This window comes from Anaerobacillus arseniciselenatis (assembly GCF_001865995.1).
Classification (GTDB): domain Bacteria; phylum Bacillota; class Bacilli; order Bacillales; family Anaerobacillaceae; genus Anaerobacillus; species Anaerobacillus arseniciselenatis.
In genome coordinates this window covers 57,672-173,014 of the sequence record NZ_MLQQ01000042.1, presented here as the reverse complement: position 1 = coordinate 173,014, position 115,343 = coordinate 57,672, and the positions used below count along the sequence as shown (strand labels likewise).

At 36.7% G+C, this 115,343-nt stretch carries 109 protein-coding genes and 1 other annotated feature (2 of these 110 cut by a window edge); of the genes, 6 read left to right on the top strand and 103 right to left on the bottom strand.

Features of this window, described 5'->3' with window-relative positions; genetic code table 11:
- The 11 genes from topA to lepB form a co-directional block, all read right to left on the bottom strand.
- On the bottom strand, positions 1–755 hold the 5' end (the start) of the coding sequence (gene topA, locus BKP35_RS15515; protein ID WP_071314280.1) for a type I DNA topoisomerase. It extends 1,318 nt beyond the left edge of the window; 755 of the gene's 2,073 nt are visible here — the first part of the coding sequence; the start codon lies at positions 753–755; its stop codon lies off the left edge, out of view.
- 207 nt (positions 756–962) lie between these two features.
- On the bottom strand, positions 963–1,835 hold the full coding sequence (gene dprA, locus BKP35_RS15510; protein ID WP_071314405.1) for a DNA-processing protein DprA: 873 nt from the start codon (positions 1,833–1,835) through the stop codon (positions 963–965).
- Between the two features lie 152 nt (positions 1,836–1,987).
- Positions 1,988–2,896, bottom strand: coding sequence for a succinate--CoA ligase subunit alpha (gene sucD, locus BKP35_RS15505; protein WP_071314279.1), 909 nt, complete (start codon positions 2,894–2,896; stop codon positions 1,988–1,990).
- Between the two features lie 17 nt (positions 2,897–2,913).
- Entirely contained in the window at positions 2,914–4,074 is a 1,161-nt protein-coding gene (gene sucC, locus BKP35_RS15500; protein ID WP_071314278.1) for an ADP-forming succinate--CoA ligase subunit beta, read from the bottom strand.
- 805 nt (positions 4,075–4,879) lie between these two features.
- A complete protein-coding gene (locus tag BKP35_RS15495; protein WP_071314277.1) occupies positions 4,880–5,137 on the bottom strand; it encodes a DUF3905 domain-containing protein in 258 nt (85 codons plus the stop codon).
- Complete coding sequence (locus BKP35_RS15490) at positions 5,088–5,288, bottom strand: helix-turn-helix domain-containing protein (protein WP_071314276.1); 201 nt, start codon at positions 5,286–5,288, stop codon at positions 5,088–5,090. Before BKP35_RS15490 ends, BKP35_RS15495 begins: the two co-directional genes overlap by 50 nt.
- Before the next feature lie 237 nt (positions 5,289–5,525).
- Positions 5,526–5,837 (bottom strand): EscU/YscU/HrcU family type III secretion system export apparatus switch protein, encoded by a 312-nt coding sequence (locus BKP35_RS15485; protein ID WP_071314275.1) that lies wholly within the window; start codon positions 5,835–5,837, stop codon positions 5,526–5,528.
- Positions 5,834–7,480, bottom strand: a complete 1,647-nt coding sequence (locus BKP35_RS15480; protein WP_071314274.1) for a hypothetical protein — start codon at positions 7,478–7,480, stop codon at positions 5,834–5,836. The genes BKP35_RS15485 and BKP35_RS15480 overlap by 4 nt, the downstream gene beginning before the upstream one ends.
- 97 nt (positions 7,481–7,577) lie before the next feature.
- On the bottom strand, positions 7,578–8,360 hold the full coding sequence (locus BKP35_RS15475) for a ribonuclease HII (protein ID WP_420534840.1): 783 nt from the start codon (positions 8,358–8,360) through the stop codon (positions 7,578–7,580).
- Between the two features lie 216 nt (positions 8,361–8,576).
- Positions 8,577–9,422 (bottom strand): ribosome biogenesis GTPase YlqF, encoded by an 846-nt coding sequence (gene ylqF, locus BKP35_RS15470; RefSeq protein ID WP_071314272.1) that lies wholly within the window; start codon positions 9,420–9,422, stop codon positions 8,577–8,579.
- 8 nt (positions 9,423–9,430) lie between these two features.
- Positions 9,431–9,982, bottom strand: coding sequence for a signal peptidase I (lepB, locus tag BKP35_RS15465; RefSeq protein ID WP_071314271.1), 552 nt, complete (start codon positions 9,980–9,982; stop codon positions 9,431–9,433).
- A gap of 118 nt (positions 9,983–10,100) precedes the next feature.
- Here lepB and BKP35_RS15460 point away from each other — a divergent pair, with 118 nt between their 5' ends.
- Entirely contained in the window at positions 10,101–10,280 is a 180-nt protein-coding gene (locus tag BKP35_RS15460) for a hypothetical protein (protein WP_139192897.1), read from the top strand.
- Here BKP35_RS15460 and rplS read toward each other — a convergent pair whose 3' ends face one another.
- The 10 genes from rplS to smc form a co-directional block, all read right to left on the bottom strand.
- On the bottom strand, positions 10,281–10,625 hold the full coding sequence (gene rplS / locus BKP35_RS15455; RefSeq protein ID WP_071314269.1) for a 50S ribosomal protein L19: 345 nt from the start codon (positions 10,623–10,625) through the stop codon (positions 10,281–10,283). It lies immediately after the preceding gene.
- Positions 10,626–10,828: 203 nt separating this feature from the next.
- Entirely contained in the window at positions 10,829–11,566 is a 738-nt protein-coding gene (gene trmD / locus BKP35_RS15450; protein ID WP_071314268.1) for a tRNA (guanosine(37)-N1)-methyltransferase TrmD, read from the bottom strand.
- Complete coding sequence (gene rimM / locus BKP35_RS15445; RefSeq protein WP_071314267.1) at positions 11,567–12,085, bottom strand: ribosome maturation factor RimM; 519 nt, start codon at positions 12,083–12,085, stop codon at positions 11,567–11,569. It lies immediately after the preceding gene.
- A gap of 6 nt (positions 12,086–12,091) precedes the next feature.
- Positions 12,092–12,499: a YlqD family protein gene (locus BKP35_RS15440; RefSeq protein ID WP_071314266.1), complete on the bottom strand. Its 408-nt coding sequence runs from the start codon at positions 12,497–12,499 to the stop codon at positions 12,092–12,094.
- 185 nt (positions 12,500–12,684) lie between these two features.
- A complete protein-coding gene (locus tag BKP35_RS15435; RefSeq protein ID WP_071314265.1) occupies positions 12,685–12,912 on the bottom strand; it encodes a KH domain-containing protein in 228 nt (75 codons plus the stop codon).
- A gap of 63 nt (positions 12,913–12,975) precedes the next feature.
- Positions 12,976–13,248 carry a 30S ribosomal protein S16 gene (gene rpsP / locus BKP35_RS15430; protein WP_071314264.1) on the bottom strand — a complete coding sequence of 91 codons (273 nt, stop codon included), beginning with the start codon at positions 13,246–13,248 and terminating at the stop codon, positions 12,976–12,978.
- 86 nt (positions 13,249–13,334) lie between these two features.
- Entirely contained in the window at positions 13,335–14,681 is a 1,347-nt protein-coding gene (gene ffh / locus BKP35_RS15425; RefSeq protein ID WP_071314263.1) for a signal recognition particle protein, read from the bottom strand.
- Between the two features lie 12 nt (positions 14,682–14,693).
- Positions 14,694–15,023 (bottom strand): putative DNA-binding protein, encoded by a 330-nt coding sequence (locus BKP35_RS15420; protein ID WP_071314262.1) that lies wholly within the window; start codon positions 15,021–15,023, stop codon positions 14,694–14,696.
- 321 nt (positions 15,024–15,344) lie between these two features.
- A complete protein-coding gene (gene ftsY, locus BKP35_RS15415) occupies positions 15,345–16,334 on the bottom strand; it encodes a signal recognition particle-docking protein FtsY (RefSeq protein WP_071314261.1) in 990 nt (329 codons plus the stop codon).
- Between the two features lie 112 nt (positions 16,335–16,446).
- Complete coding sequence (smc, locus tag BKP35_RS15410) at positions 16,447–20,013, bottom strand: chromosome segregation protein SMC (RefSeq protein WP_071314260.1); 3,567 nt, start codon at positions 20,011–20,013, stop codon at positions 16,447–16,449.
- 435 nt (positions 20,014–20,448) lie between these two features.
- On the opposite strand from smc, the gene BKP35_RS15405 reads away from it, so the two are divergent.
- Positions 20,449–20,673, top strand: coding sequence for a DUF1128 domain-containing protein (locus BKP35_RS15405; protein WP_071314259.1), 225 nt, complete (start codon positions 20,449–20,451; stop codon positions 20,671–20,673).
- Between the two features lie 135 nt (positions 20,674–20,808).
- On the opposite strand, the gene rnc is transcribed toward BKP35_RS15405, so the two are convergent.
- From rnc to BKP35_RS15345, 12 genes are all read right to left on the bottom strand, one after another.
- Entirely contained in the window at positions 20,809–21,576 is a 768-nt protein-coding gene (gene rnc, locus BKP35_RS15400) for a ribonuclease III (protein WP_071314258.1), read from the bottom strand.
- Between the two features lie 158 nt (positions 21,577–21,734).
- Complete coding sequence (gene acpP, locus BKP35_RS15395) at positions 21,735–21,968, bottom strand: acyl carrier protein (protein ID WP_071314257.1); 234 nt, start codon at positions 21,966–21,968, stop codon at positions 21,735–21,737.
- Between the two features lie 220 nt (positions 21,969–22,188).
- Positions 22,189–22,932, bottom strand: coding sequence for a 3-oxoacyl-[acyl-carrier-protein] reductase (gene fabG / locus BKP35_RS15390; protein ID WP_071314256.1), 744 nt, complete (start codon positions 22,930–22,932; stop codon positions 22,189–22,191).
- Positions 22,932–23,879: an ACP S-malonyltransferase gene (gene fabD, locus BKP35_RS15385; protein WP_071314255.1), complete on the bottom strand. Its 948-nt coding sequence runs from the start codon at positions 23,877–23,879 to the stop codon at positions 22,932–22,934. The genes fabG and fabD overlap by 1 nt, the downstream gene beginning before the upstream one ends.
- A 17-nt stretch (positions 23,880–23,896) precedes the next feature.
- Positions 23,897–24,886: a phosphate acyltransferase PlsX gene (plsX, locus tag BKP35_RS15380; protein ID WP_071314254.1), complete on the bottom strand. Its 990-nt coding sequence runs from the start codon at positions 24,884–24,886 to the stop codon at positions 23,897–23,899.
- Complete coding sequence (gene fapR / locus BKP35_RS15375; protein WP_071314253.1) at positions 24,870–25,463, bottom strand: transcription factor FapR; 594 nt, start codon at positions 25,461–25,463, stop codon at positions 24,870–24,872. Before fapR ends, plsX begins: the two co-directional genes overlap by 17 nt.
- Before the next feature lie 83 nt (positions 25,464–25,546).
- Entirely contained in the window at positions 25,547–27,583 is a 2,037-nt protein-coding gene (gene recG, locus BKP35_RS15370) for an ATP-dependent DNA helicase RecG (RefSeq protein ID WP_071314252.1), read from the bottom strand.
- Between the two features lie 2 nt (positions 27,584–27,585).
- Positions 27,586–28,470 carry an L-serine ammonia-lyase, iron-sulfur-dependent, subunit alpha gene (sdaAA, locus tag BKP35_RS15365; RefSeq protein ID WP_071314251.1) on the bottom strand — a complete coding sequence of 295 codons (885 nt, stop codon included), beginning with the start codon at positions 28,468–28,470 and terminating at the stop codon, positions 27,586–27,588.
- A gap of 59 nt (positions 28,471–28,529) precedes the next feature.
- On the bottom strand, positions 28,530–29,195 hold the full coding sequence (sdaAB, locus tag BKP35_RS15360) for an L-serine ammonia-lyase, iron-sulfur-dependent subunit beta (protein WP_071314250.1): 666 nt from the start codon (positions 29,193–29,195) through the stop codon (positions 28,530–28,532).
- A 371-nt stretch (positions 29,196–29,566) separates the two neighbouring features.
- On the bottom strand, positions 29,567–30,427 hold the full coding sequence (locus BKP35_RS15355; RefSeq protein WP_071314249.1) for a DegV family protein: 861 nt from the start codon (positions 30,425–30,427) through the stop codon (positions 29,567–29,569).
- 25 nt (positions 30,428–30,452) lie between these two features.
- Positions 30,453–32,132 carry a DAK2 domain-containing protein gene (locus tag BKP35_RS15350; protein ID WP_071314248.1) on the bottom strand — a complete coding sequence of 560 codons (1,680 nt, stop codon included), beginning with the start codon at positions 32,130–32,132 and terminating at the stop codon, positions 30,453–30,455.
- 24 nt (positions 32,133–32,156) lie between these two features.
- Positions 32,157–32,519 carry an Asp23/Gls24 family envelope stress response protein gene (locus BKP35_RS15345; RefSeq protein ID WP_071314247.1) on the bottom strand — a complete coding sequence of 121 codons (363 nt, stop codon included), beginning with the start codon at positions 32,517–32,519 and terminating at the stop codon, positions 32,157–32,159.
- 563 nt (positions 32,520–33,082) lie between these two features.
- Here BKP35_RS15345 and rpmB point away from each other — a divergent pair.
- Positions 33,083–33,271 carry a 50S ribosomal protein L28 gene (gene rpmB, locus BKP35_RS15340; protein WP_071314246.1) on the top strand — a complete coding sequence of 63 codons (189 nt, stop codon included), beginning with the start codon at positions 33,083–33,085 and terminating at the stop codon, positions 33,269–33,271.
- 74 nt (positions 33,272–33,345) lie between these two features.
- On the opposite strand, the gene spoVM is transcribed toward rpmB, so the two are convergent.
- The 15 genes from spoVM to BKP35_RS15265 all read right to left on the bottom strand — a co-directional run bounded on the left by spoVM (position 33,346) and on the right by BKP35_RS15265 (position 51,130).
- On the bottom strand, positions 33,346–33,426 hold the full coding sequence (gene spoVM / locus BKP35_RS15335; RefSeq protein ID WP_071309810.1) for a stage V sporulation protein SpoVM: 81 nt from the start codon (positions 33,424–33,426) through the stop codon (positions 33,346–33,348).
- Positions 33,427–33,673: 247 nt separating this feature from the next.
- The gene (rpe, locus tag BKP35_RS15330; RefSeq protein ID WP_071314245.1) at positions 33,674–34,318 is read right to left on the bottom strand and encodes a ribulose-phosphate 3-epimerase; all 645 of its coding nucleotides are present in this window, start codon (positions 34,316–34,318) and stop codon (positions 33,674–33,676) included.
- Between the two features lies 1 nt (position 34,319).
- Positions 34,320–35,201: a ribosome small subunit-dependent GTPase A gene (gene rsgA, locus BKP35_RS15325; RefSeq protein WP_071314244.1), complete on the bottom strand. Its 882-nt coding sequence runs from the start codon at positions 35,199–35,201 to the stop codon at positions 34,320–34,322.
- Complete coding sequence (gene pknB, locus BKP35_RS15320) at positions 35,202–37,193, bottom strand: Stk1 family PASTA domain-containing Ser/Thr kinase (RefSeq protein WP_071314243.1); 1,992 nt, start codon at positions 37,191–37,193, stop codon at positions 35,202–35,204. It lies immediately after the preceding gene.
- Positions 37,183–37,953: a Stp1/IreP family PP2C-type Ser/Thr phosphatase gene (locus BKP35_RS15315; protein WP_071314242.1), complete on the bottom strand. Its 771-nt coding sequence runs from the start codon at positions 37,951–37,953 to the stop codon at positions 37,183–37,185. Before BKP35_RS15315 ends, pknB begins: the two co-directional genes overlap by 11 nt.
- 3 nt (positions 37,954–37,956) lie before the next feature.
- Entirely contained in the window at positions 37,957–39,030 is a 1,074-nt protein-coding gene (gene rlmN / locus BKP35_RS15310; RefSeq protein ID WP_071314241.1) for a dual-specificity RNA methyltransferase RlmN, read from the bottom strand.
- A gap of 16 nt (positions 39,031–39,046) precedes the next feature.
- On the bottom strand, positions 39,047–40,393 hold the full coding sequence (gene rsmB, locus BKP35_RS15305) for a 16S rRNA (cytosine(967)-C(5))-methyltransferase RsmB (protein ID WP_071314240.1): 1,347 nt from the start codon (positions 40,391–40,393) through the stop codon (positions 39,047–39,049).
- A gap of 2 nt (positions 40,394–40,395) precedes the next feature.
- Complete coding sequence (fmt, locus tag BKP35_RS15300; RefSeq protein WP_071314239.1) at positions 40,396–41,337, bottom strand: methionyl-tRNA formyltransferase; 942 nt, start codon at positions 41,335–41,337, stop codon at positions 40,396–40,398.
- Between the two features lie 163 nt (positions 41,338–41,500).
- The gene (gene priA / locus BKP35_RS15295; protein WP_071314238.1) at positions 41,501–43,915 is read right to left on the bottom strand and encodes a primosomal protein N'; all 2,415 of its coding nucleotides are present in this window, start codon (positions 43,913–43,915) and stop codon (positions 41,501–41,503) included.
- Positions 43,916–43,919: 4 nt separating this feature from the next.
- A complete protein-coding gene (gene coaBC, locus BKP35_RS15290) occupies positions 43,920–45,119 on the bottom strand; it encodes a bifunctional phosphopantothenoylcysteine decarboxylase/phosphopantothenate--cysteine ligase CoaBC (protein WP_071314237.1) in 1,200 nt (399 codons plus the stop codon).
- A gap of 689 nt (positions 45,120–45,808) precedes the next feature.
- On the bottom strand, positions 45,809–46,024 hold the full coding sequence (gene rpoZ / locus BKP35_RS15285; protein WP_071314236.1) for a DNA-directed RNA polymerase subunit omega: 216 nt from the start codon (positions 46,022–46,024) through the stop codon (positions 45,809–45,811).
- Positions 46,025–46,639, bottom strand: coding sequence for a guanylate kinase (gene gmk, locus BKP35_RS15280; RefSeq protein WP_071314235.1), 615 nt, complete (start codon positions 46,637–46,639; stop codon positions 46,025–46,027).
- Positions 46,640–46,719: 80 nt separating this feature from the next.
- Entirely contained in the window at positions 46,720–46,980 is a 261-nt protein-coding gene (remA, locus tag BKP35_RS15275) for an extracellular matrix/biofilm regulator RemA (protein ID WP_071314234.1), read from the bottom strand.
- 77 nt (positions 46,981–47,057) lie between these two features.
- Positions 47,058–47,945 (bottom strand): YicC/YloC family endoribonuclease, encoded by an 888-nt coding sequence (locus tag BKP35_RS15270; protein ID WP_071314233.1) that lies wholly within the window; start codon positions 47,943–47,945, stop codon positions 47,058–47,060.
- A gap of 446 nt (positions 47,946–48,391) precedes the next feature.
- Positions 48,392–51,130 carry a calcium-translocating P-type ATPase, SERCA-type gene (locus tag BKP35_RS15265; RefSeq protein ID WP_071314232.1) on the bottom strand — a complete coding sequence of 913 codons (2,739 nt, stop codon included), beginning with the start codon at positions 51,128–51,130 and terminating at the stop codon, positions 48,392–48,394.
- A 534-nt stretch (positions 51,131–51,664) separates the two neighbouring features.
- Between BKP35_RS15265 and BKP35_RS15260 the strand changes: the two genes are divergently transcribed.
- On the top strand, positions 51,665–53,377 hold the full coding sequence (locus tag BKP35_RS15260; protein ID WP_071314231.1) for an Rqc2 family fibronectin-binding protein: 1,713 nt from the start codon (positions 51,665–51,667) through the stop codon (positions 53,375–53,377).
- 301 nt (positions 53,378–53,678) lie between these two features.
- On the opposite strand, the gene BKP35_RS15255 is transcribed toward BKP35_RS15260, so the two are convergent.
- From BKP35_RS15255 to BKP35_RS15020, 49 genes are all read right to left on the bottom strand, one after another.
- Complete coding sequence (locus BKP35_RS15255) at positions 53,679–55,493, bottom strand: ABC transporter ATP-binding protein (protein ID WP_071314230.1); 1,815 nt, start codon at positions 55,491–55,493, stop codon at positions 53,679–53,681.
- Complete coding sequence (locus tag BKP35_RS15250; protein WP_071314229.1) at positions 55,490–57,262, bottom strand: ABC transporter ATP-binding protein; 1,773 nt, start codon at positions 57,260–57,262, stop codon at positions 55,490–55,492. The genes BKP35_RS15255 and BKP35_RS15250 overlap by 4 nt, the downstream gene beginning before the upstream one ends.
- Before the next feature lie 677 nt (positions 57,263–57,939).
- Complete coding sequence (locus tag BKP35_RS15245; RefSeq protein ID WP_071314228.1) at positions 57,940–58,596, bottom strand: class I SAM-dependent methyltransferase; 657 nt, start codon at positions 58,594–58,596, stop codon at positions 57,940–57,942.
- Between the two features lie 33 nt (positions 58,597–58,629).
- On the bottom strand, positions 58,630–59,259 hold the full coding sequence (pyrE, locus tag BKP35_RS15240) for an orotate phosphoribosyltransferase (RefSeq protein ID WP_071314227.1): 630 nt from the start codon (positions 59,257–59,259) through the stop codon (positions 58,630–58,632).
- Positions 59,256–59,972 (bottom strand): orotidine-5'-phosphate decarboxylase, encoded by a 717-nt coding sequence (gene pyrF / locus BKP35_RS15235; protein WP_071314226.1) that lies wholly within the window; start codon positions 59,970–59,972, stop codon positions 59,256–59,258. Before pyrF ends, pyrE begins: the two co-directional genes overlap by 4 nt.
- Complete coding sequence (locus BKP35_RS15230; RefSeq protein ID WP_071314225.1) at positions 59,969–60,880, bottom strand: dihydroorotate dehydrogenase; 912 nt, start codon at positions 60,878–60,880, stop codon at positions 59,969–59,971. The genes pyrF and BKP35_RS15230 overlap by 4 nt, the downstream gene beginning before the upstream one ends.
- Positions 60,877–61,653 (bottom strand): dihydroorotate dehydrogenase electron transfer subunit, encoded by a 777-nt coding sequence (locus BKP35_RS15225; protein ID WP_071314224.1) that lies wholly within the window; start codon positions 61,651–61,653, stop codon positions 60,877–60,879. Before BKP35_RS15225 ends, BKP35_RS15230 begins: the two co-directional genes overlap by 4 nt.
- Complete coding sequence (gene carB, locus BKP35_RS15220; RefSeq protein WP_071314223.1) at positions 61,650–64,865, bottom strand: carbamoyl-phosphate synthase large subunit; 3,216 nt, start codon at positions 64,863–64,865, stop codon at positions 61,650–61,652. Before carB ends, BKP35_RS15225 begins: the two co-directional genes overlap by 4 nt.
- Before the next feature lie 4 nt (positions 64,866–64,869).
- Positions 64,870–65,964, bottom strand: a complete 1,095-nt coding sequence (locus tag BKP35_RS15215; RefSeq protein WP_071314222.1) for a carbamoyl phosphate synthase small subunit — start codon at positions 65,962–65,964, stop codon at positions 64,870–64,872.
- Complete coding sequence (locus tag BKP35_RS15210; RefSeq protein WP_071314221.1) at positions 65,961–67,247, bottom strand: dihydroorotase; 1,287 nt, start codon at positions 67,245–67,247, stop codon at positions 65,961–65,963. The genes BKP35_RS15215 and BKP35_RS15210 overlap by 4 nt, the downstream gene beginning before the upstream one ends.
- The gene (locus tag BKP35_RS15205; RefSeq protein WP_071314220.1) at positions 67,240–68,145 is read right to left on the bottom strand and encodes an aspartate carbamoyltransferase catalytic subunit; all 906 of its coding nucleotides are present in this window, start codon (positions 68,143–68,145) and stop codon (positions 67,240–67,242) included. Before BKP35_RS15205 ends, BKP35_RS15210 begins: the two co-directional genes overlap by 8 nt.
- A gap of 289 nt (positions 68,146–68,434) precedes the next feature.
- A complete protein-coding gene (uraA, locus tag BKP35_RS15200) occupies positions 68,435–69,757 on the bottom strand; it encodes a uracil permease (RefSeq protein WP_071314219.1) in 1,323 nt (440 codons plus the stop codon).
- A gap of 139 nt (positions 69,758–69,896) precedes the next feature.
- Positions 69,897–70,448 (bottom strand): bifunctional pyr operon transcriptional regulator/uracil phosphoribosyltransferase PyrR, encoded by a 552-nt coding sequence (gene pyrR, locus BKP35_RS15195; protein ID WP_071314218.1) that lies wholly within the window; start codon positions 70,446–70,448, stop codon positions 69,897–69,899.
- Between the two features lie 279 nt (positions 70,449–70,727).
- On the bottom strand, positions 70,728–71,651 hold the full coding sequence (locus BKP35_RS15190) for an RluA family pseudouridine synthase (protein ID WP_071314217.1): 924 nt from the start codon (positions 71,649–71,651) through the stop codon (positions 70,728–70,730).
- A complete protein-coding gene (gene lspA, locus BKP35_RS15185; protein ID WP_071314216.1) occupies positions 71,651–72,115 on the bottom strand; it encodes a signal peptidase II in 465 nt (154 codons plus the stop codon). Before lspA ends, BKP35_RS15190 begins: the two co-directional genes overlap by 1 nt.
- A gap of 256 nt (positions 72,116–72,371) precedes the next feature.
- Positions 72,372–73,064 carry a TraR/DksA C4-type zinc finger protein gene (locus BKP35_RS15180; protein ID WP_071314215.1) on the bottom strand — a complete coding sequence of 231 codons (693 nt, stop codon included), beginning with the start codon at positions 73,062–73,064 and terminating at the stop codon, positions 72,372–72,374.
- 58 nt (positions 73,065–73,122) lie between these two features.
- On the bottom strand, positions 73,123–73,308 hold the full coding sequence (locus BKP35_RS19675) for a hypothetical protein (protein WP_169819241.1): 186 nt from the start codon (positions 73,306–73,308) through the stop codon (positions 73,123–73,125).
- A gap of 73 nt (positions 73,309–73,381) precedes the next feature.
- Positions 73,382–76,141, bottom strand: coding sequence for an isoleucine--tRNA ligase (gene ileS / locus BKP35_RS15175; protein ID WP_071314214.1), 2,760 nt, complete (start codon positions 76,139–76,141; stop codon positions 73,382–73,384).
- A gap of 54 nt (positions 76,142–76,195) precedes the next feature.
- Positions 76,196–76,444, bottom strand: a binding site (T-box leader).
- Between the two features lie 49 nt (positions 76,445–76,493).
- Complete coding sequence (locus tag BKP35_RS15170; protein WP_071314213.1) at positions 76,494–76,988, bottom strand: DivIVA domain-containing protein; 495 nt, start codon at positions 76,986–76,988, stop codon at positions 76,494–76,496.
- Between the two features lie 96 nt (positions 76,989–77,084).
- Positions 77,085–77,858: a YlmH family RNA-binding protein gene (locus BKP35_RS15165; RefSeq protein WP_071314212.1), complete on the bottom strand. Its 774-nt coding sequence runs from the start codon at positions 77,856–77,858 to the stop codon at positions 77,085–77,087.
- 15 nt (positions 77,859–77,873) lie between these two features.
- On the bottom strand, positions 77,874–78,134 hold the full coding sequence (locus BKP35_RS15160; protein ID WP_071314211.1) for a YggT family protein: 261 nt from the start codon (positions 78,132–78,134) through the stop codon (positions 77,874–77,876).
- 25 nt (positions 78,135–78,159) lie between these two features.
- Positions 78,160–78,576: a cell division protein SepF gene (locus tag BKP35_RS15155; RefSeq protein ID WP_071314210.1), complete on the bottom strand. Its 417-nt coding sequence runs from the start codon at positions 78,574–78,576 to the stop codon at positions 78,160–78,162.
- Between the two features lie 142 nt (positions 78,577–78,718).
- On the bottom strand, positions 78,719–79,396 hold the full coding sequence (locus BKP35_RS15150) for a YggS family pyridoxal phosphate-dependent enzyme (RefSeq protein WP_071314209.1): 678 nt from the start codon (positions 79,394–79,396) through the stop codon (positions 78,719–78,721).
- Positions 79,397–79,410: 14 nt separating this feature from the next.
- Positions 79,411–80,229, bottom strand: coding sequence for a peptidoglycan editing factor PgeF (gene pgeF, locus BKP35_RS15145; protein WP_071314208.1), 819 nt, complete (start codon positions 80,227–80,229; stop codon positions 79,411–79,413).
- 131 nt (positions 80,230–80,360) lie between these two features.
- Entirely contained in the window at positions 80,361–80,600 is a 240-nt protein-coding gene (locus BKP35_RS15140; RefSeq protein WP_071314207.1) for a YlmC/YmxH family sporulation protein, read from the bottom strand.
- Positions 80,601–80,715: 115 nt separating this feature from the next.
- The gene (gene sigG / locus BKP35_RS15135) at positions 80,716–81,501 is read right to left on the bottom strand and encodes an RNA polymerase sporulation sigma factor SigG (protein ID WP_071314206.1); all 786 of its coding nucleotides are present in this window, start codon (positions 81,499–81,501) and stop codon (positions 80,716–80,718) included.
- 243 nt (positions 81,502–81,744) lie between these two features.
- Complete coding sequence (gene sigE, locus BKP35_RS15130) at positions 81,745–82,464, bottom strand: RNA polymerase sporulation sigma factor SigE (protein WP_071314205.1); 720 nt, start codon at positions 82,462–82,464, stop codon at positions 81,745–81,747.
- A gap of 48 nt (positions 82,465–82,512) precedes the next feature.
- A complete protein-coding gene (gene spoIIGA / locus BKP35_RS15125; RefSeq protein WP_071314204.1) occupies positions 82,513–83,433 on the bottom strand; it encodes a sigma-E processing peptidase SpoIIGA in 921 nt (306 codons plus the stop codon).
- Between the two features lie 387 nt (positions 83,434–83,820).
- A complete protein-coding gene (gene ftsZ, locus BKP35_RS15120; RefSeq protein ID WP_071314203.1) occupies positions 83,821–84,951 on the bottom strand; it encodes a cell division protein FtsZ in 1,131 nt (376 codons plus the stop codon).
- Positions 84,952–85,002: 51 nt separating this feature from the next.
- Positions 85,003–86,283, bottom strand: coding sequence for a cell division protein FtsA (ftsA, locus tag BKP35_RS15115; protein WP_071314202.1), 1,281 nt, complete (start codon positions 86,281–86,283; stop codon positions 85,003–85,005).
- A gap of 428 nt (positions 86,284–86,711) precedes the next feature.
- On the bottom strand, positions 86,712–87,074 hold the full coding sequence (locus BKP35_RS15110; protein ID WP_071314201.1) for a small basic family protein: 363 nt from the start codon (positions 87,072–87,074) through the stop codon (positions 86,712–86,714).
- 1 nt (position 87,075) lies between these two features.
- Positions 87,076–87,768 (bottom strand): DUF881 domain-containing protein, encoded by a 693-nt coding sequence (locus BKP35_RS15105; RefSeq protein WP_245741980.1) that lies wholly within the window; start codon positions 87,766–87,768, stop codon positions 87,076–87,078.
- 5 nt (positions 87,769–87,773) lie between these two features.
- Positions 87,774–88,469, bottom strand: a complete 696-nt coding sequence (locus tag BKP35_RS15100; RefSeq protein WP_337959652.1) for a DUF881 domain-containing protein — start codon at positions 88,467–88,469, stop codon at positions 87,774–87,776.
- Positions 88,459–89,238 (bottom strand): cell division protein FtsQ/DivIB, encoded by a 780-nt coding sequence (locus tag BKP35_RS15095; protein ID WP_071314198.1) that lies wholly within the window; start codon positions 89,236–89,238, stop codon positions 88,459–88,461. The genes BKP35_RS15100 and BKP35_RS15095 overlap by 11 nt, the downstream gene beginning before the upstream one ends.
- 221 nt (positions 89,239–89,459) lie before the next feature.
- Complete coding sequence (murB, locus tag BKP35_RS15090; RefSeq protein ID WP_071314197.1) at positions 89,460–90,368, bottom strand: UDP-N-acetylmuramate dehydrogenase; 909 nt, start codon at positions 90,366–90,368, stop codon at positions 89,460–89,462.
- A gap of 39 nt (positions 90,369–90,407) precedes the next feature.
- Positions 90,408–91,511: an undecaprenyldiphospho-muramoylpentapeptide beta-N-acetylglucosaminyltransferase gene (gene murG / locus BKP35_RS15085; protein WP_071314196.1), complete on the bottom strand. Its 1,104-nt coding sequence runs from the start codon at positions 91,509–91,511 to the stop codon at positions 90,408–90,410.
- A 226-nt stretch (positions 91,512–91,737) separates the two neighbouring features.
- On the bottom strand, positions 91,738–92,853 hold the full coding sequence (gene spoVE / locus BKP35_RS15080) for a stage V sporulation protein E (RefSeq protein WP_071314195.1): 1,116 nt from the start codon (positions 92,851–92,853) through the stop codon (positions 91,738–91,740).
- A 66-nt stretch (positions 92,854–92,919) separates the two neighbouring features.
- Positions 92,920–94,275, bottom strand: a complete 1,356-nt coding sequence (gene murD / locus BKP35_RS15075) for a UDP-N-acetylmuramoyl-L-alanine--D-glutamate ligase (protein ID WP_071314194.1) — start codon at positions 94,273–94,275, stop codon at positions 92,920–92,922.
- On the bottom strand, positions 94,276–95,250 hold the full coding sequence (mraY, locus tag BKP35_RS15070; RefSeq protein ID WP_071314193.1) for a phospho-N-acetylmuramoyl-pentapeptide-transferase: 975 nt from the start codon (positions 95,248–95,250) through the stop codon (positions 94,276–94,278).
- Between the two features lie 16 nt (positions 95,251–95,266).
- Entirely contained in the window at positions 95,267–96,628 is a 1,362-nt protein-coding gene (locus tag BKP35_RS15065) for a UDP-N-acetylmuramoyl-tripeptide--D-alanyl-D-alanine ligase (protein WP_071314192.1), read from the bottom strand.
- A complete protein-coding gene (locus tag BKP35_RS15060) occupies positions 96,618–98,096 on the bottom strand; it encodes a UDP-N-acetylmuramoyl-L-alanyl-D-glutamate--2,6-diaminopimelate ligase (protein ID WP_071314404.1) in 1,479 nt (492 codons plus the stop codon). The genes BKP35_RS15065 and BKP35_RS15060 overlap by 11 nt, the downstream gene beginning before the upstream one ends.
- A gap of 511 nt (positions 98,097–98,607) precedes the next feature.
- Positions 98,608–100,542, bottom strand: coding sequence for a stage V sporulation protein D (locus BKP35_RS15055; RefSeq protein ID WP_071314191.1), 1,935 nt, complete (start codon positions 100,540–100,542; stop codon positions 98,608–98,610).
- Positions 100,543–100,622: 80 nt separating this feature from the next.
- Entirely contained in the window at positions 100,623–102,815 is a 2,193-nt protein-coding gene (locus tag BKP35_RS15050; RefSeq protein WP_084031694.1) for a penicillin-binding protein, read from the bottom strand.
- 42 nt (positions 102,816–102,857) lie between these two features.
- A complete protein-coding gene (gene ftsL / locus BKP35_RS15045; protein ID WP_071314190.1) occupies positions 102,858–103,226 on the bottom strand; it encodes a cell division protein FtsL in 369 nt (122 codons plus the stop codon).
- Positions 103,227–103,229: 3 nt separating this feature from the next.
- Complete coding sequence (gene rsmH, locus BKP35_RS15040) at positions 103,230–104,171, bottom strand: 16S rRNA (cytosine(1402)-N(4))-methyltransferase RsmH (protein WP_071314189.1); 942 nt, start codon at positions 104,169–104,171, stop codon at positions 103,230–103,232.
- 100 nt (positions 104,172–104,271) lie between these two features.
- The gene (mraZ, locus tag BKP35_RS15035; protein WP_071314188.1) at positions 104,272–104,703 is read right to left on the bottom strand and encodes a division/cell wall cluster transcriptional repressor MraZ; all 432 of its coding nucleotides are present in this window, start codon (positions 104,701–104,703) and stop codon (positions 104,272–104,274) included.
- A 165-nt stretch (positions 104,704–104,868) separates the two neighbouring features.
- Complete coding sequence (bshC, locus tag BKP35_RS15030) at positions 104,869–106,497, bottom strand: bacillithiol biosynthesis cysteine-adding enzyme BshC (RefSeq protein ID WP_071314187.1); 1,629 nt, start codon at positions 106,495–106,497, stop codon at positions 104,869–104,871.
- Positions 106,498–106,614: 117 nt separating this feature from the next.
- Positions 106,615–107,001 (bottom strand): DUF3397 domain-containing protein, encoded by a 387-nt coding sequence (locus BKP35_RS15025; protein WP_071314186.1) that lies wholly within the window; start codon positions 106,999–107,001, stop codon positions 106,615–106,617.
- Positions 106,994–107,914 (bottom strand): 2-dehydropantoate 2-reductase, encoded by a 921-nt coding sequence (locus tag BKP35_RS15020; protein WP_071314185.1) that lies wholly within the window; start codon positions 107,912–107,914, stop codon positions 106,994–106,996. Before BKP35_RS15020 ends, BKP35_RS15025 begins: the two co-directional genes overlap by 8 nt.
- Positions 107,915–108,403: 489 nt before the next feature.
- Here BKP35_RS15020 and BKP35_RS15015 point away from each other — a divergent pair, with 489 nt between their 5' ends.
- The gene (locus BKP35_RS15015) at positions 108,404–108,877 is read left to right on the top strand and encodes an N-acetyltransferase (protein WP_071314184.1); all 474 of its coding nucleotides are present in this window, start codon (positions 108,404–108,406) and stop codon (positions 108,875–108,877) included.
- Positions 108,878–108,980: 103 nt separating this feature from the next.
- On the opposite strand, the gene BKP35_RS15010 is transcribed toward BKP35_RS15015, so the two are convergent.
- The 4 genes from BKP35_RS15010 to BKP35_RS14995 form a co-directional block, all read right to left on the bottom strand.
- The gene (locus BKP35_RS15010) at positions 108,981–109,565 is read right to left on the bottom strand and encodes an RsfA family transcriptional regulator (RefSeq protein ID WP_071314183.1); all 585 of its coding nucleotides are present in this window, start codon (positions 109,563–109,565) and stop codon (positions 108,981–108,983) included.
- A 626-nt stretch (positions 109,566–110,191) separates the two neighbouring features.
- Entirely contained in the window at positions 110,192–110,938 is a 747-nt protein-coding gene (locus BKP35_RS15005) for an enoyl-CoA hydratase/isomerase family protein (protein ID WP_071314182.1), read from the bottom strand.
- Positions 110,939–111,118: 180 nt separating this feature from the next.
- On the bottom strand, positions 111,119–111,292 hold the full coding sequence (rpmF, locus tag BKP35_RS15000) for a 50S ribosomal protein L32 (RefSeq protein ID WP_071309869.1): 174 nt from the start codon (positions 111,290–111,292) through the stop codon (positions 111,119–111,121).
- A 172-nt stretch (positions 111,293–111,464) separates the two neighbouring features.
- Positions 111,465–111,974, bottom strand: coding sequence for a YceD family protein (locus tag BKP35_RS14995; RefSeq protein ID WP_071314181.1), 510 nt, complete (start codon positions 111,972–111,974; stop codon positions 111,465–111,467).
- Positions 111,975–112,606: 632 nt separating this feature from the next.
- Here BKP35_RS14995 and BKP35_RS14990 point away from each other — a divergent pair.
- Positions 112,607–113,818, top strand: a complete 1,212-nt coding sequence (locus tag BKP35_RS14990) for a nucleotidyltransferase (protein WP_071314180.1) — start codon at positions 112,607–112,609, stop codon at positions 113,816–113,818.
- Positions 113,819–113,943: 125 nt separating this feature from the next.
- Here the strand turns inward: BKP35_RS14990 and BKP35_RS14985 are convergent, their stop codons facing one another.
- Positions 113,944–114,990: a SepM family pheromone-processing serine protease gene (locus BKP35_RS14985; RefSeq protein ID WP_071314179.1), complete on the bottom strand. Its 1,047-nt coding sequence runs from the start codon at positions 114,988–114,990 to the stop codon at positions 113,944–113,946.
- A 1-nt stretch (position 114,991) separates the two neighbouring features.
- On the bottom strand, positions 114,992–115,343 hold the final stretch of the coding sequence (locus BKP35_RS14980) for a patatin-like phospholipase family protein (protein WP_071314178.1). The gene runs 431 nt beyond the window's last position; the window shows 352 of its 783 coding nt (coding positions 432–783); the start codon falls outside the window, past its right edge; it ends in the stop codon at positions 114,992–114,994.

Sequence of the window (115,343 nt, the reverse complement as noted above, 5' to 3'; positions counted from 1 at the left end):
GGTAGGACTGGATTACGTTTGCGTTCTTTCTTTTTAACACTCTCGACAACAAAAGTATCGTTAAGCTTCTTTAAAACTTCATTAACTTCTGTTTCTGATTTCAATTCCGTTTTTTTGTTATTTAAACCATGAAATTTTGCTTCAAAGCTTTCAACACCAGTTTTAAATGTAGCTGAGATCGACCAATACTCTTCTGGAACAAACGATTGGACTTCTTTCTCACGGTCGATAATCATTTTTACTGCCACCGATTGAACTCTTCCAGCGCTTAGTCCTTTTTTTACTTTCTTCCATAATAGTGGACTTATATTATATCCAACTAAACGGTCTAAAACACGACGTGCTTGTTGGGCATCAACTAAATCCATATTGATCGGTCTAGGTGTTTTGAATGCATCTTTAATGGCTTGCTTTGTTATTTCGTTGAATACTACTCGACAGTTTGAATTTTCATCAATTTTTAAACTGTGCGCTAAGTGCCAAGCAATTGCTTCTCCTTCACGGTCGGGGTCAGCTGCTAAGTAAATTTTCTTTACTTTTTTTGCGGCTGCTTTTAATTCTTTCAGAATCGGCCCTTTCCCACGGATTGTAATATATTTAGGAACATAATTATTTTCAATATCAACACCCATTTGACTTTTCGGCAAATCAATGACGTGCCCCATCGACGCTTTAACTATATATTTCTTTCCTAAATACTTCCCAATTGTTTTTGCTTTAGCGGGAGATTCAACGATTACTAAGTAATCTGCCATATTTTGTTTCCTCCCCCTTTAGAGGTATATTAAATCTTCCCTATTATTAACCACTATTTTGCTATTTGTCAAACCAAATTATGAATACCTTTTCAATTTTCTTTTAAAAAACGAATAAAAAATCGCTTTAAACGGGACTTTTCGTTATTTACAAAAAAATTTTAATCATTTTAATTTTTTAACGCATTTAAAGTATATTATACTCGTTTATAGTTCATTTAAAACATCATTACTACATTTTGTCAACTTTGCCCCTTGTTGTATTAACCAATGATTTCCCTCGGTTCGTTCATCTAATATCGATCCTGGGACTGCAAAAACTTCTCTCCCTTGTTGAAGAGCTAAGTCAGCAGTAATTAAAGAACCACTTCTTTTTCTAGCTTCTATGACGATCGTTCCTTTTGACAACCCACTAATAATTCGGTTTCGCATTGGAAAGTTCCACTTTTGTGGTTTTTGATTTGGGGGATATTCTGAAATTAAGAGATGTTCCTTTGAAATAAAATGCGCTAATTTTTGGTGACAACGAGGATAAATATAATTAAACCCTGATGCTAGTACTGCAATTGTGTTTCGATGGTTGTTTAAGGCTACCATATGGGCCTGTGCATCAATGCCGACCGCCAAGCCACTGACAATCAACCACCCAGATTCGACTAATGGTGTGACAACTTTATTCAAACTTAATATTCCGTTACGTGATGGGCTTCTTGTGCCAACAACACTTATTTTATTTTCAAATGATAAATGCGATAAATTTCCTTTGCAGTATAGTACCCACGGCGGATCATAAATTTCTTTTAATAGGAGAGGATAGGTTTTATCAAAGATAGTAACTACATGAATGCCTAACTGAGGATATTTAGCGATATTTGCGGAAATAGATTTACAATGTAAGCCATGATAAATATTTACGATTTGATCATTTGATAAAGTGAACTTTTCCCTAAGCTCATCTTTTGAAAGTACAAAGACATTCTTTAATGTCGGATCAAATTCGAAAAATTTTTTTATCGTTAACCATGTAACGCCCCTACAAGCATGAATGCGAATCAACCTTTCTCTAACATTAATAACAATCACCCTCTATTTAATTTTTTAAAAAGAGGGTGACCCAAAAGTGTCTGACACAACAAGTAAACTACTTTATATAGACAAAAAGGCTTTGAAGTATGTCTATATGTAGGTGTGAAACGGTGTCTGACACTTGTTTTGGGTCACCCTATAATCGCTTAAACTTTATGAGTAATACATTTTTCTAATAAGTTGTTCTCTTTTAATGATGCTACTAATGTTTCACCCATAACCGCAGGAGTTTCAGCTACCTTTACGCCACAACTCTCTAAAGTTTTAATCTTTTCAGCAGCAGTTCCTTTACCACCAGAAATAATAGCTCCGGCATGCCCCATTCTTTTTCCTGGAGGTGCTGTTTGTCCACCGATAAAGCCTACTACCGGCTTCGTCATGTTCGCTTTAATCCATTCAGCCGCTTCTTCTTCTGCTGTACCGCCGATTTCTCCAATCATAATAACAGCATACGTATCTTCATCTTCATTAAATTCTTTTAAAACATCGATAAAGTTCGTACCGTTAACTGGATCACCACCAATACCTACAGCAGTTGATTGACCAATTCCACGTGTAGATAACTGATGTACTGCTTCATAAGTCAATGTCCCTGAACGTGACACAACTCCAACATGACCTTTCTTATGGATGTATCCAGGCATAATTCCAATTTTACATTCATCAGGAGTAATAACTCCTGGGCAGTTCGGTCCTACTAATCGAGTTTTCTTTCCTTCCATATAACGCTTAACTTTCACCATATCTAAAACTGGAATTCCTTCTGTTATACAAATCACTAAATCCAACTCAGAATCTACTGCCTCCATAATTGCATCGGCAGCAAACGGTGGTGGAACATAAACAACAGAAGCATTTGCCCCAGTCGCTTTTACTGCATCTTCAACCGTATTAAAAACCGGAATCCCTTCTATTTCAGTACCACCTTTACCAGGGGTAACACCACCTACAATGTTTGTTCCGTATTCAATTGCCTGTTGTGTATGGAACAGACCTGTCGCACCGGTAATTCCTTGCACAATTACTTTTGTATCTTTATTAATTAGGATACTCATGTTTCTCTCCCACCTTTCTATTTAACTAGAGATACGATCTTTTCTGCTCCATCAGCCATTGAATCAGCAGAAGTAATATTTAATCCAGATTCATCTAAAATTTTCTTTCCTAATTCTACGTTCGTTCCTTCTAAACGTACAACAAGTGGTAAGCTTAAACCTACTTGTTTCGTTGCTTCAACAACACCTTCAGCAATAATGTCACATTTCATAATTCCACCAAAAATATTAACGAAAATCCCTTTAACATTTTCGTCTGAAAGAATGATTTTAAAGGCTTCCGTTACTTTTTCAGCTGTAGCTCCGCCCCCTACATCTAAGAAGTTAGCAGGGTCACCGCTATAATGCTTAATGATATCCATCGTTGACATCGCAAGGCCGGCGCCATTAACCATACAACCAATATTACCATCTAAAGAAATATAGCTTAAGTCATATTTAGAAGCTTCAATTTCTTTTTGATCTTCTTCATCTAGATCTCGGAATTCAATAATATCTTTTTGGCGATAAAGAGCATTTGAATCAAAATTAAACTTTGCATCTAATGCCATAACACGCCCGTCACCAGTTGTAACAAGAGGGTTAATTTCAGCAATTGAGCAATCTTTGTCAACAAAAACAGTATAAAGTCCCATCATGAACTTCACAGCTTGTCCAACTAGTTCTTTAGGAATGTTTATATTAAATGCTAGTCTTCTCGCTTGGAAGCCTTGTAACCCTACTACCGGGTCAACAATTTCTTTAAAAATCTTTTCAGGAGTCTGTTCTGCTACTTCTTCAATTTCAGTACCGCCTTCTTCAGACGCCATCATTACTATTCTTGAAGTCGCTCGATCTAAAACTAGACCTATGTAATATTCCTTTTTAATATCACAACCTTCTTCAATAAGTAAGCGCTTAACTTCTTTACCTTCAGGGCCTGTTTGATGAGTAACTAACGTCTTTCCTAAGATTTCGCTAGCATATGTACGGACCTCTTCTAAGTTCTTTGCTACTTTAACTCCACCTGCTTTTCCTCGTCCACCTGCATGGATTTGGGCTTTTACTACATTTACACTAGAACCTAATTCTTTAGCTGCCTCAACGGCTTCGTCAACTGTAAATGCAACTTTCCCGTTCGGTACGCTCACACCGTACTTTCTCAGGATCTCTTTACCTTGATACTCGTGGATATTCATCGTCCATCCTCCTATCAATTGCAATTCAGAATAAAATACTATTACTCTATCGACCGAACGCTCATTTGGCAAGAATTCGGCAACAAAGCGATTGAATAATCTAAAAATTTATAACAATAAAGTTTTAAGACTACTCACAACTACTAATATACGACGTATAGTTTTAAAAATCCTCTTTTTTTTCAAAAAAAGTTACGATTTTTTTTGAAAAAAGTATTGATTTTTATTTTTTATAAAAATTTCATACATAACCCCCATTGCGGTTGTTTGTCATATTTAGCATCAAAAAGTAAAAAGGCGAATGATTTCCTTCACTTCGCCGTGACCTTCTATCGAATCTCAGACGCTCGTTCACGAAATCATCCGCCTTTTTTTCATACGAAACCCTCATGATGGCAATCCCGTTACCAAAACTGTTGACCTCACACCATAAATAACACCTTCGAGATTACTCCATGCTACTTTGCGACGAAGAAGCATGCTCTGAAACGTTACTGCACACTGACTTCAATAACATCATGAAATACCTCTTGTAGAAATCTTCATGAAGGTTTGTGACGAGTAACCGAAGGAGCATCTTCTTCTAAACATGTAAAGGTCATGTTTTTCCTGTCCAACTAACAAACTAACCAACAAACCAACTTACCAACTTACCAACTTACCAACAAAAAAGGCTACCTTATAGTAAAGTATCAGTTACCATCAGAAAACCAAATAAAGCAGAAATATATTTCAAACTATATTTAGTACTAATTAGTTGTACTTTCACCATCAAGGAAGCCCTTATTAAAAGTTTTAGGTTTAGCTATTTATTTCTTCGTTGATCCCTTTTTATATTTCCATAGCTAACATTAATCGTCGGGTGCATAAATATGTGATATGGATGTTCCTTTTTAGAACTAACTTCTTCACAATTGCCATTTTCAAAAAAGTCCAACTGTTCTAACGGTGAGTTTTCTTCCTCTGCCCAATGATCGCCAGACATAATCGCAGGGTCTGTATCAACACTCCAATTATCTAGAGGAGTTTTTGGATTCGGATCGAAGTTTCTTTTCTTTTTCATCACGATCACCACCCTTTTTAAGATTTTTTTTCTTTCCAATCAATGTACTTAATTCCCTATCTACCGTTGGGCGATGAACCCCAAATTCTTCAGCTATTTCTTCCCGGGAAAAATGATGTTGTAAATAGTGTTGTAAATGATTCATTTCCATAAAAAAGAACACCTCTTTTCGTAAAATGCTGACTGTAGGCAAAAGTACCTTTAAACAACAATCATTTTATTAATGATAGTTTACCCAAAGGTTCTATTTTTACGATAAGAGATGTTACCTTTATTAAATTAAGGCTGTTTCATAAAGATTGTTGCTTTTTGATCCGACTTAAAAAGCAAATAACAACCATCATATTAAAAAAGAGCCTAATGTAAGACAATTCAAAAAGAACATTGTTTAGGTTGACAGGCTGTTTTTACTTTTAGATTCAATTTCCAACGTCTTATTTTTATCAATACGATAAATAAACGCAAAAATTTCTGCTATCACTGCGTATAATTCCTCTGGAATGGCTTCGTTGATTTCAAGTTGACTTAGAAGCTGAACGAGACTAGCGTCTTCTTGGATTGGTATATTATGCTTTAGTGCTTCTTTTAATAACTCATCAGCTACAAAGCCTTTTCCTTTAGCAATAACTTTTGGGGCTGTATCTTCCTCATTGTTATAAGTTAGAGCAACCGCTTGTTTTTTTCCATTTTCTTCATTCATATTCTAATATCCACCCCTTGATAAGAACGATTTGATTGATAAAGATCATTGGAATGGCGAGGTATATTTCGATTTTGGTTATTTGTAGTTCGCACGTTCGGCTGACTCCATTTAACAGAAGAAAGGTGATAATTAAGATCAAATAATGCATTCTTTAAAGTAGGTCGCAAAGCATTTATAAGCGTCCCTGGCTTTTCATGCTCATTAATAACGTGTAGTGATACAATCCGATTTTGAATTTGTACATCAACAATCGTTTCCTTTAAATGATGTAGGTTAATATAAAATAGAATTCTACAATGGTTCGGGTCTAGTTTGCCACGTTCATTTTTTCTTCCTTGCCACTGGATCGTTAAATCGGTTGGTGTTCCTAATAATCTTAAAGGTACCATTACAGCATAATTAGTGATCGGACCTTCTTGATTACTTAAAAGTAGCTGTTGTCCAGTAATACGATGTAGGATCGATTCAACTTTTTGAGAAAGCGAGCTTGGTAAATCAAGTTTATGAGCTTCTATTAGAGACGACTTTAATTGTAAAAGTAATTTCTCGCTACTATTATTTTGTTGCTGAAAAAAATTTGATACATCACGTTCATATTGATAACCAACTAACTTTATAATTGAGGTTAGTTGCTTCAATAATGTATTGTCATTGTTGTATGAGAATTCATGGTCTTTTGAAAAAAAACTTAACAACGGTTGTAAATTCTGTTTTGCTCCCGTACCTAAAACTACACTACTAAATAAACGGTTAATTTTGCCTTGATTTATCAATGATATAATTTCTTCTTTCGATATTGTCGGCCAAAGAGTTCTAAGTTGTTTTTCATTAGCCACCGTTACCATTTCTTTAAGTTGAGCTAATAGTTGCTGAGAGGATGTATTATTTTTAATTACGCCTAACTTTACTAGTTCGTTTTGCCAATACTTTGATTTTGGTGATTGATCCCCCTCGGATAAAAACGAATTTAACGCCTCTACGACATAAGGCCGATCTAAATTTATAGTTGCTTCACTTCTTATTTTATGAACCATATCATAAAGTTGTTGCAAAGCAGGTTGTTTAGCACTTTCCCTTTGCAACACCCCGTAAATCTCTTCAAGCTGAATTGATAACCCCTTTCCATCGATAACACTTTGCATGGCCAAGAAGGTATTTGGAGTAATCGGTAAATTCCTTTCAATAAGGGCTTGTACGGTTGAAAAGCCACGCTCATTTGCCATACCGAGCTCTTTTAACGTTTGCGCTCCATTTTTAACTTGATCCCTAAAGAAAGGAACCTCTTCTTTTGCCAAATGACTGACAAGCATTTCATTAACCTTCGTATTACTCATACCTAACTGGCGTAATGCTTGTTCTCCATTGCCGCTATTGCGATGCTCTCCTTGCATTTCAAGAACTTTTAAAACTGGTATCCCTTCTCCTGGCTGCACTTGGAACCAATAACGCTTCCCAGCCGTTAAAGCAGCTTCTAGCTTAGCAGTAAGGGTTAATCCCCCTAATTGTAGAGAAGCTAATTGCCCTGGATACAACTTTGTAATTTTTCCATTAAATACTTGATCCGGCGTTAAAGAAACTGCTTTATGATGAATTGGGTCTAAACCTTTTAATACCGACTGCACCATATTCGTTTGAAACAAACCATTCACCACCTAGCATTGTTTAATTAGAAAGTAACAGACATCTTAATCAAGTACATAGCGACACTTCAGTACTTATTACCTACAATTGTATATGTCAAAATAATGTGTTTGTAAAACAGCGCTCACGAATAGGCGCAAATGATTTTCGATGTTCAACACAAATTCCATGTCGGTCAATGGCGTTTAAATGCTCTACAGTGCCATATCCCATATGTTTGTCAAATCCGTAATGTGGAAGTTGTTTTGCTAATCGCTCCATATATCTGTCTCGAGTTACCTTTGCAATAATTGAACTTGCAGCAATCGAAATACTTTTACTATCGCCTTTAATAATAGAAGTTTGTTCAATAGTAGTCGGAAGTTGCATCGCATCTATTAACAAATGCTCAGGAGTGACAGAGAGCTCATTAATTGCCTGTTGCATCGCGATTTTCGTAGCTTCATAAATATTAACACGGTCTATTTCTTCAGCACTTACAACCCCGATTCCGATACTAACAGCTTCTGTAGTAATTGTTTCATAAAAAGTCTCTCTATTTTTCTTATTTAATTTTTTAGAATCAGTTAGCCCTAATAACTTGAAATTTTCTGGTAATATAACCGCAGCAGCTACTACAGGGCCTGCTAAAGGGCCTCTTCCCACTTCATCAATACCAGCAATTAAAGAAATTTTCCTCATGCGTAATTGTTGTTCATATTTTAACATCTCTTGAAAATTTTCTTCCAACAACTGCTCTTTTTCTCGTTTCTTCTCCCATTTTAAAAATGCTTTTTGTACACCTTTTCTATTGTCCGCTTTTATTTTTTCTATAATTGAGTCACAAATCATACAATTTTCTTCTAAAAGTTGTTCCACTTCTTTAATTGATAAATTCACTTTAGTAAGCTCTCCCATTACTTAAAATTATTTTACTCTATATATTTTCATATCGGTAAAAATAAGGTTACTGTTTAACTCAACAATAGAAAAAGCTAGCCAAAATAAAGTGTTTTCTCAGAAAATAGACGATGTAACATTAAATAGGTAAAAAGTCTTGTATAACTGAGAAACACTTCTGGGCTAGCCTAAAGCTTTTATTTTTTTAGTAAAAAATTAAGGTTTTTCTAGTGTAATCTTACCTATTTTGCAAGATCGGAATTCTCTTAGAATTAATTCGGCAGCTTTATCATAGTCAATGTAACCACCACTCATTAGTAAGCCCCGATTTTTACCTATGGCATCAAAAAGCTCTACGATATCCTCATTCAATTCTGTTAACTTAAACCGTTCCATTAACGGCTTCGGATAATGCTCTTTTAAATATTTAAGTAAGAAGACAGCAACATCTTGAAAATCTAAAATTTCATCTTTTATTGCCCCTGTAGCTGCTAAACGGTAACCAACCACTTGATCTTCAAATTTAGGCCATAGAATTCCCGGGGTATCTAAAAGTTCTAAATCTTTTCCTACTTTAATCCATTGCTGTTGTTTCGTAATACCAGGTCGATCCCCAGTTTTAGCAATTTTCTTCTTAGCTAAACGATTGATTAATGTTGATTTTCCTACATTAGGAATCCCTAAAATTAAAGCACGTATTGCTCGAGGCTTCATACCTTTTGCTTTTAACTTTTCTAATAGATCTATAGAAAGCTCTTTAGCAGTAGCTGCAATCTTTTCGGTCCCTTTTCCCGTTTGCGAGTCAATAGAGATTACTTTAAAACCTTTTTGTTGAAAATAATGGCTCCATTGTTCAGTAACAGCAGAGTCCGCAAGATCTGCTTTATTAAGAAGGATCAGCCTTGGTTTATGACTAACTAGCTCATCTATCATAGGATTTCTTGATGAAAGTGGTACTCTCGCATCTACTAGTTCAAATACAACATCAATCTGTTTTAATTTTTCAGTTACTTCACGACGAGCTTTCGCCATGTGGCCAGGAAACCATTGTATTGTCGACATTGTTCCACCTACTTTGCTATTCTAATTTCAGAAAAAGGCCAAAAAACAACGTTCGCACTTCCTATCACTCGCTCATATGAAATAAAGCCAATATGACGGCTATCTTTACTATGTTGCCGATTATCACCAAGGACAAATAAATGTCCTTCTGGGACAACTGCGTGGCCTGTATAATCTTCTAACGTAAAGTCACCCGTAAAAGGTAAGTTATTCGTAGTTTCTTTATAGTCCTTTATATACGGCTCGTCATAAGCCTCACCATTAATATATAAAATATCATTTTCGTAAGTTATCGTATCTCCCGGTATACCAATCACTCGTTTAATATAGTCTTTTTCAGCTGTAGCCTGAAAAACAACGATGTCAAAGCGATCTGGTTTACCTATTGTATAACCAATTTTATTTACAATTAAACGGTCATTATTTTGTAACGTAGGCATCATCGATTGACCATCAACAACGATTGGCGCAAATAAAAAATAACGGATAATAAAAGCAAGCAACAAAGCAATAAAAATGGCCTTTAACCATTCCCACGATTCAGTTTTCGCATCAGACATATATGTATCCTCCATAAGAAAAGCGTAAGGCGCCTGTCTATCGGCGAAAACCACTGGAAGGCCTGCCCGTAGCGGTCAGGTTTTAGACCGCAAAGGAAGGACTGAAGTGGTCGAGCCGATGGCGCCTGAAGCTAGACAGTTTTCGAAGTTCAAAAATTTTACAATTTCTTATTTTTTAGAAAAGCGCAAGCGCCTTGCTTGGCTTTGGCAAGTTAAAATGCTAAAAAAATATAAACTCGGCGTTAACATACGTGGAAAAAAGGAGCTTGGTAAACCAAGCCCCTTCTTTTCTAATTGATTATCGAATTTCTTTAATACGAGCCGCTTTTCCACGAAGTGCACGTAAGTAGTACAGTTTCGCACGACGTACTTTACCACGACGCATCACTTCGATCTTATCGATCTTCGGCGAATGTAATGGGAATGTACGTTCAACACCTACTCCGTAAGAAATTTTACGGGCAATGAAAGTTTCACTAATACCTGATCCACGGCGTTTAATAACAACACCTTCAAATACCTGAATACGCTCACGAGTTCCCTCAACAACTTTTACGTGTACACGTACAGTGTCTCCAGGACGGAAAGCTGGGATATCAGATTTTAATTGCTCTTTAGTTACTTCTCTAATAATGTTGTTCATCGTATAGTTCCCTCCTTCCCTAACAGATGCTCTTTACAAAAAATTAGTTGCAGCGGAACATCTTGATACTGGCCTAAGCCACAAAGAATATATTAACATAATCGATACCATCATACAAGGTTTAAATTATTTTATTAGACTTTTTTATTACAAATGGCAATCCAAATAGCAATAATATTTACGAAAACACCCTTGCTTAACTTTTAATCTTCTATCTCTATAGATTGCAACCACAATTTTTCTTTGTCAGATAGTTCTCGAACTTTAATAAGATCTGGCCTTCTTGTTAGTGTCCGTTTTAGCGCTTCTTTATGACGCCATTCTTCGATATTTTTATGGTGCCCAGAAGTAAGTACATCTGGAACTTTAAAACCTCGAAAATCAACAGGACGAGTGTAATGTGGGTATTCTAATAAACCACTACTAAAAGAATCTGTTACTGCAGATGTTTCATTCCCTAAAACTCCTGGTAATAGTCTCGAAACACTATCTATAATTACCATAGCACCTAATTCCCCACCAGTTAGGACATAGTCGCCAATTGAAATCTCATCGGTAACAAGATGCTCTCGAATTCTTTCATCGTAGCCTTCATAATGACCACAAATAAAAATTAATTGTTCGCATTGAGCGAGCTCTTCAGCCTTTTTTTGAGTATAGCGTTCTCCTTGTGGACACAACAAAATTACTTTCCGATTATTCGTACCGACATTTTTTGTAACGTGATCGAGCGCATCAAATATAGGTTGCGGGGTTAAAACCATTCCCCCTCCTCCACCATAAGGATAATCATCGACGCGTTGATGTTTATCCTCTGAGAAATCTCTAAAATCAACAATATTATAGGACACAAGTTGTTTTTCAGCAGCTTTTTTTAAAATCGAATTACCAAGAACCCCAGTAAACATTTCCGGGAATAAAGTTAAAATATCAAAGCGCATTTATTCAAGACCTTCCATTAAATGAATAACCACTTCTTTTTCATTGACATTTACTTTTTTAACAACTTGTTCTATGTATGGGATCAATAAATCTTTTCCACCATTTTTTCTTTGAATCACCCAAACATCATTCGCACCTGGGGATAAAATTTCTTTAATCTTTCCAAGATGCTCTCCTTCTTCAGTCATAACATCGCATCCAATGATTTCATAGTAATAATACTCTTCTTCATCTAGATCTGAAAGCTGATCTTCTCTTATTTGTAAAATACCACCTTTAAATGCTTCTACATCATTAATATTTGGATAATTTTCAAAGGTTAACAAATTGAAATTTTTATGTTCGCGATGACTAGTTACGATGAGAGGTAACTTGCCATTTAAGTTTTCGTGTTCTAAATATAGTTTTGAGCCAACCGTAAATCGCTCTTCTGGAAAATCAGTAGTAGCGATGACTCGAACTTCGCCCCTTACTCCATGAGTATTAACAACTTTTCCTACATTAAACCATTTGATCATTTGCTTCTAATTTCCTCCTTCACGGATTTCATGAACAATGCCATCCTTAATAATAATTTCTGTTTTATTAATAAACGCGTCCCAATCGTCACCAATTTTTAATTCAAATAAGGTATCGACGGTTTGTTCTTTGATCTCTGTACCGATTTCTAAGTCATTTAACTGCCCTATTTGAAAATCAATAATCTTTACTTTATCGTTCCGTTCTTTGATCTCTTTATTAAATGAAGATTTGAGGGCACTTTGATATTCAAAGTTGTTTTTACTCGCTTTAAGCTTTTTATGTAACTGAAACTCAAGTTGTTTAATTTCTTTCTCTACTTGCTTTTTCTTCTTTAAATAATCTTCCATCATTAGTTGTTTCCTAATTTCCGTTAAAACTTGCTTCACAACAACTTTTTTAATAACTCTCATAATGCACCCCAATCATTAATTATAAATCACAATATAAAAACAATAGATTAGAAATTTATTTAATTTTAACACATTTTTATAAAATATTATAATTACAGGGTTTAGGCGCTGAAGCTAGACAGTTTCCAGTTTTTTATACTTTCTTATTTTTTAAAGTAAAAAGGGCAGAGGATAGCCCTCTTGCCCTAAAGTATTTCTAGATTTATACGCTTTTTATGATTTGCGCCAGCTGCATACACAACCGAGCGAATCGCTTTCGCAATTCGTCCTTGCTTGCCAATAACTTTTCCCATATCTGATGCATGGACTGATAGCTGTAAAGTCAAGGACTGTTCATGTTCAACTTCCTTCACATGAACGTCTTCGGGATGATCGACAAGAGCTTTTGCAATGGTTTCGACTAACTCTTTCATTTTTATCATTCCCCTTACGAAATTAGTAAGAAGCCTACGTTTCTTTTTGCTGAAAAGTATTAATTACTTTTCATTTTTTGCATTGTGTAACTTTTCCATTAAACCAACGTTTGAGAAAAGGTTACGTACTGTGTCAGAAGGCTTAGCGCCTTCAAGCATCCATTTTAAAGCTTTTTCTTCGTTAACCTTAAATTCTACAGGGTTAACTAGTGGATTGTATGTGCCAATCTCCTCGATAAAACGACCATCACGTGGTGAACGTGAGTTAGCAACTACTACACGATAAAAAGGTGCTTTATTTGAACCCATACGTTTTAGACGAATTTTTACTGCCATTTGTGTTTCACCTCCAAATTTAATTCACACAATTAGGTATAATATCATAAAACTCACTAGTTGAAAACTAGTAAAGTAAAAAAACTTTACATAAACGGAAATTTTAATTTCCCTTTTTTCTTTCCTTTAGCTGTCATACCTGACATTTGCTTCATCATTTTCTTCATCTCATCAAACTGCTTAATAAGTCGATTAACTTCTTGAATCGAAGTTCCACTACCTTTCGCAATTCTTTTCCTACGACTTGCATTTAAAATCGATGGATTTTCTTTTTCGGCTTTTGTCATCGATCTAACAATCGCTTCAATATGCCCTATTTGCTTTTCATCAACTTGGACATTTTTTAATCCCTTCATTTTGTTCGCGCCAGGCATCATCCCTAGTAACTCATCTAGAGGACCCATGTTACGAACTTGTGATAACTGGTCTAGGAAGTCATCAAAAGTAATGTCAGCCGTTCGCATTTTCTTTTCAAGCTCACGTGCTTTTTCTTCATCGACGGTTGTTTGTGCTTTTTCAATTAGCGTTAATACGTCGCCCATCCCTAAAATTCTAGATGCCATTCGATCAGGGTGAAACGGTTCTAAGGCGTCTAATTTCTCGCCCATCCCAGCAAACTTTACAGGAGTATTCGTTACCGCTTTTACCGAAAGAGCCGCACCACCACGAGTGTCACCATCTAACTTCGTTAAAACTACCCCAGTGATATCTAGTTGCTCATTAAAGCTTTCTGCTACATTAACCGCATCTTGACCTGTCATCGCATCAACGACAAGTAAAATTTCATCTGGGTTTACAGCATCTTTAACTTGTTGCAATTCTCCCATCAATGATTCATCAATATGCAGTCGACCTGCAGTATCAATTAATACATAGTCGTGATGCTCTTCTTTTGCTTTTTCTATCGCTTGTTTAGCAATTTCTACCGGACTTACTTGATCGCCTAATGAGAATACAGGCATGTCCAGTTGAGTTCCTAACGTTTCGAGCTGTTTAATCGCCGCTGGACGATAAATATCAGCAGCTACAAGTAACGGTTTACGATTATAGCTTTTTCGCAAATGATTCGCTAACTTTCCAGTAGTCGTTGTTTTACCAGCACCTTGAAGTCCTACCATCATTACAACTGTTGGTGGTTTTTTAGCAACAGCAATTTTGCTTTGCTCTCCCCCCATTAGTTTAGTAAGCTCTTCATTAACCACTTTAATGACTTGTTGGCCCGGCGTAAGGCTTTTTAACACTTCTTGCCCTACTGCTCTCTCTTTAACATTTGCAATAAAATCTTTTACAACTTTAAAATTAACATCTGCTTCTAGTAATGCTAATCGAACTTCGCGCATCATCGTTTTTACATCTGCTTCAGTTACCTTACCTTTTCCTTTAATTTTACTTAAAGTACTTTGTAAGCGATCAGCTAAACCTTCAAATGCCATATTTGTCGCCTCCTAGTCTAACCTCTCAAGAGAATCGACGATCAATAATATATCTTTATTCGGTACGTCTTTCTCTATCGCCGTTTTCAAATTTTCAATAAGCTTCGTACGCTCTTGGAATTTAGAGAAAAGGTTTAATTTCTTTTCGTATTCCTCCAGCATATTTTCAGTTCTCTTAATATTATCATAAACGGCTTGACGACTAACTTCAAATTCTTCAGCAATTTCACCTAACGACCAATCGTCAAGGTAATACAATTCCATGTATTTTCGTTGCTTCGTAGTTAGTAAGCTTTGATAAAAATCAAAAAGATAATTCATTCTCAGCGTTTTTTCTAACACGAAAACAACCCCCTGTTAAGTGAAATCCCTTTACAAGTATTCATAATACACGACAGTGAAATTAGTGTCAAGTTTTTTTCTTAACAGATACGAAAAGTGAAGGTGGCTTGCTCAGGTCCGACAAAAACTGGAGCCTTCACCCCACAAGGCGCTTTTTGCCTTTTGGGGGGAGGTGAAGTTTTCGAGGACCTAGCCACCGCAACCAGACATCTTGAAAAGTATTTGAATTTACAATTCAAAATTCAAAATTAGTGAAAGTAACGCTTTGTAGCATAACCTACAGCCAATTTTAAATTGTAAATTGTAAATTTTACATTTAAATTACTCCGTCTCCGCTTCTTCTAACACTTCAGAAAACAAGCCGTAAACAAACTGTTCTGCTTCAAATTCTTGGAGATCGTCGACTTTTTCTCCTAAACCGACGAATTTTACTGGGATATCTAACTCATGGCGAATGGCTAAAACAATTCCACCTTTTGCTGTTCCATCGAGCTTTGTTAAAACAATTCCTGATACATCGGTCGCTTTGCCGAATGTTTTCGCCTGATTCATCGCATTTTGCCCAGTAGTTGCGTCTAAAACGAGTAAAACTTCATGAGGAGCGCCAGGAACTTCTCGCTCAATTACTCGCTTTACTTTTTCAAGTTCATTCATTAAGTTCACTTTGTTTTGCAGGCGACCGGCAGTATCACATAAAAGAACATCTACACCGCGCGACTTAGCGGCTTGAACAGCATCAAACATTACCGCGGCCGGATCTGAGCCTGATTGTTGCTTAATGACATCTACACCGACGCGCTCTCCCCAAACTTCAAGTTGCTCGATAGCTCCAGCTCGGAAAGTGTCACCAGCAGCAAGGAGAACAGACTTTCCTTCTTGTTTATATTTATTTGCTAGCTTTCCTATCGTCGTCGTTTTTCCTACTCCGTTAACTCCGACAAACAAAATAACAGTCATTCCATTTTCTTGAATGTTTACTCTCGTATCTTCTTCTGACTTTTGTAATAACTCAGCAAGTTTTTCAGAAATAACAGGTTGGAGTTCTTCAGAACTTTTGATATTACGTGTTCTAGCAACATCTTTCAATTCGTCAATAAGCTCCATCACTGTAACTACACCAACGTCTGCACTTATTAAAAGCTCTTCTAACTCTTCAAAAAATTCTTCATCTACACTACGATAATTTTTTACGAGATCATTCATTGCACCTACAAAAGAGTCTCTCGTTTTCGTTAAACCGTCTTTAAACTTCTCTGTTACTGTATCTGTTTGCTGTGTGATTTTTTCTTTAAGCTTTTTGAAAAAACTCATTTTAATTCCTCCTAAGTATTAAAGTTTTGAGTTTTGAAAGCTTCGCTTCGAGGTTTGGTTTTCACCAACTCATCACTCAACACTCTTCACTCAAAACTCTCTTATCTCAAAACTAAGTAGTAATCAATTCACTCGTTTCTTCTAACCTGACTGATACTAACTTTGACACACCAGATTCTTGCATCGTCACGCCGTATAAAACATCCGCCTCTTCCATCGTTCCTTTCCGGTGTGTAACAACGATGAATTGAGTTTCTTTACTGAAATCTTTTAAATAATTGGCAAATCTACTTACATTTGCTTCATCTAATGCTGCTTCCACTTCATCTAACACACAAAACGGAACCGGGCGAACCTTTAATATGGCAAAAAGAAGTGCAATGGCGGTTAATGCTCGCTCGCCTCCTGATAACAATGCTAAATGTTGAAGTTTTTTCCCTGGGGGTTGAGCTACGATATCGACACCGGTTTCCAAAATGTTGTCTGGATGATTAAGTTGAAGGTCAGCTTGCCCTCCACCGAAAAGCTCTTTAAACACATTTTGAAACTGACTTTTTATCTGTAAAAACGTTGCTTCAAAGCGAGTTGACATTTCTAGATCCATTTCTTTAATCACTTGGAATAGTGTTTCTTTTGCTTCTTGTAAATCTCCCTTTTGTTCTGTTAAAAATGAAAAACGCTCTGACACGCGTGTATATTCATCTATTGCACCTAAGTTAACTGTCCCTAACTCATCAATCGCTAGTTTAATGAGCTTTACTCTTTCTTTTGAAGCCTTAGCATCATCCGGTAAAGGGTATTTTGCTTTAGCTGCTTCAAAACTAATTTCATAGTCAGTTGATAGCTTCTTTAGACGGTTTTCAAGTTCAACATCCAAACGGGTAACCCTCACTTCTTCTGTATGGAGATAATCAGCTAGCTGTTTTTGGTTGCGCTTCTTTTCCTTTAGCTCTCTTTCTAAGTCGTCGTGAGCATTTTGTATGTCGATTCTTTCTTGCCGTCGTTCTTGGATAAACTTGAAAGTAAGGTCTTTTTCGTAACGTTTCTTTTCTATCATTTCATCAAGAGATTCTTCTCCATTTGTGTTATTATTCATTTCTCTCTCTAAAAGCCAATATCCCTCCTCAGTTTCCTTTAACTCGCGCTCTAACATTGATTGCTCTTTTTCTAACGTAATTACCCGCTCTTTTTGATTTCGATACTGTTCTTCTTCTTTTGCTACTTTAACCTTTAGCTCGGTAATAAATTCATTTAGTGATTGTTTTGATGTTTGTTGTGTTTTCTTTTTTTCAGTCAATGTTTTCACTTGATGATCTAACTGTTCTTTTAACTGTTCTGTTTTAACTAAATTTTCGTTAAGTAAAGCTATTTTCTTTTCTATTTCAATAACTTCATGATCAAAATTAGCTTTCTCTTTATCGTATAAAGACAAGCGTTCATTTAAATTATTAACTTCAATTTCATATTCACGGAGATTTGCTTTCAATTCGTGCTCTTCAGTTCGGAGCTGTTCTCCTTCTTTTCGTAAGCTCTCTAATAAAACTTCTTTCGTTTGCCTCTCTACTCTTAGTTCATTAACTTTATTTTCCATCAATTCTGTTTGCTTTTCTACTTGCGCAAGTTTAGTTATTAACTCATCCAGTTCACGTTGGCGTCCTAAAAGCTGGCTGCCTTTTTGTTTTATACTCCCACCACTCATTGAACCACCAGGATTAACGACATCACCTTCAACAGTTACAATACGATTTTTATAATGAAGTAATTTAGCTAATTCGTTGGCACCTACTAAATCTTTAGCAACAATGACATGACCTAGCAAATTAGAAATAACCGAACGGTACTTTTCTTCAAAATTAATAAGATCAACAGCAACACCTATAAAAGCAGGGTGATTTTGTAGTTTTTGGCGATCGTATGGTGAAAAATCTCTAGCTTTAATGACCGATAAAGGTAAGAATGTTGCGCGCCCGAAACGGTGATTCTTTAAAAATTGAATAGCTTGCCTACCATTCTCTTCTGTACCGACAACAACATGTTGCATCGCACCACCTAAAGCTGTTTCAATTGCAAGTTCAACATTTTTCGGTACATTAATAAGCTCGGCAATCGCTCCCTCGATCCCTTTTAATTTCTCCCCTCTTGCTTTTAGTACTTCTTTTACCCCTTGAAAAAAGCCAGAAAAGTCGGCTTGCATCTCTTCTAACACATCTTTACGAGAGCGGATTTTTTGAACAAAACCGACAGCCTCAAAAAGTTGAACTTCCATTTGTTCAAACTTTTCCGTTAAACTTTCCAGCTGCTTATTAGTATTTCCTAACTTCAGTGCATGCTCATTTATAGATTGTTGTTTTTTGAGAACTTTTTCTTTTAATAATTTTTCATTTTTTAACAAATTATCTCTTTGTTCTAATAAAGCGCTATTGTTATTGTCTAAGTAAAAACTTTTTTGTTTTCTTTGCTCTAATTGTTCCTGTAAATACCTGATTTCATTGCGAATCGACGCTTGTTCATTTAAAACTTCAATATAATCAGCCTTCATTCTTTCAAGGTCAGTTTCAATATCTTCTTCTAGTGATGCAAGAACTTTCAATTCTTCACTTAATTGTTTACTTGTACTATTTAACTGATCTTTATACTGTATAAGCTTTTCGTTTTCTAATTTTACACTTTCTTCAAGAGTCACTTTTTTCGCTTTGAAATTATTGATCTTTTCAACTAAATCTTCTTTTGTTTGGTCGTAATTTTTTTTTCTTTCTTTTAAAACTTCTTTTTGTCCTTCATTTTTCTCTAGTTGTTCAATAGTACGTAAAAGTACGTCTTGAAGATCATTAATAGATTCATCAATCGCTTGTATTTTTTCACGAAAGTCATCGACCTTTACTTCTTCGACTTGTATTTGTGAAGAAATTTCTACTTGTTCATAAGAAAGTTGCTCAACTTTTTGCTTTTGCTGTTGCCACTGATTATGTAACTGTTCAATTTCGTAAACTAATAATCCTACTTCAACTTTCTTTAGCTCATCTTTCTTCTCTAGGTAATCTTTAGCCATCGATGCTTGAATTTTTAAAGGTTCAACTTGACCTTCTAATTCATGTATTATATCTTCAACGCGATATAAGTTCTCCTGAGTTTCCGCTAACTTTCTTTCAGCCTTCAACTTTCTTGTCTTATATTTTAAAACTCCTGCGGCTTCCTCAAAAATAACTCGTCGCTCTTCTGATTTGCTACTTAAAATTTCTTCAATCTTCCCTTGGCCAATAATAGAGTACGCTTCCCTACCTAATCCCGAATCCATGAATAGTTCATGGATATCTTTTAAGCGACAACTTTGTTTATTAATATAATATTCACTTTCTCCAGAACGATAAACACGCCTTGTTACACTCACTTCACTGTAATCAATGGCTAAATGATGATCTTCATTATTTAAAGTTAACGTAAGTTCAGCAAAGTTCAACGGTTTTCTCGTATCACTACCTGCAAATATAATGTCTTCCATTTTTGCTCCACGAAGTGACTTTGCTGACTGTTCCCCTAACACCCAACGGATTCCATCGGAAATATTACTTTTTCCACTTCCATTTGGTCCGACCACAGCCGTTACACCTGGTACAAAATCTATTGATGTCCGTTCAGCAAAGGATTTAAACCCGACAATATCTAACCTTTTGAGGAACATACTTCCACCTCATTATAATTGTATAGTGTTAATCAATATCTTTAACTTGTCTATTTTATCATATCTTTTTAGATAAAGTGATGATGTTTACACTATTAGTTAAAAATTTTATGAAAATCTTTATTAAGGTGGTACAATAACTATATATAGCTAGTTTCATACAAAACCTTTATGTCGGCTTACCTGCCGCCATCTGGCGAAAAACGTAACCACCAAAGATGGAAAAGGCGGGTGCTTTCCCTCACTTCACCTTGACCTTCTAACGAATCTCAGACGTTCGTTCGCAAAAGCACCCGCCTTTTTTCATAAAAAACGCTCATGACGATAACCGTCAACATCTATGAAGTATAAGTCAGGCGGTAGGCAACAAACCCAACTTTTACATAAAACTTAGCTATATAAATTCATCACCTTAAGAGAGGATGCGTATTATTAATGAATTTAAAAGAGAATAACCGCGAAAATATTGAATTTATGATTACAAATATTAAAGAGAAGTTACAAGTAGTAAATAGCGGAGCAATGAGGCCGGAAAGTTTTGATACAGAAAACTATGAAGATCTATTAGATATTTACGAAATGATCATGAGTAAAACATCTTTTAGCGTCAGTGAAATTGATGCTATTATATCAGAGTTAGGAAACCTTCGTAAAAAGTAATAAGAAAAGCGGATGCGCCTTGGGATAATATAAAAAGAGGTTAAAACAATAGCTCACACTTACATAAAACATTTAAAGGATAATTCGTTTTAAATGTTCTGTATCGTGAGTATTTGATTCAACCTCTTTTTCAGGTTATTTTTCTGTTAGTTTTTGTAAAGCCTTTTGCGCAGCTTGCTGCTCAGCTTCTTTTTTAGATCTTCCAACACCTAACCCTAATTTATTGTCGTTTAATATCACTTCGGATACAAACTCCCGAGCATGTGCTGGGCCTCTTTCTTGAACAATATGATATTGAATCGTTCCAAGCCCATCTCTTTGAATAAATTCTTGCAATTGGCTTTTAAAATCCATCATATGAGAAAAAGCACCTTCATCAATTTTAGGATATATTGTTTTGCTTAAAAATTGGTAAACAGCCTCTAATCCTTGGTCTAAATATAGCGCACCAACAAAAGATTCAAATACGTCAGCTAAAAGTGCTGGGCGTTCTCTTCCCCCAGTCATCTCCTCACCTTTACCTAAAAGTACAATGTCTCCAAACGCTAAATCGATGGCAAATTTTGCAAGCGACGGTTCACAAACAATAGCAGCTCTTAGCTTTGTCATCTCACCTTCACTCATTGTCTCGAATTTTTTAAACAAGTATTGAGAAACCGCTAACTCTAACACTGCATCTCCTAAAAACTCTAACCGTTCATTGTCGTCGAACGGGCGAATGCGATGCTCATTCACATAGGATGAATGAGTAAATGCTTGAATAATTAACCGTTCATTTTTAAACTGAACACCAAATTTTTCCAACACTTTTTCAAACTTTAATCTTTGTGCTCCTGTTAACTGAATTCGTTTTTCAGAACGTTTCGATGTTCTTCTGCGGATTTTCCTTGAAGATTGTTGCATAGTAACCTCCAGAACCTTTCATGCGTATTATGAAAGACTTCTTACAAGTGAAAAAGTCCTTATTTTTTCACAAAACTATTTAAAGAGGATGATCAATTGTAGTGGACGAACATAAGAATATGCTCGTCCAAGTTCAATCATCCTCACATGTTATTAACCTACTGGTGGCTGTTTATGTAATTAACAACATCTTGAACAGTAGCAATTTTTTCTGCATCTTCATCAGAAATTTCTAAATCAAACTCATCTTCAAGTTCCATCACTAGTTCTACTACGTCTAGTGAATCCGCTCCTAAATCTTCTTTGAAGGTAGCTTCAGCCTTTACTTCAGCTTCATCAACTCCAAGACGGTCTACGATGATTTTTGTGATTCTTGATAATACGTCTGCCATGAGTTCACCCCCTCTCAAAAATAGATTATTTATATCTATAATCCATACTTAATTAATGAATTTCATAATTCAATATTGTCGCCATTAAGTATCTGTATGTAGTTGCGTTAAACCGCTCGCAACTACATATAGTTTGATATAGCTCATTTTAGGTAATTATGAAATTCACTCAATTAAAAACCTATGTACACATTATAGGATAAAACAAGATATTAAACAATTAGTTCATTGCCATTCCACCATCGACATGTAATGTTTGACCTGTCATATAATTGGCATCATCGCTTACGAGAAAACGTACTACTGCAGAAATATCTTCTGCCTGTCCCAGCTTAGCGAGCGGAATTTGCTTTAACAATTCTTGCTTCACATCTTCTGACAACTCATCAGTCATGTCAGTTTCAATGAAACCAGGCGCAACAGCATTCACTGTAATGTTTCGGTTCGCCAATTCTCTAGCTAATGATTTTGTTAAGCCGATCACACCTGCTTTTGCTGCAACATAGTTTGCCTGACCAGCGTTCCCTAATACACCGACAACCGAAGAAATATTAACAATCCTACCGAAGCGTTGCTTCATCATTTGTCTTGTTACAGCTTTCGAACAGTTAAACACACCTTTTAAATTCGTGTTAATAACAGCATCCCAATCTTCTTCTTTCATTCTCATAATTAAGCCATCACGTGTTATACCAGCGTTATTCACAAGGATTTCTAAAGAACCAAACGTTTTAATCGTTTCTTTAACCATTGCATCTACGTCAGTTACATTGGCAACATCAGCTTTAATCGCAATCGCTTCACCACCAAGGGCTTTAATTTCTTCAACTACTTCATTTGCTTTGGCTTCATTTCCTGCGTAGTTTACTGCAACTTTTGCTCCTTGTTTAGCAAGTTGCAAGGAAATCGCTCTGCCGATCCCTCGTGATGCTCCTGTAACAAGAGCTACCTTTCCATTTAGCATTAAGTATTCCCTCCTTTTAAACTTTCGATTGCTTTATCCATCGTTTCACGGTCGTTGATCGCATATACCTTTACTCTACGATTTACTTTTTTTACTAAACCAGATAAAACATTTCCTGAACCGATTTCAATAAATGTATCAACACCTTGGTTCAGCAAATATTTTACTGTGTCTTCCCATAATACTGGTGAATACACTTGTTCAATAAGCTTTTGCTTTATATCTTCAGCTTTTGTTACTTCCGTCGCACATACATTAGCGACAACCGGAGGAGTAGCATCTTTTATTTGTAACGTATCTAAAACTTCTTGAAGCTTATTAGCCGCTGGCTTCATTAATGATGAATGGAATGGCCCACTCACTTGTAGAGGTATCACTCTTCGTGCTCCCTTTTCTTTTGCAACTTGAGACGCCTCTTCGACACCTTGTTTTGAGCCAGAGATAACGATTTGCCCTGGACAATTCATATTTGCTAGTTCGACAACATTTCCGCTTTTGGAAACTTCCTCTGTAATCTCAGTTAACAATTCACGATCCATGCCCAAAATTGCAGCCATCGCTCCAACACCCGCCGGAACAGCTTCTTCCATAAACGCTCCCCTTTTACGAACCGCATAAACGGCGTCTTCAAAGGAAAGTGCCCCTGCACTAACGAGAGCACTATACTCACCTAAACTATGGCCAGCTACATAATCTGCAGTAATGTTATGAGCGCAAAAAGCCTCTAATATAGCCACACTTGTTGTTAGTAGTGCCGGTTGCGTATTAATCGTAAGTGTTAATTCCTCTTCTGGTCCTTCAAAGATAATTTTTGATAATTCTACATCAAGCGTTTCGTCAGCTCTTTTAAAGATGGCTGCAACAGCTTCGTTTTCATCACGTAGTGTTTTTCCCATTCCAACTACTTGTGAACCTTGACCAGGAAATAAGAAAGCAATTTTACCCATGTTACTATTCCCTCCTTTTAAGCATCGTTTTTAACTACATCTTCTTTAATTGTTTCAACTACTTTTTCTTCTAACATCAAGCGTGTTTGTCTTACCGAATTCAAGATTGCATTTTCGTTTGATGATCCATGCGCTTTAATAACTGGAGCTTGTAATCCAAAAAGGCTCGCTCCACCGTATTCAGTATAGTCCATTTGACTTTTAATTTTTTTAAAGCTAGGCTTTAATGCTCCTGCAGCTAGCTTATTAAAAAAGGAACTTGTCAACTCTTGCTTCAATAAAGAAAATAACGATAAAGCAGTTCCTTCAATTGTTTTTAAAACTACATTTCCACTAAAACCATCACAAACGACGACATCAGCAACACCCTCTAATAAGTCACGAGCTTCAACGTTACCTATAAAGTTTACATTTGCATCTTTTAACAGCTCAAACGTTTTTTTAGTGAGTTCAGTTCCTTTATCATCCTCAGTACCAACATTTAGTAAGCCTACTCTTGGACTTTTAATATTACGAACTTTTTGCATATAAATACTTCCCATTATTCCGTAATGCAGTAAATGTTCTGGTTTTGCATCCATATTTGCTCCCGCATCAATTAGTAAAAACCCATCACCATTGAATGTAGGAAGCATTGGCGCTAGCGCGGGGCGCTCAATCCCTTTAATTCGTCCGACGATCAAAACGCCACCTGTCATGAGTGCTCCTGTATTTCCTGCGGAAATACAGGCATCAGCTCGTCCTTCCTTAACTTCTTTAATCGCTAAAACCATTGACGAATTTTTCTTTCTGCGAATAGCAGTAACGGGAGAATCTGTTGAATCAATTTTATCTTCTGTATGTATAATCGTAATTCTTGTTTTATCGGTAAGGTGTTCGTTAATTAAACTTTCATTGCCGATAAGAGTTATTTCAATATCTTGATATTGCTTTATTGCAGCTAACGCTCCTTTAACAATTTCTTTTGGAGCGTGATCACCACCCATGGCATCAATCGCGATCCTCATGTGCACCTTTCTCTCCTTCCATACGGTTGTCCGAACGATACATATGAAATTCTCCAGAAAATACTAATTCTTGTTCAACATAGCTATTTACTTCGACTTTCGTACGTTCTTTTTCATGCTTTGCAACTTTAGCTTTGGCGACAACTCGCTCTCCTTGTTGAACCCTTCTTGCGAAACGAACATTCGCCTTCGCAGTTAACGCTAACTCATCGTCAATAATCGCTACTGCTAACGAGTTCGCTTGAGCAAAAACGTGGTGACCTCTAGCAATTTTCGTTTTCGAAAAAACGTGTTCAGGTCCAATATCTAAAATGGAAATCGCTCTTTGATCAAGTTGTAAGTCAATAATTTCCCCGATCACTTCTTCAATTTCCAACGCTTTTACCGTATCAAATTGCTTTTCAGCAACATGCTTAATACGCTCTCTTAACTCAGGTATCGAAAGTTCTAAACGATCTAACCGTATTGTTTGTACACTAACGCTAAATGCCTCAGCGAGTGCTTCATCTGTAATAAATGGATTTTCATTGATCTTTTGATTTAATAATTGTTGTCGTTCCTTTTTTGATCGTTTCATCTTTCCACACCGTCCAAGCTTATATGACTAGGTACTAAAAGTAGTATATAAAAATTGTATTTCAATTTCAATAAAAAAATTAGTTAATCGATTTTTTCTCCAGATAATACGCCTTCTTCTTCTAAGTAAACCACTAATGATTTATACTCGGGGTCTTCCCAAAAACTTTTTGAAGAAACTAGTTTTGTCGCGTCATTTCTAGCTACTTCCAGAGCGCGATAATCATGAATCATATCAGCGATTTTAAATTGTGGTAAGCCACTTTGTTTTTGACCAAAAAAATCTCCCGGACCTCTTAACTCTAAATCTCTTTGCGATAACTCAAAGCCATCATTAGTTTCAGTCATAATTTTCATCCGTTCTTTCCCAACTTCACTTTTTGGGTTTGCTAATAAAATACAATATGACTGTGCTTCTCCACGACCTACTCGACCTCTAAGTTGGTGAAGTTGCGATAAACCAAAACGCTCTGCATCATATATAACCATCATGGTTGCATTCGGTACATTCACTCCAACTTCAACGACGGTAGTTGAAACAAGGATGTGAAGTTCATTTTTACTAAAACGTTGCATTACTTCATCTTTTTCACTAGAATGCAGACGCCCGTGCATTAGGCCCACGTTATAACTTTTGAAATATTGTTGTAATTGCGTATGAACTTCTATCGCATTTTGTACATCTAACTTTTCCGATTCTTCAATAAGGGGGCAAATCACATATGCTTGTCTTCCGTTTTCAAGCTCTTTTTCTACAAAAGTTAACACTCTTTCTAACATTTCATGACGAGCCCAGTACGTTTGAATCGGTTTTCGACCTGCCGGCATTTCATCAATCGTTGAAACATCCATGTCTCCAAATATTGAAATTGCAAGCGTCCTAGGAATCGGCGTTGCTGTCATAAACAGGACGTCAGGATTTTGACCTTTGTTACGTAAAGTTCGTCTTTGTTCAACACCAAAGCGATGCTGTTCATCGGTAATTACTAGACCGAGACGGTGAAAATTCACTTCTTCTTGGATTAGCGCATGAGTCCCAATAAGAACATCCACTTCTCCTTCTTCAAGTCGATTTAAAATTTCTTTACGCTTTTTACCTTTTACAGATCCCGTTAATAACTCAACCTTCAACCCTATCGGCTCTAGCAACTCATTCAAAGAGTGAAAATGTTGTTCGGCTAGTATTTCAGTAGGCACCATTAAAGCTCCTTGTAACTGTGCAGTTACAGTAGCATATAAACATATCGCCGCAACGACTGTTTTCCCCGAACCTACATCCCCTTGTAATAAGCGATTCATTCGAAAAGAAGATGACATATCAGTTAATATTTCAGACACTACTTTTTGTTGAGCAGAGGTTAAAGGAAATGGAAGTTTATTTATAAAGATATTTAGCTCGTTTTCTTTATAGCTAATAGAACTGCCACCACGATTTTCACGATGAAACTTTTTTAGCGCCTGCATTTTTAGTTGAAACAGCAAAAACTCCTCATAAACCATTCGACGTCTAGCGTGCTTTGCATCTTCAAAACTTTTTGGATAATGTAATTTATAAAGCGCATACTTTCTTTCTAATAATTTATACTCTTTGAGGAAATGAACTGGAAGATTTTCATTGATTTCATGACCAAACTGTTCGATCGCCGTATGGATCATTTTTTTTAAAGACTTTACAGTCACTTTCCCACCTACTGAATAAACAGGTTCATATCGATCCGTTTGAGTGGAGGCACCAATTTTACATTCATTTACTGTTAATGTTAAACGATGCTGATCCCACTTACCAGTTAGTGTTACCCGAGTTCCAACAACTAATTTTGTTTTTATAAAATGTTGATTAAAAAAAACGGCCGTAAAAAGAACATTTCCCGCTAAAACTTTGAGTGATAACTTAGATTTTCTCCTCCCATAAAAACGTACGACAGGTTCACTTTGGATAGTTGCTTCAATCGTTCCACGCTCTTCATGCTTTAATTCGGAAATATCTTTCGGCCGATAATCTTCATAGCGATACGGAAAATATTCAATTAAATCTTTCACAGTGAAAATCCCTAATGTTTGTAAATCTTTTGCTTTTTCTTCTCCAATCCCTTTTACAATTGTAACCGGACTATTTAACATAATTATTTTATCGGGCTAGCTCCAAAGATTTTCGCTTCTAGCTCTCTCCCTGTTGGAGTAGCCGCTAAACCTCCTCCAGCTGTTTCTCGTAAATCTAATGACATCGATTGACCGATTTTATACATTGCATCAATGACTTCATCACAAGGAATGCGACTTTCAATACCCGCCAAAGCCATATCTGCAGCTACTATCGCATTAGATGCCCCCATTGCATTTCTTTTTACACAAGGTACTTCGACTAGGCCAGCAACAGGATCACAAACAAGGCCGAGCATATTTTTTAATGCAATTGCCATAGCATGGGCTGACTGTTTAGGGGTACCACCCATAAGTTCTACAATGGCAGCTGCGGCCATTCCAGTAGCAGATCCAACTTCCGCTTGACAACCACCAGCCGCACCAGAAATCGAAGCGTTATTTGCTACTACAAGGCCAAAGGCTCCACTCGTAAACAAATAGCGAACCATTTGATCCCTGGACGGTTTCACTTTATGTTTTAGCGCAAATAGTGTCCCTGGGACTACACCAGCAGACCCTGCTGTAGGAGTTGCGCAAATCGTCCCCATCGCTGCATTCACTTCATTAGTAGCTATTGCTTTACTTACGGCATCAAGGTGGAAATCTCCTGCTAATGACTTGCCGGATTTAATATATTTTTGTAAAAGTACAGCATCTCCCCCAGTTAAACCTGAAACAGATGTTACTTTTTCATTAATCCCCTTTTCAATCGCTTCTTCCATCACTAATAAATTTTTATTCATTTGTTCAAAAACTTCATTGAAACTTCTTTCAGTAACTTCCATTTCCTGTTTGATCATTACATCAGAGATTAAGATGTTTTCATTATCAGCGATTTCTACTAACTCTGCAACATTACGAAACATTTACTTACCTCCATCAAATGAGTTTTGAGTTTTGAGTTTTAATTTTAAATTTAAAATTCTTAATCATGGATCTTTGTCACTTTAGAAATATACGGTAAGGATGAAACTTCTCCTAAAAGATGCTCATCAACATTTTGATCAACTTCGATAACCATCAAAGCATCTTTTCCTTTTTCTTTACGAGAAACTTCCATATGCCCGATATTTATTTCATGTTTAGCTAATACATTTAACACACTAGCAATAACTCCGTAACGATCATTATGAACGACTAATATCGCAGGGTGGTTTCCAGATAATCTCAAAAGAAAACCATTTAACTCGACAATTTCTATTTTGCCCCCACCGATAGATATTCCAACTAATTCTAACGCGTCTTTATCGTTTGTTCCTAGCCTTATTTTTGCTGTATTTGGGTGGTCAGGCACTGCGTCTTCTTCTTGTATTGTAATGCTGACCCCTAATTCTTTAGCAATTTCTAAAGAATGTTTAATTCTTTGATCAAAAGTATCAAAGTCTAATAATCCGCCAACAGTTGCGACATCAGTTCCATGCCCTTTGTATGTTTTAGCAAAGGAACCATAGTAAGAAATTTCAACCCACTTTGGCTGTTTTCCTAATAACGTTCGAGCGACTCTGCCAATCCTTGCAGCTCCAGCAGTGTGTGAGCTAGATGGACCAATCATAACAGGACCGATAATATCAAAAACCGTTCTATACTTCATGATAATCCCCCTATCATTTATTGTTTCTAACATTACTATAGGTAATTCTATTATAATCTATATACTGCATTTTGTTATTACAAAACAATAATTCTTTATATTGAAATAATTCAACTACACAAAACTACGAAAGCAGTGTGCATAAAGAACGCTCATTCACGAAATCATCCGCCTTTTTTATAAAATACCCTCATAACGATTATTCGGTATCATCTACAATAAAAGTCAAGCGGGGGCAAGGGGCAAGGCCTAATCAACAAACCAACTAGCCCACAAAAAAAGGTACCACGATAGCATCATACTTATTTCATTACTTTAAAAGTAACAAAATCGTAATTTGATGCGCGTGACACCTTTTTAATATAACATTTTTATTTTGCAAATGTAACTGATATAGCAATAGTTCCTGGACCAACATGTGCGCCAATTACAGGTCCAATCTCGGTAATGACCTCAGAACTAACCGTAAATTGATTGTGCATTTGTGACATAATTTCAGCTGCAAGATCACGGTCATTAGCATGAGATATTCCTACGTGAATAGGTTGTTTACCAAAATCATTCTCAAAGAAGCTATAAATTTTCGCCAACGCTTTTTTCTGACCACGAACTTTGTCATAAGGAAAAACTTCACCATCAGAATTCAGTGAAAGTATCGGCTTAATTTTTAATAAGGAACCTAAGACAGCAGATGCTTTTCCGATCCGCCCATTCTTTTGCAAATATTCTAAAGTATCAACCATAAAATATACGGTCGTTTCTTCTAAAAGTTCATTTAATCGTTCCATACATTGCTCTTTAGAAGCACCTGACTTTGCCAACTTAGCTATTTCAACAACGATAATTCCAATGGCGTAAGATGCTCGCTTTGAGTCAACAACAGTAACATTTATGTTGTCTTTTACCATATCACTTGCAATAAATGCAGATTGATATGTACCACTTAATTTTGATGAGATGTGGATTGAAATAACCTCTGCACCCACTTCATTCTTAGCTATATCATTATAAATTTGTTCGAATTGATAAGGAGCCGGCTGCGAAGTTGTTGGAATTACATCGTTCGCTGCTAATTTTTCATAGAACTCACTAGCGAAAAGGTCGACCCCATCTTCGTATGTTTCCTCTTCTCCAAAAAGAACTTTTAATGGAACGACAGTAATATCTAAATCTTCTAGTAAAGATTTTGGTAAATCAGCCGTACTATCCGTGACTACTTTCACGTTTGCCATAAAACAACTTCCTCCTCACATCCATTTATTCTACAGAAAAAATATAAGAATAAAGCGGTTGATTACCTTCGTATACTTCTACTTCTACATCTTCAAATTCGCTCTCTACAAAAGTTACAAGTGCTTCAGTTTCAGCTTCTGTTGTGTCCTCTCCACGAATAATGGTCAAAATCTCTGTTTCATCATCAATCATCGTTTCTAACAATGATTGTGTTACCACTTTTCGTTCAGGTCCAGAAGAAACGATTTGTTTTTCAGCAATCCCCATATAATCATCTTTTTTAATTTCAATGCCATCAATGCTTGTATCTCGTACTGCAAACGTAACTTGCCCTGTTTTTACAGTCGATAGAGCCCCTCTCATATCTTCTGCATTAGATTGTAGATCCGCTCCCGGATTAAAAGCTAAAAGTGCAGCAAGCCCTTGGGGTACTGTTTTTGAAGCTACAACGACCACACTTTCTTCTACAACTGAAGCAGCTTGTTCAGCAGCCATAATAATATTGCTGTTATTCGGTAAAATTACAACATTTTTAGCATTTAAGTCCGAGATCGCTTTAACAAAATCTTCAGTGCTAGGGTTCATTGTTTGACCGCCTTCAATGACGATTCCTGCCCCTAAACTTTTAAACATTTTAGAAATCCCTTCACCCATTGCAACTGTAATAATACCAAATTCAGCTTTTTCTTTTTTTGTTATTGGTTTTTCTTCATAGACTTCTTTCGTTTCATCGAGTAGGTGAGTGTGCTGTTCACGCATATTCTCAATTTTGACATTAATTAAACTACCGTACTTTTGAGCATGCGTAATTACATCACCTGGTTGTTCTGCGTGAATATGTATTTTAAGTAAATCTTCATCCGAGACAACTAGTAATGAATCGCCATGGTTATCTAATAAATTTCTAAAAGCTACCTCATCAAAAGGATTTTGTTTGATTTTATCTTCCTCGAACTTTACCATTACTTCCGTACAATAACCGAATTCAATCTCTTCAGTTGACATAAAGCTTTGTGCATTTGAGTGGTGCTCCACTTCCACAAGCTCGTCCATGGAAGGAACATCTTGATCTAGATCAACGAGTTTTTCACCTTTTAATACTGCTAAAAACCCTTCATAAATAATAACTAGACCTTTTCCTCCAGAATCGACAACCCCTACTTCTTTAAGAACTGGTAATAAGTCGGGCGTACGCTCTAAAGAAGCCTTTGCTTCAGTAAGTGTAGCTTCCATAATTGAAATGATGTCGTCCGTTCTTTTAGCTTCTTCTTGAGCTTTTTTCGCAGAGTCTTTAGCAACCGTTAATATCGTCCCCTCTACAGGCTTCATTACGGCTTTATAAGCCATTTCCACCCCAGCAGCAAACGCTTCGGCAAACTGTTTACTAGATAACTCCTCTTTTCCTTCAACTGACTTAGAAAACCCTCTGAATAATTGTGATAAAATAACTCCAGAGTTTCCTCGTGCTCCCATTAATAATCCTTTTGCAAAAGCTCCAGCCACTTTTCCAACATGCTCTGGGGTTTGCTTCTTTACTTCTTTAACCCCTGATGTAATAGATAAATTCATATTTGTTCCCGTATCACCATCGGGAACTGGAAATACATTTAACGAGTCAACTAATTTAACATTGTTTGATAAATTAGTTGCACCCACTATAAACATTTGGGCTATTTTATCACCCTGTAAACTCTTAAGTGTCACTAATGCTCCTCCTTTAAACGCACTCTATAGGTTTGTCACTTTGACTCCTTGAACGAAAATATTCACTGAATCAACAGTTATTCCTAACATTTGTTCTAGCTGATATTTTACTTTTGTTTGGACGTTATGCGCTACTTCAGAGATTTTAGTTCCGTAGCTTACGATGATATACATATCAATATGAATTTCTTCCTCTTCTTCACGAATGATAACGCCCCTTGTAAAGTTTTCCTTTTTTAACAAATCAGTAAGTCCATCTTTTAATTGCTTTTGGGATGCCATGCCTACAATCCCGTAACAGTCTATAGCAGCACCACCGGCAATAACGGCTACAACTTCTTTTGAAACATCAATTACACCTAATTGTGTTTTCATCTTAATTGACATGATCGAAATCCCCCTTTAGATTGTATCTTCATGGCTAATCACATTTTACTATAATCAACCAAATTTTAAAAGAAACTTGTTTAATTCGTTAACAATAAGACAATTCGCATAAATGTTAATATGACAATCATTTGTTCTTTTTCATACAAAAAGCCAGCATGCCAACCGCCACCATCTAATGTGGAAAAGGCGAATGATTTCCTTCACTTCGCTGTGACCTTCTTTCGAATCTCAGAGGCTCGTTCACGAAATCATTCGCCTTTTTTGATCCCCCATGGTAGCATGCCAGCCGTCACCAACTATTATGTAAAAGTCCAGTAGTACTTACCTTTCCAACTTTCAACTAACCAACTAACCAACATTACACCTATTATTAATATATCCTATCATACCTAAAACATTTACTTAATTATCTTAATTATCTTAATTATAAAGGTGTCAAGTATCTCTCCTTGATAATTATTTTAAAACCTCTTGCATTCTTTTTTTTACTATGCTAATATTAGCAAGTATTTATAAGATGAATTTGAGTGTCATCTCATGGTTTACAAGGAGGTGCAATCATGGCACGTAAATGTGTAATTACGGGAAGAAAAGCTCGTACTGGAAACAAACGCTCACACGCATTGAACAAAACGAAGCGTAAGTGGGGTGCGAACGTACAAAAAGTTCGTATTATGGTAGATGGAAAGCCTAAACGTGTGTACGTTTCTGCTAGAGCTTTAAAATCTGGAAAAGTTGAGCGCGTATAATTTAGATAAAACTAATAAGTTTACTATTTTCCATAGCGCAACAAAAAAGCACCCATAGCGGTGCTTTTTTGTGTTTAACCTTTTTTAAATGAATTTAAAATCGCCCTTACAAATCCACCTAAAAACTTGGGTAACTTAATCGTATAAAATTTCATAAATCTCCCTCCTCAACATGGGATTCGTCGTTAACGGTACTACCAAATGAATAAAGAATAAAAGTCCTCAGTTATTATAAGTATATTCACCTTTTTAGAAATAGTACCTATTTTTTTTAGTGAAATTTTCGCCTTTACCTTTTATTCATTTATAGTTCATAGTTTGTCTAACCGTACTTCTCTACCACCATTCATATGCCGAGGAGTAATCATTAAGTACTTGTATATGAAAAAATACAAGCTAAAATTAACCTCTAATCGCTTTTATCGCCTGAGCACGATCTGATTCATTATAAACCGCGGAACCAGCCACTAAAACATTTGCTCCTGCTTCGATACACAATTTCGCCGTCTCTTTATTCACGCCACCATCTACCTCAATTTCAATTGATAAATTTTTCGACTTAGCCATCTCACTCACTGCATAAATCTTTGGTAGTACTTGTTTAATAAACTTTTGCCCACCAAATCCTGGATTTACCGTCATAAGTAACACCATATCGAGATCTTCTATAATATGTTGAATAGTATCTACAGGTGTTGCAGGGTTTAAAACAACACCTGCTTTAGCACCATTTTCTTTAATTAATTGAATCGTTCGATGAAGATGGGGACAAGCTTCAACATGGACTGTAATTATATCAGCACCAGCACTCGCAAATTGAGGAATGTACTGATCAGGATTTTCAATCATTAAATGAACATCTAACGGTAACGTAGTAACCGGACGTATCGCCTCAACAATTAATGGACCAATCGTAATATTCGGCACAAAATGACCATCCATTACATCTACATGGATATAATCTGCTCCTCCCCTTTCAACATCTTTAATTTCTTCTCCAAGCTTTGAAAAATCCGCAGACAGAATTGACGGTGCGATCTTTATCATTTTAGTACCTCCGAATTTGTTGTTTAATCTCTTCTAAAAAACTTAAATAATCTTTATAGCGATAATCAGTGATTTCGCCTTTTTCTACCGATTGCTTCACTGCACATTGAGGTTCCGAAGAATGCGTACAACCTCTAAACTTACAAAGCGATGCCAGTTCTCTCATTTCTGGAAAGGAGTCAGAAAGTGTTTCTACTTCTATATTTGTAAAATCTAATGAACTAAAACCAGGTGTATCCGCTACTAATCCGGTGCCGATCGGAATAAGTTCAACATGCCTTGTCGTATGCTTTCCCCTACCTAAATGCGTAGAAATTTTTTTCGTTTCCAAATTCAACTCAGGCTTTAATGCATTTAGTAACGACGACTTACCAACACCTGATTGCCCTGCAAAAACACTTGTCTTTTCATTCAACCAAGGCCTCACTTCTTCAATTAAATCTTCAATAAAAATCGAAGTTTGAAGCACCGTATATCCTAACTGTTGATAATCAGAGATATACTGGTCAATTCGTGACCGTTCTTCACTTTTTAGTAAATCAATCTTACTTACACATATAATTGGCTCAATATCATTTGCTTCAATATGGACTAAAAAACGATTTAATAGATGCGTACTAAATTTAGGCTCCATTGCCGAAAATACTAAAATGGCTTGTTCTACATTGGCAATCGGGGGGCGCACTAATTCATTATGACGTCCTTTTAATGCTAAAATGTACCCGTCAGTATTGTTTTCGGCATCAAATTTGACAATATCACCTACTAAAGGGGTGATCTTCTTTTTTCGAAAGTTTCCTCTAGCTCTACATTGAAATATTTCACCATTGTTTTCAACGTAATAAAACCCACTTAGCGCTTTAATAATCTTTCCTTCAGGCATTTAATCCTCCTTAATGGCTTCTTCATATGTTAACACGTAAGTTGTGTATTCATCTTCACCTCTTATATAAACAATGGCTTCTGCCACTTCATCAGGGTTAATCGTTACAGGAATTTCAAACGTTGTTAATTCACTAATAGGTTCATCAACATACTTAGAGTTAACATGACCGTCTGTCGTTGAATCGTTGTAAGTAATCGTCACGTAATAAACATTTCCGACAAGTTGGTCAGCCTCAGATACATCGACGGACACTTCCATTATTGTACTTATCGGCTCAGGTTCAGGTTCAGGTTCTGGTCCTAAAGAAAAAACGAGCTCTACAACGGTGCCTTTCTCTACATAAGTGCCTCTATCTGGGGATTGGTCTATTACTGTACCTTTAGGGAAACGTTCAGAGTAACGTTCCTCCGTAGTATCAGCAGATAAACCTTGGCTTTGTAAATAAGCTAAAACTTCTTCTAGCGTATCACCTTGTAAATTATCTAATCTAACTTTTTCTGCAACACTATACGTGAGGATAACCGTTGTTTCATCTGGAATAACTAGTGAATCAACTCGGGGAATTTGATTGAATACCGTATTCACATCATATTCATCGGTTTCTTCATCGTTTTTAATGATATTTTCTTCTTTAAAACCTTGCTCAAGTAACCTTCTCATCGCTAAGTCTTTATCAATCATCGTAACATCGATCATCTCTATTCTTTCTTTACCTTCACTAACAACTAGAGTGACCTCGCTTCCAACTTTTACGACTCTCCCTCCACCTGGGGTATGCCTTACAACACGCCCTTCCTCTATCTCATCATGAGGCTTATTTTCTCTTTCAACAACTAACCCTAAAGAGGTGAGCTCTTGAAATGCTTCTTCATACTCCATTTCGATTAAATCGTCTGGTATTGTTACTTCATCAACATGAAGAAGTCTAGGAACAATTGAAAAAGCTGCAACGATTGATCCGATGACTAAAAGAAAAGTGATAAGTATAATTGGTACCCATTTTCTTTTTTTCTTAATTTCATGTTTATTATTTTCAGGTTCACTCACATTATAAGGCTTGACTATTTTTGTTTGATCTTCATCCATAAAATGATTTTCTTTAATGATCGGAATCGCTTTCGTAGCATCTTCGTCATCCGTCGGAACAACAAACTTTTTCTCATTAAACCGATGCGGCTCTAAAGCCGTATCTATATCTTCTTCCATCTTTGTTACACTACTGTAACGATGAAAAGGATCTTTTGCCGTTGATTTTAAAATAATATTTTCAATGCTTTGCGGTAAAGCTGGATTAATTCTTCTTGGTGAAGGAACTTCCGTTTGTAGATGCTTAATAGCGATCGACACTGCCGTATCACCTGAAAATGGCACACTCCCGGTAACCATTTCATATAAAACAACCCCTAATGAGTAGATATCCGATTTTTCATTCACCATCCCTCCGCGGGCTTGCTCTGGTGATAAATAATGTACAGAGCCCATTACTGAGTTCGTATGTGTAATCGTTGCAGAAGTCATTGCTCTAGCAATTCCAAAGTCAGTAACTTTCGCTTCCCCTTTTTCACTAATTAAAATATTATGTGGTTTAATATCTCGATGTACAATGTGGTTTAAGTGGGCATGAGCAATCGCAGATGAAATTTGTAACATAATATTTACAGTTTCCTCAATAGGTAAGGCCCCACGTTGTTGGATCATTTGTTTTAACGTTAAACCCTCTACATATTCCATCACAATATAATACAAATCATCTTCTTCACCAACATCATAAATACTAACAACATTCGGATGCGATAAACTAGTAGCCGCTTGAGCTTCTCGTCTAAACCTTCGTATAAATTCTTCATCATCTGAAAATTGCGGTCGCAAAACTTTTACAGCTACATTCCGGTTCAAGATGACGTCATGTGCTTTGTACACGTTAGCCATCCCTCCGCCACCAATCGTTTCTAAAATTTGATAACGGTCATTAATTCTTTTACCTATCATCGACATCACCATCATTTGTTTCAGAGCCGTTATGATAAACGAGGGCGATCGAAATATTATCCTCGCCACCACGTTCGTTTGCCATCGTTACTAATGTTGTCACTTTTTCGTCTAAGCTAGTAGCCTCTTTTTGTATAACTTGAAACATTTCCTCATCAGTTACTTTATTTGACAGCCCGTCAGAACATAGTAGTATAAAACTTCCTTCATCCCAATTTATTGTCTCAATATCTATTTTTACTTTTTCCTCAGTTCCTAACGCTCGTAGTAACACGTTACGACGAGGGTGGTTTTCAGCTTCTAATTCAGTAATTTGGCCAGAGCGTACTAGCTCATTCACAAGTGAATGATCTATCGTTTTTTGGATAAACGTTTCACCATTCATTAAGTACGCTCGACTATCACCAATATGGGCATAAGTAATAAATTGGTTCGTACATACAACAGCTACTAACGTAGTTCCCATCCCTTGACATTGTGGATTATTTTTGGCATGTTCGAATATTTGAGCATTTACATCATTCACAGCCTCATTAAGCCAAGCCTCGATACTCGTCGGTGTTGATAAAGCTTCGGTCTCTCGCCATTTATTTGATAATATTTCAATCGTCATTTGGCTAGCTACATCACCAGCTTGATGCCCCCCCATGCCATCCGCAACTACAGCTAGCACAAAACCTTCCTTATTATGAATAAAACCACCATTATCCTCATTATGCGACCTAATTTGTCCTACATCTGATTTAAATGCTACTTCCATCGATTATCCCCTCGTTTCGTCTTTACGTTCCTTAGCTCTTAATTGACCACACGCTGCATCAATATCATGGCCTTGTTCTCTACGAATGGTAACATTGACTCCATGAGCTTTTAATATTTTTTCAAACTTATATATATCCTCTTTAGATGTTCTCACGTAATCTCTCTCTAAAACATCGTTAACAGGAATTAAGTTTACATGACATTTTATACCTTTTATTAACTTTGCAAGTCCTTCCGCATGTTCGCGCTGATCATTCACTCCACCAAACAAACCGTACTCAAACGTAATTCTACGCCCTGTTTTATCTATATAATAACGAACTGCATCCATAAGTTTTTCTATTGAATGAGCTTTATTGATCGGCATTAACTTACTCCTTATTTCAGCTGTAGGAGCATGAAGCGATATAGCAAAATTGATTTGTAATTTCTCATTCGCAAAATCATAAATTTTTGGAATGATCCCACTAGTAGAAACAGTGATATGTCTTGCCCCAATATTTAACCCTTTTTCATGATTAATCGTTTTTAAAAAGGCAACTAACGGGTCATAATTATCAAAGGGTTCACCAATACCCATAACAACAACCGAACTTACACGCTCTTCAACTTCATCTAAAGAACGTTGGGCCTCTAGGACTTGAGCAACGATCTCCCCAGCTTGTAAATTCCGTTTTAAGCCTCCTAACGTTGAAGCGCAAAAAGTACAACCAATACGACAGCCTACTTGGGTCGTCACACAAACACTGTTACCGTAATCATGACGCATAACAACCGTTTCAATCGAGTAGCCATCATGAAGTTCAAATAAAAATTTAATCGTCCCATCCTTCGCTTCTTGTTTGGTTAACGTTTTTAACGTTGTTAAATTAAAGTTATTCGCCAACTTATCCCGTAAATCCTTTGATAAGTTTGTCATTCCCTCAAAAGATGTTACTCTTTTTTTATAAAGCCAATCAAAGATTTGTCCAGCACGAAATTTTGGCTCTTTGTGATCTTTTAACCAAGCCTCTAAAGTAGCAAAATCTAAACTAAAAATCGATGTTTTTTCCGTATCCGTTTCCATTTCTATCATTCATTGACACACCTTTTTAAATTTTTTTCAAACTAGAAATAAAGAAGCCATCGGTATTGAAATCTGATGGTAAAATTTTTACCATTCCTTTGTTATAGAGGCCTTCTAACTTTTTAGGGAGTCGTTCTTTAAGAGTTTCATCTAACTCAAAATTACTATGCTCATTAAGAAAACTTTTGACCACTTCTTCGTTTTCTAAATCATCAATCGTACATGTACTGTAAACGATCGTTCCACCTTTTTTCAATAAAGGTGCCACAGCACTTAAAATGTCTTTTTGAATTAAAGTAATTCTCTCGATGTCCGCCTCCTGTTTTTGCCACTTTATATCAGGCTTTCTTCGGATAACACCTAATCCCGTACATGGAGCATCTACTAAAATACAATCGAAACTTTCTTTTTCAAAAACTTCATTTGCTTTACGACTATCCGTTGCTTTTGTATGAATAATTGACAGATTTAGTCTTGAAGCTTGTTCATCGATAAGCTTCACTTTATGTTCATGAAGATCTAAAGCACATATTTCCCCTTCATTATTCATCAGTTCAGCAATATGGGTTGTTTTACCACCGGGTGCAGCGCAACTATCTAATACTTTCATTTTCGGCATGGCCCCTAAAGCTCTAGCAACTAACATTGAGCTTTCATCCTGAATTGTTACCATCCCTTCTTTGTAAGCTGTTGTATTAGGGAGAGTTCCTTTAATTACCTTTATCGCATCATCTGAAAGGTCTCCTCTTTCACAGATGACCCCTTCACCTTCCAACTTCTCAATTACTTCATCGATATTTCTTACCTTCATTTTATTTACCCTAGCAGTTACCATCGGCGGTGTACAATTAATTTCGCAGACTGCTTTTGTTTTATCTTCTCCAAATTGATCGATCCATCGTTTCGTTAGCCAAATCGGATGACTATAACTGATAGCTAACTTTTCAATCGGATCTTCAATTTTATTAAAGGAAGGAACGCCTTGTCTCAAAAGAGATCTTAACGTTCCATTAACCATTGCCGATATTCCTTTATGGCCTTTTTTCTTGGCTAATTCAACCGCTTCATGGACGACTGCTCGTTCAGGAACTCGATCTAAATATATAATTTGATATAAAGAAAGACGGAGCAATACAAGAACCCAGTCGTCCAACTTTTTAAGCTTAATCTTTACAAATTGACTTAAATAATAATCTAATGTATTTTTTCTTTGAATCGTACCATAGACAATTTCTGTAAGTAATCCGATATCTTTTTCATTTATCTTTTCTCGTTTAATGGTCTGGTTTAAAAGAAGGTTAGAATACGCTTGATTTTTTTCAATTTGCAGTAAAATGTCTAATGCTACTTCCCGAACATTCTTTTTTTTCATTATTATTCTCCTAACATTGTTCCTACCCTTAAATCACTACCGGCACCACGTAAAAATTGCTCTGCTGTCATTCGTTTTTTTCCTGAAGGTTGAAGCTCGGTCACTTTAATATGTGTTTCGTCACCAGTACTGACTACAAACCCATCAGAATCAATAGCTACAATCGTTCCCGGGGCAGCATCTTGCATTTTTTTCACTTTTTCGGACCACCAAAGTTTTAAAGGTTGGTTTTCAATTGTCGTATATGCTACAGGCCATGGGTGAAGTCCACGAATTTGGTTGTATATAGCTTCCCCAGCTTGCGCCCAATCAATTTTTTCTTTTTCACGACTAATGTTTGGTGCAAATGTTACTTTTTCTTCCTCTTGTTTGATCGGTGTCAGTTTTCCTTCAACCAACTGTGGGATCGTGTAGCCTAATAATTCCGCTCCGACGATACTTAATTTATTATGTAAGCTTCCGACATGATCTTCCTCTAAGATTTCTACTTTAGCTTGTGTAAGAATATCACCAGCGTCTAGCTTTTCAACCATATACATAATAGTAATCCCTGTTTCTTTTTTTCCATCAATGATCGCCTGATGAATAGGTGCCCCGCCTCGATATTCAGGTAAAAGTGAGGCATGTACGTTGATACAACCGTATTTTGGTTTTTCAAGAAGTTCGTTCGGCAAAATTTGCCCGAACGCTGCAGTAACAATTAAATCTGCATTTAAATCTAGTACTTGCTGTAGGTCATCAGGTCGTTTTAATTTTTCAGGTTGAATTACCTTTAAGTTATGCTTTTGGGCCTCTACTTTAACCGGTGGAGGAGTTAATTGTTTTTTTCTCCCCTTCGGACGATCTGGTTGAGTTACAACTCCAACAATATCATATCCATCATCTATTAAACGTTTTAAGACAGGAACTGAAAAATCAGGCGTCCCCATAAATACTAATCTCATATAAACACCTCTTTATTTAATGTAGAATTAACAATTTAAAATTTACAATTATTGAAAGTAACTCTACGAAGTTTAATTAAAACTTAAAATTACTATTATACATAGCTACGAAGCATCGCTAGCGAAAATTTTACATTTTAAATTTTGAATTTTAAATGTAAAATTACATTAAAACGTACGGATTCATATCAATGGAAACTTGTAGGTCTCCTTTGTTCATCTCACGTTTATAATTTTCGGTAATTTCTTTCAAAGTTTTAACTAGTGTCGGTTCATTTTTGTATTTTATCATGCATTGGTAGCGATATCTATTTTTAATCCGAGGAATTGAGGCGACAACGGGACCTAAAACAATGGCCTGATTTGATAACGACCTTTTTACATATTCAGCTATTTTTCCCGTGACCTCAATGACCTTCGTAATCTCCTCGTGAGACACTTGAATGACCGTGACATAATAATACGGTGGATATCCCTGCATGCGTCTTGTGATCATTTCTTTTTCAAAAAATGCTATAAAATCATGATTGCGAACTAAATCAATGCTGTAGTGTTCTGGAGTGTAGGTTTGAATAACTACTTCACCAGGCAACTGATGACGACCAGCTCTCCCACTCACTTGAGTTAACAACTGAAACGTTCTTTCACTTGCTCGAAAATCAGGAAGATTGAGCATTGAATCAGCAGCTAGTACTCCGACTAGCGTTATGTTCGGAAAATCTAGCCCTTTAGCAATCATTTGTGTACCTAAGAGAATATCAGCTTTTCCTTCCGAAAATGCCGTAAGCAGCTTTTCATGAGCCCCTTTTTTCCTCGTTGTATCCACATCCATCCGAATCACTCTTGCACCTGGTAAAACTTTCGTTATTTCTTCTTCAACTTTTTGTGTTCCTGAACCAAAAAAACGAATATGTTCACTATTACAACTACTACAACGCTGTGGCATCCCTTCCTCATGACCGCAGTAATGACACTTTAGAGAGCGACTTGTATGGTGATACGTTAATGAAATGTCACAGTGAGGACATTCCGCTACATATCCACATTCTCGACACATTACAAACGTTGAATACCCACGTCGATTTAAAAATAAGACACTTTGTTCACCTCTAGCTAAGCGCTCTGAAAGCTTTTTGTAAAGCAATTGGGAAAACATCGATCGATTACCGCTTTTAAGTTCTTCACGCATATCAATAATTTCAACCGTCGGTAACTTTACGTCGTTAACCCTCTCTAGCATTGACAACAAGTGATAAACACCTTTTTTCGCTCTTGCATACGACTCTAAAGACGGAGTGGCACTACCTAATATTAATGGACACTGGTAGGCACTTGCCCGTTTAATTGCTACATCCCTGGCATGGTACCGTGGATTTTCATCTTGCTTATAAGTTGCCTCATGTTCTTCATCAATAATAATAATTCCAATATTTTTAAACGGAGCAAAAATTGCTGACCTTGCGCCAACAACTACTTTTACGCTTCCTTGTTGGATTTTTCGCCACTCATCATATTTTTCCCCTTTAGAAAGAGCACTATGAAGAACAGCAACTAAAGAACCGAACCGTTCTTTAAATCGTTGAACCATTTGCGGTGTAAGCGAAATTTCAGGTACAAGTACAATCGCCTCTTTCCCCTCTTTAAGAACTTCGGCAATAGATTGTAAATATACTTCTGTTTTTCCACTACCAGTGACACCGTGAATAAGAAACGTTTTATGTTCTTTTTGATGGATTGAATCGAAAATAGGTTGAATAATTTTTTGTTGATTCGTAGTTAAAGTTAATGGGGTCGTCCGTTTAAAATCACGGTCGGCATAAGGGTCCCTGGAAACTTCTATTTCTCTTTCTATCAATATACCTTTCTCTACCAGTGCCTTAATCGTACTTCGAGTTGTACTAATTCGTTCGATAAGCTCTTTTACCGAAATTGGTTGTCGGTTTTTTAAAAAATATTCGATAACTTGCTTTTGCTTTGCTGCTCGATTGTCTATTGTTTTCAACTCAGCTAAAAGGTCTTGCTCGTTATTAGGTTCAACGATCTTTACTTTTTTGTATGTAACCTTATCTTTTACAACGTAAATAACTTCTAAAATTGAACTCGTAATCGCTTTTTTAATCTGAGGGATTCGTTGTTGATGACCTTTCGTAAGCTCTTCCCAATCAATGACACTTTGATATTGAAACAAAGCCTTTAAATCATCTTGTAATTCGTTCATTCGTTCTTTATGAACGAGTCTAATTTCTTTCTTATATTTTGCTCGAAGTGCCGCTGGGAGCATAGCTTGATAAGCAGTAATCTTAAAACAAAGAGCACTTGTTGTTAACCAATCTCCTAAAGCAAGAAGTTCCTCCGTTAAGACAGGGGTAACATCCAAAACGTCTTCGATTGGTTTTAATTTGTTTAGATCTGTTACATCACTTATGCCAACAACAAACCCTTGGACTTTTCTTGGTCCAAATGGGACGATTACCCTCATCCCTCTCTCTATTGCCTTTTCTAAATGAGGAGGTACTTCGTAGTCAAAAGAGCGATCCGTTTGACCTGACGGTACATCAACGACAACTTTAACAATCATATTTTCAGTCCTTTAATAATTGTTCTATTTCGTTAAGTAAGTTGGCAGACACTTCTTGTTTACTCATTAACGGGAGTGCTTTGCTTGTCCCATCTTTTTTATAGATCGTAACGATATTCGTATCGCCTTGGAAACCAGCTCCTGCTTCCACAATACTATTAGCAACAATCATATCTAAATTTTTGCGCTTTAATTTTCCTTTGGCATATTCGTCAACGTTTTCACTTTCAGCAGCAAACCCAACTAGTAACTGTTTCGTTTTTTTGTCCCCTAGCGTTTGTAAAATATCGGTCGTACGCTCCATTTCAACAGCCCAATCGCTCGGTTGTTTTTTTACTTTTTGATCGTGAATGTTTTTAGGCCGATAATCAGCTACTGCGGCTGTTTTCACGACAACATCCACTTCTTCGTAACGCTCGATGACTTTTTCAAACATTTGTGCAGCGGAAATTACAGGCACAAACTCAACATTATCCGGCTTTTCGAGGTTCGTAGGGCCGGAAATTAAAATGACTTTTGCTCCCCTTTTTGATGCTTCTCGGGCGATCGCATAACCCATTTTTCCAGATGAGCGATTCGTAAAGTAACGAACTGGATCGATTTTTTCTTGTGTTGGACCAGCAGTAATCAAAACGGTTTTACCATTTATATTTGAGTCTATCGGACGAAAATACATATCAAGATGCATAATGATATCTTCAGGCTCCATTAGACGACCTTTACCTACGTAGCCACAAGCTAAATAACCTTCATCCGGCTCTAAAAAATGATAGCCACGTTCCTTCAATGTTTTCATATTTTCTTTCACTGCTGGGTGCTCATACATATGGACATTCATCGCTGGAGCTATAAATATCGGTGCTGTTGTTGCTAACAACATCGTAGATACGAGATCATCAGCAATTCCATTTGCAGCTTTACCAATAATATTAGCTGTAGCCGGGGCTACAATGACGACATCCGCCCAATCTGCGATGTCGATATGGGTGATTTTCGTCGCCTCTTTTTCCTCAAACACATCTGTATAAACGGTTTCCCTCGATAATGCCTGAAATGTCAAAGGGGTTACAAACTTCGTAGCACCCTCTGTTAAAACAACTTTTACGTTCGCACCTGCTTGTGTTAATTTGCTAGTAAGCGCACAAGCTTTGTAAACCGCAATCCCACCAGATACACATAATAAAACTTTTTTCCCCTTTAACATATTTGATCTCCTCCATACAAGAAAAGCGTAAGGCGCCTGCCTATCGGCGAAAACCGGTGGAAGACCTGCCCGTAGCGGTCAGGGTTTAGACCGGAAGGGCAGGTCTGAAGCGGTCGAGCCGATGGCGCCTGGAGCTAGACAGTTTTCGTGTTAAAATGTTATCCACAAATGATTTGTATTTATAATTTCCTAAACAACAAGAAAAGCGCAAGCGCCTTGGTAAGCTTCGACAAGCGTTGGAGGGCCAGCAACGCTTTGCCTCCTCTTCGATTTCCGCTCATGAATAGGCAAATCTTGATGGACCGAAACGCTCGAGAAGCTAGGCGCTGGAGCTAGACAGTTCCCAAATTTTTATACTTTCTTACCTTTCAGAAAAGTGTAAGGCGCCCGCCTATCGGCGAAATGCTCCTGCGATTACTCGTCGCAAAGCTGCGAAGAAATAACTCAGGCAGTAGCTTCACTGGAAGGCCTGCCCGTAGCGGTCAGGTTTTAGACCGCAAGGGAATGACTGAAGTGGTCGAGCCGATGGCGCCTGGAGCTAGACAATTCCCAAAATTCATAAAAAAAGAGGACTCACCTGTGGTGTATACCACCCCCATTAAAATATTAACTAGTGAAAACCTTTTTAAAGGTTTAACCTCTAAATAATAAATATGGGGGGTAAGACACCTTTCATGAGTCATCCCCTTTTACTCTTCTTCATCTTCTTTACGTTTAAAAGACAATTGTCCTGAAGAAATTTCTTCTAGTGCTTTACCGACTTGTTTATATGAAACCGGTTTTTCGATCATTAAGTCTTTTTCGTTAGAATCCTTTAAATAACGCGCTCTTCTTGAAGATACAGTTACTAACGTATACTTCGAATCAAGTTTCGTTAATAAATTATCAATAGATGGGTATAGCATTTACTCAACCTCCACTAATTGTTTATATTTTTCAATTAAACGATCTTTCCTACAATGCTCAGCAACAACAATTGCTTTAATTCTTTCGACCGCAAGATCAACTACATCATTTTCAACGACGTAGTCATATTTATCCATCATTTCAATCTCATCTTTGGCCACCGTCATTCGATTATTAATAAGATCTTCAGATTCCGTGCCACGATTTACAATACGACTTCTTAACTCAGCTAAGCTTGGCGGCATTAAAAAGATAAATACCCCTTCAGGAAATTGTTGTCTCACCTTTAACGCCCCTTGCACTTCAATTTCCAGGATGATATCTTTACCTTCACTTAACGTTTTTTCCACATAATCGACAGGCGTGCCGTAGTAGTTCCCTACATATTCAGCCCATTCTAAAAGTTTGTCATTTTTAATCATTTCTTCAAAATCATCTCGTGTTTTAAAGAAATAATTAACTCCATCTATTTCTCCTTCGCGTGGTGAACGCGTCGTTGCAGAAACGGAATATAATATATCTGTATCTTGCTGCCTAAGCGCGCCACATACCGTTCCTTTCCCTACACCTGAAGGTCCAGAAAGGACGATCAATAAACCTCTTTCTTTTTTCATGTCTACCTCCAAAATCTTCCATCAGAAAACTCCAGCTAATGGGTTATCAGCCGGAAGCGGATCGTTAATTTACTTATCCATTAATCTTCAGAAATATCATCCTTATTTGTCAAGCGTTGTGCCACTGTTTCCGGTTGAACAGCAGATAAAATAACATGATCACTATCGGCAATAATTACAGCTCTCGTTCTTCTGCCATATGTAGCATCAATTAACATATTACGTTCTCGTGCTTCCTGAATAATCCTTTTTATTGGAGCTGATTCTGGACTGACGATTGAAATTATTCGATTCGCTGATACGATATTGCCAAAGCCAATATTAATTAGTTTAATGTTCATTGATTTCCCCTGCCCATCTATATATTATAACCAGAACTTTGGTCATTTTAACACTTTTTTTATTATTAGGCTAACATCTATTCAATATTTTGGACTTGTTCTTTGATTTTTTCTAGCTCTGCTTTTAACTCTACAACTTGTTTATTAATATATATATCATTAGATTTTGAGCCAACGGTATTTACTTCTCGATTCATTTCTTGGACGAGAAAGTCGAGTTTTCTGCCAACCGCACCGCTCTCATGTTGTTCAATGATAAACATGAATTGTTCTAAATGACTCTTTAGCCTTGTTAACTCTTCGTCTATATTTGCTTTGTCTGAAAAAATAGCGACTTCGGTTAATACCCTACTCTCTTCAACTTCGAGCTTTTCATCTAAAAGTTCTTCCATTCTTTTTAATAAGCGTTGTTGATACGCCTCGATCACACCAGGAGTATGTTCCTCAACATTCGCTACTACCGCACCTAGTTTTTTTAGACGTTGTGTTAAGTCCACCGCTAGAGCAGAACCTTCTTTTTGACGCATTTTCAAAAGCTCTTCTGTTGCCTTTTTTGTAGCAGAAGCAATAAGTTCCACTAAAGTTTCTGATTGATTATCTTTTTCTAATACCGTAACGACATCAGGGTGAAGCAAAAGTTTTTCTAAGTTTAACTGTTGAGTCACAGCAAGTTTTTCTTGTGCCCTCTCATGAGTTAAATAAAATTCTTTAAGCAGATCCCAATCAACTTGCAAAGTTCTTTCAACTAACCCTTCTCCTTCAATTGTAAGGAATACATCAACTTTGCCACGCTGTACAAATTGATTAATACTTTTTTTTAGTCGATCTTCCAAAAATAAAAACTGACGTGGCATTCGAATTGTTACTTCTGAAAATCGATGATTGACTGATTTCATTTCTACATTAATTCGATAATTTTCATTTTCAATAAATGATTGACCATATCCGGTCATACTGACTAACATAATATCACATCCACAATTCTATTCTAACCAATTTTACCATTATCAACAAGTAGAGGAAATAGAAAGACTTAAAACTTATTCAAACAACGCTATTATAGCCATTTTGCATGGAAAACATCTGCCTTCTTTTCATACAAAACGCTCATGAGAGTAACCGTCACCATCTAATATGGAAAAGGCGAATGATTTCCTTCTCTTCGCTGTGACCTTCTAACGAATCTCAGAGGCTCGTTCACGAAATCATCCGCCTTTTTCTACACATCACTGTCATGACGGTGCAACGTTACCATTGAACATATCAAAGTCAGGGCTTTCCTTTCCAACTAGTCACTAACCAACAAACCAACTATCCATCTTTTCCACACAAAAAAGCTATAAGGTCAAATGAATGGTCCTTATAGCTCAAATTATAATTTTTGAAAACTCTACTTTTTACGTGCTAATAGTTATGATTTAATGCTTAAAACAGTTTTATTTTTCCCTCTATTAAAAATTTGGAAGCCTGCTAGAGCGACGGTTGGGACTGACGCTAATCCAAGTACTAATAACCATTCACGTACATCCAAGCCAACTGTATGGAATACTGGCTGTAATGGTGGGAAGTACATAACGACTAGCATTAGTGCTGTTGATGAAAGCACCGCCAATACTAAATATATGTTTTGGAACGGGTTTCGGTGGAATACCGAGTGCTCACTACGACAATCAAATACATGAATAAGTTGTGCCATGACTAATGTCGCAAATGCCACACTTTGCGCTCTAATTAACTCATCAGGATTTTGCGACAGTGTGATCCAAAACGCAATTAGTGTTACCACCCCAATCATAAAACCTCGACTAATAATTTTCCAAGCAAGTCCCCTTGCAAATACACTTTCCATTGGATGACGCGGTTTACGTTTCATGACATCATCTTCGGCTTGGTCGAGCCCAAGAGCCATTGCCGGTAAACCGTCTGTCACGAGATTAATCCATAAAATTTGAATAGCTACTAAAGGCAACGGCATACCTAACATCATCGCAAATAACATCACTAAAATTTCACCAACATTAGAAGCGAGCATGTAACGAATAAATTTTCGAATATTATCGTAAATATTGCGCCCTTCTTTAATAGCTGCTTTGATCGTCGCAAAATTATCATCACTAAGTACAAGTGATGAAGATTCTTTCGCAACATCCGTACCCGTAACCCCCATCGCCACCCCAATATTCGCTGCTTTGATTGCCGGGGCATCATTGACACCATCACCAGTCATCGCAACAATATGACCTTTCGCTTGAAGCGCTTTAACGATCTTCAACTTATGTTCTGGAGAAACACGAGCATAAACATAAATATCATCGACAACTCCTTCTAAATCTTTAACACTCATTTTTGCTAACGTATTTCCATCCATAATTTTGCCGTGTTCTGGTAGTATCTGTAACTGTTTGGCAATCGCCTGAGCCGTGATAAGATGGTCACCGGTAATCATGATCGTTTTAATACCTGCCTGGCGACATTCAATAATAGAATCTTTCACTTCTGGTCTAGGAGGATCCATCATCCCTTGCAAGCCAATAAAGGTTAAATTGCATTCTACTGCATCTTCTGATTTATAACTTACGTTTCTACCAATTTCTTTGTAAGCAATCGCAATCGTCCGTAGTGCTTGTGAAGCTAAATGGTCAATTGCTTCTGTTACATACCCATTTTTTTGCTTTGATAAAGTTTCTAATCTCTCATTCCACAAAATCCGGTCACTTCTACTTAAGAGAACGTCCGGTGCCCCTTTTGTAACGACAAAACGCTTACCATCTTGTTTGCGTTCAACAATTACACTCATCATTTTTCTTGTTGATTCAAACGGGAATTCTTCGATAATCTCATATTCATTTAACATTGTATCTCTTGAGATTCCTGCTTTATGAGCAGAGACGGCAAGTGCACCCTCAGTCGGGTCCCCGGCAATCGTATATTCGGTTTTCGTTTTAGAGAGGAATCCATCTTTCACTTCGTTTTGAACGACTTTTGCATTATTACATAAAGCGCCAAAGGTTAATAACTGCAACAATGTTTTTTCTGTTTCTACATTTAACTTTTTACCACCTTTAAAGAAGTCTCCCTGAGGTACATACCCTGTCCCTGAAACTTCCCAAGTAGTTCCACCTGACCATAATTTTGTAACTGTCATTTTGTTTTGCGTCAATGTTCCAGTTTTATCAGAACAAATGACCGAAGCACACCCCAATGTTTCTACAGCTGGAAGCTTTCTAACGATGGCCTTACGCTTAATCATCCGTTGGACACCCAGTGCTAACGCAACGGTCACAATCGCCGGTAAACCTTCAGGAATAGCAGCTACAGCAAGTGAAACCCCTGCTAAAAACATCGTATATGCGTCATGCCCTTGGTAAACACCAATAATAACTACTAGTGCTGTTAGGAAAAGTGCGACTAAAATTAAGACCTTACCTAATTGTTCGAGCTTACGCTGTAAAGGAGTAACCATCGTTTCTGCAGATTGCAATAGGTGGGCAATTTTCCCCATCTCTGTTTTCATCCCTGTTGCAACAATGACTCCTGTACCGCTTCCTTGTGTAACCATCGTTCCCATAAAAGCCATATTCTCTTGATCACCAATCGAAAGGTCCTCACCTGATAATACGTCTTCCGTTTTATGCACAGGTACCGATTCACCTGTTAATGCTGATTCCTCGATTCGAAGCCCTTTAGATTCGATAATTCGTACATCTGCTCCAACCCGGTCACCGCTAGCTAGTTTTACAATGTCCCCAACCACTACATCACTTGAAGGAACTTTTATCCATTCTCCGTCACGAAGTACCGTTATTTGCGGAGCAGATAGCTCTTTCAATGCAGCTAGAGATTTCTCCGCCTTTCTCTCTTGAATAAATCCTAATATTCCATTTAAAAGTACGATAAAAATGATCGTTATCGCATCAATATATTCACCTAATAAACCTGAAATCAAAGTCGCCACTAATAAAACAATGACCATAAAATCTTTGAACTGTGCTAAAAACAAGAAAAAAGCAGGAACACTGTCAGCCTCATCTAATTTATTTTGCCCCAACCTCTTTAACCTTTGTTCAGCCTCTTCCTCTGACAACCCTTGTGAAAAATGGGAATGTGTCATTTCTTCTACATCATGTATCTCTCTCTCATACCACTTCATCTTGCCACCTCGCCTCTAATCTTTAGACGTTTGCCTGTCCTTTACAAACTATCTTTATTCAAGCAAGTCCAAAAAAATGCTATACTATTTAAAGAAAAGTGCAGGTGGCTTGCTCAGGCCCGATAAAAACTGGAGCCTTCCATCCATAAGGCGCTTTTTGCCTTTTGGATGGAAGGTGAAGTTTTCGAGGCCCTAGCCACCGGAACTAGACAAGAAAAGTGGAAGCGCCTTGAACAGCTTCGAAAAGCGTTGGAGGGCCAGCAATGTTTTGCCTCCTCCTCGAGTTACTTCTTGACTAGGCAAATCTTGATGGACCGAAACGCTCGAGAAGCTAGGTGCTGCAACTAGACAAGAAAAGTGCAGGTGGCTTGCTCAGGTCCGATAAAAACTGGAGCCTTCCATCCATAAGGCGCTTTTTGCCTTTTGGGTGGAAGGTGAAGTTTTCGAGGACCTAGCCACCGGAACTAGACAAGAAAAGTGGAAGCGCCTTGGGGAGCCGCAATACATATTGAATAAAGTTATGGAGTGAATACTATGTCTTTCGACGGAACAGTAATGAATGCAATTGTCGCAGAACTTAATAACACTTTAATTTCTGGGCGAATAACGAAGATTTATCAACCTTATAAAACGGAACTTATTTTTACAATTAGAGCTAACGGCGTAAACCAACAGTTACTTTTATCGGCTAACCCAAGCTTTGCAAGATTACATTTAACAACTGAAAAGCTTGATAATCCTGCAGAACCACCTATGTTTTGTATGCTCCTTAGAAAACACCTCGAGGGAGGAATTATTGAAAAAATTGAACAGTTAGGTTTAGAAAGGATTGTGACGATCACCATCAAAGGGAGAAATGAGCTTGGTGACATTAGCTATAAAAAATTGATGGTTGAAATTATGGGGCGTCATAGTAATATCATTTTACTAGACGATAAAGATCAGAAAATTTTAGATAGTATTAAACACTTAGCTCCTGGAATAAATAGTTATCGCACAATTTTGCCAGGACACGAATATAAATTTCCTCCAGAGCAAGAGAAGCTTCATCCATTTTGCATTGATGAGGAAACCTTTCTTAAAAAAATTGATTTTAATGCTGGAAAGCTTGATTCACAAATTGTGCAGAATTTTTCTGGTCTTTCACCTCAGATTGCCAAAGAAATTGTACACAGGGCAAAACTAGCAAATAAAGAAACATTAACTAAAGCTTTTTTTGAGGTCATTAATCAAATGAAGCAAGGAAACTTCAGGCCTCAAATAACAATAACCGAGAAAAAAGAGTATTTTTCAATCATTGAATTAACTCATTTAAAAGCTACATCTCCGACTGTTTTTACATCAGTAAGTGAGATGCTTTCCCGATTTTATTTTGGAAAAGCAGAACGTGATCGCGTCCACCAGCAAGCGAACGACTTAGAAAAGTTTTTAAAAAACGAATACCAAAAAAATAAATCGAAAATAAAAAAGTTAAAGAAGACTTTAAGCGATGCGAGTAAAGCAAGTGAATACCGAAAAATCGGCGAGCTAATCACAGCCAACATCCATCAAATAAAAAGAGGGCAAAAACAAATCGAAGTTATCGACTTTTATGATGAAGAAGGAAGATCAATAGTTATTGATCTTGACGTACAAAAAAACCCTTCAGAAAACGCGCAAAATTATTTTAAAAAATATAATAAAGCTAAAAATTCATTAAAAGTTGTGGAAGAACAAATTGAAAAAACAGAAAACGAACTTGTTTATTTAGAGGAAATCATTGCTCAAATGGAAACTGCATCACCGAAAGATATTGCTGAAATTAGAGAAGAACTGATCGAAGGCGGCTATATTCGAAATCGTAATAAAAAACAAACGAAAAAGAAAAAAGAGACAAAACCAGTTCTGGAGGCATACAAATCTTCAACAGGATTAGAAATTTTAGTCGGAAAAAATAACAAACAAAATGAATACTTAACAAACCGCCTAGCACGTTCAACTGAAACATGGCTTCATACGAAAGACATTCCTGGTTCACACGTAGTTATAAAAAGTCCATCCGTTGACGAGACCACGTTAAAAGAAGCTGCAACAATCGCTGCTTATTTTAGTAAAGCTAGACAATCAAGTTCAGTCCCTGTCGACTACACACTTATTAAGCACGTTAAAAAACCGAGTGGCTCAAGACCCGGTTATGTCATCTATGATAACCAAACAACGATCTACGTTACACCAGATGAGGAAGTTGTGAGGAAGTTAAGAGTTTAATGCACAATTTAAAATTAAAAATTGTTAATTTAGCGTCGGCTAGATGCTGTTTACCTAAGTATAATAGAAAAAAGCTAGTTTTTTACAAGTTCTAGAGAAATACCTACCTATCTACTATATTTTTAAAAGAGAACGTTATGGCAAGTGCCGTACACGTTCTCTTTTTCTCTGTTTTATAAAATTAACTGCTTTCGTAAGACAAGCGACGTAATCAGTCCATCTCTTCGTGTTATTTCATGAAACTTCGAAGCTCTCCCCCTCACTAATTCTAAATTTTACATTTTAAATTTTACATTCTAAGTTAACCAGCTAAAACTTTAAACTGCGCCTTCACTAATTTATAATACTCTCCTTTTTGCTCCATTAGTTCATCATGATTTCCGGTTTCTAAAATATTGCCCTGTTCTAAAACGATAATGTTATCTGCTTCACGAATCGTTGAAAGTCGATGGGCAATCATAATCGATGTACGATCTTTTAATAACGTTCGTAACGCTTCTTGAATAATTTGTTCCGTCTCGGTATCGATACTCGCTGTTGCCTCATCTAAAATTAAAATTTGCGGATCGGCCAATAAAGCTCTTGCAAATGATAACAGTTGACGCTGCCCTACCGAAAGAATATTACCTCGCTCTTCTACTTCTGTGTGATAGCCATCTTTTAATTGTTCAATAAACTTATTCGCTCCAACCGTTTCACAAGCTTTGATCACTTCCTCATCAGTCGCATCAGGCTTTCCGAAGCGAACGTTGTCGATAATCGTCCCCGAAAAAATAAACGTTTCTTGGAGCACCGTACTGACACGCTGTCGCAAACTATCTAACTTAATATCTTTAATGTTATGACCATCAATTTTTACGCTTCCACTCGTCGCATCATAAAAGCGAGCGACTAAATTAACGATTGTCGTCTTTCCTGAGCCCGTATGTCCAACGAGAGCTACCGTTTGCCCCGCTTTAATTTCTAAATTAATTTTATTTAACGCTTTTCTAGTATCATCATATGAAAATTCAACGTCTTCAAATTGGATTTGCCCCTTCATATCATTTAACGATATTGCGCGTTCACTCTCTTTAACCGACGGCTTTTCATCTAAAAACTCAAAAATTCTTTCGGAAGAAGCCATCCCCACTAGTAATTGGTTATACACTTGCCCGAGCCTTGATATCGGTTCCCAAAACATCCCTAAGTAAAAAGCAAATGAAACGAAGATCCCAATATCAATGACATTTCCTTGGATTAAGGTTACACCATACCAAATTAAAATCGCGGTTCCAATCGCATTGGACATTTCCACAAAAGGACGAAACATCGCATTTTTTTGTGTCGCATCACGCCAAGCTTGAAAATTTTCTTCGTTCATTCCTTTAAAGAAACGAATGTTTTCCTGTTCTTGAGTAAAAGATTGTGTGACACGAATTCCTTGAATGCTTTCATTTAAATGAGAATTAATTTGTGATTGTTTTAAACGAACTAATTGCCATGACCGTCTAATTTTTCGTCTTAAGCCCGTGGAAATTAAAAACATGATTGGCAATATGATCATCACAGCCAACGTTAACTGTGGGCTTAAAAAGAATAAGATGACAATAATTCCAACTAGCATTAATAAATCCATTAATAAATTAATAACCCCGTTCGTAAATAAATCTTGCAACGAGTTTACATCATTTGTAATTCGCACTAAAATCGAGCCTGCGGAACGCTTATCAAAAAACTTATGGCTCAACCGTTGAATATGTTTAAATAAATTTTGCCGCATATCAAAAATGACATATTGTCCAAGTTCATTCATCCAACGAATTCGGTACGTATTCGCGACCCACGACAACAAATAAAGAGCTGCTATTAAGATCACTACTTTCGTTAACGCTTCAGCGTCACGTTCATAAATGACATTATTTAAAGCTACAACCCCAATCAAAATCGGAGTAACTAACCGTACCGCTGTGGATATGACCATCGCCAAAATCGCCAATGGTAATAACTTTTTTGAGTAAGGCTTCATATATCCGAAAAGCCGTAACATTTGCTTCCAATTAAAAGGTTTTTCAATCACTGTATCTATTGCGTAATGAAATCGGTTCCGTCCCCTACTTTCTTCTTGCTGTTTCATACACTCACCTTCTCACTTTCAACATTAAAAACAGTATCACGATCTTTGAATTGAATATTGTATATACGGCGGTAAATACCGATTTTATTCCCTAACAACTGCTCATGAGTACCACGTTCTTTAATTTCTCCATCTTCTAAAACTAAAATTTCATCGGCATGCATTAAGGACGAAATTCGATGCGCGATAATAAAAGTCGTTCTGCCTTTCATCACTTCTAAAAAAGCGACTTGAATTTTTGCCTCAGTTTCCATATCTACAGCACTCGTTGCATCATCTAAAATTAAAATACTCGGATCAATTAAAATCGACCTTGCAATCGCAATTCTTTGTTTTTGCCCTCCAGATAGTCCCATGCCTCGCTCACCAAGAATTGTTTCATAACCATCGGGCAGTTCCATTATAAACTGATGGGCATCCGCTCGCTTTGCAGCATCAATAATTTGTTCTATTGATGCATTCGGTGCTCCATATGAAATGTTATCTCGTATCGAAGAAGAAAATAAAAAGGACTCTTGCAATACAACACCAATATTTTTTCTTAAGGATGTGATTGAATAGTTTTTAATATTTTGCCCGTCAATTAAAATCTCACCGTGATCGGCTTCATAAAAACGAGAGATTAACTGAGTAATGGTTGTTTTTCCAGCACCAGTAGCACCAATCAAACCAATCACCTTGCCAGGCTCAGCATTAAAAGAAATATCTTTCAATGCTACTTCATTTTCATTACTGTTATAAGTGTGTGTGACTCCCTTAAATTGAACATGACCTTTTAATGTTTCAACACTAAGTGGACGTTCATTATTCGCAATATCTTCTTTTTCGTCGAGAACTTCTAAAAGTCGCTCTCCTGAAGCTTTCGATTGTGAAAAAGTATTAATAATGAATCCTAAGTTCATTAGAGGCCCGATAATATACCAAACTAAGCTGAAAAAGGCCACTAATTCACCAGGCGCAAGTTGATTATTAATGACCATAAAACCACCAAAGCCGAGTAATAATACGACACAAATTTGCCCGATAAGTTCCATTAATGGGAAGTATTTTGACCAAATTCCCGCAGTAGTAATGTAGTTATCTTTATAATCTCCGTTTTTATCAACAAACTTCTCAATCTCAAAATCTTCTCTCGATAGTGATTTAACGGTATTCATTCCACTAATATTTTCTTGAACCTTCGTTGTAAGTCTTGCAAAAGATTTACGAATCCCTTTAAAAGCCGGATGAACTTTTTTATCAAAACGATAAACAACAACGATTAAAAAAGGCATTGAAACCATCGTTACAAGAGCTAACGGAACACTAAAATACAGCATAATTCCTAAACTTAAGCTTACAATCAATACTAGATTAATAAGTTGCGCAAATCCGAATGATAAAAAGAAACGGAACCCCTCAACATCCGCAGTTAAACGCGACATGAGATCCCCCGTTTTTGCATTATCATAATATCGAAAAGGTAAATACTGCAATTTCTTATAAAGCTCATTCCTTAATTCGTAAACCGTTTTAATCCCAAATAAATCGCCCATAAATTGGTGAAAGTAAGTCGCTACCCCTTTAACTACCATTAACAAAATAAAACCAAATGCAACATACGGTACTAAGTCATAATTCCCGCTTATAATTACGTCATCAATCGTGATTTTTAAAATAATTGGATAAGCAACCGTGATCGCTGTTACGAAAATCAAAAAGAAGATCGAACCGATAAAATATTTTTTATACGGCCAATAAAATTGTTTAAGCTTAGAAAATGTATTCATAAATGCACCCCCATTATGTATAGTCACTATGTAAGTGAATTTCATAATTACCAAGAATGAGCCACATCACGTAATATATAGTTCGCGAATAGTTTTGACACAACTATGTATTAAGCTTAGTGGCGCGAATAATGAATTATGAAATTCATTGATGTGTTTAAACTTTCGAATCTAGGTATAATAATATTCAGAAAGTATTAAAAATACCGATAATATATAATATATCGGTTTTCGAAATAAATGACTACCCTTAAATTTCGTTATTATTTCGTAAAACTCACTATTTTAGCTCGTTTATTGGAGGTATATTCAATAATTCTGTTAATCCCTCCGTTTTCACTATGCATCTAGTAAAAATGGTTTGTGGCTAGTTGGTTTGTTGGCTAGTGGTTAGTGTTGTGGTTTGTTGGTTTGCGTATCAACAGAATTTTGCATAGTATATGGTGTGACGGACTAGCGACATGAGGATTTTCTATGAAAAAAGGCGGGTGCTTTTGCGAACGAACGTCTGAGATTCGTCAGAAGGTCAAGGTGAAGTGAGGGAAAGCACCCGCTTTTCTATATTAGACGGTGACGGTGTGTCGTCATGCTGGTTTGCTATGAAAAAAGGACTACCCAAAACATTGTCAATTTGTTTTGGGACAGCCCCTGAATTTCTAGTATAAAAACAATTTTTATTAAAATTTGGCAACGGTAATGATGGCGAGGTTATCCAACAATTCGATATTTTTAATCTCTCGAGCTCCTTTTTGCGTAAAATATTGCGATAGCTCATCTGTCGAATAACGGTGTCTACTCGTTGAAATCTTCGACCATTGTAATAATGTTTTTTGTTCGAAGCCAGTGATCCCGTGTTGTTCACAATATCGTTTCGCTTCTTCTTGGCTCATCTTCAACGATGGATTAAGCATGGCAATGACACCATCTTTTTTAGTAACTCTAATCATTTCGTCCATTGCAACTTCAGGCTCAGGAAGTAAAAACAGCACACATGTAGAAACTGTAATATCAAATTCACCTTCACTGAATGGAAGTTCGCAAGCGTCTGCGACGATAAAGCTCGATTTATTTTTACAGCCTTGTGATAAAAATAAATCTTCGCTCGCTTTCACCATTTCTTGAGATAAATCAATTCCAATTACTTGTTTTGCTTCATCTATACCTTTTAAAAGGAAACGACCAGTTCCACAACCTACATCTAAAACGACTTTCCCTTCCCAACTACCAATAAATTGTTTCAATTTTAGGTGAATACTGCTTAACCATGAGGTTGTTGCCATACCATCAAAAAAACGTACGAGTTGATCAAATTCTTCGCCATCCATTTTTCTCATTACCGATTCCCCCTATTTTACTAGCTCAATATTTTAAGAAAGCCAGTCAGTTGATCCAGGGTTTTCACGCCATTTTTTTAACTTTACCATGTCTTCTTGGTTAATAAGTTCAGCATCTTTCGCTACTTCTATTAATGTTAAATAGTCTGTAATTGTATGGTAACTCAATTCAGCTTCTTTTAACTGCGATATACCCTTATTAAGGTCATATGTAAAAATGGCTACGACACCAAGTACATTTACCCCTGCGGCTTTTAAAGCTTCTGCTGTCGTAATGACACTTCCCCCTGTTGAGATTAAATCTTCGACAATGACAACGTTTTGTCCTGCTTTCACAACACCTTCAATTTGGTTTCCTTTTCCATGCTCTTTCGCTTTTCCACGAACATACACCATCGGTAAGTTTAACTGGTCACTAACCCATGCTGCATGTGGAATTCCTGCTGTCGCTGTTCCAGCAATCACCTCAACCTCAGGATAGTGTTTACGAATGAGTTCTTCTAAACCAATCGCAACTTTACGACGAACTAATGGAAAAGAAAGTGTTAAACGGTTATCACAATAAATCGGCGATTTAATTCCTGATGTCCAAGTGAAAGGGGCATTCGGTTGTAAATGTACTGCCCCAATTTCTAATAAATGCTTCGCTAATTGTTGTTTCATACACTTTCGCTCCATTCTCTTTTAATAGTATTTAGTGCCTCATTTGGATTAGGACTTGCGGTAATGCTCCTCCCTACAACGATAAAGTCACTTCCAAGCGTTCGTGCTTCGGCAGGTGTCGTTATTCTTTTTTGATCATTCGCCGAATCTCCCACTAACCTGATTCCTGGTGTGACCGCTAGAAAAGACGAACCACAAGCTTCTTTCACTAAAGGAACCTCTAACGGTGAGGATACAACACCATCTAGACCACTATCTTTTGCGATATTAGCATAGTGAACGACGACGTCCTCAATTTTCCCGTTTATTTTTAACTGTTGTTGCATCACTTCTTCACTAGTACTTGTAAGTTGGGTGACGGCAATACAGCTTGGGCGCTCTTTTCCTGCGCTCGTTCCTTTATCTAGACCTTCCATTGCTCGCTCCATCATCAAACGGCCACCAGCTGCATGGACATTAACGAGATCGACATCAAGGCATGCGAGCGACTGCATTGCTTTAGCGACCGTATTAGGAATATCATGAAGCTTTAAATCTAAAAAGATATGATGGCCTTTATCTTTCAGTTTTTCCAGTAAAGAATTTCCGCAACTATAATAAAGCTCCATTCCGACTTTCACAAACAACTTTTCATGATCAAATTTATTTAAAAGTTCCCATACTTGGTGTTCCTTTGAATAGTCTAAGGCGATAATGATTGGACTTTTACTCATTTCCAGCTGCCTCCTATTAACTCGGAAATATGGGTTACTTCAAGTTCATCAAGCACACTTGGTAATTTGTCGATGATATTAGGGCAAACAAATGGATCGACAAAGTTTGCCGTCCCTACGGCAACCGCACTAGCTCCAGCAAGGAAAAATTCGACGACATCCTCTGCAGTACTTACCCCGCCCATTCCGATAATCGGGATCGAAACAGCTTGACTCACTTGGTGAACCATTCGAATCGCCACTGGTTTCACCGCCGGTCCAGACAATCCGCCAAAACCATTCGCTAAAATCGGTTTGCGTTTTTTTAAGTCAATGCGCATGCCAAGAAGTGTATTAATCATTGATAATCCGTCTGCTCCTGCTTTCTCAACAGCTACTGCCATTTCAACTATGTCCGTAACATTTGGTGAAAGCTTTACGTATACAGGAACATCAGAAACTTCCTTCACCAATTTCGTTAACTCACTAGCTACTTCTGGGTTTGTCCCAAAGGCAATTCCGCCTTCTTTAACGTTCGGACAAGATATATTTAATTCAAGTGCATGAACATTTTGGGCCTTGGAAATTTTTTCAGCAACTTCGATATAATCTTCGATTTTCGAACCAGCAACATTGGCTATAATCGGAACATCATAATTTTCTAGCCAGACTAGTTCGTTTCCTAAAACATGCTCTAACCCTGGATTTTGTAGGCCGATCGCATTTAACATGCCACTTGATGTTTCCGCCACTCGAGGCGTTGGATTACCGAACCTTGTTTCAACGGTAGTCGCTTTAATCGCGATCGCTCCGAGCTTACTTAAATCATAAAGTTTTCCATACTCTTGACCGAATCCAAAGCATCCCGAAGCTGGCATTATCGGGTTTTTCATTGATAGTCCAGGTAACTCCATATTTAATTTGCTCATAGTTCCACCTCTCCGATCGCAAATACAGGACCATCCGTACAAATTTTCTTATATGCATTTCTTGTTGGATCATTTTTCACATGACAAACACAAGCAAAGCAAGCACCAATTCCACAACCCATTCGCTCTTCTAGCGATAAAAAACCTTTCTTTTCAGGGAAACTTTTTTCTATCGCCTTTAACATCGGTGTCGGTCCACATGAATAAATCGTGTCAAAAGAAAGACCTTTTTTATCAATAACATCAATCACCGTTCCAGCCTCACCGTACGTCCCGTCCATTGTCGCTACATACGTTTCTCCTAACTTAGTAAACTTTTCTTCGTAAAAAACGTCATCACTTCCAGCAAAACCGAGTACGTGAATCACTTTCACCCCTGCTGAGACAAGCTGTAAAGATAATTCATAGAGTGGTGGGACACCGATACCTCCACCAATTAAAACCGCAACTTCCCCTCGTTTCGTTCCGTTCAATGAAAAACCATTACCTAAAGGCCCTAATACGGACACTTCTTCACCTGCCTGCTTTAAAGCTAGCATGCTAGTCCCTTTACCTTCTGCACGATAAATGACCGTTAATTCACCTTTTTCTTTATCGATCTTCGCAATACTAATCGGGCGACGCAGTAGAGGATCGGTTCCTTCACTGACTTTCAAGTGAAGGAACTGTCCTTGTGTAGCATAATTTACGAGCTCTGCTCCTTTTAAAACAAGCTCGTATACATCGCTTGCTATTTTCCTTTGCGAAATAATCTCCATATTTGCGACGATCATTGCGTAGTCACCACCGCTTTTTCTTCTTGGAACGATGGCATTGCATCAGCTGCAAATGTAATTAATTCTAAAACTCGTACTAACGCTTCTGCTGTATCCATACTTGTTAAACAAACAACTCCGTTTTCGACTGCTTCACGACGAATTCTAAAGCCGTCTCTTGCTGGTTGTTTTCCTTTTGTTAATGTATTAATTACAAACTGAGCTTCTCCTTGACGGATCACATCTAACATATGGGGCTTTTCGGCACCAATTTTATTTACAACGGTTACCGGTATATTCTCTTCTTGAATTCGTTTTGCTGTTCCTTCGGTAGCTAAAATATGATAGCCAATACGATGGAAACGGCGGATTAATTGTAGTGACTCTTCTTTGTCTTTATCCGCAACAGTAAATAGTACAGACCCATGTGTCGGAATGTTCATTCCTGATGCTACTAATCCTTTATAAAGAGCTTTTTCTATCGAGTAGTCTCGACCCATGACTTCCCCTGTCGACTTCATTTCTGGTCCTAACGTAATATCTACGTCACGAAGTTTTGCAAAAGAGAATACAGGAACTTTTACTGAAACATCACTACTTTCTTTTACGTACCCTGTCTCATAGCCTAAGCTTTGCAAATTAATTCCGAGGATTGCCTTTGTTGCTAAGTTGGCCATCGGAACACCAGTAATTTTACTTAAAAACGGAACTGTACGACTTGAACGTGGGTTTACCTCTAGCACATAAACTTCATCATCGTGTAATACAAACTGGATGTTCAATAATCCAACAATATTTAAACCTCTTGCAAGTTTAATCGTTGTTTCAATGACTTTTTGTTTCGTTTCTTCAGACATACTTTGCGGTGGATATACAGCAATCGAGTCTCCAGAGTGAACGCCGGCTCTTTCAATATGCTCCATGATCCCGGGTATTACGACCGTTTCCCCATCACATATCGCGTCTACTTCAATTTCTTTACCGATTAAATAACGATCTATTAAGACTGGGTGCTTCGGGTTTACTTTTGCTGCATTTTCCATATAACGAAGCAATTCTTCCTCAAAGTAAACAATTTCCATCGCGCGACCACCTAATACATAGGAAGGACGGACTAACACTGGGTAACCAATTTTATTCGCAATTTCAACCGCACCTTCGACACTTGTTGCTGTTCTTCCAAGTGGTTGTAAAACTTGAAGTTCTTGCAATGCTTGTTCAAACTTATCTCGATTTTCTGCGCGATCCATATCTTGTAACGATGTTCCTAAAATCGTTACACCTCTACTTTGTAACTCTTCAGCTAAGTTAATCGCTGTTTGGCCACCGAACTGAACAATAACCCCCGCTGGTTTTTCGTGATTAATGATGTGCATCACATCTTCCACTGCTAATGGTTCAAAGTACAATTTATCTGAGATACTGAAGTCTGTAGAAACTGTTTCAGGATTATTATTGATAATAATCGCTTCATATCCCGCTTCTTTAATGGCTAAAACGGTATGGACAGTGGCATAGTCAAATTCGACACCTTGTCCAATGCGAATTGGTCCTGACCCTAAAACGACAATACTTTTCTTATCAGTGATGATTGACTCATTTTCATCTTCATAAGTTCCATAGTAGTATGGTGTTGCTGACGCAAATTCTGCAGCACACGTATCAACCATTTTATAAACCGGAACAACCCCTTTTTCATAGCGAAACTTATAAACTTCTTCTTCAGTAACATTCCAAAATGTTGCCAAAGCATCATCAGAAAATCCAATTTCTTTCGCTTTTTGAAGGAGTTCTAAATGAAACGGTGCTTTTTTTAGCTTCGTTTCCATTTCAATAATTCCATTCAATTTATTTAAGAAGAAACGATCGATTTTCGTTAACTCCCATAAGCGCTCGACTGTATAGCCACGGCGAAAGCTTTCTGCGACAATAAACAGGCGCTCATCATCTGCTTTTTGAAGGCGATACTCAAGATCTTCTTTAGAGAGAGTTTTATGTTTTTCAATTTCTAAATGTAAGACGTTAGCTTCTAAAGAACGAACAGCCTTCAATAATGACTCTTCTAAATTTCTGCCAATCGCCATCACTTCACCTGTTGCTTTCATTTGCGTTCCAAGCGTACGGTTTGCTGCTTCAAATTTATCAAACGGCCAGCGTGGTATTTTGGAAACGACATAGTCTAAAGCTGGTTCAAAACTAGCATATGTCGTTTTCGTAATCGGGTTCATAATTTCATCTAGCGCATAACCGACCGCTATTTTGGCTGCAATTTTTGCAATTGGGTAGCCTGTAGCTTTCGAAGCTAATGCCGATGAGCGACTTACGCGAGGATTAACCTCAATAATGTAATATTGGTAACTATCAGGATCTAGAGCAAATTGCACGTTACAACCGCCTTCTATTCCAAGGGCACGAATAATTTTTAACGAAGAATTTCGTAACATTTGATACTCACGATCAGATAATGTTTGACTTGGTGCGACCACGATCGAATCACCTGTATGAATTCCGACTGGATCAATGTTTTCCATATTACATACAACAATCGCTCCATCCTTACCGTCACGCATCACTTCATATTCAACTTCTTTGTATCCGGCAATACTTTTTTCTACTAAACATTGCGTAACAGGGCTATATTTTAAGCCACTACTAACAATTTCTATAAGATCGTCCTCGTTATATACGAGACCACCACCTGTTCCCCCTAATGTGTAAGCAGGGCGAACGATAATTGGATAACCAATTTCTTCGACAAATTGATATGCTTCCTCAAGCGTATGAATAATTGCACTATCAGGTACAGGTTCATTTAAATCATTCATAAGTGTACGGAATAAGTCGCGGTCTTCTGCCTGCTCGATCGAGTGAAGTTTCGTTCCTAAAAGTTCAATATTATATTCATCAAGTATTCCTGACTTTTGTAGTTCAACCGCCATATTTAAACCTGTTTGACCACCTAATGTTGGTAACAATCCGTCTGGGCGTTCTTGTCTAATGATACGACTTACAAACTCATACGTAATTGGCTCAATATAAACTTTATCCGCCATTGACGTATCTGTCATTATTGTTGCAGGGTTTGAATTAATTAAAATGACTTCATAACCCTCTTCTTTTAATGACTGACATGCTTGTGTTCCTGCATAATCAAACTCTGCTGCCTGACCAATCACGATCGGTCCTGAACCAATTACTAATATCTTTTTAATATCTTCACGTTTTGGCATATCATTACCCCCTAGCTACAGCTTTTGTTTCGATATTTTTTTTCATTAATTCCATAAACCGTTCAAAAAGTTCATTCGAGTCTTCTGGCCCTGGTGATGCTTCCGGGTGATATTGAACACTAAATGCAGGATGCTCAGTATGTTCAATTCCTTCTACTGTTCCATCATTTACAGCTACGTGCGTTATCGCTAATTTTGTCTTTGCTAGCGACTCGGCTTTTACGGTGAATCCGTGATTTTGCGAAGTAATATCGACTTTACCAGTTACTAATTCCTTTACTGGATGGTTAGAGCCACGATGTCCAAACTTTAATTTTTCAGTTTTAGCTCCACATGCCAGCGCTAAAAGCTGGTGACCTAAACAAATTCCAAAAATCGGTACCTTTCCAATAAGGTCTTTTAATACTGCAACTGCTTCTTGTACATCCATTGGGTCTCCAGGCCCATTACTTAACATAATGCCATCAGGATTCAATCGTAATATCTCTTCACTTTTCGTATTATAAGGGACGACAACAACATCACAGCCACGATTGTTTAGTTCTCTTAAAATCCCTTTTTTCATTCCGAAATCTATTAAAACGACACGATACCCTCTTCCAGGGCTTGCATAAGATTGCTTCGTTGAGACGAGCGAAACTTGATTTTTAATTAATGACATACTTGTTAGTTCATTGACTGTTGCATCGACATCGACTTCCATAGAGCATAGTCTCCCTCGAAGTGTACCGTGCTCGCGGATCATTCTAGTAAGCTTTCTCGTATCGATCCCTTCCAAACCAGGGATATCGTTAGCCTTTAAAAGTTCATCAAGCGTTTCTTCATTTCTCCAGTTACTAGGCTGTTTTGCCGCTTCTTTTACAATTAAACCGTTAATTGAAGGCTTAATAGATTCAAAATCGTCACGATTAATCCCGTAGTTTCCAACTAACGGATAAGTTAATGTAACAATTTGTGCACAATAAGACGGATCTGATAAAATTTCCTGGTACCCAGTCATACCAGTATTGAATACAACCTCTCCTGCCATTTCCTTATCACTTCCGAATGCATGTCCTACAAATACTTCACCGTTTTCTAAAATTAATTGTCTTTTCATTGAACCTCTCCTCCTTTTTTCCAAACAACTTCTCCGTTTACCATTGTAAGTACTGGCCAACCTTTACATTCCCAGTTTACAAAAGGTGTATTTTTTCCTTTTGATAAAAATGTAGTCGGATCTATTTTTTCTACATCATCAAGATTTACTGCAGTAATATCCGCTTTTTTACCAACTTGTATCGTTCCATAAGGCAATTCAAACACTTCGCAAGGCTTTGAAGTTAATAGTGCGACTAATTCGTTTAAAGAAATGATGCCTTTTTCAACGAAATGAGTATATAAAAGTGGGAATGCCGTTTCTAAGCCGACAATGCCAAATGGTGCTAATTCGATCGACTCACTTTTCTCTTCTTCGGAGTGTGGAGCATGGTCTGTAGCAATAAAATCGATCGTTCCATCTAATAAACCTTCAATTAACGCTTTTTTATCTTCAATCCCTCTTAACGGAGGGTTCATTTTAAAATTTGGATCTATCCCTGGAATATCTTCGTCTGACAATAATAAATGATGTGGCGATACTTCTGCAGTTACACGGATGCCTGCTCGCTTTGCGTCACGAACCACTCTAACAGATTCCTTTGTACTAATATGACATACGTGATAATGAACACCCGTGGCTTCTGCTAGCAGCACATCTCGAGCAATATGTACTGATTCACAAACAGAAGGAATTCCTTTGAGCCCAAACCTCTCGGAGAAATCTCCTTCATGTACTGAACCTTTATTAATTAATGTATTTTCTTCACAATGAGCAACAATCGCTTTGCCAACTTTAGCTGCTTCTTTCATAGCATGTAACATCATACTTGCATCCTGTATACCGACACCATCATCCGTAAAAGCAAATGCACCCTCGCCGGCTAACTCTTCAAAGTTTGTTAATTCCTTACCTAACTCACGCACGGTAATCGAAGCATACGGTAAAACTCTCACAGCGGCGGTTTCTTCAATTCTTTGATTCAGCCACTGTAACTGTTCCTTTGAATCTGGAACTGGTCGCGTGTTCGGCATTGCTGCAATCGTTGTGAAGCCACCGCGAGCAGCTGCATTTGTCCCAGTTGTAATCGTTTCTTTATATTCACCACCTGGTTCGCGTAAATGTACGTGAAGATCAACAAAACCTGGAAGGATGATATTTCCGCCTACATTTATAACTTCATGGTTCGCTTCTGGGATTTCACTCTCGATTTTGATAATCACATCTTGCTCAATTAAAATATCTTTATTCTGTAGCGAACCATCTTTTTCAAGTAACTTGCCGTTTTTTAATAATTTAGCCATTAAAAACAACCTCCCCTTTATGTTGTAGTGCAGATTTTAATACTGCTTGTCGAACCGCTACCCCATTAGTCATTTGTTTAAAGATACGAGATCGTTCACATTCAACTAACGAACTCGCAATCTCAACATCACGATTAATCGGGGCTGGGTGCATAATAATACTTTTTTCTTTCATATTCGCTTCTCTAATTTCGGTTAAACCGAAAAGTTGATGATACTCTTCTTTCGATGAAATCATTTTACATGTATGACGCTCGTGCTGAATTCGTAGCATCATCATCACATCAGAGATTTTAACTGCTTCGTCCATCGGAATATAATTACCTTTCGTAATTGCCTCATCCATCCACTGCTTTGGTCCTGAAAAATAAACATTTGCTCCTAATCTTTTTAGTACATCGGCATTAGATCTTGCCACTCGACTATGTCGTATATCTCCTACGATGACGACATTCAATCCTTGAAAGTGTGCAAATTCTTGTTGGATCGTTAACAAATCAAGTAAAGATTGGGTCGGGTGATGACCACAACCGTCACCACCGTTGATGATCGGGATCGATATTCCATTTACTAGTTCATCAAAGTAATGATCTTGTGGATGACGAATGACAACAGCGTTAGCTCCAATTGCCTCAAGCGTCTTTACGGTATCATATAAGGTTTCCCCTTTTTGAACACTCGAAGATTGACTCTCAAAATCAAGTACTTGCAAACCTAACTTTTTCTCAGCTACTTCAAAAGAAAATTTCGTTCTCGTACTCGGTTCAAAAAAGAGATTGGCGACAAATTTATCATTTGTCGGTGTCCATATTTTCCCTTCTGCAAAAAGCTGTGCTTCCAGTAAAATTCCAAGAATTTCTTCATTATGAAGCTCCGTAATCGTCAGTAAATGTCTCATTTCACAGATCTCCTTTCAAGTTAATGAATTTCATAATTCAGTATTATCGCCATTACGTATCTATATGTAATGGCGTTAAGTCGTTCGAAACTACATATAGTTTGATATGGATCATTTTAGGTTTTATGAAATTCACTCAATTCCTAACTGTTTTCGTTTTCTTAGGGTACAAAAAAGCACCCAAATGATTTGATCATAAGGGTGCTCGAAAGAAGAGTAGTATTACTACCCCTAACTTCTGACGATTACACCCTTTTAAGTCTCTCTGTACTTATTTAAAGGATGACTATTATGCTGCTGACTTTTCGTTTCTTTCTTCTTCTAACTCTTCTGCAAACATTGCATTCATATCAACTTTTTCTCTTCCTGGTAATACAAGATTTAATACGATACCGATAATTGTCGCTAAAGCCATTCCTGCAATTTGAATATTATCAGATACTTGAATAAATGCTCCACCGATACCGATGACTAAAATAACTGATGAAATGATTAAGTTACGTTTTTTACCAAAATCAATTTTATTGTCAATTAACATTCTTAATCCACTTGATGCAATAATACCGAATAATAGGATGGAAACACCACCCATTACTGCTGTAGGGATCGTAGAAATTAGTGCAGCAATTTTTCCAACAAAACCGAACATAACAGCCATTACAGCAGCTCCACCGATAACGAAGACACTGTATACACGTGTTAGGGCAATAACTCCAATATTTTCACCGTATGTCGTGTTTGGTGGTCCACCAATGAATGAAGAAATCATTGTTGCTACTCCATCCCCTAAGATCGAGCGATGTAAACCTGGCTTTTTAATAAAGTTCTTACCTACAACTTTACTCAAGACCATTTGATCTCCGATGTGTTCAGAAATCGTTACGACAGCAATTGGCACCATGATCAATAAAATTTCCCATGAAAGTGAAGGTGTATATGTGACGAAAGGAACAATGAAGTCAGGCATTGCAATCCAGGCTGCCTCGCTAATTGGTGTCATATCAACAATCCCTTGAATATAGGCAAACGTATATCCACCAACAATTCCGATTAAAATTGGAATAAGTCCAAAAAATCCTTTAAAAAACATCGATGCTATTACTGTAATAGCTAAAGTTACTAGCGCTACTGTGAAAAGCGTTCCGTTATATTCACCAGTTCCTGGGACGTTCATTGCCATATCAATAGCAACCCCAGCTAAACCTAAACCGATCACCATAATTACAGGACCGACAACGATCGGTGGTAAAATGTTCATTAACCAGTTAACGCCACTCTTTTTTATGAATAATGCGACTAACCCGTATAGTAACCCTGCTACAAAACTTCCAACCATCGCTCCTTCAGGTCCACCAATCGCAGTTGCGGCAATAATTGGCGCAATAAATGCAAATGACGAGCCTAAATACGCTGGAACTTGGCCTCTTGTAATTAATAAGTATGCAAGAGTCCCTAACCCACTAGACACTAAAGCGACTGCAGGGCTCAACCCTACTAAATACGGAACAAGAATAGTTGCTCCAAACATTGCACATAAATGTTGTAAACTTAACACTAACCACTTATCTAATTTTGGTATTTCACGAATTCCTACTTCTTTTGTGTTATTCAATGTAAATCCTCCTCTATTTTTAATACATACAAAAAACCTCTTTGCTACACAAAGAGGTACGGTCTTCTACTTAAAATATACCAAGTGGCACACTTCAAGTTAGAGGAGTATACCCCCTTGCAAGCCTCTCTGGACTCGTTTAAAGGGAGGTTTTCTGTTCAATTGTTACTTCATCAAATTCATCAACTTCATTTAGTTTGACAACAATTTTTTCACTTTTTGATGTTGGGACATTCTTACCAATATAATCAGGTCTTATCGGTAATTCGCGATGCCCTCGATCGATTAAAACTGCTAATTGAATTTGCGATGGTCTACCAAGGTCTATAATCGCATCCAATGCAGCTCTTACGGTTCTACCTGTAAATAAAACATCGTCAACTAAAATTACTTTCTTCTCGCTAACGTCAACAGGGACTGACGTTCCTTTTAAGAGTGGCTCTTTATTTCCATTTTTATGAGATAAATCATCTCGATAAAGTGTAATATCAATTTCACCAACACTGACGTTAGAACCTTCGATTTCAGCAATTCGTTCAGCAAGACGATTAGCAATGTAAATCCCTCTAGTTTTAATTCCTATTAATACACAATTTTCTATCCCTTTATTACGTTCAATAATTTCATGGGCTATTCTTGTCAATGCTCTTCTTACCGCTTGTTCATCCAAAATAACGGTACCCTTTGCCATTTAATCACTTCCTTACATAGCGGTTGTCGTTCTTAGAAAAACTGATCTTTAACACCTTATTTACATTCATCTTAACATTTTACCCACAATTAACTTTCAGAGAATAATAAAACCTCTCACCAGAAGATGAGAGGTTTTTGAGCATACGATAATATCCAGATACACTAAATCTGTACCTGACCGTTCTCTAGTTCCTTCTCAGCCTCTCTGGACTGTAATTAAAGGGAATATTATGTTGTGTTGTGTTCTATTGTATTATTACAAACTTTATTAAAAGTGTCAACGAGAAATTTTACGAATATGATTTAATAAATGTTGGAAGTCTTCAGGTGCCTCTTTTTCGAACACCATTTCTTCACCTGTATCAGGGTGGACAAAACCTAAAACTGCTGCGTGTAAAGCTTGCCCTTCGATAGGGAGTTTTAATGTACGAGAAGGTCCGTATTTCGGATCACCAGCTAGAGGATGGCCAATATATTTCATATGAACACGTATTTGATGGGTTCTTCCAGTCTCAAGTTTACATTCTACAAATGTAAATTCATTGAACCGTTCTATTACGCTGAAATGAGTAACTGCATCGCGACTATTGTCATCAGTAACAGTCATACTTTGGCGATCTTGTTTATCCCTTCCGATAGGTGCATCAATCGTCCCGTGATCATGCGCAATCGAACCATGAACGATCCCTTTATATTTCCTAATTGTTGTTTTCGCTTTTAATTGGTTTACGAGCGAATCATGAGCTTTATCATTTTTAGCCACTACTAAAAGACCAGATGTATCCTTATCGATTCGGTGGACAATCCCAGGTCGTAATATTCCATTAATACCTGATAAATCGTTACAATGAGCCATTAAACCGTTCACAAGCGTACCTGTTAAATGGCCTGGTGCTGGGTGAACAACCATTCCTCTTGGTTTGTTAACGACAAGTAGATGCTGATCTTCATATACAATATCAAGATCCATTTGTTGGGCAACGACATCCAAAGCCTCTGGTTCTGGAACGTTTAAAATAATTTCATCACCGTATTGACACTTATAATTGCTTTTTACATTGTTACCATTTACTGTGATCACGCCATCTTTCATCCACTGCTGTACTTGTGTTCGTGACCATTCGTTTTCACCAGCTGCTAGCCATTTATCTAATCGCTCATTTGCAGCTGTTTCATCAATTAACCATGTATGTTGTTCCATTATTTTTTCTCCCTTGCGTTTCTTTCTTCTAAAAATATTTGTACCATTAAAATCCCTACACCGATCACTAACGCCATATCGGCAACATTAAAAATTGCAAAATCGTATGTGAAAATATAAACATCGATAAAGTCTACAACTTCTCCGCGGAACAACCTGTCAATAAAATTCCCTATTGCCCCACCTAAAACAAGCCCTAAAGATATCCCTAAAAGTTTACTTTCTTTCGCATGCTTATTCATATAGTAAACGACAAACACGACGACAATGACAGTAACGATAAAAAATAACCACATCTGCCCTTGTAATATTCCAAATGCCGCACCTTTGTTACGATGCGAAGTGAAATAAAGTAAATTTTCAATAATCGGAATTTGTTGCCTTAATTCCATTTGCGTGACTACAATCCATTTTGTCCATTGGTCTAAAATTAAAATTATGAGTGCTAGTATGTAGTATTTCACTATTGATCCTCCGCTTCTCCAATGTTGCACATCTCTATAGCATTTTAGCATAGGAGGAGTGGGAGAACAATCTTATTAGTGTAAACATCACTTAACAATGAAAATGAGGGTGTCACATAAGTGTCAGTTCACTAGAGACTTATGCTAAATTAAGGACTGCCCCATAAGTATATGTGTCTGACACTTTATTTTGGGGCAGTGCCATATTTAGTGTCTTAAACGGTGACTAACTCGCACGTTTGTTTAAGACATTCCTTTAATACGTATCGGTTTCTTCATCACTTGCTTCTAGACGGTCGATCTGGTCCATATAATGGTCGTAATGTACATTTCTTTGAATAGCGATATTTTCATCACCTTGATACCCAGCAATACTCGTTGAGGCAAAAGCTTCTAATTCTTCTACATATCCGACAAGCTCTTCCCCACTATCAAGACTTGAACCTTCAAACACCATTGAATTATCGTTAAAGCTAGCTACAGATTGCCAAGCATCTTCCGCATCGAACTCCGTTTCGCGATAGTTATTGTCAAAATTATATTTTTCAAACCCTTTTAAAACATCTTCTTCAACAGGTCGCTCTTTAGCAATAACCTTTTCTTGACTGTATTCAGCTAAGGTTCTCGCTGTCGGCAACGCTTGAAGCCGTTCGATTGGTATTTCTTTACCCGAAACTTCACATTTCCCGTACGTATTATTTTCTATTTTCTCTAAAGCAAGTTCTATGTCTTCATACTGTTGAGTAATGTGTTCAAAAAGAGCAATGTCTTTACCTCTTTCATACGTATCAGTTGCTGTGTCCGCAGGATGATTATCATATTGGGATAACTCTCCTGTAGAAAAAGACATTGTTTTATTTAAATCATAACGATCGACTTCTTTCATTCGTTCTTTTAAGCGGTTTTGTTCAGCAATTAATTGTTGTTTAATGTCATCATATTTACCCATCTTATTGGCCTCCTTTAAAAGATGGCTTCGAACATAGTTTGTCCTGATGAAAGTATCATTAGCCGATACAACAATTAGTAAATAATGCACAATTTGAGTTTTGAGTGGTGAGTTTTGAGTGGTGAGTTTTGAGTGGTGAGTTTTGAGTGGTGAGTTTTGAGTGGTGAGTTTTGAGTGGTGAGTTTTGAGTGGTGAGTTTTGAAAAAGCAAAACGAGGGCTGTTGCCCTGTTTTGCTTTTTCCATTGATTAGCTAAACATTTGCGCTTTTGATTTAAACAAATGCTTAGTTTTCTTTTTACAATATTGATAACTATTTTTAGTAATGATTTTTTACGATGTCGGCACAACTAGAACAAAGTGTTTTATGCTCTGTTTCGCTACCAACGGATTCTGAAACTACCCAGCAACGTTCACATGTTTCACCGCTCGCTTGCTCTACAGCTATAGCTAACGTTTCAAAATGTTCAGCTTCGCTCGGTGCAGATTCTTTACTTCCTACAAGTTCCGCTTTAGATACGATAAACAGTTTTTCTAAATCACCAATTGAAGTAAGAAGTTCTTTTACATCTTCATTTGGATAAAGTTTAATGGCTGCTGTTAATGATTTACCAATTTTCTTTTCATTTCTAGCATTTTCTAACGCCTTTAACACGTCATCACGTAACTCAATGACTTTGTCCCACTTTTCTTCTATAACTTCATCATAAACAGAAGCATCTTCTTCAGGCATATCTGTTAACTGTACACTTTCTTCTTCAACTCCTGAAATAAATGGCCATAATTCATCTGCCGTATGAGAAAGGATTGGTGCCACAAGTTTAGTTAATGACACTAACACATCATACATAACCGTTTGGATAGCACGGCGATTTAATTGCTCTTTATGTTGAATATAAAGCGTGTCTTTAGCAATATCCATATAAAAAGAGCTAAGCTCGATCGAACAGAAATTATGAATTTTATTGTAAACTCCTGCAAATTGATACTGATCATAATTCCCCTTTACTTCTTTAATAAGTTTGTTCAACTTAATTAAAATATAACGATCTAATTCAGGTAATTCCGTTAGAGACACTCGGTCTGTTGCTGGATTAAAGTCGTGTAAATTCCCTAAAAGAAAGCGGAACGTATTACGGATTTTTCGGTACACTTCAGCCACTTGTTTTAAAATTTTATCAGATACGCGCACATCAGCTTGATAATCTACAGAAGCTACCCATAGCCTTAAAATGTCAGCACCTAATTGTTTCATCACGTCGTTAGGGATAACGACATTACCTAATGATTTACTCATCTTTCTGCCATTACCATCTAGAACAAACCCGTGACTTAAGACAGACTTATAAGGAGCTCGACCCGAAACGGCTACTGAAGTTGATAAAGATGAATTGAACCAACCTCGATATTGGTCAGAACCTTCTAAATAGAGGTCTGCAGGTCTTTGTAACTCATCGCGCTCGACTAAAACCGATTGGTGCGAAGATCCTGAATCAAACCAAACATCCATAATGTCAGTTTCTTTCGTAAACTGCCCATTTGGACTTTGCTCAGATGTAAAACCTTCAGGAAGTAAGTCTTTTGCTTCCCATTCAAACCAAATGTTTGAGCCATGTTCTCTAAATAAATTTGAAACATGTTCAATCGTTTCGTCGGTAATAATCGGTTCATTGTCTTCGCCATAAAATACCGGAATCGGAACTCCCCAAGCACGCTGCCTGGAAATACACCAATCTCCACGGTCACGAACCATGTTAAATAATCTCGTTTCTCCCCATCCAGGCACCCAATTAACTTCTTTAATTGATTTTAACAACTGTTCACGGAAGTCTTTAATCGATGCAAACCATTGTGCCGTTGCTCTAAAAATGACCGGCTTCTTTGTACGCCAATCATGTGGATACGAGTGCGTCATAAACGATAGTTTTATTAACGCTCCAGCTTCTTTAAGTTGTTCGGTGATCGGTTTATTAGCAGTATCGTAAAATAACCCTTCAAAGCCAGGAGCTTCCTCTGTAAAAACTCCTTTATCATCGACTGGACAAAGTACTTCTAAGTTATATTTTTGGCCAACGATAAAGTCGTCTTCCCCGTGTCCAGGAGCTGTATGGACACAACCAGTACCAGCTTCTAAAGTAACATGCTCACCGAGAATGACTAAAGATTCACGATCATATAGAGGATGAATAGCTGTAACTCCTTCTAATTCACTACCCTTAATTTTATTTACGACTTCATAGTTTTCCCATTCTAATTCACTTACAAGAGTCTCGAGTAACCCAGAAGCTACTACATATTTTTCACCATTTACTGCCACAACCGAATATTCTAACTCTGGATGTAAGCAAATAGCTAAATTCGCAGGAATTGTCCAAGGAGTTGTCGTCCAAATCACAATTTTTTCATCCCCCGCTAAAACTGATTTCCCATCTTTTACATTAAAGGAAACATAAATTGACGGAGATCGCTTGTCATGATATTCAATTTCTGCTTCAGCAAGTGCAGATTCTGAGGATGGAGACCAGTAAACTGGTTTTTTACCTTTATAAATGTATCCCTTTTTCGCCATTTCTCCGAAAACTTTAATTTGTTGAGCTTCATATTGTTCATCTAGTGTAATGTAAGGATTTTCCCAATCACCACGAACTCCTAGACGCTTAAACTGATCTCGCTGACGATCCACCTGATTTAGGGCATATTCAGCACATTTTTTACGAAACTCAGCGACTGTTAATTCTTTTCGTTTCACTTTTCCACTTTTTGTGAGCGCTGTTTCAATAGGTAAACCGTGCGTGTCCCAGCCTGGTACGTAAGGGGCACAAAAACCAGCCATTGATTTATAACGAACGATAAAATCTTTTAATATTTTATTTAAAGCATGTCCAATATGTATATCTCCATTAGCGTAAGGAGGCCCATCATGTAACACGTATAAAGGGCGATCCTTCGTCCTTTCTTGAACTTTTTCGTAAATATTTAACTCATTCCATTTTTCTTGAACTTGTGGTTCACGATTAGGTAAATTTCCACGCATCGGAAATTCTGTTTTTGGCATTAATAATGTTTCTTTGTAATCCATTCGCTCTTCCTCCAACTATATAATTTTAGAAAAATAAAAAACCTTCTCTCCCAATAAAGGGACGAGAAGGTTTACCCGCGGTACCACCCTAATAAACAGTTTTTTGTACTGTTCACTTTTAATCCGTAACGTGAATGACTCGTCACAGCCTACTTAAAACTTTGCAAATTAAACGCTAAAAGTATTGTTCGGTGTGAGGCTTAAGGGTGATTTTCCTATTTTACAACTTCTTACCAGGCTTGCACCGTCCCTGATTCGCTAAAAAAGAACTTGTAAAAGTACTGTCCCTGTCTTCGCCTTTTTATAATTAATCGTATTATATGAAAAATTAAATGGAACGTCAAGCAGCTGATTAACTCTCTCTTACAAATTCATTTGTTTCATCAGCTTTACTTATATCTTCCCAATCATCACTTCCGAGCATTTCAAGTTGCGCCTCGATCAACATCTTGAATCTCATCTTATATACGGAAGCTTGTTTCTTTAACTCTTCAATTTCTAATGCAATTTTTCTTGATTTTGACAACGAATCATTAATAATACGATCCGCATTTTTTTCTGCTTCTTTAATGATAAGTTGCGCTTCTTTTTGTGCATTTCTCTTAACTTCTTCACCAGTTTCTTGTGCAATTAATATCGATTTATTAAGTGTTGATTCTATATTTGAAAAATGAGCTAATTTTTCATCAAGTTCTGCTACTTTATCAGCAAGCTCCTTTTTTTCCCGAAGGACGATCTCATAATCTTTAATTACTTGATCAAGAAACTCGTTTACCTCATCTTCATCATACCCACGAAAACCTCTATTAAATTCTTTATTATGAATATCCAATGGTGTTAAAGGCATTGATTTGCCACCTCCAAAATTAATCAAAATTTAAAACGAAGTACTAATATAGTAGCTAATTCGACATAAATAGAGAAGTTCCTGCTAATGCGACAACTATTTTCGTAAACCTACAGAAATTCTCCATTTATCTTTTTTAGTTTTCCCTAAGGTACATATAAGTTTACTTCTGCCTAAGCCACGTACTGATAAATAATCTCCATCTTCAAGCTGGAAAGCTGCTTGTTCGACCGTTTTCCAGTTTACTTTTACCCTTTTGTTTTCTATGAACGGGGCTATTTTAGAGCGAGATAATTGATATATCTCTGAAAGAACCACATCAAGACGTAATGAACTAACGGTGATCGTTTTTTCTATCCACTCTTCGTTCACAATTACTAAGCCTGAAAGTGGAATACTCTCCAACCTTATCGACGCTCGTCCAACATTTTGAAGGTTAGCTTCAATATAACTACTTATTTCGGAAGCAACAACAATCTGAACATTTTCTTCTTGTATATATATGTCACCAAACTTTTCTCTTTTTAAACCTAAACTCATCATAGACCCTAATAAATCACGGTGTGATAATTGCACAAATTTGTTCGCATAATGAACTTGAAAGGCTACTAACTGATAATCTTTTATATTCGGTTCAATATATGAAGGATATATAAAAGCCCGTTTCCGTTCTGCATTTATAGTGCCCCCTGAAAACTGTATGTGAACATCTTGGCCTTGTCCAATAATACTTGAGGCAATTTGCTGCTGCCTAGGATCCAAAAAGTCAGTTAATTTATGTACGAAACGGTCATTTGTAAATTCCTTCCAACCTACTACTTGATCAACAAATGATCGTTCTTCTGGTCGGAAGTGATCATAAATAGTCATACATATTCAACCCTTTTAAAACATTGAGAAGATTGCACTTACACCGTACGTAGCAAAACGTAATGCAATAATTGCCACGATTGGAGAAATATCGATCATTCCTAATGGTGGAATAATTTTTCTAAACGGCGCTAAATAAGGTTCAACAATCGACCCGATAAATTGACCAATCGATGATTCTCTAGCATTCGGAAACCATGACATTAAAATATACGCAATTACTACCCAAGAATATAAATACAAAAGTTGAATTATAATACCCTCGATCATACCCATTTTCTACCACCTACTTAATTAATATTTATTCAGAAAGAATATCCGAAATTGTTCCTGCAACATCAACGTTATCAGGAGTACAGAGAAAAATATTTTCTCCTAACTTTTGAATATCCCCTCCTATAGCATACACTGTTCCACTTAAAAAATCGACAATTCGTTTTCCTTGTTCATGCCCAATTCGTTGCAAATTAATGACTACAGCTTTACGATTTTTAAGATGATCTGCGATATCTTGGACTTCTTCATACGTTTTTGGCTCAATTATCATTACTTTTGTGGACTTTTGCACACTTTGAATACTAACGACATTTTGTTTTTCTATTTTTTTTTCTTGATTTCGTGGTAAATATTCTTCATCAATATCAATGGAGTTTTCTTTAGCCACTGACTCTTCATCTTCTAGTTCAAAAAAACGCTTAAATTTAGCTTTTAAGCTCATTTCATTCTCTCCCTTTAAACCTTAATTTATAATCCGTAAGTTTCAAAAAGAAGTATACACAATCTTTTTAGACTAAGACTAAGCAAGGCTTAATTAATTGCGTCACGCACTTTAATAAGTCTTAATTATAAATTTTTAATTTTTAAATTTCTTTCCCCACTAACGAAGTTCCGAGCCTTATAAAAGTTGCTCCCTCTTCGACAGCAATTTGATAGTCATTCGACATTCCCATAGAAAGTTCTGTACACGGGGCGAAACTTAAACGAAGGGCTTGTACATCTTTTTGGACTTGTTTAAGCCGTTGAAAATATTGTCTAGTTTCTTCAGGTTCTTCCACATATGGAGCCATCGTCATTAAACCAACAACTTCAATTAGTGAGTATTGTTCTACTGTTTTAATAAAATCAATCACTTCAGTAGCTGCTATGCCGTGTTTTGTTTCTTCGCCAGAAACATTTACTTGCACAAAGCATTTAACTTTTTTGGTAGCTCGTTTCTGTATTTCTTTTGCCAGTGACAGTCGGTCAAGAGAGTGAATATAATCAAATTTTTCAATCATTTCTTTGACTTTCCGGGATTGAAGAGTACCAATGAAATGCCACGTTCCTTTTCCTTCTAGCACTTGCCACTTTCGGTTACCTTCTTCTACCCTATTTTCCCCAATATGTGCTATGCCTGCATCTATTGCCTCAAGTGCCCTCTCATCACTCACATATTTCGTCACAGCGATAATCTTAACGCTGTTTACATCTCTTTGAACTCGTTGACAGGCCCGCTCAATGTCCTGTTGAATTGTTTCTAAATTCTCTTTTACTGTCAACGTAAATACCTCCTTTATTTCATTCCAATAAAACTCATCATTCTTCCTGTTCGTTCTTGGCGACGATATGAAAAAAACAGCTCACTTTCATTAAAAGTGCATAAATTAGAAACAAATATATGATCTTCTCTTATTCCTGCCTCTATAAGTAACTGTTTATTTAGTTGCTTTAAGTCTAATAAATATTTATTATTTCCAATTTCTTTGTACGATAAATCATTTGAGCTCGTGATAACATCGTTTACTTTATCAATTACGTAATGATCTACTTCATAATTTTGTTGTGAAATGGACGGACCAATAGCGACGTAAATCGATTGTAAAGGAATGTTTTCATTGTCAGACCAAATGCGGATCATATTTGGACCAATTTTGGCAACTGTACCTTTCCAGCCTGCATGAGCTAAACCGACCGTACTGTATATCGGAGAAAAAAAGTAAAGAGGAACACAATCCGCATAAAGACTTGCCAAAAGAATATTTTTCTCTGTCGTATACATTCCATCCGTACCTTTAATCGCATCATTCATGTGTAATGTACCGCTTCCACAATCAGCTTCTTTCACCTTTTTTATCTTATTGCCATGTACTTGCTCAGAGAATACCCATCGATCCAATGGAAATTCAATGTCATTTGCCAATTTTTTACGATTTCCAATAACTTTATCACACTCATCATCGACATGAAGGCCAAGATTTAACGAAGCGTATGGATTAAGACTATACCCACTTTTTCTCGTTGAAAATCCGACTACCGGACTATTTTCTAGCTGTCCGAACGGTTTTATCGTTAAATTATTTTGATTTTGTAAAACAAAAGGCTCATTTTGCACTAAGGACACTTCCCTACACCATTTTATAAACTAAAAAGCTAGTCTACATAGCTTAATTAACGCAATCTTTTTCTACAGCGAGTTACTTTATTCTAACATATTTTTCTATTTACAAATAGACTTTGTTCGTTTTAATCTTCTAGTCGAACGAGTATCACATCTGAACCAATTTTAATAATATTTTTCCATGGAATCACGACCTCTGTTTCTCTTCCTCCTAAAAAGGTAAGCATTTTCCCTGTTCCACCAATAATGATAGAATCAACCATTCCTGTATCTAAATTAATATCTAAATCTCCAATATGACCTAACACTTTCCCATCCGACACATTAACAATTTCCTTAGCTTGAATATCAGAAATCTTTAACATAATATCTTCCCTCCAATTCAATTGATTGTAATACATATATATGTACTAGCGCTCGATATATTTACATTTTAAAAAATAAAAAGAGGTAAACGATGACGTTTACCTCTTTTATTATTCAGGCTTTAGCGTGCTTATTCATTTGTTGAATGGCTGCCTTCTCAAGACGTGACACTTGCGCTTGAGAAATGCCAATTTCATCTGCGACTTCCATTTGAGTTTTCCCTTGGAAAAAGCGCATGTCTAATATCATTTTTTCCCTCTCGCTTAATCGTACCATGGCTTCTTTTAAAGCTATTTCTTCGACCCATTGAATATCTTTTTGTTTTTCATCACTTATTTGATCCATGACATAAATTGGGTCACCGCCATCGTTATAGATTGGCTCAAATAATGATACAGGGTCTTGGATCGCATCAAGGGCAAAGACAATATCCTCTTTTGGAACATTTAATACTTTAGCAATTTCTAAGATCGTCGGTTCGCGATCTCGAGATTTTTCACTCATTAATGAGTCTCTTACTTGTAATGCCTTATAAGCAATATCCCTAAGCGATCTAGAAACTCGAATTGGATTATTGTCACGTAAATAACGTCGAATTTCCCCTATAATCATCGGTACTGCATAAGTCGAAAATTTCACATTTTGACTTAAATCAAAGTTATCAATGGATTTCATCAATCCAATGCAACCTACTTGAAATAAATCATCAACGTATTCCCCACGATTGTTAAAACGCTGAATAACACTTAATACTAATCTTAAGTTTCCGTTGATTAGCTTTTCTCTTGCTGTTTCGTCACCACTTTGAAGTTCTTCAAATAATTGGCGCATTTCTTTGTTCGTAAGTACTGGCAGTTTGGCTGTGTCAACACCACAAATTTCAACTTTATTTCGTGTCAATTCTTTCCCTCCTTACAGGAGTTGATGTACAAGTGTAAGTATCTCCTCTGGTGGGAAAAATATGCACTACTTCACGTACGTGGAAATTACTTTTTCGTGAAATCATTGATAAACAAAGGAGTAAACGGCTAAAAAATTTTTTAAAAAAATAAATGCTGAATTTTGAGTATAATTTCTTGAATTAATGGGAAATGAGCTTATACTCCCTCATTAATTCAACTCTCAAAATTCAACATTCATCAACTAAACCATTTTATTAAATTCTTTTCTTAAACGTTTAATAATTCTTTTTTCTAACCTTGAAATATACGATTGGGAAATCCCTAATAAATCAGCTACATCCTTTTGGGTTTTTTCCTCTCCACCTGCTAAACCGAAGCGAAGTTCCATAATTTGTTTTTCTCTTGCATTTAACGTGTGAAGTGCTTTAACGAGTAATTTACGGTCAACTTTTTCTTCCATTCCTTTTGTAATGATATCTTCCTCTGTTCCTAATACGTCAGAAAGAAGAAGTTCGTTCCCATCCCAATCGATATTAAGCGGTTCATCAAAAGAGACCTCTGAGCGTATTTTATTATTCCTTCTCAAATACATTAAAATCTCGTTTTCAATACACCTCGACGCATAAGTAGCAAGCTTAATTTTCTTTTCTGGATTAAACGTATTAACCGCCTTAATTAATCCAATGGTTCCAATACTAATTAAATCTTCAATATTAATTCCTGTATTTTCGAACTTTCTCGCTATGTAAACGACCAAGCGTAAATTTCGTTCAATCAGCATCGATTTTACCGCTTTATCTCCAGTAGGTAATTTACTTAATAAGTGCTCTTCTTCATCTTTTGAAAGTGGTGGAGGGAGTGCTTCGCTTCCACCTATGTAATAAATTTCATCTGCTTTAATACCTAATTTCATTAATAGTTTGTACCACATTAATGTCAATTTTAATTTCAGTTTTTGCATTTATGAACCTCCTAAAGTTTTTAGAACATCATACTTAGCGAAGAACCGTTATGCGCTTTTCCCTTGTACAAGCATTTGAGGATGGAGTATACAGTGAAAATCGCCATCTGATGATAGATTAGTAAAGTTTAACCCTAAAACAACATTATTACATTGTAACTGTTCACCTTTTTGTAATGTAATTACTACTCGATCTGGTTTTACGCCGATAATAAACTGGTTGACTTGGCCGACACCTCGATAAGGAATAATACATAACTTTTCTTCCCACCCCTTATTGATTGAAAAAGAAGAGTCTCCAATCATTTCTGGATGTTTGGCTTGCTCGACTATATCTTTAGGGAATTTATTTTGCATTTCGTTCATATCTATTATCATAACAGGCCTTTTCGTAAGTGGATCTTGAAGTTGATTGCCACTATCAATTAACCCTTTTAAATGGAATTCAATTTCATTAATGGCAAGAGCAACATCTACAATCTCATCGTACTTAATTTTTCGAACTTCAATTTGCTCAAATCTTTTTTTGGAAAAATACCAAAGGATAGGAAATCCGATAATTACTAATAGCCAGCTTAAAGGTGTCCCTAATCCCGTAGACTTTGTTGAGACTACTCCATTCAAAATGACCATTTCGTTATTGAAAAAGTAATGTAGTGCAATAAGTCCACCTCCGCATATAAAGCTAACGAAATAAAAGGTTAGGAGATTTTGAATAAAGTAGGAAAATTTCTTGAATCCAAAAGTAACAACAACTATACATACTGAAAGAACTACCTTAAAAACAGGATGATAAAAAAGTGCGCTATAAGGTGTTAAAAGTAAAAAAATAATACTTGATGCCAACAGAGATCCTAATAGTATCCTCCACTTTACTAGAGTTCTCTTTAAAACGATTCCTGTCAATAATAGTAATAACAAATCAATACAAAAATTTAGAAACCATATGACATCTAAATATATAGCCATATGTTCTCCTTTCTAAAAAATGAAATAGTTCTTAAAGTGTGTGTTCAAATAAGGATAATCAATTCCAAATTTCCGAACATCCTCTAAAAGATTTGAGACTAGTATATATCAAATCTTATTTATAAGTCTGTCAGTTTATGCCGATAGAATAGAGGAAATTTTAGTGATTTTTCACTTTATTTGTCGCATACCGCTTAAACGCTGTGAAAGCACAGCATGCCACCAAGATTAATTTCAAACAAAACGCTCATGAAGATTTAATCGTCTACATACAAAAAGACATACTCGTTATGTTGATCACGATTACGTGACCAACATTTTTGAGTATGTCTCAGGTTATAATTTAAGAAAGTACACTATTTTCGACAAGCATTTGTATTTTTCTAATTATCGATTTCTACGATTTCTTAAGAAAGTTGGTATGTCCAACGTGTCTATCGACTCTTGTTGAGCTTGTCCTTGCGGTTTTCTGTCGCTTACATGAGTTTCCTCATGTTGTACTGGAGCTTTTTTCGTTACACCAGCTTTTACAGGTTGTGTTGGTTTTGAAATTTTCATATTTTCTTGATCACTAAACCCTGTAGCAATGACAGTTACGATAATTTCATCTTTAAGATTTTCATTAATGACAGATCCGAAAATCATATTCACTTCTTGATCAGATGCACTTGATACAATTTCTGCTGCCTCATGGACTTCATAAAGGCTTAAGTTCGTTCCACCTGTAATATTCATGAGTACGCCTTGCGCACCATCAATTGAAGTTTCTAATAAAGGACTAGAAATTGCTTTTTTTGCGGCTTCTGATGCACGATTTTCACCTGTAGCAACGCCGATCCCCATTAAAGCTGACCCTTTATCACTCATAATTGTCTTCACATCGGCAAAATCAAGGTTAATTAAACCAGGTACAGCAATTAAATCTGATATACCTTGAACACCTTGTCTTAATACATTGTCTGCCTCACGAAACGCTTCTAACATTGGTGTATTTTTATCAACGATCTCTAATAAACGATCGTTAGGAATCACAATCAATGTATCTACTTTTTCTTTTAAGTCGCTAATTCCTCCTGCAGCTTGAGTCGATCGTTTACGACCCTCAAATGTAAACGGACGAGTAACGACACCAACGGTTAGGGCGCCAATTTCTTTAGCGATTTCAGCGATTACAGGTGCTGCACCTGTACCAGTTCCTCCACCCATTCCAGCAGTGATAAATACCATATCTGAACCGGATAAAATCCCTTCGATATGCTCTTTACTTTCTTCCGCCGCTTTTTTACCAACCTCTGGATTAGCACCCGCACCTAAACCACGCGTAAGTTTTCCTCCAAGTTGAAGCTTATGCTCTGCTTTTGACAAGTGCAGTGCTTGTGCATCTGTATTAACAGCAATAAACTCAACACCTTGCAATCCATTTTCAATCATTCTATTAACGGCATTACTTCCGCCACCGCCAACACCAATAACTTTAATTTTTGCTAACTGGTCCATATCCATTTCAAACTCTAACATTATAAGGTCCCCCAATCAATCATGTCTCCACGAATAAAATCCATATTTAAATTACTCAAAAAATACTTTAAACCAACTAGAAACTTTCTTTTTTACATTCTGACCTTGGGATGTATCCTTCTTTTTAGAAGGAGCTTCATTTCTTTCTTCCGCTTCTTCATGCTCCAAGTTTCCTAGTGTAGTTGCAATTTCTTTACCTTGAATTTTCCCATTACGATGGGCAAATTGGATTAAGCCAACCCCATTCGTATACTGAGGCTCACGCACCCCAATATAATCAGGTATTGCAATTCTAACACTATTTTGCAAAATTTCTCTAGCTAATTCTAGTATACCAGGAATTTTTACAGTTCCACCAGTTAAAACGTACCCTCCAGGTAAATCCCCGTATCCTAGTTTATAAACTTCACTTTCAATTAGTTGAAACATCTCAGCTAATCTAGGTTCAATAATATATGATAGCTCGTTTTGTGAAAACTCCTCTTTTTGATCGCTACCAATTTTCGTCACTTTAAACATTTCTTCTTTTGATGCTAAGTCAATGTGGGCATGTCCATACTTCTCTTTGACTCGTTCAGCTTCTTCCGTGGAAATTCTAAGTCCGATAGAAATATCATTAGTAATATGATCCCCACCAATCGGAATTACTGATGTAGCTTGTAAGTTGCCTTGTTCGAAAATAGACACAGTCATTGAACCTCCACCTATATCCACAAGAGCAACACCTAAACCTTTTTCATCTTTTGAGACGGCTACAGACCCGCCTGCTAAAGGTTGTAGACAAATATCAGCAATTGAAAGTCCAGCACGCTCAACACAACGTAATAAATTATGTAAAACCGTTTTAGAACCTGTAATTATCGTTCCTTCCATTTCAAGACGTACACCTATCATCCCTCTTGGATCGGTAATTTCATCTAATCCGTCAACAATAAATTGCCGCGGAATTACATCTATAATTTCTCTTTCGGGTGGAATAGAAAAAACTTGAGCAGCGTCAATGACTCTACTAATATCTTCTTCTCCTATTTCACGATCTGCACTAGAAACTGCAACAACTCCGTGACACTGTTGAAGTTGTACATGGTTACCTGAAACACCAACAATAACATTCTCAATTGACATACCTATCATTCTTTCTGCTTGTTCAACTGCCTTGCGAATGGAACGAACAGTTTCATCAATATCAACGATAGAACCTTTTTTGATTCCTTCAGACACTGCATTACCTACGCCTATGATATTTAATGACCCATTAGTAATTTCTCCAATAATTACTCGAACATTAGATGTACCGATGTCTAAACTTACATAAGTTTCCTTGTTGTTCATTCTTTGGCACCTCCTTTAAATAATAAGCTTATAGTTCCGTTTAAAACAACCCCGTATAAGGATAATATTAGGGAAGGAAAATATACATTTGTACATCTATGGGAAACTTGGCGAGCCTAGTCCTTTTAAGAGCAGGCAAGCCTTAGTTTCACTTATACTTAAAAATTTAGAGCTTTTTAATAGGATGAATATCATAATTACCTAAATTGAGCCATATCAAACTATATGTAGTTACGAACGCATTAACGCAACTACATATAGTTACTTAATGGCGATAATATAAAATATGAAATTCATTGAAAATAATAAAAAGGTAAATTTTTTCTATTAATAAGTTAGTATTCAACAAATAGTTTCCATTCCCTTTTTTTTTTGTATAAACTTTCGAATTCTTTTAATAAATTATTGAACATTTTGGTGCGTTTCGTTCAATTTTCGGTTTGTCTATCTTGTTTTGCCGTCCATTTCGAAAGGAGTATGCGACGAATAACGGCGATATTATTAAATAAACGCACACCAAAAGCAAAAATAGCAGCTAAATATAAGTCTACACCAAGATGAACACCTAGAAAAGCCAAACCTGCGGCCAGTAAAATATTGGAGAAGAATCCAGTTACAAACACTTTCTCCTCAAACGTGTTTTGCAAGTGAGCTCGTATTCCACCAAATAACGTATCTAAAGCTGCCAAGACAGCGATGGACAAATAATTAGAATATATTTCAGGGATCCTAAATTCTGTCCAAAAGCCAAGTAATAAGCCGATAACTAACCCAACAAATGGTAACCACATTTTATGATTCCTCCTTTATTGGTTGTAAGTGGCGAATACGTAATGGCTGCTCGTATTCAGGTAATGTTATAAAATTGATCGGCGTTGATGTTATACTTAAGTTTTCAATCGCAAAGTACTCAACAGATTCAGAAACAATCATTTCATGATGAAGCTTTTCGGCTTCATTTGCAAGCACATATACTTTCAGTGGCAAATTTGGTATCCTTCTTGCATTGACGTGTGTAACATTATTAACATCCCTAATCGCCGACGTTGAAATAATTCTTTGATTTCCGATCGCTATTTCCTGCGCATTGTGAATGTTTAGCTCATTAATTAAAAACCTTAATAAATGGGCAGGTACTGTTTGCGGAATGAAACCATAATCAGTATACATCGGTTTTATCTCTAGAATAATACCTTCTCCACTTACTGCCGTTAAACCTGCGCGTTCTTTTAAATCGTTGATTGCATCTAACATTGCACCTTCTATATTATCTCTTTGCTTAAGTTGATTTAATAATGTTAATTGCTTCTCAATTTCTTGGTTCAACTCTTGTTGACGCTCTTTTTCAATCCGTAAATCTTGTCTTAATTGCAAAATATCTCGTGTATCGCGAACGACAGGTTCATTTGTCGTCTTAAATTGAACGGCAATCATAAAACCAATAATGGTCGTAACAATCGCAAAAATAAGCATACGATCTTTCACAAACATCACCCTCTCTCTGATAAAAAAGGATCCATTATAATAAGTTCCTTCTTTTCAATCTTTACTTCAACTTGATCAGAGAGCAATTGATCCCTTACTCCACCTGGCAAATGAAGCGAATCGTGAAGTTTATCCGGATCACCAATTGCGGTAATAACGAAAGGGGCAAAAGACGTATTTCCGTCAATTCGTATTACAGGCCCTACACATTGTATATAGGATTGATGAGAAATCCTTTGACCATTAATAGCAATAGCCTCTGCTTGTGTAACTAATAATTCATGGATTACTTTTTGAATATGGCCTTCATGAACAATGTAGAAATTAGGATTTTCACCGTCCGGAACATAATCAGCATCACTTAAGGTCACTTCAATCCCAGGCCCTTTTACTCCAACAGATCCTGTAACCATCCTAAGTTTATCAAGATCTTCTACTAAGTTAAAATACGCTCTTTCTTGATAAGCAATCTCTTCTTCAATCGTATTAATTTCAGCCTGAATGGCTCTAAGTTCTTCGGATAAATTTCGATTTAGAGATTGCTCAAACAATACTTGGTTTCTTAATTCATCCTCTTTATTCCACTGCCTCTCGGTAATAACTTGGCTATTTTGACCTTCATTTGCAAACTGATATGATAAGGCGACAATAAAACCCGTTATAATCAACACAAATGAAAGGATAACGTGATTACCCTTCACTTTCAATTGTTTCTTCCTCCTCATTAACAAATTGTTCGAAATAAGGATTCATTTTCATATGAATAATACCTCTTTTTTCCGGGTCTAGCTCTTTAACGATAGCTGGATAATCTATAATCCTTTTAGAAAAGTGACGTATTGTAGAGCTAACTTTAAAACCATCATTCATATAAAGAGTTATTCTTAAAGGGTCAGCTTCTACAGGAGTATAATAAATTTCTGAGATTCGATGGATGATGCTCTCAGGTAAGTTACTTAATTCGGCAGCCATTTCCGTTAATTCGTTGTTTGTCTCCCAATCCATTAACAACGGAGCATCTGAAGGGAAGTAATTTATAGGTAATTCTTGTAAAATTTCACCCGTTTCTAAAATCGGAAAAAACTTATTATCTACAGCTAAATACGCGACTCTTGAATACTCTTTAACATTAATCTGAACGGTGTGAGGGAACTTACGCTTCACACTTACTTCACTTATCTCAGTAAATGCACCTATTTCTTCAATAATTTTATTACTGTTTATTCCCCAAAAGCTTGTCCCATCTTTTAATTCACTTAACTTTATAATTTGATCATCTGATATATAATGATTACCTTGAATTTCAATTACCTGTACATTACTTAAAGGTGATTGAAAATATATAACAGTAAGTAATAAAACGAAAAAAAATGACAGATATAAAATCAATCGTCGGTTTGCTCTTTGTTTTCTTTCGTTTTTAAGTTTTGGAATTCGATCCTCTAGGGTTACGACCTTTTTTTGATCCATAACAACTTCCTCCAATGAATGTTATGTCAAAATATTATTAGTGCACGTTACATCCATTTATTATACTAGCTTCTTATTTCTGTGTAAAAAATAAATCTTTCTACAAAATCCTGAAAACGGCATATTAATATGCCGTTTTCAAGTCAAAGCAATGCGCTTATATCATTACGTTTACCTATTCTATAAATGTACCATAAAAACCTATTTATTTACATTTATTTTTAACTTTTTTCACCAATTAATTCAACCTCAGTCTCCATTTGAACTTGGAATTTCTTATAAACTTCAGCCTTAATATGATCTATTAGTCCTAGTACATCACTCGCGGTCGCGCCACCGATATTTACAATGAAATTTGCATGTATCGTAGAAACTTGCGCACCTCCAACTGTGTAGCCTTTCAACCCAGCTTCCTCTATTAACTTCCCTGCATGGTGAGGTAATGGATTGCGAAATACGCTTCCACAGCAAGGGAAATCCCACGGTTGTGTTTTTTTACGATATTCTTTATTTTTTTGAATTTCAGCAACAATATCTTCACGGTTACCATTTCGCAACTGAAAAATTGCCTCGACGCAAATCCCTTGATCTTTTTGCAGTCTTGAGGTTCGATATGAAAAGTCCATTTCGTCATTATTATACCAAACTTGTTTACCATTCGGATATACAACCTTGGCCTTCTTTAAAATTTTCGATATATCAGATTTATGAGCTCCGGCATTCATAAATACAGCACCACCGACGGAGCCTGGAATCCCCCCTGCAAACTCTAATCCCGATAATCCTTTTTTACTTAACATTGTGGCAAGTTTTATTAATGAAAAACCTGCACCAACTCTTACTTCTTCGCCGTTTACTTCTAAATGATCTATACTATCACTTATTTTAATCACTACACCACGAATTCCTTTGTCTGATATTAACAAATTAGAACCGCGTCCAACTATAAATACAGGAACATTATTTTTTTTCAAAAGCGAAATTGTTTTCGCCAAGTTAGTTTCATCTTTTGGAATAACTAATACTTCAGCAGGACCACCAATTTTCCAAGTAGTATGGTTCGCCAACAGTTCATTTTCTTTAATTTGGCCTACATTAGCTTGTTGTAGTTCTTTTATAAGTTGATCCATAAAATCCTCCCAAATGAATATTTCCTATAAATTAAATTTTTATGAACTTCGGTTTTCCAACAGCTTTTGCATTAACTCAAAAATTTCTTTGGCTGCTTCTGGTTTCCCTAGCTTTAAAGCAGATGTATGCATTTCATTCCACTGTTGATCATCGTTCATTATTTGATCAATTTCCTTCAATAGTTCGTTACCGGTCATTTCTTTTTCAAGCTTTAAGATTGCAGCATTTTTGTTACTTAATGCCCTTGCATTCTTCTCTTGATGATTGTTAGTCACATAAGGGCTAGGAATTAATATACTTGGTAAACCAACCGCAGTCACTTCCGCTAAAGTAGTTGCACCGGCCCGAGCAACGATCAACTGTACATTTTTTAATACCTCAGGCATATTATGAATGAATGGCTGTATTTGAATATTTTTAGGACTTCCTTGTTTTTTCACCTCTGCCATCACATTTTCATAATGAACTTCTCCAGTAACATATAAAAATTGATAGTTTCTCGTTCCAGCCTCATTTAAAACTTCTAAAAATGCATCGTTAATTGGCCTTGCCCCTCGACTACCACCGACGATAAGTACTGTTTTTTTATCTTTATTTAATCCAATATCAGTGAGCCGATCTTTTTCTCTTACAAGTGCGGCTTCTGTAGCCCTCGGATTCCCTGTATAAACAACTTTATTTTCAGGAAAAAATATCCTTGACTCCTCAAAAGAGATCGCTACTTTACTGACATAACGACTTAAAAATTTATTCGTTAGTCCAGGTACACTATTTTGCTCATGGATGACCGTTGGAATTTTTAATTTTGCAGCAGCATAAACAACAGGACCACAAACATAACCACCAGTACCAATTACGACATCTGGTTTAAACTGCTTAATCATTTTTTTAGAATCAGATACACCTTTTAGAAAACGCATCACCGTCTTCATATTGTCTAATGAAATCTTCCGCTTAAAGCCGGTAATATGAATTGTTTTAAAAGGTATTCCTTCCCTTGTTACTAAACTACTTTCTAATCCTTTCTCAGTTCCAATATATAAAAACTCGGCACTCGGCTCTAATTTTTTAATTTCGTTTATAAGCGCTAATGCAGGGTAAATATGCCCACCTGTACCACCACCACTAACAATTATTCGCATAATAACTGACACCTCCAACTAAAAAATGGAATTCTATCCATCTCTCCATTATATCTTATTTTAATTGTAAATATCACACTAAAACAAAAAAAGCCCAGTTAATTTAGGGCTCCTTTAGGGAGTTTTGAATTTTGAGTTTTGAGTGTTGAATTTTGAGTTACTGTATGCTCATGCTTCGAAGCTTTACCTACACAACTCAAAACTCTTCACTCTTAACTCAAAACTACTAATAACGGGCATACCGACTTATATTCAACAAAACACCAACGGCAACGAGCATTAATGTTAGTGATGATCCACCGTAGCTTAAAAACGGTAAAGTGATTCCTGTTACCGGCATAAGTCCAATAACTACTCCAATGTTTATCATTACTTGGATCGCAATGACACCAATAATTCCTACAGCAAACAAACTACCAAACAAATCTGGAGCACCTAGCGCAACACGAATTCCTCGCCATAATAATATACTAAATAATAAAATAACAAACGTACCGCCGATAAAGCCAAGCTCTTCTGACAAAATAGCAAAGATAAAGTCTGTTTGAGGCTCAGGTAAGTAAAAAAACTTTTGTCTGCTTTCTCCTAAACCGAGCCCCATCAACCCTCCAGGACCGATTGCATACAATGATTGAATAATTTGAAAGCCACTTCCTAAAGGATCAGACCACGGATCTAAAAACGAAGTAATTCGTTTTATACGGTAAGGCGCTGAAATAATAAGCGCAGCAAAACCCGCGAGACCAATCATTCCTAAACCTACAAAATGACTTAATTTTGCACCGGAAACATAAATCATTACAACACAAGTGCCAACCATAACAGCTCCAGTTCCTAGATCGGGCTGAAGCATAATTAAACCGAAGGCTAAAAGAACTAAAGATAAAGAAGGTAGAAGACCTTGCTTAAACTTGGTAATTTTCTTTTGGTTCTCAGATAAATATTTAGCTAAAAAAGCAATCATCGCAAACTTCATAAATTCAGACGGTTGTATTGAGAAGGCTCCAACTCCTAACCAACTTTGCGCTCCCCCTCTAACGAGCCCAACTCCCGGAATCAAAACGACAACGAGTAAAATAAAGCAAATGACAACTAATAATTTAGCATGTTTTCGCCACGTCCAATAATCAACATTCATTATAATAAACATCGCTACAACACCTAAGCCAGCAAAGAAAAGTTGACGCTTAGCAAAAAAGAATGCGTCGTCAAACTTATATGTAGCCCAAACAGCACTGGCACTATAAACCATGATCATTCCAATCGCTAATAAAGTAAGTGTTGTAATAATTATAATAAAGTCTGGTGTTGTTTTAGATTTAGGCAATGTGGAACACCTCATTCATTTTTGAATTTGGGCAAGCCCCTATTACCTATATGTATGCAGGTGCCGGTGATACATGTCCATTTATTTTTCTAATTTATAAACGGATTCAATGAATGTATCTCCTCTTTCTTCAAATGTTTTAAACTGATCCCAGCTAGCACACGCCGGTGATAGTAAAATGACATCTCCACTTTGCGAATGTTCATAAGCAATATTTACGGCTTCATTCACATTGTTAACCGTTTCAATAAATGTCAACCCAGCTTTTTTAGCAGCTAGTGCTAATTTTGGGGCTGTTTCTCCATAAACAACAATACCTTTTAATTTTTCAAGGGTCGGAATCAGTTCATCAAAATCATTTCCTCGGTCTAGTCCACCCGCAATTAAAATTACCGGTTGCCTAAAAGCAGAAACAGCCACTTTTGTTGCTAACATATTCGTTGCTTTAGAATCGTTGTAAAATTTTCTTCCGTTAATGGTTGTGACAAATTGCGTCCGGTGTTTAACACCGTTAAACGAAGATAGTACCTCAACGATTTTTTCTGTTCTAGCCCCAGTAACTTTCGCTGCACAAACGGCCGCTAAAATATTTTCTAAATTATGAGCTCCTGGAAGAACAATTTCTTCTAATGCAATAATCTTTTCATTGTTAAAATAAACATAATTATCGAAAATGTACGCGCCTGATTCAACGATTTTATTTACTGAAAAAGGGATTTTTTCACCCCTAACATTTGCAGATAATCTCATGACATCGTCATCATCCGCATTAACAATTGCGTAATCGTCGCTATAAAGGTTAGCGAAAATTTTAGCTTTAGCCGCTCCATATTCCTCTCTTGTTCCGTGATAATCTAAATGGGCATCAAATAAGTTTAAGAAGACGGCGACTTTCGGATGAAAGTTTTCAGTCCCCATCAGTTGGAAGCTAGAAACCTCAGTAACAATAATATGATCCGTTGTTGCTGTTTCCGCAACCTCACAGGCCACTGTTCCTATATTCCCAGCTATTAATGGCTGGCGTCCACTGTTTTTTAACATTCCATATACAAGCGTTGTCGTCGTCGTTTTTCCATTCGAACCTGTGATCGCAATCATTTCTGCTTCAGAAATCATGTTTGCAACTTCAACTTCTGTAACCACCGAAATCCCTTTCCTAATTGCCCCACTTATAAGAGGGTTAGAATAAGGGATACCAGGATTTTTGACAACTAAATCAAAATTTCTATCAAGTAAGTCCATAGGGTGTCCACCACAAATAACTTCAATTCCCAATTGATGCAACTCGCTCGCCTGAACGTTTTCCTCAAGTGGCTTTTGATCATTAACGACCACTTTTGCTCCTAACTTGTGAAGGAGTTTACTTGCAGCTAACCCACTTTTGGCAAGCCCAATGACTAAGATTAATTTTCCGGCATATAATTGTTTATTTTTCATTTAAATCCACACCTCTAAGTAAATTCCTAGTACAGCAAACACTAAGCCGACAAGCCAAAAAGTAACGACTACTCGCCATTCAGACCATCCTGATAACTCGTAATGGTGATGAAGTGGACTCATCTTAAATATGCGCTTTCCTCTTGTTTTAAAAGAAATGACTTGAATGATCACAGAAAGTGTTTCAATGACGAAAACACCACCAATGATCACGAGTAAAATTTCCATTTTTGTTAAAATTGCTACTGCGGCGATTGCACCACCTAAGGCTAACGAGCCAGTATCACCCATAAACACTTTAGCTGGATGAGCATTAAAAACGAGAAAACCTAGTACTGCTCCTACAACTGCTGCACAAAATAAAGCAACCTCTATTTGTTCAGCGTTAAAAGCAATAACAGCATAGGCACCGAAGGCAATTGCAGCAGTTCCTGCAAGTAAACCGTCTAAACCATCTGTTAAATTAACCGCATTTGAAGCCCCAACTAACATGAAAATAATTAATGGTAAATATAAAATGCCAATATCTATTCCGAAATCGGTTCCTGGGATCGCAATCTCAGTTGAAAAATTTAATTGATTAATAACAATATAAAAAATGACGGCTACGATTAATTGTCCAATTAACTTTTGTTTAGACGTTAATCCTAAATTACGTTTTAAAACTACTTTAATAAAGTCATCTAAAAATCCTAAGATACCAAAACCTACAGTGACAAGTAATAGTAAATAGATTTCAACAGTTAAATATGAATATTGCGCTACCATTATAATCGTTGCTATAACAATAGCTAGTAAAATCATTACTCCACCCATTGTCGGAGTCCCACTTTTCTTTTGATGGGACTTCGGTCCTTCTTCTCTTATACTTTGACCGAACTTTAACCTTCGTAAAAAGGGGATAATGATTGGTGATAAAGCTACTGAAATAGCAAAGGCTACAACTAATGTAAAAAACAGAAAATTATCGGGCATATTTAATCCCTCCTTCCTACGTACATATATCAGTGGAGAGTGTTTCTAGCTTCATACCACGAGAAGCTTTAATTAATACGACACTTCCATCCGTTAGTAAATTGATTAAATCACCTTTTGCGTGATCTTTTGTTTTATATGTTTTAATTTCAATTTTATCTTTATTTTTTTTCATTAATGCCTCACTTATCCAAGCACCTTTTTCACCAATGGTTATAAGATGTGTAATCGGTGCTGTGATCACTTCTGCAACTGATTCATGTAATTGTCTTTCATCTTTCCCTAGTTCATACATATCCCCTAACACGAGTATTCTTCGTGAAAAACCTTTAAGTTGCTTAATTGTCTCAATTGCGGCTCTCATTGACGTAGGACTAGAGTTATATGCGTCGTTTATAATTGTTGAGCCATTTAGCCCAGCCTTTTTTTCCATTCTCATTCCAGTTAACGTACAGTTGTCTAACCCTAATTGCATTGTATGTTCACTTAATCCTAAATATTTCCCAACAGCTAACGCAAATGTTGCGTTTTTAACATTATGCTTACCTAAAAGTGGTAAAGAGAAATGTAAGTTGACGTTTATCGAAAAATTAGTGCCTTCAGCCGCTTGTTCAATATTAGTAATTTTAAATTCGTTACCATCATTATAACCACACTTTAACGTATTTAGATCACGAGCTGTATGCAGTAATGGTTCATCTCCGTCAATAATTAAAACCCCATCTGTCTTCAAGCCATCAACAATTTCAAGCTTGGCTTTAGCAATGCCCTTCCTACTTCCTAGCTGTTCGATATGGGACTCACCAATATTGGTAATAATTGCAATATCAGGCTTTGCGAGCTTACTTAAAAAAGAAATCTCACCAAAATTATTCATCCCCATTTCAAGTATAGCCACTTCACAGTTGATAGGCATTGCTAAAATTGTTAACGGTAAACCAATATGATTATTATAATTTCCGGATGTTTTATGCGTAATAAATTTTTTCGAGAGAACTGCTTCTAATAAATCTTTCGTTGATGTTTTCCCATTACTTCCAGTTACACCGACTACTTTAGGGCTTACCTTTTGTAAATATATGCTAGCTAACTGTTGTAATGCTTTTAACGTATCTTTAACAAAAAAAATAGGAAAATCGCCATTTAAACCTTTAGGAACAGGTCTACTTTCGTCCCATAGGGTTGCAATAGCGCCATTATCAATCGCACCTTGTAAAAATTCGTGACCATCAAAGCGCTCACCGATAATAGGGATAAAAAGGCCATTATTTACTTGATTACGACTATCGATAAAAACAGAGTCTATATTTTTTTCTGTATCAATATCACCTGTAGATTTCGTTGCTATTTGTTTTAAAAAATTTATATTAAAGCTCATTACTACCGCGCTCCTTTATCGCCTCACTAGCAACTAAGCGGTCATCAAAGAAAATCGTCTCTCCTCCAATGATTTGATATGTTTCATGCCCTTTTCCAGCGATGACAATCACATCATTATCGTTTGCTCTTTCAACGGCGTGTGTAATCGCTTTTTTACGGTCGACAATTGAAATATGACTACATTCTTCCGTTAGACCTTCTTCCATGTCTTTAATAATTTGTAACGGCTCTTCACTTCTAGGGTTATCAGAAGTCAAAATTACATGATCTCCTAATTCACTGGCAATCTTCGCCATAATTGGACGCTTCGTTTTGTCTCGATCTCCGCCACACCCAACGACAACATAAACCTCGCCTTGAACAAACTCTCTTACAGTTAACAACACATTTTCTAAGCTATCTGGAGTGTGAGCATAGTCGACAATCACTGTAAAAGGTTGTCCTTCATCAACTAGTTCAAATCGGCCAGAAACACCGTCAACGGTTTGTAACGACTTAATAATATCATCGAGAGGTAACCCGTCTACAAGACATGTAGCCATTGCGGCTAAAGCATTATAAACACTAAATTTACCAATCATCTTTAATTGTACCGATTGCTTTTCTCCAAATGCTTCTACTTCAAAATACGTTCCTTGAGCAGTGATTTTTATATTTTTAGCTATAACATCACATTCATGTTCAATTCCATATGTAACAATTTGAGCAGCGGTCATTTTCTCGTATTCTTTAGATGCAGGATCATCTACATTTAAAACAGCTATTTTCCTCTGTTTATGACAATACGTATTTCCTAACTGGGCAAATAACAGCCCTTTTGCATGCCGATAAGCGTCCATCGTTTCATGATAGTCTAAGTGGTCTTGAGAAAGATTCGTGAATACAGCGATGTTAAAATCACAACCTCTTACTCTTCCGAGGTGAAGGGCATGACTAGACACTTCCATAATCGCTGTTTCAACACCTTGATCAACCATCTTCCTGAAACTTTGTTGTAAGGAAATAGACTCTGGCGTCGTATTTTTCGCCTCTACTTTCTCATTAGCTATTTTCATATACATCGTTCCAATTAAGCCTGTTTTAACACGGGCATCCATTAAAATTTTATCGATCAAGTGGGTTGTAGTCGTTTTCCCATTGGTGCCTGTTACGCCGATCAGCGAAAGTTTCGTTGTCGGGTGATCGTAAAATACATTTGAAATTACCGCCATGGCCCGTTTTGTATCTTTTACGTAAACAACCGGTACATCAACATCTAATTGCTTTTCGGCTAAAATGGCCACGGCACCTTTTTCTATTGCTTGATGTGCAAAATCATGTCCGTCTACTGTATATCCTTCAATACAAATAAATAGACTTCCGTCTTTCACTTGGCGGGAGTCCATTTCAATTGTGTTAATAACAGGATTGGAACTATTACTTTTCGAAAATTGCTGCAAGCAGCAAACAAGTTCATTTAGAGTCATCATTTCCATTAACCTCACAATCATTTAACTTATCTCTAGCGTAGCTATTAATCGCAGTTTTTAAACTTTAAAATCATCTATTTTTACATACAAACGCTCATGACGATATAGCCTAGATTGTAAATGCCGGCCGAATTCTCTCGCTTCGCTTTAAACTTCTATCGAATTTTAGAGGCTCTCTCGAGAACTCGGCCGGTCATTCCCCCCTACAAAAAAGCTTTCTGCGGGACACCGTCACCATTTAATATGTAAAAATCGGGCGATTTCCTTCTCTTCGCTGTAAACCTCTATCGAGTTTTAGAGGCTCGTTCAGGAAAGTCGCCCTCCTTTTTTTCATCAAAACTTTCATGACCATCACCATCTTAAATGTAAATGCCCGCCAAACTCTCATAACAGTTCATCATTACCTAATATCAAAAACACTAAGATAATACTCCGAAGCGATACTTTCATCAACTCAACACTCAAAACTCTTCACTCAAAACTCAAAACCCAAACACATAGCTACATTTTAATCGTCATCACTCGTTTTGTCACCTAATAAAATACGTATTGTTGAATTTTGGGCTACTTTCAACCCTGGATCAGGCGATTGCGCTAACACTGTATCTCCCTCACCGCTAACATCTAACCTTAATTCGTAATATGCTTGATTTATTTCTCTTCTTGTTAGTCCTACTAAGTCGGGAACTTTTACTAACGGTTGATCCGTCCATATACGTTCTTTTTCAATTTGATCTTCACGTTTTTCGACCCCCATAGCTCTTAAGCTATCACCAATGATCTTACCAACAATTGGTGCTGCAACAACTCCACCGAATTGGACCGTCTCTTTCGGGTTATCTATTGCAACGTAAATAACAATTTGTGGATCATCTGCAGGAGCAAACCCTATGAACGATACAATATGGTTATTCTCTAAATAACGGCCGTCCACTGCCTTCTGAGCCGTACCTGTCTTTCCTCCAACGCGATAACCATCAACGAAGGCGCCTTTACCTGTCCCTTTCGCTACCACATGCTCTAGTGCGTATCGTACTTGTTCACTCGTTTCATCAGAAACTACTCTACGCTTTAATGTCGGTTGGGTTAAATGTAATGTTTCTCGGGTGAGTGGGTCTATCCACTCTTTTGCGATATAAGGCTGGTACAAGTACCCCCCATTAATAGCTGCAGAAACAGCGGTCACTTGTTGTAATGGTGTAACAGATACCCCTTGACCAAAAGCAGTAGTTGCTTGTTCTAGTGGACCGACACGATCACGATCAAATAGAATCCCTTTTCCTTCACCTTGTAAATCAATTCCGGTTTTTTCTCCAAAACCAAAATCATCTATATAGTCAAAAAGACGGTCTTTACCTAACCTTTCTCCTAAAACAACAAAGCCTGGGTTACAAGAGTTTTGAACGACCTCTAAAAACGTTTGATGACCGTGCCCACCTTTTTTCCAACACCGAAGTCTATGACCAGATATTTCAATCGAACCACTATCGTTATAAGTATCTTTTTCTAAGTCGACTTCTCCTTCTTCTATGGCCGCAGCTAATGTTATAATTTTAAACGTTGACCCCGGTTCATATTGCATCCAAACAGGTTTATTTTGATTGAACACCTCTGGTGGAACGTTCCGAAAATTTTCTGGATTATAATCTGGTCTGCTAGACATCCCTAAGATTTCTCCAGTATTCGGATTCATGGCAATTGCAATCGCACCATCAGGCTTATAAATCGCTTCTGCAATATCAAGCTCACGTTCAATGATTGTTTGAACATTGGTATCGATCGTAAGTCTTAAATCTAATCCATCTACCGGAGGTGTATACTCATCTGCTAAATTAGGCATTCTCCTACCTTTTGCATCAGAGAAAAATGAAACATGCCCTTTTTGACCACTAAGCTTGTCATCATAATAAAGTTCGATTCCCGTTAAACCTTGGTTATCAATACCTGCAAAGCCAAGTACGTGTGATAAATAACTACCAAACGGATAATGACGCTTATTATCCTCTGCGATATAGACACCCGGAATCCCTAAAGCTCTAACTTCGGCAGCTAGCTGATTATTGATTTTTCGTCCTTCAGGGTTAATTCGAACAATCGACTCATTTTTAGTAAGTAACGAATATACTTTTTGATGATCCATTTGTAATACACTAGCTAACCTTCCTGAATCCTCAGCAGGATTTTTAATTTGTCTCGGAACGATTAAAACCGAAGGAGCACTAATATTAGTAGCTAACGGTACTCCATTGCGATCTAAGATCTCCCCTCTATTTGCTTCAAAAGGAATATCTCTACTCCACAAATCTTCTGCACCGTCGGTCAATTCGTCCCCTAACGCAAATTGCACATATCCTAAACGCAAAGTAATAACCATAAAGAATAACAAACCAAAAGTTAAAACGAAAACTAAACGTCTCCGTACAGTAACATTTGAAACACGCACGACACAATCCCCCTTAATATAGGTCACATTTGTAGGCTTGTTCCAAATGTATGCTTGTACGAAGTAAAATAGACTAACTATCAGTCAATTTTAACAACTTCTTCTTCCTCACCCACTAAACTTTCATCTTCATTTTCACTTCGAGTAGGTAAAGCTAGTTCAACTCCTAAATAATCGCCAAGGCTTATACTTCTATTTGGAGGCACACTTTGATGAGTAACGAAACCCGAACCTACTAAATTCACATTTAACTCTAAAATGTTAGCTAGTTTCATTACATCGCGTAACGACCACCCTAATATTTCTGGCATACTAAACGATTCTCCATCGGAACGAAGTAATACTTTTTCTCCTTGTATAAGCGTCGTACCCATTCGTGGTATTTGTTGTTCAACAATGCCACCCGAACCAATAACATGAACATCCAAACCTAGTGAAGTTAATTTTGCCTTAACAGCATCAATGCCCTGACCTAAATAATCTTCTAGAATAATACCCTCGTCGGCCATTCTTTCACTTTTTGATGTCTCTCTTGGCGAGATATTTAAGTATTGTAAACTATGTTTCATAACCGTTGTGAAAATTTGTGAAACTGGGGCTGAACCTTGTTCATATATTGTGATGTTCGGTCGGTCTACAGCTACATAAACAATAAGTTGTGGGTCCGATTTGGGAGCAGCTCCCATAAACGAATAAATATATTGTCCATGGCCACTTAAGTACCCTGGACCATCCGGATTGGAAATTTCTGCCGTGCCTGTTTTACCTGCTATTTCGAAGCCTTCTATGTAATAAGGCTTTCCCGTCCCAGCCGATGATGTAACAACAGTCTCCATCAAATCTAGTACTTGTTGAGCCGTTTCAGCCGAAATAGGCTCACCGACGACATTCGTTTCACCACTTTTTATCACTTCACCTGTATACGGGTTTTGAATTCGATCAATGATATACGGTTGCACCATTTTCCCTTCATTTGCTATTGCCGTCATTGCCTGAACTTGTTGAATCGGTGTCACCGCAGACCCTTGTCCAAATGCAGTTGTCGCGGCATCTATTAAATAAGAATCGGCAATTGCGCTAGTCGCTTCATTCGGTAGGTCAATCCCCGTTCTTTCCCGAAACCCAAATCGCTCAATGTAGTCATAAAGGCGATCAGGACCTAATAATTCTAGGGAGAGTTTAGAGAAGGCAACATTTGACGAGCGTTGAAATCCTTCATCAAATGGTATTTCCCCCCACCCTAAACCTTGGTTGTGGTCTCTTATACGCCTTCCACCAATTTGGTAACTACCTGATTGAAAAAGTTCTTCACCGTCGTAAACTCCTTCTTCAATAGCTGCCGCTAATGTAAAGATTTTCATTGTGGATCCAGGTTCGAAACGGGATGAAACCGTATAGTTTATAAAATTTGTAATTTCTTCGTAAAAATTCGGGTTAAAACTCGGACGATTACTCATCGCAAGTATTTCTCCTGACTTCGGATCAGCGACAATAGCCATCATTCGTTCAGGCTCGTACTGTTCATCCACTTGTGTCATCACTTGCTCAAGCGCCATTTGAATGTTAGTATCTAACGTCAAAAACACCTCATAACCATTTTTAGGAACTTCTACGATTTCCTCCATATTTGGAAGTCTAATTCCTCTTCGGTCACTTAAATAATTAACTGAACCATCTTCCTTAACTAAATATTCGTCTAAGCTTCTTTCTAAGCCCATTCTCGCAGTAGACATATCACGCTCTGTATAACCGATAACGTGAGATGCGAAAACTTGTTTCGGATAATAGCGCCTCGGCTCCGTGCGAAAAGTTATTCCCTGTAAGCCAAGTGCTTCTATTTCCCTCTTTTTCTCTAAACTTAAATTTTTTGTTCCTATACCTAACTCTACTTGAAACCTTCCTTCAGTCGATAACCTTCGATATAAGTCATCAACATTTCTATCAATGATAGGGGCAAGTTTTTCAGCGGCTAAGCGTGGATCATCGACTCTATTACTACTATTTTCGTCTAAAATGGCAACAAGGGTGTACGATGGAATTTCTTCAGCAAGCGAATTACCGGAGCGATCAAAAATCGTCCCCCTTTTTCCTTCTAACGTAAACGTCCGCGACCACCTTTCATCAGCAAGTTGCTCCAAGTCTTTTTCATTCACTGCTTTGGCAACTTGTATATACGCCACTCTACTCGCCAATAAAAAAAACACCAATAAAAAAATGATTAATAACACTACAGCTCTCAAATTCGTTTTATTAATATTATTTAATGTCCCCAACAGTCATCACCTTTTAATGCGAAAAACTAGTCCTAAATCAGACTAGTTTTGCACAACCTTTACATTGTTATCGTTCAATTCCATTCCGAGCTCATCTTTTGCTATTTTCAAAATCCGATCTGGAGCAGAAAGCTCTGTTACTTGTAGGTTTAGTGCTTCATTTTCGGTAGTTTGAGTTGCAATCGTCCTTTCTAATGTATGGATTTCTTTATTAACGATATAAATAGAAGCATATGTAGAGATTATAAAATATGTAGCAAAAACTAGTCCTAAAATTGTAGCGAAATACAGAAGGCGTTCTCCAATGGTTATACGACGTCTACCCGAACTTTCTCGTACTGTTTTCGTTCGTTGCTCTTGTGTGTGATCTGCGATTCTTTTTCGTTCTAATTGGCGTGCAAGATTGCTCATTCATCAAACCTCCTTTTGTTTTTCAGCTATTCTCAACTTAGCAGATCTTGATCGTTTATTTGTAGTCACTTCTTGATCAGTTGGAATAATCGGTTTTCTTGTAATCAATTTCAACGTAGGCTCATACCCCTCTGGAATAACAGGGATATTACGCGGTAATTCCGGCCCTTTACTCGCATCTTTAAAAATCGTTTTACAAATACGATCTTCTAAAGAATGGAATGTAATGACAGCAATTCGACCGCCAACTTTTGTCATTTTTATCGCCCCATTTAGAGCATCTTCAAAAGCTTGTAATTCATCATTAACAGCAATTCGGATCGCTTGAAATGTTCGTTTTGCTGGATGTCCACCTGTTCTCCTTGCCGGAGCAGGAATCGCATCTTTAATAATTTCAACTAACTCCCCAGTCGTCTCAATTCTTTTATTAGCACGATAAGCTTCAATTTTTCTAGCTATTTGCTTTGAAAATCGTTCTTCACCATACTTAGAAATAATTTTCATTAAATCGTGAAATGACCATTCATTCACAATTTCTTCCGCAGTCAATGGTGAGGTTTGATCCATACGCATATCTAACGGAGCATCATGCTGATAACTAAAGCCACGCTCTGCTTCGTCAAGTTGCGGTGATGAAACGCCAAGATCAAATAAGATACCGTCTACAGCAGTAATACCACAATTTGTTAATTCCTCTTTTAAATGACGAAAATTACTCCTAATAATCGTGAACTGTCCCTCGTATTGCTTTAACTTCTCTTCGGCATGTCTGATAGCAGTCTCATCTTGATCAAAGGCAAACAAATGCCCTGAACTTGACAATTGAGATAAAATTAGTTCAGAATGCCCCGCTCCACCAAGAGTACAATCAACATAAATACCGTCTTTTTTAATATTTAACGCTGCAACAGATTCTTCTTTTAACACTGTAATATGATCGAACATAATAAACACCTCTTAATCAAACTCTAGTACTTCTTCTATGTTGCAACAAACGAGAGCCGTTTATCCTAAATGAACTAGAAAATCGTTTTGCTCATCAACTTTAAAGATCAAAATCGACAATCCCTTCAGCGATCTCACTAAATGAATCTTCAGACTCGGCAAAATACTCCTCCCATGTTGACTTACTCCAAACCTCAACACGATTGGAAACACCGATCACTATACATTCTTTTTCTAATCCCGCATATTTACGTAACGGCGAAGAGATATTCACTCTTCCTTGTTTATCTAACTCACATTCAGTTGCCCCAGAAAAGAAAAAACGCGTAAAAGCTCTAGCATCTTTTTTAGTAAAAGGAAGAGCCTTTAATTTTTGTTCTAATTGCTTCCATTCACTTTCCGGGTAAACGAATAAGCATTGATCTAATCCTCGGGTAATTACGAAGTTGGGGCCTAACGCTTCACGAAATTTAGCAGGAATAATCATTCTTCCTTTTTCATCAATGGTATGGTGATATTCCCCCATAAACATGTGAAGTTCCCCCTCTCCCCACTTTATATCTCTAAAATACCACATCCCCCCACTTTCTACCACTTTATTTTTAAAAATTCTTTAAAACAAACAAAAACCCTGCTTTTGTCACAGGGTTTTCATTCGTCAAATTTTTATTGATTAACGGTTTTTCCTACTTTTTTGTCATTTTAAAAAGATTAATTTATGTTTTTCATTTAATTGTAGTGGCAGCTCAAATAGTCGCTCAATAAAATCAAAACCATACTCATTAACGTATTTCACAATATTTAAACTACGTTCTTGTAAACCACCATAAGGTATTATATTCGCTTCAATAAGGTCGAAATTTAAAAGCTCATGCTCATAGTTTTGTCGAACACTTTTTTCTAGTCTTCGTGCTAGAAAGGTAATTTCTTTTTTTAGCATTCGTTCATTTTTATGTGCCATAGCTTCCAACCCTTTATCATAAACAGCCACAAGATCTTTTAAAGGTTGATGAATTCTTTCCACATCACTAAGGACTTCGTGTAATGTTTCCTCAATTTGTTCTTTTTCATCCCAAAAAGAAAGCTGACCACGAACAGATGTAACACCTTTTATCATCACTTCTTCGGCTAATAAGTCAAACCGCGCTAATGTTTTTTCAATCTTTGGTTCGATCACTGTTATTGAAAGTCTCGGAACAACTGGCGGCACTTTATAATTGAACAAATGAAAAACTTCTTTTAAAGTTGCCCAATAAGCAACCTCCCCAGGCCCCGCTACAAAAGTTAATACTGGTAAAAGGAATTCTTGCATTAACGGCCTCGTCACAACATTGTTACTAAAGTTTTGAGGCTCTTTTGCTAAAAGCTCGAGAAGTTTAGTTTCAGAAAAATGAACGTATCCTCTTTTATCTGCAAAGTGGCCATCTTTCGTTTTTTGTAACAACAACCTAGTTCCGTTCAAGTGATAAAACAAATGCGAGTTGTTCTCACTTCGCTCAATCGGTTCTCCATACCCTTGGTTGTAAAGAGCATTCGCTCCATTTAAAAACATTTCATTTAAACGATCATTTTTCTTAATTAACTGCTCAAAAAAGGGAACTTCTAACTTTCTAAACTCTTCATCATGAGCATCAAGTAAGACAATTCCGCTTCTCTTACATAATCCATGAATGAGAAAGCTAAAAAAATCGGTATAAGTCTTACTTTCTTGAAGTGAGTTTTCAATCAACTGTTTAAGGTCAACCGTATTTTCTGTTTCTTTATTATCGCGAAGAACTTCTTCAATAAGTTTTTTGATCGCATGCTTATCAATATGTATATCCGAAACTGATTGCTTCAAATCATTTTGTTGCTCAACTTTGCGCTTAAACAGTTTTGCTACTTTAACACTATGTATGTGATTAACCTCATCAAAATCGTGATCCTCCCCAGCAATCCAAAAGACCGGAACTACAGGGATACCCAACTTTTCCTCCTGTTCTTTCGCTTGCTGAACGATTGTAATGATTTTATGTATCGTGTAAAGCGGGCCAGTTAACACTCCAGCTTGTTGACCACCAACAACAGTTACTGAGTTTCGTTTTAATAGCTTCTCTATATTAACAACGGTCTCACTTGAACAATTATATTTTTGATTAAATGCTAATAGTCGTTTCGTAATTTCACTTCTTTCATAGTCACGCGTCTGCAATTCTTTTGATCTTCTTATGTAGTTATCCGATTTGGTATAAGGGTAGTCAAAAAAAGATTCAATTTGAGATGCACCCTCAAAATAATCCTCCATTAATTTGGAATTTCTTTTATGATTTATTTCTACTACCTCCAAGCTATTCCACCTCTCTTTCTTATGAAAAATAAATTGTCGGTTGGTTTGCTTGTAAATAGTTAGAGTATAGCACGGGATTAATTATTTCGCCAACAAAGCTCCTTTATGTCCTTAAACTTATGTTGTTAAGACAATACGCACAAATAAACCGTAAATACTCAACAAAAAATAAGCAACGAAAAATAGTAAGAAGTTAAACCGTAAAATTCCTTTAAACAATTTTCCTAACTGGATATCATGCTGCAATTTCCAATGAATGACTGTAAAAATAATTGCTACTAAAAGAACGGTAGTAATTATTAACCAAAAATAGGATTCTCCCCATATTTCTAGAGCGATATAATAAACAGAAAAAACAAATAAAATCGTTGAACCGTCTACCGCTAACTTCAAAGACGCTTTTTTATTTTTAGTTCTTTTTACGTTGACAATATAAATTAAATAAAAGGCAAAAATCGGTAATGTTATAAATGTAGCTAAAATTGAAGCAAAAACGTTACTCATCACCTTCCCCCTTTCTTTGTAACTGCATTCCTTTAATACTATTGTATACAAATAAGTTATTTGGCAAGGATAACCCCTGCTCGTCTGCCTTTTCGAGTATGAACCCACTAATAGCATCAATTTCCGTTTGTCTACCATCTATAATGTCTTTCGCCATCGAAGATTGGTTTTGAGCGGTTTTTTCGCAAATTTTAACAATATTATCCCAATCATTATCGTTACATTTAATAATGAGTGATATTTCGTCAAATAAATTTTTCATCAATTGAAAATAATAACTATTTTTTATAAGCGCTCCATTTCTCACATTAAAAATGGCAGTAAGAGGGTTTATGACTCCATTAACGACTAATTTTTTTTCCATAATCTCTAACCAATTTTCGTGCTGTGATGTAGAAAACTTAACAGCGTTTAAAGCATTCCACAAGTTATAACTTAGGACACTTTTTTGTTGATAGCAGCCAATTTTTAGTTCGCCCTCACCAGTATGACACACTTCATTATCAGACTTTTTTAACGCCCCATGCTCAACAATTCCGATAAATATATTATCTATTTTACAAGTCAACCTATTTAAAAGATTTACATGCCTCATCCCATTTTGTAAAAAAACGACAGATTTCATTTTATCACTAGATTTTAAAATATGTGGAAAAATTTTTTGTAAATGATACTCTTTAACAGCCACAAAAACAACCTCATCACCGAATTGTTCAACTTCAGAACAAACAACAGCTTCTACATCATATTTTTTAACAACTTTTCCTTTCCTTAAAATTAAGCCTTCTCTATTTAACTTTCTCGCTTGTGCTTTTGTTCTCGTATAAATTTTAACATTTACACGTAACTCGCTTAAGTACGCAGCAAAAAGAAGCCCTATAGAACCGCCACCGACAATTCCAAAATTCTTCATTGAACCTCCACCTTCATTTCATTTGGCTCTTCCCAATTCATAAAAAAACAGCCCTTCCATTTAAAATAAATTATAGCATTACTACTAAACCAAAGTACTATAAAATTAACAAATCTTTCATCCGCCTTTTTTCATACAAAACCCTACATGACGATTACCCGTCACCACCTAATATGGAAAAGGCGTGCGCTTTCCCTCACTTCACCTTGACCTTCTATCGAAGCTACTGACCTCAATCACATCATGAAATTCAACTTAGAATTTACTTCACGCGGCTTTGCGACGAGTAACCGCAGGAGCACTCTCAGACGTTCGTTCGCAAAAGCACCCGCCTTTTTTTCATACAACATAAGAATTTACAATCATTTTATTTGCATTTCAATAAATTTTTTAATAAATTTAAATTTATAGACAACTATATAATGTTTTTGTAGTAAAATAAGAGTGTAAAGGTTTTAAAAATTCAAAATTTGATGTGGAGGGGAAATTATGGAAAATTTAGAAATTAAGCGCTTACTAATTAATTATAAAACTCTAGAGGAGTTTGAAAATTTCAGAGAGTATGGCGCTCAGGAGTTATCAATGAAAGAAGACTTAAGAGCCAACATCATTGAAGGTGATAGCGAGTCTCCATTTTACGGGATCTACTACGGCAATAAATTAGTAGCTAGAATGAGCTTATATCGAATTGATAAAAAGTATGATTTTTACTTTGAACCGAAGCAAGATTATTTAGAATTATGGAAATTAGAAGTTTTAGAGCCTTATCGTGGCAAAGGCCTCGGCGAAGCTTTAGTTAACTTTGCAAAAAGTTTCAAACTACCAGTTAAAACAAACGCTCGTCAACGTTCAGATGAATTCTGGACAAAAATGGGCTTTAGCGGTCTTACATACCAACAGGAAAGAGACCGTGGCGAAAATCCTTATGTGTGGTTTCCAGAAGGCGTTAGTGAACAAGAATAAAGGCGAAAGTCCTCAGTGCTACGATAATTTTCTTAACGTATAAAAACAAGGGATTGACATTCATGTCAATCCCTTTACTTTTGAACTTAAGTGAGTTTCATGATTAATTTTTTGTTACAGACATTTGTTTAGCACGGTCCATTATGTCTATTAATAATTTATAATCTTGCTTCATCGTTTCATAATTTTCTTGGAGATCCAAGAGAGCCTTCTGCAATTTTTCTTTTTCATTAGAAAGGTCAGCGACTGTTTGTTTCAACTCTCTATTCTCGCTTTCGATATCGTCATTTGACGATAACAAATGTTTTTTAGCTACTAGAAAATTAATGACATCGTCTATACTGACATTTTCCGTGGGCATTTCGTTTTTCTCTACTTCCAACTTCGGCTTTATTACTTCTGCAATCTCTTCTGATACTTCAACATCACAATCTTTATTTTCATCAGAAAGTTTCGTTTTCTTTAAGTTCTTTCTCTGTTTCTTAGCAATCGCAATCGCAGCATCATATTTTTTTCTTACACAAGAATTCCATCTAAATCCACAAGCAGCAGCAGTCCTTGATAAGCGTTCCCCAACCTCTTCAAAAGCAGATAATTGAGTACTCCCCTCACGGATATGCCTTAACACGACTTCAGCTAACACTAAGTCTTCATCATTTGTCCAAGCATCTTGACGAACGATAGACATGTAATCCCTCCAATTTAAAAATCCTTTTTTACTATCTTTATGCAGATAATAGAAAAGATAGACTCTTTTGATCTATTAAGAATGTTCAAAAATTCCGGAAATCATAGGCCTTATTTTTAAACACGTATTTACTAAGGAATTATTGCCTTATTAATTTTAATTATGCACCAACAAATGCCCTATTTTTCATACAAAACGCTCATGACGACACAACTTTACTATCTAATACGGAAAAGAACGAGTGATTTCCTTCTCTTTGCTGTAAACCTCTATCGAGTTTTAGAGGCTCGTTCAGGAAATCACTCGTTCTTTTTTTATACAAAACCACCATGACGATTTAATCGTCATCTTCTAATAAGTAAATACCGGCCGAATTCTCTCGCTTCGCTGTAAAGCTACTGACCTCAATCACAACATGAGATACTTCTATGAGGAAGCAACGTGCAGCTTTGCGACGAGTAACCGCAGGGGCAACCTCTATCGAGTTTTATAGGCTTACTCGAGAAATCGGCCGGTCATTTTCATACAAAACCCGCATGGCGGCATGTCTGCCCCACCATCTAACGTGAAAATTCGAGCAGGGGGTGGTCCGAGCCACTAGCCACTAACCAACTGTCCATTTTAAATCATTTATTAATAAACCGCGCGACAGCATCATGGTGCTCAGGGGTTTCCCACAATGAAGAGCAGTTATCTATTTCGGCAAGTACTCGATTATGTATTAATTCTTTATCATACTTATCGGAATAACGACGTTTATAGGCTAGCAAAACCCCTAAATCTTGCTTCGTAAAGCGGGATAACCAATTATATAACTCCGCATTGTCATAAATATAATCAACAAAGCCTACACGTAATGCCTTTTCTGTATCGAATACCTCTGCAGCCATTAATAGTTGTATAGCCTCATTACGATTAATCCTTTCTAGTAAATATGTAGAACCCCCCCATCCGGTCGTAATCCCAAGTTTCCCTTGTATAAATCCTAACTTAACATTTTTAGCTGCTATCCTAAAATCGCACGCTGTTGCAATTTCACAACCTCCCCCTACTGCTGTTCCATTCAAATATGCAATGGTTGGTTTCGGAAAGAAAAATAGTCTCAATAAAACATTAGCCATTTTATTAAGCATCTTTTCAGCATCAACTTTCGTATATATCTCATGAAATACCGATAAATCTCCCCCGGAACAAAACGCTTCCGTTCCATTTCCAGTAACAACCAAAGCTTTAACATCAGTACGTTCTTCAGCAATCGTTAACATTTCATTAAAAAGTTCCATAACGTCATAGTCAATGGCATTACGTTTTTCAGGACGGTTAATCGTGAGCCAGGCCACTTCATTTTTCACTTCTAATAATACTTTTTTCACTAAAAAGCTCCCCTTTTTTGTCTGACTATTCATAATTTTATTATAAGTTTTTTTGATAGTAAAGAAAACTCGGTGAGACAAGCTTCAGAATGCATAAAAAACACTAGTTCCTCTTATACTTTTCAACAACAAAAAAACAGGAAGACAACTCCTCCTGTTTTTGTGACGTATCCGCCGAAATTATTTGCTTACTACTTCGTTACCTTTATAAGACCCACATTCTTTACATACACGGTGAGCAAGCTTTAATTCACCGCATTCTGGGCATTTTACCATTCCTGGTACCTCTAACTTAAAGTGTGTACGACGCTTATTTTTACGAGTTTTTGACGTTCTACGAAAAGGTACTGCCATGATTCCCACCTCCTTAAACTGGTAATTACAAAAAACTTAGCTTATTGCCAACTTTGGCTGAAGCCATAGTTTTTCTTATACTTTAACCCTTTAACGAAGTTAAACGAACTTAAAGTATAAAATATGTTAAAATGAAGGCCGGAATTGCCGGATACTTCTATTTTTAAACACATTACTTGTCATCAAAGAACTTTGCTAAATCAGCTAGACGAGGGTCTATTCGTTCTTTTTTGTTATCTTCCGTTAACAATTCCCAATCTTCACCTGATGGTGGTGCTTCCCCTTCTAAATCCTCACTAAAAATTTGTAGAGGAATTTCTAAAAGGATCGCTTGTTTAATATAAGGGAGTAAATCTACAGTATCATTTTCGATTTCATGCACGCCATCTTCTTCATCAAACTCTCCCCAGTCATCATGAAACTTAAAGACTTCTACTGTTTCGGTTTGAAAAGAAAATTTAGCATCTGCAAGTGTCCTTGAGCAAGGCAAAACCATTTCCCCACTAATTTCTAAAGAAAAAGTAACCGAATGGTTTGAAATACTACCTTCACCTTTTACATGAACTAACGATACTTCTCGAATCTCCGTGTCCATTTCCTTCAAATCACTTACATCGACCATTTCATCGATTTTTATTCCCTTATTTTTTAACGTATTAAGTTGCTGAACTGTCCATTTCATTATTTTCACCTCAAGACAACAAAGGTAATTATAGCCTTCGGAAAGTATTTTGTCAAGCTTTCTTCTTTACAGTACTTCTCTTTATTAATGACTTATTTTTTCTTTATTATACAAAACCACCATAATAAATTTCCTTCATCAATTAATATATAAAAGTCGGGCGATTTTCATACAAAACCAGCATGACGATAAACGTCACCATCTAATATGGAAAAGGCGGATGATTTCCCTCTCTTCGCTGTGACCTTCTAACGAATCTCAGAGGCTCGTTCACGAAATCATCCGCCTTTTTTCATACAAAACTAGCATGACGAAGCATCTCCACCACTTATTATAGAAAGATTGAGTACTCAATATAAAGAAAAAGGCGAACTTTAAACTATGCTAACGAATTGTAACATATATAGATGGTGTTTATAAATAAATTTTTTGTGATTAAATTAGACTTTGTATGAAAATGTCCGGCCAAACTCTTGAGTGAGCCTCTAAAATTCGATAGAAGTTTACAGCGAAGCGAAAGAGTTTGGCCGGCATTTATACAATCTAGATGGTGACGATATATCGACATGATGGTTTTGTATGAAAAAGTTTTGTATAATTTTCAGTAAACATGGTTTAAAGGAGTTATTTAAATGAACGTTACTGGTATTGTTGTTGAATATAATCCATTTCATAACGGACATGCTCTTCATGCCCGACAATCAAAAATAAAAACGAATGCTGATATTATCGTTGCGGTAATGAGCGGAAATTTTTTACAAAGAGGTGAACCTGCACTTATATCAAAATGGGCTCGAACGAAAATGGCTTTAGCGGCTGGAGTCGATATTGTCGTTGAACTTCCGTATGTTTTCGCTACCCAACATGCCGAAGTTTTTGCGCAAGGTGCTATTTCAATCCTAAAAGAAATTGGTGCGAATGCTGTTTGTTTCGGAAGCGAATCTGGTGAAATCTCTGATTTCACGTCGCTTAGTACTTTTATAAAAGAACACGAAAAGACGTATAGCACATTCATTAAAGAAGCATTAAAAGAAGGCTATAGCTACCCTAAGGCCTCAGCTTTAGCCTTTAAAAAACTTGATCAACAACATGAAGTGATCGACTTATCGCTCCCTAATAATATATTAGGTTACCATTATGTCAAAGCGATCTCAGAACAAGGAGCACAAATAACTCCATTCACAATTAAACGAACCAATGCACAATATCACGACCAAGAAATTCCAGAACATTCGATTGCAAGTGCTACTAGCATAAGAGAAACTTTAATAAAAAAAAATAAACAATTAACCGCGATAGAGCATGTCGTACCAAAAACAACTTATAATGAACTTAAAAACTACACTAATATGTATGATGGTTTTCAAAACTGGGAACAGCTATATCCATTTTTAAAATATAAAGTATTAACAGCAGACCTAAGTCAACTTCAGTCTATTTACGAAGCGGAAGAAGGGCTAGAGAACCGCCTCAAAAATATTATTACTAATACGATTAGTTTTCAGCAACTAATGGAGCAATTAAAAACAAAACGCTACACCTGGACTAGGCTGCAACGATTTTGCTTACATACATTGACGAATACAACAAAAGAGGATATGAGTATTCGTGAAAATACGTGTCCATATATTCGCATTTTAGGGATGACTAATAACGGTCGCAACTACATGAGTACCCAGAAAAAGAAGCTCGGCGTTCCGTTAATCTCAACGATATCAAAATTAGATCATCCGTTTATCTATATAGAATCTCGAGCAACTTCTTGTTATTCATTAGGGTATCCTAGTTCAGTACAAAAAAAATTAATAAAAGAAGAATATGCACATCCACCGATTATTGTTTAGTTTTGAATTTTGAGTTTTGAGTTCTTTGTAGGTAAATGCTTCGGAGCATTCGCTCGCACAACTCAAAACTCATAACTCCAACTTATAACTCTTCACTCATAACTCAACACTTCAACTCAACACTGCTACTTCGGATCAAGGTTTTCTAAAAATTCAATAGCTTCCTCAAATGTATCAACAGGAACTATCTTCATCTTCGCATTAATACTTTCAGCGGTTTCTACAGCTTCAACGTAATTTGATGTTTCAGAATCAAATTCATTAGGCGCAAAAAAGAAATGTGCTCCTGCACGCTCAGCTGCAATCACTTTTTGTTTTACCCCTCCGATACGCCCTACTTCTCCGTCTTCGTTGACGGAACCAGTACCAGCAATGTGATATCCTTTTGTAATATCACCATCACTTAACTGGTTAAAAATTTCAAGGGAAAACATCAAGCCAGCAGAAGGTCCACCAATTTCATCTGTATCAATCTTCAGAGGAGGGTTCACTTTTAATTCCCGTTTTGTTACAGGGCTTGTAATCCCTATACCAAACCTCTCACCGGTTTCGTCTATTTCTTCTGGGAAAGAGGCCACATGTAATTCAACATCTGTTTCTGCATCGTTTCGAATGATCGAAAGTAAAACGTCATCATTTTTTTGTTTTTCACCAAGCTCTTCTAACAAATCATCAACAGTTTTAACGGTTGTGCCATCAACGGCAACAATCACATCTCCTATTTGTAACGCATCATAAGCAGGCATTTCCTCAATCATCCCTGTAACAATAACACCATAATTTTTATAGTAAGCTTCTTTCCCTGCTTTTTTATAGGCAAGGATCGTAGCAATATCTTGAGACGAACTCATCATCATTAACTGCCTATGATGATATTGTTGATCCGTTTCTCCACTTCTTCGAATAAACTCTTCATGAATTAATTCTCTTGCATCACTCATATAAGCCCATAAATAAGTAATTGTATTTGCCTTCCCCATTCGTACTGTAGTCAACATAAATGTTCCTTCGTCTTTATAAGCATTTTCTACTTCGATCACCGTATTTAAAACTTTTGCATCACCAGGCTTTGTAAAATAGTAAGGAAATTGATAAAAGTTAATAAATAATAGCAAAACAATAATAACAATCCACCGTTTTTTAAATGGTGGTTTTTTTTCAATTATAGACATCCTATTTCTCCTTCCATTCCTCTAACAGATGTTGAATTTCAGGCAACTTATTTCTTGCTGCCTCTTCACCGTGGGCAATAATTATATCAACATTTTTAAATGCAGTAGAACTATATTGATTAATCATTGGTTTTATCATAATATCACTTTCAATTTCTCTCGTGCGAATCATCTCACGTTCCATGATATCCATACTTTGCATAATCACATCAAAGATGGAAGTTATTTTAGGTTCTACTTCAAAAAAAGATACATCCACTGCAATAATAATATCGGCATTTAATTTTTTAACTTCTGATACAGGCACACGATCTACTACCGCTCCATCAACTAAAAGTTTATCACCACTTTGT

Bases quoted from the DNA above. Each gene is read 5' to 3' on its own strand.
- sucD (WP_071314279.1), bottom strand. From the start codon at position 2,896: ATGAGTATCCTAATTAATAAAGATACAAAAGTAATTGTGCAAGGAATT.
- sucC (WP_071314278.1), bottom strand. From the start codon at position 4,074: ATGAATATCCACGAGTATCAAGGTAAAGAGATCCTGAGAAAGTACGGT.
- BKP35_RS15495 (WP_071314277.1), bottom strand. From the start codon at position 5,137: ATGAAAAAGAAAAGAAACTTCGATCCGAATCCAAAAACTCCTCTAGAT.
- BKP35_RS15490 (WP_071314276.1), bottom strand. From the start codon at position 5,288: ATGGAAATGAATCATTTACAACACTATTTACAACATCATTTTTCCCGG.
- BKP35_RS15485 (WP_071314275.1), bottom strand. From the start codon at position 5,837: ATGAATGAAGAAAATGGAAAAAAACAAGCGGTTGCTCTAACTTATAAC.
- ylqF (WP_071314272.1), bottom strand. From the start codon at position 9,422: ATGTCGACAATACAATGGTTTCCTGGCCACATGGCGAAAGCTCGTCGT.
- lepB (WP_071314271.1), bottom strand. From the start codon at position 9,982: ATGTCTGATGCGAAAACTGAATCGTGGGAATGGTTAAAGGCCATTTTT.
- BKP35_RS15460 (WP_139192897.1), top strand. From the start codon at position 10,101: ATGGCGCCTGAAGCTAGACAGTTTTCGAAGTTCAAAAATTTTACAATT.
- rplS (WP_071314269.1), bottom strand. From the start codon at position 10,625: ATGAACAACATTATTAGAGAAGTAACTAAAGAGCAATTAAAATCTGAT.
- trmD (WP_071314268.1), bottom strand. From the start codon at position 11,566: ATGCGCTTTGATATTTTAACTTTATTCCCGGAAATGTTTACTGGGGTT.
- rimM (WP_071314267.1), bottom strand. From the start codon at position 12,085: ATGATCAAATGGTTTAATGTAGGAAAAGTTGTTAATACTCATGGAGTA.
- BKP35_RS15440 (WP_071314266.1), bottom strand. From the start codon at position 12,499: ATGAGAGTTATTAAAAAAGTTGTTGTGAAGCAAGTTTTAACGGAAATT.
- BKP35_RS15435 (WP_071314265.1), bottom strand. From the start codon at position 12,912: ATGAAAGAGTTAGTCGAAACCATTGCAAAAGCTCTTGTCGATCATCCC.
- rpsP (WP_071314264.1), bottom strand. From the start codon at position 13,248: ATGGCAGTAAAAATTCGTCTAAAACGTATGGGTTCAAATAAAGCACCT.
- ffh (WP_071314263.1), bottom strand. From the start codon at position 14,681: ATGGCATTTGAAGGTTTAGCTGATCGCTTACAAAGTACTTTAAGTAAA.
- ftsY (WP_071314261.1), bottom strand. From the start codon at position 16,334: ATGAGTTTTTTCAAAAAGCTTAAAGAAAAAATCACACAGCAAACAGAT.
- smc (WP_071314260.1), bottom strand. From the start codon at position 20,013: ATGTTCCTCAAAAGGTTAGATATTGTCGGGTTTAAATCCTTTGCTGAA.
- BKP35_RS15405 (WP_071314259.1), top strand. From the start codon at position 20,449: ATGAATTTAAAAGAGAATAACCGCGAAAATATTGAATTTATGATTACA.
- rnc (WP_071314258.1), bottom strand. From the start codon at position 21,576: ATGCAACAATCTTCAAGGAAAATCCGCAGAAGAACATCGAAACGTTCT.
- acpP (WP_071314257.1), bottom strand. From the start codon at position 21,968: ATGGCAGACGTATTATCAAGAATCACAAAAATCATCGTAGACCGTCTT.
- fabG (WP_071314256.1), bottom strand. From the start codon at position 22,932: ATGCTAAATGGAAAGGTAGCTCTTGTTACAGGAGCATCACGAGGGATC.
- fabD (WP_071314255.1), bottom strand. From the start codon at position 23,879: ATGGGTAAAATTGCTTTCTTATTTCCTGGTCAAGGTTCACAAGTAGTT.
- plsX (WP_071314254.1), bottom strand. From the start codon at position 24,886: ATGAGGATCGCGATTGATGCCATGGGTGGTGATCACGCTCCAAAAGAA.
- fapR (WP_071314253.1), bottom strand. From the start codon at position 25,463: ATGAAACGATCAAAAAAGGAACGACAACAATTATTAAATCAAAAGATC.
- recG (WP_071314252.1), bottom strand. From the start codon at position 27,583: ATGTTAAATAGTCCGGTTACAATTGTAAAAGGGATTGGAGAAGAAAAA.
- sdaAA (WP_071314251.1), bottom strand. From the start codon at position 28,470: ATGTTTCGTAATGTTGCAGAGTTAGTAGAAATCGCTGATAATGAAAAC.
- sdaAB (WP_071314250.1), bottom strand. From the start codon at position 29,195: ATGAAGTATAGAACGGTTTTTGATATTATCGGTCCTGTTATGATTGGT.
- BKP35_RS15355 (WP_071314249.1), bottom strand. From the start codon at position 30,427: ATGGCAAACGTGAAAGTAGTCACGGATAGTACGGCTGATTTACCAAAA.
- BKP35_RS15345 (WP_071314247.1), bottom strand. From the start codon at position 32,519: ATGTCAATTAAGATGAAAACACAATTAGGTGTAATTGATGTTTCAAAA.
- rpmB (WP_071314246.1), top strand. From the start codon at position 33,083: ATGGCACGTAAATGTGTAATTACGGGAAGAAAAGCTCGTACTGGAAAC.
- spoVM (WP_071309810.1), bottom strand. From the start codon at position 33,426: ATGAAATTTTATACGATTAAGTTACCCAAGTTTTTAGGTGGATTTGTA.
- rpe (WP_071314245.1), bottom strand. From the start codon at position 34,318: ATGATAAAGATCGCACCGTCAATTCTGTCTGCGGATTTTTCAAAGCTT.
- rsgA (WP_071314244.1), bottom strand. From the start codon at position 35,201: ATGCCTGAAGGAAAGATTATTAAAGCGCTAAGTGGGTTTTATTACGTT.
- pknB (WP_071314243.1), bottom strand. From the start codon at position 37,193: ATGATAGGTAAAAGAATTAATGACCGTTATCAAATTTTAGAAACGATT.
- BKP35_RS15315 (WP_071314242.1), bottom strand. From the start codon at position 37,953: ATGGAAGTAGCATTTAAATCAGATGTAGGACAAATTAGGTCGCATAAT.
- rlmN (WP_071314241.1), bottom strand. From the start codon at position 39,030: ATGATAGAAATGGAAACGGATACGGAAAAAACATCGATTTTTAGTTTA.
- rsmB (WP_071314240.1), bottom strand. From the start codon at position 40,393: ATGAAAAAAAAGAATGTTCGGGAAGTAGCATTAGACATTTTACTGCAA.
- fmt (WP_071314239.1), bottom strand. From the start codon at position 41,337: ATGAGATTAGTATTTATGGGGACGCCTGATTTTTCAGTTCCTGTCTTA.
- priA (WP_071314238.1), bottom strand. From the start codon at position 43,915: ATGATTGTTAAAGTTGTCGTTGATGTACCGTCAGGTCAAACGGATCGC.
- coaBC (WP_071314237.1), bottom strand. From the start codon at position 45,119: ATGTTAAAGGGGAAAAAAGTTTTATTATGTGTATCTGGTGGGATTGCG.
- rpoZ (WP_071314236.1), bottom strand. From the start codon at position 46,024: ATGCTATACCCATCTATTGATAATTTATTAACGAAACTTGATTCGAAG.
- gmk (WP_071314235.1), bottom strand. From the start codon at position 46,639: ATGAAAAAAGAAAGAGGTTTATTGATCGTCCTTTCTGGACCTTCAGGT.
- remA (WP_071314234.1), bottom strand. From the start codon at position 46,980: ATGAACATTAAACTAATTAATATTGGCTTTGGCAATATCGTATCAGCG.
- BKP35_RS15270 (WP_071314233.1), bottom strand. From the start codon at position 47,945: ATGTTAGTCAGTATGACCGGATATGGTCAATCATTTATTGAAAATGAA.
- BKP35_RS15265 (WP_071314232.1), bottom strand. From the start codon at position 51,130: ATGAAGTGGTATGAGAGAGAGATACATGATGTAGAAGAAATGACACAT.
- BKP35_RS15260 (WP_071314231.1), top strand. From the start codon at position 51,665: ATGTCTTTCGACGGAACAGTAATGAATGCAATTGTCGCAGAACTTAAT.
- BKP35_RS15255 (WP_071314230.1), bottom strand. From the start codon at position 55,493: ATGAAACAGCAAGAAGAAAGTAGGGGACGGAACCGATTTCATTACGCA.
- BKP35_RS15250 (WP_071314229.1), bottom strand. From the start codon at position 57,262: ATGAATACATTTTCTAAGCTTAAACAATTTTATTGGCCGTATAAAAAA.
- BKP35_RS15245 (WP_071314228.1), bottom strand. From the start codon at position 58,596: ATGAGAAAAATGGATGGCGAAGAATTTGATCAACTCGTACGTTTTTTT.
- pyrE (WP_071314227.1), bottom strand. From the start codon at position 59,259: ATGAAACAACAATTAGCGAAGCATTTATTAGAAATTGGGGCAGTACAT.
- pyrF (WP_071314226.1), bottom strand. From the start codon at position 59,972: ATGAGTAAAAGTCCAATCATTATCGCCTTAGACTATTCAAAGGAACAC.
- BKP35_RS15230 (WP_071314225.1), bottom strand. From the start codon at position 60,880: ATGAGCAAATTAAATATGGAGTTACCTGGACTATCAATGAAAAACCCG.
- BKP35_RS15225 (WP_071314224.1), bottom strand. From the start codon at position 61,653: ATGATCGTCGCAAATATGGAGATTATTTCGCAAAGGAAAATAGCAAGC.
- carB (WP_071314223.1), bottom strand. From the start codon at position 64,865: ATGCCAAAACGTGAAGATATTAAAAAGATATTAGTAATTGGTTCAGGA.
- BKP35_RS15215 (WP_071314222.1), bottom strand. From the start codon at position 65,964: ATGAAAAGACAATTAATTTTAGAAAACGGTGAAGTATTTGTAGGACAT.
- BKP35_RS15210 (WP_071314221.1), bottom strand. From the start codon at position 67,247: ATGGCTAAATTATTAAAAAACGGCAAGTTACTTGAAAAAGATGGTTCG.
- BKP35_RS15205 (WP_071314220.1), bottom strand. From the start codon at position 68,145: ATGAGACATTTACTGACGATTACGGAGCTTCATAATGAAGAAATTCTT.
- pyrR (WP_071314218.1), bottom strand. From the start codon at position 70,448: ATGGCAAAGGGTACCGTTATTTTGGATGAACAAGCGGTAAGAAGAGCA.
- BKP35_RS15190 (WP_071314217.1), bottom strand. From the start codon at position 71,651: ATGGAACAACATACATGGTTAATTGATGAAACAGCTGCAAATGAGCGA.
- BKP35_RS15180 (WP_071314215.1), bottom strand. From the start codon at position 73,064: ATGGGTAAATATGATGACATTAAACAACAATTAATTGCTGAACAAAAC.
- BKP35_RS19675 (WP_169819241.1), bottom strand. From the start codon at position 73,308: ATGGAAAAAGCAAAACAGGGCAACAGCCCTCGTTTTGCTTTTTCAAAA.
- ileS (WP_071314214.1), bottom strand. From the start codon at position 76,141: ATGGATTACAAAGAAACATTATTAATGCCAAAAACAGAATTTCCGATG.
- BKP35_RS15170 (WP_071314213.1), bottom strand. From the start codon at position 76,988: ATGCCTTTAACACCATTGGATATTCATAATAAAGAATTTAATAGAGGT.
- BKP35_RS15165 (WP_071314212.1), bottom strand. From the start codon at position 77,858: ATGACTATTTATGATCACTTCCGACCAGAAGAACGATCATTTGTTGAT.
- BKP35_RS15160 (WP_071314211.1), bottom strand. From the start codon at position 78,134: ATGGGTATGATCGAGGGTATTATAATTCAACTTTTGTATTTATATTCT.
- BKP35_RS15155 (WP_071314210.1), bottom strand. From the start codon at position 78,576: ATGAGCTTAAAAGCTAAATTTAAGCGTTTTTTTGAACTAGAAGATGAA.
- BKP35_RS15140 (WP_071314207.1), bottom strand. From the start codon at position 80,600: ATGTTAAAGATTTCTGATATTCAAGCTAAGGAAATTGTTAATGTGTCG.
- sigE (WP_071314205.1), bottom strand. From the start codon at position 82,464: ATGCAAAAACTGAAATTAAAATTGACATTAATGTGGTACAAACTATTA.
- spoIIGA (WP_071314204.1), bottom strand. From the start codon at position 83,433: ATGGCTATATATTTAGATGTCATATGGTTTCTAAATTTTTGTATTGAT.
- ftsZ (WP_071314203.1), bottom strand. From the start codon at position 84,951: ATGTTAGAGTTTGAAATGGATATGGACCAGTTAGCAAAAATTAAAGTT.
- ftsA (WP_071314202.1), bottom strand. From the start codon at position 86,283: ATGAACAACAAGGAAACTTATGTAAGTTTAGACATCGGTACATCTAAT.
- BKP35_RS15110 (WP_071314201.1), bottom strand. From the start codon at position 87,074: ATGTGGTTACCATTTGTTGGGTTAGTTATCGGCTTATTACTTGGCTTT.
- BKP35_RS15095 (WP_071314198.1), bottom strand. From the start codon at position 89,238: ATGGATCAAAAAAAGGTCGTAACCCTAGAGGATCGAATTCCAAAACTT.
- murB (WP_071314197.1), bottom strand. From the start codon at position 90,368: ATGGATCAACTTATAAAAGAACTACAACAAGCTAATGTAGGCCAAATT.
- murG (WP_071314196.1), bottom strand. From the start codon at position 91,511: ATGCGAATAATTGTTAGTGGTGGTGGTACAGGTGGGCATATTTACCCT.
- spoVE (WP_071314195.1), bottom strand. From the start codon at position 92,853: ATGAGGTGTTCCACATTGCCTAAATCTAAAACAACACCAGACTTTATT.
- murD (WP_071314194.1), bottom strand. From the start codon at position 94,275: ATGAAAAATAAACAATTATATGCCGGAAAATTAATCTTAGTCATTGGG.
- mraY (WP_071314193.1), bottom strand. From the start codon at position 95,250: ATGCCCGATAATTTTCTGTTTTTTACATTAGTTGTAGCCTTTGCTATT.
- BKP35_RS15065 (WP_071314192.1), bottom strand. From the start codon at position 96,628: ATGAGCTTTAATATAAATTTTTTAAAACAAATAGCAACGAAATCTACA.
- BKP35_RS15060 (WP_071314404.1), bottom strand. From the start codon at position 98,096: ATGACTCTAAATGAACTTGTTTGCTGCTTGCAGCAATTTTCGAAAAGT.
- ftsL (WP_071314190.1), bottom strand. From the start codon at position 103,226: ATGAGCAATCTTGCACGCCAATTAGAACGAAAAAGAATCGCAGATCAC.
- rsmH (WP_071314189.1), bottom strand. From the start codon at position 104,171: ATGTTCGATCATATTACAGTGTTAAAAGAAGAATCTGTTGCAGCGTTA.
- mraZ (WP_071314188.1), bottom strand. From the start codon at position 104,703: ATGTTTATGGGGGAATATCACCATACCATTGATGAAAAAGGAAGAATG.
- BKP35_RS15025 (WP_071314186.1), bottom strand. From the start codon at position 107,001: ATGAGTAACGTTTTTGCTTCAATTTTAGCTACATTTATAACATTACCG.
- BKP35_RS15020 (WP_071314185.1), bottom strand. From the start codon at position 107,914: ATGAAGAATTTTGGAATTGTCGGTGGCGGTTCTATAGGGCTTCTTTTT.
- BKP35_RS15015 (WP_071314184.1), top strand. From the start codon at position 108,404: ATGGAAAATTTAGAAATTAAGCGCTTACTAATTAATTATAAAACTCTA.
- BKP35_RS15010 (WP_071314183.1), bottom strand. From the start codon at position 109,565: ATGTCTATCGTTCGTCAAGATGCTTGGACAAATGATGAAGACTTAGTG.
- rpmF (WP_071309869.1), bottom strand. From the start codon at position 111,292: ATGGCAGTACCTTTTCGTAGAACGTCAAAAACTCGTAAAAATAAGCGT.
- BKP35_RS14995 (WP_071314181.1), bottom strand. From the start codon at position 111,974: ATGAAATGGACAGTTCAGCAACTTAATACGTTAAAAAATAAGGGAATA.
- BKP35_RS14990 (WP_071314180.1), top strand. From the start codon at position 112,607: ATGAACGTTACTGGTATTGTTGTTGAATATAATCCATTTCATAACGGA.
- BKP35_RS14985 (WP_071314179.1), bottom strand. From the start codon at position 114,990: ATGTCTATAATTGAAAAAAAACCACCATTTAAAAAACGGTGGATTGTT.